This is a genomic window from Ruegeria sp. CDSB086 (assembly GCF_059611065.1).
In genome coordinates, this window is the sequence record NZ_JBXWOV010000005.1 from 115,115 (window position 1) to 230,457 (window position 115,343).

The 115,343-nt window shown below is 56.0% G+C and carries 97 protein-coding genes and 1 tRNA gene (1 of these 98 cut by a window edge); 46 read left to right on the forward strand and 52 right to left on the reverse strand.

What is annotated here, in order from left to right:
* Positions 1-82: 82 nt before the first annotated feature.
* Positions 83-763: a GntR family transcriptional regulator gene (locus AC2FIO_RS11735; protein ID WP_058274894.1), complete on the forward strand. Its 681-nt coding sequence runs from the start codon at positions 83-85 to the stop codon at positions 761-763.
* 12 nt (positions 764-775) lie between these two features.
* On the opposite strand, the gene AC2FIO_RS11740 is transcribed toward AC2FIO_RS11735, so the two are convergent.
* The 8 genes from AC2FIO_RS11740 to AC2FIO_RS11775 form a co-directional block, all read right to left on the reverse strand.
* Positions 776-1,732 carry an ABC transporter ATP-binding protein gene (locus tag AC2FIO_RS11740; RefSeq protein ID WP_496697778.1) on the reverse strand — a complete coding sequence of 319 codons (957 nt, stop codon included), beginning with the start codon at positions 1,730-1,732 and terminating at the stop codon, positions 776-778.
* Positions 1,729-2,706: an ABC transporter ATP-binding protein gene (locus AC2FIO_RS11745; protein ID WP_058277169.1), complete on the reverse strand. Its 978-nt coding sequence runs from the start codon at positions 2,704-2,706 to the stop codon at positions 1,729-1,731. Before AC2FIO_RS11745 ends, AC2FIO_RS11740 begins: the two co-directional genes overlap by 4 nt.
* A 4-nt stretch (positions 2,707-2,710) precedes the next feature.
* On the reverse strand, positions 2,711-3,613 hold the full coding sequence (locus AC2FIO_RS11750) for an ABC transporter permease subunit (RefSeq protein WP_058272293.1): 903 nt from the start codon (positions 3,611-3,613) through the stop codon (positions 2,711-2,713).
* Positions 3,613-4,620 (reverse strand): ABC transporter permease subunit, encoded by a 1,008-nt coding sequence (locus tag AC2FIO_RS11755; RefSeq protein WP_496697781.1) that lies wholly within the window; start codon positions 4,618-4,620, stop codon positions 3,613-3,615. Before AC2FIO_RS11755 ends, AC2FIO_RS11750 begins: the two co-directional genes overlap by 1 nt.
* Positions 4,620-5,714 carry a M24 family metallopeptidase gene (locus AC2FIO_RS11760; RefSeq protein ID WP_496697783.1) on the reverse strand — a complete coding sequence of 365 codons (1,095 nt, stop codon included), beginning with the start codon at positions 5,712-5,714 and terminating at the stop codon, positions 4,620-4,622. Before AC2FIO_RS11760 ends, AC2FIO_RS11755 begins: the two co-directional genes overlap by 1 nt.
* Before the next feature lie 68 nt (positions 5,715-5,782).
* The gene (locus tag AC2FIO_RS11765) at positions 5,783-7,366 is read right to left on the reverse strand and encodes an ABC transporter substrate-binding protein (RefSeq protein ID WP_282152074.1); all 1,584 of its coding nucleotides are present in this window, start codon (positions 7,364-7,366) and stop codon (positions 5,783-5,785) included.
* Between the two features lie 225 nt (positions 7,367-7,591).
* Positions 7,592-8,512, reverse strand: coding sequence for a LysR family transcriptional regulator (locus tag AC2FIO_RS11770; RefSeq protein WP_496697785.1), 921 nt, complete (start codon positions 8,510-8,512; stop codon positions 7,592-7,594).
* 57 nt (positions 8,513-8,569) lie between these two features.
* A complete protein-coding gene (locus AC2FIO_RS11775) occupies positions 8,570-8,812 on the reverse strand; it encodes a hypothetical protein (protein ID WP_496697787.1) in 243 nt (80 codons plus the stop codon).
* Between the two features lie 44 nt (positions 8,813-8,856).
* On the opposite strand from AC2FIO_RS11775, the gene AC2FIO_RS11780 reads away from it, so the two are divergent.
* Genes AC2FIO_RS11780 through AC2FIO_RS11790 form a run of 3 tightly spaced genes read left to right on the forward strand, consistent with a single transcriptional unit; the run spans position 8,857 to position 15,760 of the window.
* Positions 8,857-12,576, forward strand: a complete 3,720-nt coding sequence (locus tag AC2FIO_RS11780) for a beta strand repeat-containing protein (RefSeq protein WP_496697789.1) — start codon at positions 8,857-8,859, stop codon at positions 12,574-12,576.
* A 59-nt stretch (positions 12,577-12,635) separates the two neighbouring features.
* Positions 12,636-14,393 (forward strand): type I secretion system permease/ATPase, encoded by a 1,758-nt coding sequence (locus AC2FIO_RS11785; RefSeq protein WP_496697791.1) that lies wholly within the window; start codon positions 12,636-12,638, stop codon positions 14,391-14,393.
* Positions 14,390-15,760: an HlyD family type I secretion periplasmic adaptor subunit gene (locus AC2FIO_RS11790; protein WP_496697793.1), complete on the forward strand. Its 1,371-nt coding sequence runs from the start codon at positions 14,390-14,392 to the stop codon at positions 15,758-15,760. The genes AC2FIO_RS11785 and AC2FIO_RS11790 overlap by 4 nt, the downstream gene beginning before the upstream one ends.
* 70 nt (positions 15,761-15,830) lie before the next feature.
* Here AC2FIO_RS11790 and AC2FIO_RS11795 read toward each other — a convergent pair whose 3' ends face one another.
* A complete protein-coding gene (locus tag AC2FIO_RS11795) occupies positions 15,831-16,448 on the reverse strand; it encodes a TetR/AcrR family transcriptional regulator (RefSeq protein ID WP_496697795.1) in 618 nt (205 codons plus the stop codon).
* 206 nt (positions 16,449-16,654) lie between these two features.
* Between AC2FIO_RS11795 and AC2FIO_RS11800 the strand changes: the two genes are divergently transcribed.
* From AC2FIO_RS11800 to AC2FIO_RS11820, 5 genes are all read left to right on the forward strand, one after another.
* Entirely contained in the window at positions 16,655-17,584 is a 930-nt protein-coding gene (locus AC2FIO_RS11800) for an AEC family transporter (protein WP_496697797.1), read from the forward strand.
* Positions 17,585-17,685: 101 nt separating this feature from the next.
* A complete protein-coding gene (gene fghA, locus AC2FIO_RS11805) occupies positions 17,686-18,519 on the forward strand; it encodes an S-formylglutathione hydrolase (RefSeq protein WP_496697799.1) in 834 nt (277 codons plus the stop codon).
* Between the two features lie 3 nt (positions 18,520-18,522).
* Positions 18,523-19,980, forward strand: a complete 1,458-nt coding sequence (gene sthA, locus AC2FIO_RS11810) for a Si-specific NAD(P)(+) transhydrogenase (protein ID WP_496697801.1) — start codon at positions 18,523-18,525, stop codon at positions 19,978-19,980.
* The gene (locus AC2FIO_RS11815) at positions 19,977-20,432 is read left to right on the forward strand and encodes a YaiI/YqxD family protein (RefSeq protein WP_496697803.1); all 456 of its coding nucleotides are present in this window, start codon (positions 19,977-19,979) and stop codon (positions 20,430-20,432) included. The genes sthA and AC2FIO_RS11815 overlap by 4 nt, the downstream gene beginning before the upstream one ends.
* Positions 20,433-20,575: 143 nt before the next feature.
* Positions 20,576-21,196: an HAD family hydrolase gene (locus AC2FIO_RS11820; protein WP_108859718.1), complete on the forward strand. Its 621-nt coding sequence runs from the start codon at positions 20,576-20,578 to the stop codon at positions 21,194-21,196.
* A gap of 1 nt (position 21,197) precedes the next feature.
* Here the strand turns inward: AC2FIO_RS11820 and AC2FIO_RS11825 are convergent, their stop codons facing one another.
* Positions 21,198-22,436, reverse strand: coding sequence for an MFS transporter (locus tag AC2FIO_RS11825; protein WP_496697806.1), 1,239 nt, complete (start codon positions 22,434-22,436; stop codon positions 21,198-21,200).
* A gap of 146 nt (positions 22,437-22,582) precedes the next feature.
* On the opposite strand from AC2FIO_RS11825, the gene zapE reads away from it, so the two are divergent.
* Entirely contained in the window at positions 22,583-23,641 is a 1,059-nt protein-coding gene (zapE, locus tag AC2FIO_RS11830; protein WP_282169502.1) for a cell division protein ZapE, read from the forward strand.
* A gap of 77 nt (positions 23,642-23,718) precedes the next feature.
* Here zapE and AC2FIO_RS11835 read toward each other — a convergent pair whose 3' ends face one another.
* The 4 genes from AC2FIO_RS11835 to AC2FIO_RS11850 are packed head-to-tail and all read right to left on the reverse strand — an operon-like array spanning position 23,719 to position 29,970.
* A complete protein-coding gene (locus AC2FIO_RS11835; protein ID WP_496697808.1) occupies positions 23,719-24,993 on the reverse strand; it encodes a bifunctional folylpolyglutamate synthase/dihydrofolate synthase in 1,275 nt (424 codons plus the stop codon).
* The gene (gene accD / locus AC2FIO_RS11840; protein WP_058272084.1) at positions 24,990-25,922 is read right to left on the reverse strand and encodes an acetyl-CoA carboxylase, carboxyltransferase subunit beta; all 933 of its coding nucleotides are present in this window, start codon (positions 25,920-25,922) and stop codon (positions 24,990-24,992) included. Before accD ends, AC2FIO_RS11835 begins: the two co-directional genes overlap by 4 nt.
* 60 nt (positions 25,923-25,982) lie before the next feature.
* Positions 25,983-26,879 carry a CPBP family intramembrane glutamic endopeptidase gene (locus AC2FIO_RS11845; protein ID WP_496697810.1) on the reverse strand — a complete coding sequence of 299 codons (897 nt, stop codon included), beginning with the start codon at positions 26,877-26,879 and terminating at the stop codon, positions 25,983-25,985.
* Positions 26,872-29,970, reverse strand: a complete 3,099-nt coding sequence (locus AC2FIO_RS11850; RefSeq protein ID WP_496697812.1) for an ABC transporter transmembrane domain-containing protein — start codon at positions 29,968-29,970, stop codon at positions 26,872-26,874. Before AC2FIO_RS11850 ends, AC2FIO_RS11845 begins: the two co-directional genes overlap by 8 nt.
* A gap of 245 nt (positions 29,971-30,215) precedes the next feature.
* Between AC2FIO_RS11850 and AC2FIO_RS11855 the strand changes: the two genes are divergently transcribed.
* The 3 genes from AC2FIO_RS11855 to AC2FIO_RS11865 all read left to right on the forward strand — a co-directional run bounded on the left by AC2FIO_RS11855 (position 30,216) and on the right by AC2FIO_RS11865 (position 32,965).
* Positions 30,216-30,977, forward strand: coding sequence for a DUF6478 family protein (locus AC2FIO_RS11855; RefSeq protein WP_496697814.1), 762 nt, complete (start codon positions 30,216-30,218; stop codon positions 30,975-30,977).
* Between the two features lie 11 nt (positions 30,978-30,988).
* Entirely contained in the window at positions 30,989-31,348 is a 360-nt protein-coding gene (locus AC2FIO_RS11860; RefSeq protein ID WP_496697816.1) for a hypothetical protein, read from the forward strand.
* A 90-nt stretch (positions 31,349-31,438) separates the two neighbouring features.
* Positions 31,439-32,965: an MFS transporter gene (locus AC2FIO_RS11865; protein ID WP_496697818.1), complete on the forward strand. Its 1,527-nt coding sequence runs from the start codon at positions 31,439-31,441 to the stop codon at positions 32,963-32,965.
* Positions 32,966-33,013: 48 nt separating this feature from the next.
* On the opposite strand, the gene AC2FIO_RS11870 is transcribed toward AC2FIO_RS11865, so the two are convergent.
* From AC2FIO_RS11870 to AC2FIO_RS11895, 6 genes are all read right to left on the reverse strand, one after another.
* Entirely contained in the window at positions 33,014-34,354 is a 1,341-nt protein-coding gene (locus AC2FIO_RS11870; protein ID WP_058277149.1) for a S41 family peptidase, read from the reverse strand.
* A 6-nt stretch (positions 34,355-34,360) separates the two neighbouring features.
* A complete protein-coding gene (locus AC2FIO_RS11875; protein WP_282119417.1) occupies positions 34,361-35,491 on the reverse strand; it encodes a murein hydrolase activator EnvC family protein in 1,131 nt (376 codons plus the stop codon).
* Positions 35,488-37,005, reverse strand: coding sequence for a 2,3-bisphosphoglycerate-independent phosphoglycerate mutase (gene gpmI / locus AC2FIO_RS11880; protein WP_496697821.1), 1,518 nt, complete (start codon positions 37,003-37,005; stop codon positions 35,488-35,490). The genes AC2FIO_RS11875 and gpmI overlap by 4 nt, the downstream gene beginning before the upstream one ends.
* A 103-nt stretch (positions 37,006-37,108) precedes the next feature.
* Positions 37,109-38,752, reverse strand: a complete 1,644-nt coding sequence (locus tag AC2FIO_RS11885; protein WP_496697823.1) for a sulfatase-like hydrolase/transferase — start codon at positions 38,750-38,752, stop codon at positions 37,109-37,111.
* Between the two features lie 75 nt (positions 38,753-38,827).
* The gene (gene nqrM / locus AC2FIO_RS11890; RefSeq protein WP_496697825.1) at positions 38,828-39,064 is read right to left on the reverse strand and encodes a (Na+)-NQR maturation NqrM; all 237 of its coding nucleotides are present in this window, start codon (positions 39,062-39,064) and stop codon (positions 38,828-38,830) included.
* A gap of 15 nt (positions 39,065-39,079) precedes the next feature.
* Complete coding sequence (locus AC2FIO_RS11895) at positions 39,080-40,105, reverse strand: FAD:protein FMN transferase (RefSeq protein ID WP_496697827.1); 1,026 nt, start codon at positions 40,103-40,105, stop codon at positions 39,080-39,082.
* A 374-nt stretch (positions 40,106-40,479) separates the two neighbouring features.
* On the opposite strand from AC2FIO_RS11895, the gene AC2FIO_RS11900 reads away from it, so the two are divergent.
* The 3 genes from AC2FIO_RS11900 (at position 40,480) to tviB (ending at position 43,397) form a co-directional block, all read left to right on the forward strand.
* Positions 40,480-41,004: a CBS domain-containing protein gene (locus AC2FIO_RS11900; protein ID WP_058277144.1), complete on the forward strand. Its 525-nt coding sequence runs from the start codon at positions 40,480-40,482 to the stop codon at positions 41,002-41,004.
* A gap of 83 nt (positions 41,005-41,087) precedes the next feature.
* Positions 41,088-42,101 carry an NAD-dependent epimerase/dehydratase family protein gene (locus AC2FIO_RS11905; RefSeq protein ID WP_496697829.1) on the forward strand — a complete coding sequence of 338 codons (1,014 nt, stop codon included), beginning with the start codon at positions 41,088-41,090 and terminating at the stop codon, positions 42,099-42,101.
* A 12-nt stretch (positions 42,102-42,113) separates the two neighbouring features.
* A complete protein-coding gene (gene tviB / locus AC2FIO_RS11910; protein WP_496697831.1) occupies positions 42,114-43,397 on the forward strand; it encodes a Vi polysaccharide biosynthesis UDP-N-acetylglucosamine C-6 dehydrogenase TviB in 1,284 nt (427 codons plus the stop codon).
* 44 nt (positions 43,398-43,441) lie between these two features.
* Here the strand turns inward: tviB and nqrF are convergent, their stop codons facing one another.
* Genes nqrF through AC2FIO_RS11940 form a run of 6 tightly spaced genes read right to left on the reverse strand, consistent with a single transcriptional unit; the run spans position 43,442 to position 49,302 of the window.
* Positions 43,442-44,665, reverse strand: a complete 1,224-nt coding sequence (gene nqrF / locus AC2FIO_RS11915) for an NADH:ubiquinone reductase (Na(+)-transporting) subunit F (protein WP_058277141.1) — start codon at positions 44,663-44,665, stop codon at positions 43,442-43,444.
* A 10-nt stretch (positions 44,666-44,675) separates the two neighbouring features.
* The gene (gene nqrE, locus AC2FIO_RS11920) at positions 44,676-45,284 is read right to left on the reverse strand and encodes an NADH:ubiquinone reductase (Na(+)-transporting) subunit E (RefSeq protein ID WP_058272100.1); all 609 of its coding nucleotides are present in this window, start codon (positions 45,282-45,284) and stop codon (positions 44,676-44,678) included.
* Positions 45,284-45,937 carry an NADH:ubiquinone reductase (Na(+)-transporting) subunit D gene (locus AC2FIO_RS11925; protein WP_058272101.1) on the reverse strand — a complete coding sequence of 218 codons (654 nt, stop codon included), beginning with the start codon at positions 45,935-45,937 and terminating at the stop codon, positions 45,284-45,286. The genes nqrE and AC2FIO_RS11925 overlap by 1 nt, the downstream gene beginning before the upstream one ends.
* Complete coding sequence (locus AC2FIO_RS11930) at positions 45,937-46,752, reverse strand: Na(+)-translocating NADH-quinone reductase subunit C (protein ID WP_058272102.1); 816 nt, start codon at positions 46,750-46,752, stop codon at positions 45,937-45,939. Before AC2FIO_RS11930 ends, AC2FIO_RS11925 begins: the two co-directional genes overlap by 1 nt.
* Entirely contained in the window at positions 46,745-47,953 is a 1,209-nt protein-coding gene (locus AC2FIO_RS11935; RefSeq protein WP_058277138.1) for an NADH:ubiquinone reductase (Na(+)-transporting) subunit B, read from the reverse strand. The genes AC2FIO_RS11930 and AC2FIO_RS11935 overlap by 8 nt, the downstream gene beginning before the upstream one ends.
* A gap of 5 nt (positions 47,954-47,958) precedes the next feature.
* Entirely contained in the window at positions 47,959-49,302 is a 1,344-nt protein-coding gene (locus AC2FIO_RS11940) for a Na(+)-translocating NADH-quinone reductase subunit A (RefSeq protein WP_496697835.1), read from the reverse strand.
* 288 nt (positions 49,303-49,590) lie between these two features.
* Here AC2FIO_RS11940 and AC2FIO_RS11945 point away from each other — a divergent pair, with 288 nt between their 5' ends.
* The 5 genes from AC2FIO_RS11945 to AC2FIO_RS11965 all read left to right on the forward strand — a co-directional run bounded on the left by AC2FIO_RS11945 (position 49,591) and on the right by AC2FIO_RS11965 (position 53,838).
* Positions 49,591-50,706 (forward strand): THUMP domain-containing class I SAM-dependent RNA methyltransferase, encoded by a 1,116-nt coding sequence (locus AC2FIO_RS11945; protein ID WP_496697836.1) that lies wholly within the window; start codon positions 49,591-49,593, stop codon positions 50,704-50,706.
* Between the two features lie 94 nt (positions 50,707-50,800).
* Positions 50,801-50,877 (forward strand) — tRNA-Pro (locus tag AC2FIO_RS11950).
* A 24-nt stretch (positions 50,878-50,901) separates the two neighbouring features.
* Positions 50,902-51,822, forward strand: coding sequence for a hypothetical protein (locus AC2FIO_RS11955; RefSeq protein ID WP_496697837.1), 921 nt, complete (start codon positions 50,902-50,904; stop codon positions 51,820-51,822).
* A gap of 19 nt (positions 51,823-51,841) precedes the next feature.
* Positions 51,842-52,270 (forward strand): plasmid mobilization protein, encoded by a 429-nt coding sequence (locus tag AC2FIO_RS11960; RefSeq protein ID WP_496697839.1) that lies wholly within the window; start codon positions 51,842-51,844, stop codon positions 52,268-52,270.
* Complete coding sequence (locus AC2FIO_RS11965; protein ID WP_170367310.1) at positions 52,264-53,838, forward strand: relaxase family protein; 1,575 nt, start codon at positions 52,264-52,266, stop codon at positions 53,836-53,838. The genes AC2FIO_RS11960 and AC2FIO_RS11965 overlap by 7 nt, the downstream gene beginning before the upstream one ends.
* A gap of 556 nt (positions 53,839-54,394) precedes the next feature.
* Here AC2FIO_RS11965 and AC2FIO_RS11970 read toward each other — a convergent pair.
* On the reverse strand, positions 54,395-54,811 hold the full coding sequence (locus AC2FIO_RS11970; RefSeq protein WP_496697841.1) for a hypothetical protein: 417 nt from the start codon (positions 54,809-54,811) through the stop codon (positions 54,395-54,397).
* A gap of 321 nt (positions 54,812-55,132) precedes the next feature.
* Between AC2FIO_RS11970 and AC2FIO_RS11975 the strand changes: the two genes are divergently transcribed.
* From AC2FIO_RS11975 to AC2FIO_RS11990, 4 genes are all read left to right on the forward strand, one after another.
* Positions 55,133-55,546, forward strand: a complete 414-nt coding sequence (locus AC2FIO_RS11975) for a hypothetical protein (protein ID WP_170463066.1) — start codon at positions 55,133-55,135, stop codon at positions 55,544-55,546.
* Between the two features lie 540 nt (positions 55,547-56,086).
* Complete coding sequence (locus AC2FIO_RS11980) at positions 56,087-57,058, forward strand: ABC transporter substrate-binding protein (RefSeq protein ID WP_058274113.1); 972 nt, start codon at positions 56,087-56,089, stop codon at positions 57,056-57,058.
* A gap of 67 nt (positions 57,059-57,125) precedes the next feature.
* Entirely contained in the window at positions 57,126-58,154 is a 1,029-nt protein-coding gene (locus AC2FIO_RS11985; RefSeq protein ID WP_496697843.1) for an ABC transporter permease, read from the forward strand.
* Positions 58,155-58,166: 12 nt separating this feature from the next.
* The gene (locus AC2FIO_RS11990; protein ID WP_298856018.1) at positions 58,167-59,225 is read left to right on the forward strand and encodes a quaternary amine ABC transporter ATP-binding protein; all 1,059 of its coding nucleotides are present in this window, start codon (positions 58,167-58,169) and stop codon (positions 59,223-59,225) included.
* Positions 59,226-59,258: 33 nt separating this feature from the next.
* Here AC2FIO_RS11990 and AC2FIO_RS11995 read toward each other — a convergent pair whose 3' ends face one another.
* On the reverse strand, positions 59,259-60,182 hold the full coding sequence (locus AC2FIO_RS11995; protein ID WP_298856016.1) for a LysR substrate-binding domain-containing protein: 924 nt from the start codon (positions 60,180-60,182) through the stop codon (positions 59,259-59,261).
* 237 nt (positions 60,183-60,419) lie between these two features.
* On the opposite strand from AC2FIO_RS11995, the gene AC2FIO_RS12000 reads away from it, so the two are divergent.
* The 8 genes from AC2FIO_RS12000 to AC2FIO_RS12035 all read left to right on the forward strand — a co-directional run bounded on the left by AC2FIO_RS12000 (position 60,420) and on the right by AC2FIO_RS12035 (position 71,042).
* Positions 60,420-62,024, forward strand: coding sequence for a fatty acid--CoA ligase (locus AC2FIO_RS12000; RefSeq protein WP_298856014.1), 1,605 nt, complete (start codon positions 60,420-60,422; stop codon positions 62,022-62,024).
* Complete coding sequence (locus tag AC2FIO_RS12005) at positions 62,021-62,707, forward strand: dimethylsulfonioproprionate lyase family protein (protein WP_014880570.1); 687 nt, start codon at positions 62,021-62,023, stop codon at positions 62,705-62,707. The genes AC2FIO_RS12000 and AC2FIO_RS12005 overlap by 4 nt, the downstream gene beginning before the upstream one ends.
* Positions 62,708-62,718: 11 nt before the next feature.
* A complete protein-coding gene (locus AC2FIO_RS12010; protein ID WP_496697846.1) occupies positions 62,719-64,839 on the forward strand; it encodes a 3-hydroxyacyl-CoA dehydrogenase NAD-binding domain-containing protein in 2,121 nt (706 codons plus the stop codon).
* The gene (locus AC2FIO_RS12015) at positions 64,836-66,020 is read left to right on the forward strand and encodes an acetyl-CoA C-acyltransferase (protein ID WP_209509591.1); all 1,185 of its coding nucleotides are present in this window, start codon (positions 64,836-64,838) and stop codon (positions 66,018-66,020) included. The genes AC2FIO_RS12010 and AC2FIO_RS12015 overlap by 4 nt, the downstream gene beginning before the upstream one ends.
* Before the next feature lie 128 nt (positions 66,021-66,148).
* The gene (locus AC2FIO_RS12020; RefSeq protein WP_170520204.1) at positions 66,149-67,168 is read left to right on the forward strand and encodes an AraC family transcriptional regulator; all 1,020 of its coding nucleotides are present in this window, start codon (positions 66,149-66,151) and stop codon (positions 67,166-67,168) included.
* A gap of 192 nt (positions 67,169-67,360) precedes the next feature.
* Positions 67,361-68,539 (forward strand): acyl-CoA dehydrogenase family protein, encoded by a 1,179-nt coding sequence (locus AC2FIO_RS12025; RefSeq protein WP_299665341.1) that lies wholly within the window; start codon positions 67,361-67,363, stop codon positions 68,537-68,539.
* Positions 68,540-68,848: 309 nt separating this feature from the next.
* Complete coding sequence (locus AC2FIO_RS12030) at positions 68,849-70,150, forward strand: DUF3300 domain-containing protein (protein ID WP_299665344.1); 1,302 nt, start codon at positions 68,849-68,851, stop codon at positions 70,148-70,150.
* A 1-nt stretch (position 70,151) separates the two neighbouring features.
* Positions 70,152-71,042, forward strand: a complete 891-nt coding sequence (locus AC2FIO_RS12035) for a DUF2950 family protein (protein WP_496697849.1) — start codon at positions 70,152-70,154, stop codon at positions 71,040-71,042.
* A 159-nt stretch (positions 71,043-71,201) separates the two neighbouring features.
* On the opposite strand, the gene AC2FIO_RS12040 is transcribed toward AC2FIO_RS12035, so the two are convergent.
* Entirely contained in the window at positions 71,202-71,543 is a 342-nt protein-coding gene (locus tag AC2FIO_RS12040; RefSeq protein WP_496697852.1) for a hypothetical protein, read from the reverse strand.
* Between the two features lie 616 nt (positions 71,544-72,159).
* Complete coding sequence (locus AC2FIO_RS12045; RefSeq protein ID WP_496697854.1) at positions 72,160-72,594, reverse strand: helix-turn-helix domain-containing protein; 435 nt, start codon at positions 72,592-72,594, stop codon at positions 72,160-72,162.
* 353 nt (positions 72,595-72,947) lie between these two features.
* Between AC2FIO_RS12045 and AC2FIO_RS12050 the strand changes: the two genes are divergently transcribed.
* Positions 72,948-74,042, forward strand: coding sequence for a tyrosine-type recombinase/integrase (locus AC2FIO_RS12050; RefSeq protein WP_058281578.1), 1,095 nt, complete (start codon positions 72,948-72,950; stop codon positions 74,040-74,042).
* 376 nt (positions 74,043-74,418) lie between these two features.
* On the opposite strand, the gene AC2FIO_RS12055 is transcribed toward AC2FIO_RS12050, so the two are convergent.
* On the reverse strand, positions 74,419-75,303 hold the full coding sequence (locus AC2FIO_RS12055) for a LysR family transcriptional regulator (RefSeq protein WP_496697856.1): 885 nt from the start codon (positions 75,301-75,303) through the stop codon (positions 74,419-74,421).
* A gap of 87 nt (positions 75,304-75,390) precedes the next feature.
* Here AC2FIO_RS12055 and AC2FIO_RS12060 point away from each other — a divergent pair, with 87 nt between their 5' ends.
* Positions 75,391-75,687, forward strand: a complete 297-nt coding sequence (locus tag AC2FIO_RS12060) for a YciI family protein (RefSeq protein ID WP_496697858.1) — start codon at positions 75,391-75,393, stop codon at positions 75,685-75,687.
* Between the two features lie 116 nt (positions 75,688-75,803).
* Here AC2FIO_RS12060 and AC2FIO_RS12065 read toward each other — a convergent pair whose 3' ends face one another.
* Positions 75,804-76,106, reverse strand: a complete 303-nt coding sequence (locus AC2FIO_RS12065) for an SH3 domain-containing protein (RefSeq protein ID WP_282119409.1) — start codon at positions 76,104-76,106, stop codon at positions 75,804-75,806.
* 598 nt (positions 76,107-76,704) lie between these two features.
* Here AC2FIO_RS12065 and AC2FIO_RS12070 point away from each other — a divergent pair.
* Entirely contained in the window at positions 76,705-79,497 is a 2,793-nt protein-coding gene (locus AC2FIO_RS12070) for a bifunctional aconitate hydratase 2/2-methylisocitrate dehydratase (RefSeq protein ID WP_496697860.1), read from the forward strand.
* 37 nt (positions 79,498-79,534) lie between these two features.
* Here the strand turns inward: AC2FIO_RS12070 and AC2FIO_RS12075 are convergent, their stop codons facing one another.
* The 6 genes from AC2FIO_RS12075 to AC2FIO_RS12100 form a co-directional block, all read right to left on the reverse strand.
* Positions 79,535-80,467, reverse strand: a complete 933-nt coding sequence (locus AC2FIO_RS12075; protein ID WP_496697862.1) for a hypothetical protein — start codon at positions 80,465-80,467, stop codon at positions 79,535-79,537.
* Positions 80,468-80,473: 6 nt separating this feature from the next.
* Complete coding sequence (locus AC2FIO_RS12080) at positions 80,474-81,787, reverse strand: TRAP transporter large permease (RefSeq protein ID WP_496697864.1); 1,314 nt, start codon at positions 81,785-81,787, stop codon at positions 80,474-80,476.
* Between the two features lie 4 nt (positions 81,788-81,791).
* On the reverse strand, positions 81,792-82,325 hold the full coding sequence (locus AC2FIO_RS12085) for a TRAP transporter small permease (RefSeq protein WP_058272118.1): 534 nt from the start codon (positions 82,323-82,325) through the stop codon (positions 81,792-81,794).
* A 68-nt stretch (positions 82,326-82,393) separates the two neighbouring features.
* Positions 82,394-83,371 carry a TRAP transporter substrate-binding protein gene (locus AC2FIO_RS12090; protein WP_496697866.1) on the reverse strand — a complete coding sequence of 326 codons (978 nt, stop codon included), beginning with the start codon at positions 83,369-83,371 and terminating at the stop codon, positions 82,394-82,396.
* A gap of 51 nt (positions 83,372-83,422) precedes the next feature.
* Positions 83,423-84,673, reverse strand: coding sequence for an NAD(P)/FAD-dependent oxidoreductase (locus AC2FIO_RS12095; protein ID WP_496697868.1), 1,251 nt, complete (start codon positions 84,671-84,673; stop codon positions 83,423-83,425).
* Positions 84,670-85,803 carry an enolase C-terminal domain-like protein gene (locus tag AC2FIO_RS12100; protein WP_496697870.1) on the reverse strand — a complete coding sequence of 378 codons (1,134 nt, stop codon included), beginning with the start codon at positions 85,801-85,803 and terminating at the stop codon, positions 84,670-84,672. Before AC2FIO_RS12100 ends, AC2FIO_RS12095 begins: the two co-directional genes overlap by 4 nt.
* 99 nt (positions 85,804-85,902) lie before the next feature.
* Between AC2FIO_RS12100 and AC2FIO_RS12105 the strand changes: the two genes are divergently transcribed.
* Positions 85,903-86,823 carry a LysR family transcriptional regulator gene (locus tag AC2FIO_RS12105; protein WP_496697872.1) on the forward strand — a complete coding sequence of 307 codons (921 nt, stop codon included), beginning with the start codon at positions 85,903-85,905 and terminating at the stop codon, positions 86,821-86,823.
* On the opposite strand, the gene AC2FIO_RS12110 is transcribed toward AC2FIO_RS12105, so the two are convergent.
* The gene (locus AC2FIO_RS12110) at positions 86,784-88,478 is read right to left on the reverse strand and encodes a thiamine pyrophosphate-binding protein (protein ID WP_496697874.1); all 1,695 of its coding nucleotides are present in this window, start codon (positions 88,476-88,478) and stop codon (positions 86,784-86,786) included. The two genes, AC2FIO_RS12105 and AC2FIO_RS12110, sit on opposite strands and share 40 nt — an antisense overlap.
* Positions 88,479-88,588: 110 nt before the next feature.
* On the opposite strand from AC2FIO_RS12110, the gene AC2FIO_RS12115 reads away from it, so the two are divergent.
* From AC2FIO_RS12115 to AC2FIO_RS12145, 7 genes are all read left to right on the forward strand, one after another.
* The gene (locus AC2FIO_RS12115; RefSeq protein ID WP_496697876.1) at positions 88,589-89,293 is read left to right on the forward strand and encodes a GntR family transcriptional regulator; all 705 of its coding nucleotides are present in this window, start codon (positions 88,589-88,591) and stop codon (positions 89,291-89,293) included.
* Positions 89,290-90,009, forward strand: a complete 720-nt coding sequence (locus AC2FIO_RS12120) for an aspartate/glutamate racemase family protein (RefSeq protein ID WP_496697878.1) — start codon at positions 89,290-89,292, stop codon at positions 90,007-90,009. Before AC2FIO_RS12115 ends, AC2FIO_RS12120 begins: the two co-directional genes overlap by 4 nt.
* Positions 90,010-90,126: 117 nt before the next feature.
* Complete coding sequence (gene queC, locus AC2FIO_RS12125; RefSeq protein WP_496697880.1) at positions 90,127-90,825, forward strand: 7-cyano-7-deazaguanine synthase QueC; 699 nt, start codon at positions 90,127-90,129, stop codon at positions 90,823-90,825.
* Entirely contained in the window at positions 90,825-91,178 is a 354-nt protein-coding gene (gene queD, locus AC2FIO_RS12130) for a 6-carboxytetrahydropterin synthase QueD (RefSeq protein ID WP_108859686.1), read from the forward strand. The genes queC and queD overlap by 1 nt, the downstream gene beginning before the upstream one ends.
* Positions 91,175-91,876 carry a 7-carboxy-7-deazaguanine synthase QueE gene (queE, locus tag AC2FIO_RS12135; RefSeq protein WP_282152036.1) on the forward strand — a complete coding sequence of 234 codons (702 nt, stop codon included), beginning with the start codon at positions 91,175-91,177 and terminating at the stop codon, positions 91,874-91,876. Before queD ends, queE begins: the two co-directional genes overlap by 4 nt.
* 16 nt (positions 91,877-91,892) lie before the next feature.
* Complete coding sequence (gene queF / locus AC2FIO_RS12140) at positions 91,893-92,357, forward strand: preQ(1) synthase (protein WP_108859684.1); 465 nt, start codon at positions 91,893-91,895, stop codon at positions 92,355-92,357.
* 224 nt (positions 92,358-92,581) lie between these two features.
* Positions 92,582-94,438 (forward strand): SLC13 family permease, encoded by a 1,857-nt coding sequence (locus AC2FIO_RS12145; RefSeq protein ID WP_496698103.1) that lies wholly within the window; start codon positions 92,582-92,584, stop codon positions 94,436-94,438.
* 64 nt (positions 94,439-94,502) lie between these two features.
* On the opposite strand, the gene AC2FIO_RS12150 is transcribed toward AC2FIO_RS12145, so the two are convergent.
* The 3 genes from AC2FIO_RS12150 to AC2FIO_RS12160 all read right to left on the reverse strand — a co-directional run bounded on the left by AC2FIO_RS12150 (position 94,503) and on the right by AC2FIO_RS12160 (position 99,648).
* Positions 94,503-95,765 (reverse strand): HlyD family type I secretion periplasmic adaptor subunit, encoded by a 1,263-nt coding sequence (locus AC2FIO_RS12150; protein WP_496697883.1) that lies wholly within the window; start codon positions 95,763-95,765, stop codon positions 94,503-94,505.
* 65 nt (positions 95,766-95,830) lie between these two features.
* Positions 95,831-97,924 carry a peptidase domain-containing ABC transporter gene (locus AC2FIO_RS12155; protein ID WP_496697885.1) on the reverse strand — a complete coding sequence of 698 codons (2,094 nt, stop codon included), beginning with the start codon at positions 97,922-97,924 and terminating at the stop codon, positions 95,831-95,833.
* Positions 97,921-99,648, reverse strand: coding sequence for an ABC transporter transmembrane domain-containing protein (locus AC2FIO_RS12160; RefSeq protein ID WP_496697887.1), 1,728 nt, complete (start codon positions 99,646-99,648; stop codon positions 97,921-97,923). Before AC2FIO_RS12160 ends, AC2FIO_RS12155 begins: the two co-directional genes overlap by 4 nt.
* A 155-nt stretch (positions 99,649-99,803) precedes the next feature.
* Here AC2FIO_RS12160 and AC2FIO_RS12165 point away from each other — a divergent pair, with 155 nt between their 5' ends.
* Complete coding sequence (locus tag AC2FIO_RS12165) at positions 99,804-103,364, forward strand: PA14 domain-containing protein (protein WP_496697889.1); 3,561 nt, start codon at positions 99,804-99,806, stop codon at positions 103,362-103,364.
* A gap of 6 nt (positions 103,365-103,370) precedes the next feature.
* Here AC2FIO_RS12165 and AC2FIO_RS12170 read toward each other — a convergent pair whose 3' ends face one another.
* The 6 genes from AC2FIO_RS12170 to bioB are packed head-to-tail and all read right to left on the reverse strand — an operon-like array spanning position 103,371 to position 108,753.
* On the reverse strand, positions 103,371-104,129 hold the full coding sequence (locus tag AC2FIO_RS12170; RefSeq protein WP_496697891.1) for a methyltransferase: 759 nt from the start codon (positions 104,127-104,129) through the stop codon (positions 103,371-103,373).
* Positions 104,126-104,746, reverse strand: a complete 621-nt coding sequence (locus AC2FIO_RS12175; protein ID WP_496697893.1) for a pimeloyl-ACP methyl esterase BioG family protein — start codon at positions 104,744-104,746, stop codon at positions 104,126-104,128. Before AC2FIO_RS12175 ends, AC2FIO_RS12170 begins: the two co-directional genes overlap by 4 nt.
* Positions 104,743-106,029, reverse strand: coding sequence for an adenosylmethionine--8-amino-7-oxononanoate transaminase (gene bioA, locus AC2FIO_RS12180; protein ID WP_496697895.1), 1,287 nt, complete (start codon positions 106,027-106,029; stop codon positions 104,743-104,745). The genes AC2FIO_RS12175 and bioA overlap by 4 nt, the downstream gene beginning before the upstream one ends.
* Positions 106,026-106,646, reverse strand: coding sequence for a dethiobiotin synthase (gene bioD / locus AC2FIO_RS12185; protein ID WP_496697897.1), 621 nt, complete (start codon positions 106,644-106,646; stop codon positions 106,026-106,028). Before bioD ends, bioA begins: the two co-directional genes overlap by 4 nt.
* Positions 106,643-107,776, reverse strand: coding sequence for an 8-amino-7-oxononanoate synthase (locus tag AC2FIO_RS12190; RefSeq protein ID WP_496697899.1), 1,134 nt, complete (start codon positions 107,774-107,776; stop codon positions 106,643-106,645). Before AC2FIO_RS12190 ends, bioD begins: the two co-directional genes overlap by 4 nt.
* A complete protein-coding gene (gene bioB / locus AC2FIO_RS12195; RefSeq protein ID WP_496697901.1) occupies positions 107,773-108,753 on the reverse strand; it encodes a biotin synthase BioB in 981 nt (326 codons plus the stop codon). Before bioB ends, AC2FIO_RS12190 begins: the two co-directional genes overlap by 4 nt.
* A gap of 389 nt (positions 108,754-109,142) precedes the next feature.
* Between bioB and AC2FIO_RS12200 the strand changes: the two genes are divergently transcribed.
* Entirely contained in the window at positions 109,143-111,122 is a 1,980-nt protein-coding gene (locus AC2FIO_RS12200; protein ID WP_496697903.1) for a bifunctional 2',3'-cyclic-nucleotide 2'-phosphodiesterase/3'-nucleotidase, read from the forward strand.
* A 102-nt stretch (positions 111,123-111,224) separates the two neighbouring features.
* On the opposite strand, the gene AC2FIO_RS12205 is transcribed toward AC2FIO_RS12200, so the two are convergent.
* The 4 genes from AC2FIO_RS12205 to AC2FIO_RS12220 all read right to left on the reverse strand — a co-directional run.
* Positions 111,225-112,334, reverse strand: a complete 1,110-nt coding sequence (locus AC2FIO_RS12205; protein ID WP_058272136.1) for an AI-2E family transporter — start codon at positions 112,332-112,334, stop codon at positions 111,225-111,227.
* A gap of 6 nt (positions 112,335-112,340) precedes the next feature.
* The gene (locus tag AC2FIO_RS12210; protein WP_496697905.1) at positions 112,341-113,144 is read right to left on the reverse strand and encodes a TIGR03084 family metal-binding protein; all 804 of its coding nucleotides are present in this window, start codon (positions 113,142-113,144) and stop codon (positions 112,341-112,343) included.
* An 88-nt stretch (positions 113,145-113,232) separates the two neighbouring features.
* Entirely contained in the window at positions 113,233-115,206 is a 1,974-nt protein-coding gene (locus AC2FIO_RS12215; RefSeq protein ID WP_496697907.1) for an acetyl/propionyl/methylcrotonyl-CoA carboxylase subunit alpha, read from the reverse strand.
* Positions 115,207-115,261: 55 nt separating this feature from the next.
* Positions 115,262-115,343: the 3' end of an acyl-CoA carboxylase subunit beta gene (locus AC2FIO_RS12220; RefSeq protein WP_496697909.1), read on the reverse strand. Its footprint extends 1,538 nt past the window's final position; 82 of the gene's 1,620 nt are visible here — the last part of the coding sequence; the start codon falls outside the window, past its right edge; the stop codon is at positions 115,262-115,264.

Genomic DNA, 115,343 nt, shown 5'->3' on the forward strand with positions numbered 1-115,343 from the left:
TTATCAATAGATGTAAGACCCTTGGAAATCGAACGCTCATTTTGTATTTTGGATACAACTTACACCGACCGAGACCACTCTTATGCCCAGAACCCGCGCGATCGCACGTCAAAGTCTTCCAGAAGTCATCACAAATGATCTGCGGGAACGTATCCTAAGCGGAGAGATGGCCGAAGGTGAAACCATCCGTCAGGAGGCCCTTGCCGAGGACTACGATGTTTCGCGCATGCCGATCCGCGAAGCATTAAAACGGCTGGATGCCGAAGGCCTTGTGCAATTGACAAACAACCGTGGTGCATCGGTGACTTCGCATTCGCTTTCCGAAATTGGCGAGATTTTTGACCTTCGCGTTCTTTTGGAAGTTGACCTGTTTAGACGGGCCATTCCGCAGATGACGGAAGCTGATTTCGCCAGATGCGAGAAGCTGCTCGACGACATGGAAAGGTCTTACGAAGCTTACAATGTCGGGCGGTGGGGCAGCCTGAATTATGAATACCACAAAGCCCTATATGCGGCTGCTGATCGTGGGCTGACCAATGAGATTCTTCAACGGGTCAATCTGCAATCGGACCGCTATGTCCGTATGCATCTAAGCGTCATGGAACAACGCGAGCCCGCCAAGCAAGATCACCGACAGCTTTTGTCGCTGGCACGCAAACGTCAGGTTGATGCCGCAGGTGAACTGCTGACCAAGCATATTCAACGGACCAAGGATCAGTTGTTGGCGATGGTTATCAAGACACGGAAAGGTGACACCGGCTGAACGTCCGCATTCTTACCCCAGTGGATGCAGGCACGCGACTTTGTGGTCTGCCCCGCTCAGTTCTGGCGGCGCGGCGCGACATTCTTCGGTTGCAAGCCAGCACCTTTGTGCAAAGGCACAGCCTTTGGGGATGTTCATCGGGGACGGAAGCTCGCCTTCCAGTTTGATCCGATCCTTGCGCGCGTCGGGATCTGCGCGAGGTGTTGTCGACAAAAGAGCCTTGGAATAGGGATGCCTAGGGGCAGCAAACAGCTTTTCTTTCGGTGCCTTCTCAACCGCGCGGCCTAAATACATAACGATCACGTCGTCGGCAAAATGCTTCACCACCGACAAATCATGCGAAATGAACAGATAGGCAAGGTTCAGACGTTCCTGCAATTCGACCAGCAGGTTCAGAATTTGCGATTGGATCGAGACGTCCAGCGCTGAAACCGGCTCATCCAGCACCAGCACCTTGGGGTTCAGCATCAGGGCGCGGGCGATTGCTATCCGCTGCCGCTGCCCGCCCGAAAACATGTGTGGGTAGCGGTCGTAATGTTCGGGGCGCAAACCCACGAGGTCGATCATTTCACGCGCGCGCGCCTCGCGGTCGGTTGCGGACATCTCGCGGCGGTTAATTATCAATGGCTCTTGCAGGATTTGACCGATCCGTTGGCGTGGGTTGAGCGAGCCGTAAGGATCCTGAAACACAATCTGCACAGTTTCACGCATCTGGGCCCATTTCGATGGAGATATTTCAACGCCATCGATGGTCAGACTTCCCGAGGTCGGTTCTTCGATCATCGTCACCACCCTTGCGAGGGTGGACTTCCCACAACCGGACTCTCCTACGATCGCCAACGTTTTGCCCGGCCGCAGTTCGAAGTCCACTCCAGACAAGGCTTTTACCGTTGCGGCCTTCGACAATAACCCGCCTTTTACGGTGTAGAACCTGGCCAAATCACTGGCCTGAACGATGGGGGCGGTCATGCCAGCTCTCCGGTTGTTATCTTTTCAACGTAATGGCAACGCGCCTTGCCGAATTCCGCACTGTGCGGGGTTGGGGGCAACGATCGGCACAGATCATCTGCATATTGGCATCTGGGGCTGAACAGACATCCTTTTGGCCGGTCAAACTGCCCTGGAACGACGCCGGGAATAGTAGGTAGCATCTTCGACGTCGCCCGCTCCGGAAGCGCGTTAAGCAACGCAGTTGTGTAGGGGTGACGCGGGGTGCGGAACAGGTCTTTGACTGCCTGCTCCTCGACCTTTTGGCCAGCATATTGGACTTGAACCCGCTCGGCGGTCTCGGCGACAACACCCATATCATGAGTGATAAGGACCAAACCCATGCCCTGTTCGTCCCGAAGGCGAACCAACAGATCAAGGATTTGCGCCTGAATTGTCACGTCCAGCGCCGTCGTCGGCTCGTCCGCAATCAACAGCTTGGGTTTGCAGGCGATGGCCATCGCAATCATCACCCTCTGGTTCATGCCGCCGGACATCTGATGCGGAAACGTGTTCAGTCGGCTTTCGGGTGCGGGGATTCCGACCTGATCAAACAGTTCAATAGCGCGTTGGTGGCGGTCCTTTCGGTTCAGGCCCAGGTGGATGCGCAAGGCCTCCTTGATCTGGAAACCAACCGTAAAGCAAGGATTCAGCGATGACATCGGTTCCTGAAAAATCATGGCAATGTCTTTGCCGATGATCTTGCGACGGTCACGGGCCGAGATTTTGGTCAGATCAATGCCTTCAAAGCTTAGTTGGTCGGCCGTAATTGTGGCCGTCCAGGGTAGCAGACCCATCAATGCCAGCATCGACACCGATTTGCCCGAGCCACTTTCGCCGACGATGGCCATCAACTCGCCCTTGTCGACGGACAGATCAACGCCATCCACGGCGCGGAACTGACCCGAGGCGGTTGCGAATTCGACAGTGAGGTTTCGGATATCCAACAGGCTCATGTCGTCAGCTCCGCTTTAGCTTAGGGTCCAGCGCATCGCGCAGACCGTCGCCCATCAGGTTGATGGCCAGCACCGTGACCAGGATGGCCAGACCGGGGAACGTCACTACCCACCACGCGCGCAGAATAAACTCACGCGCTTCGGCCAGCATGGTGCCCCATTCTGGCGTGGGCGGCTGCGCTCCCATGCCCAGAAAGCCAAGGGCTGCGGCATCCAGAATGGCGGTCGAAAACGACAGCGCCGCCTGAACGATAATCGGAGCCAGACAATTCGGCAGCACAGTCTTGAACATCAGTCGGGCCTTGCTGGCACCGGCAACGCGAGCCGAGGTCACGTAATCCTTTTGCCGCTCTGCCAACACAGATGCCCGGGTCAAACGCACGTAATGCGGTTGAAACACAATGGCGATGGCGATCATCGCGTTGGTCAACGAGGGACCAAGGATGGCGACCAGAACCAGCGCAAGCAGTAGCGAGGGGAAGGACAGGATGATATCCATCACCCGCATGATCATCGTATCGACCCATTTGGGCGCGAAACCCGACAGCAGGCCGACAATCACTCCGCCCGTCACGGCCACACACACCACCACGATGCCGACAAAGAAGGAATAACGCGATCCCATGATCAGCCGCGAAAGCATATCCCGGCCCAGCGGATCGGTGCCCAATGGGAAGGCCCAACTGCCGCCCTCTTGCCACGCAGGAGGTTGCAGTATGTGATTGCGGAACTGTTCAGTCGGGTCGTAGGGGGCCAACAAAGGCGCAAAGGCCGCACAGAAAACAAAGGCGGCAAAGACCCAAAGGCCCATCACCGCACCGCGGTTTTCGCTGAAATAGAACCAGAACTCTCGCAGGGCGCTGGGGCGGTCTTCGGTTTTTGGTGGGGTCGCGGACAATTCAGCCATCACCGCCTCCGGATTTTTGGGTTGATGACGCCGTAAAGGACATCGACCAGCAGGTTCACCAGCATGACGATCACGGCGATCATCAGCAGGCCACCCTGCACAACCGGGTAGTCGCGGCGGAAGATGCTGTCGACCATCCACTTGCCGATACCGGGCCAGCTAAAGATTGTCTCGGTCAGGATCGCCCCGGCCAGCAATGTGCCGACTGACAGGCCGATCACTGTAATCACCGGGATCAGCGCATTGCGCAGCGCATGCAGCCCATTGATCCGTGCGGGGGTGAGCCCCTTTGCGCGGGCCGTGCGGATGTAATCCTCACCCAACACTTCCAACATGGCCGAACGGGTCTGGCGCGCAATTACGGCCAAAGGGATCGTGCCCAAAACGATGGTCGGCAGTATTAGATGGCGTACAGCCGATCCAAACGCCCCCTCCTGCCCGGACAGCAGGCTGTCGATCAACATGAAGCCTGTGACACTTGGAAAGTAGTATAGCAGGTCGATCCGGCCTGAGACAGGCGTCCAACCAAGGTTGCCGGAAAACACGATGATCAACAACAGCGCCCACCAGAAGATCGGCATGGAATACCCGATCAGCGCGGACGACATCAGCGCCCGGTCGAAGAATTTGCCCCGATTCACAGCAGCAATAACGCCCGCGGGAAGACCCAAAGCTACTGCAAAGATCATGGCGCAGATCGACAGTTCCAGCGTGGCCGGAAACAGGGCAAAGAATTCGTCCCAAACCGGCTTCTTGGTGACAAAGCTCTCGCCCAAATCACCATGCAACACGCCAACCAGATAGTCCCAGTATTGCTGCAGAACAGGTTTGTCGAAGCCCAGCTTCTCAACCATCTCCTGATAGCGTTCTTCGGACATTCCGCGTTCACCGGCCATGACGATGATCGGATCGCCTGGAAGCACCCGAATGAACATGAACGAGATCAGTGTTACGCCCAGAAATGTCGGAATGAACATGCCGAGGCGGGTAAGAAAATAGCCAAACATCAGCGGCCTATGATTGTTAGTTCTTTGGGAAAGCTGGTCAGCGACCGGCAACCGTCGTTGGTCACCAATACGTCATCTTCGATCCGAACGCCGAAATTGTCCAGATCATAGAGGCCCGGCTCGTTTGTCCAAACCATGCCCGCGCGCATGATCTGGCCGTTGCCACGCATGATGTAGGGCGCTTCGTGCACATCGCGGCCCAGCCCATGACCGGTCTTGGTGCGGATACGATCTGCATAGGGCGAGGCCTCGAGCACGCTGGACACCGCGTCGTCGATATCGTGGGCAGTGACGCCAGGCCGGCAAGCTTCGAACCCGACCAGGTTGGCCCGCAGAACGGTGTCGTAGACCGCCCTGCCCTCATCCGAGGCTTCGGCGACAAAAAAGGTGCGTGTGATGTCGGCGGCAAACCCATGTTTGCGTGCGCCGAAATCGAACAGCAGCGCGTCGCCTGCTTTGATCTGATAATCCGCGCGTGCTTTACCATGCGGTTGAGCCGAGTTTCCTCCGGCCGTCACGATGGGCGAAAATGCCAGCGACGCAGCCCCTTCTGCGAACAGCGCCTGGATCAATGCTTGTTCAACTTGTACTTCTGTTTGGCCAACGCGAACATCCGCAATGACCCGCTCCAGCGCTCGCTCCGAGATATCGATCGCCGCTTGCAGCGCTGCAATGTCATCGTCTGTCTTGATGATGCGCAGACCGGATATCTCTCGTTCCGCGTCCACGATTCGCAGCTCGGGCAATGCACGGGTAAAGGCCTTAGAGACAAAGACGCGCATCACCTGCCCCTCGACCGCGAGAGATCGCAGCGGCATATGTTTAGCCAGTGCCGCGAAGGCATCGTCATAGCCCGTCTGATCGCGCCAGTCGAAGACAGCGCCGTCAAACCCGACCAGCGCCCAAGAGCCCAGTTCTAGGTTCGGCACAATCGCTGCCGGTACGCCTTCGGCCGGGATCACGACCACAAAGGGTCGCTCGTTGCTCATGAAGGGTTTTACCAAAGCGCGGGTAAAATTCGGACCGGGCACCAGTGCCACGGCATCTACTGACATGTCCTTTGCCAGTTGTTGGTACTCGGACAAATCCGGCATTCGCGCCGACCTCCCAATAAAGAAAACCGGAGCCGCCAATTGGGCGGCTCCGGTCGTTGAGTGGTGGTTTATTCGACGCTCACACCGTAGAAGATGTGTCCGCCCAGCGGGTGCACTTTATAGCCCTGAACCTTATTGCTCATCGGCATGTAAACGACCGAGTGCGCAATGGTTGCCCACGGGGCCTGCTCTTTGAAGATGACCTGGGCATCTTCATACAGCTTGGTGCGTTCCGCCTGATCAGTAGACTGTTTGGCCTTCAGGATCAGATCTTCGAACGGCTCATGGCACCATTGTGCCCGGTTCGACGCTTCACGACCGTCACAGCCCAGCAGAACCGCCAGGAAGTTGTCTGGGTCGCCATTGTCACCGGTCCAACCCAGAAGAACGGCACCATCACGGTCCAGATCTTTCGAACGCGACAGGTACTCACCCCATTCGTAAGACACGATCTCGACGTCCACGCCAACCTTCGCGAAATCCGCCTGGATCAGTTCAGCCATACGGCGCGCATTCGGGTTGTACGGACGCTGTACCGGCATTGCCCATACCTTCATCGACAGGTCGGAAACACCTTCGGCTTCCAGCATTGCCTTGGCCGCTTCTGGATCATAGGCATCGTCGGTGATCGCGTCGTTATAGCCCCACATGGTCGGCGGGATCGGGTTCTTTGCAACCTGGCCCGAGCCCTGGAACACCACGTCGATGATCGCGTTCTTGTCGATTGCCATGTTCAACGCCTTGCGGACGTTCGGGTTGTCGAAGGGCGCCATTGTGGTGTTATAGGCCAGGTAGCCAACGTTGAGGCCTTCCTGCTCCAACATGTTGATGTCGGCATCATCCTGCATCGCCTGAATGTCCGCCGGGTTCGGATACGGCATGATGTGACATTCGCCCGCCTTCAGCTTCTGATAGCGCACGGATGCGTCCGGAGTGATCGCAAAGATCAGATTTTCAACATCCGCCGGATCCTTCCAGTAGTCGGCATTCTGGGCATAGCGGATCACGGCGTCTTTCTGATACGCCAAGAACGAGAACGGGCCGGTACCAATGGGTGCGGTGTTTAGCTTTTCAGGTGTTCCAGCTTCCATCATCGCATCTGCATATTCTGCAGACAGGATCGAAGCGAAATCCATCGCCATATTGGCAACAAACGGCGCCTCAGGCTTGGTCAGAGTAAATTTGACGGTGTAGTCGTCGACCTTTTCAATGGACTCGACCAGATCGGGCATACCCATACCCTTGAAGTATTCCCACGTACCGCCTGACACCTGATTATAGGGATGGCTGTCATCCTTTTGGCGCATGAACGAGAAGATCACGTCATCCGCGTTGAAATCGCGGGTCGGCGTGAACTCGTCATTCGAATGGAACTTCACACCCTGACGCAGCTTGAATGTGTACTCCAGGCCATCATCACTGGCTTCGACGCTTTCGGCCAGACCGGGGATAACGTTGGTTGTGCCGGTTTCGAATTCCAGCAGGCGGTTGTAGATCGGGTGCGATGAGGCATCAAATGTGGTTCCGGCTGTAAACAGTGCGGGATCGAACCCCTCGGGTGAGCCTTCTGAACAATAAACCAGCGTGTTGGCCTGCGCGGCTGCGCTGGACAGGGCAATAGCCGCTGTTGCAGCCAAAAATTTGAGTTTCATGATTGTCTCCCAGAAAATTTTCAATCGGCTTTCGCGTTGCTTTTGTTGACCAAGCAATTTCTGACGACTCTCATCGCCGCGAAATCTGTGCTCAATGTATCCAAAATACAAAATCCATTGTCAACTCACTTTGAGAGTTGAAGGAATGTGTGAACCAATGCACCTCGCAAAGCCGAGAGACTACACATCTCGGTTTCATTGATGATTGCAAAGATTGACGAGTGATTACGGCGTCAAGGTCGGCGCAACACCAACCGGGGGTTGATCTTGAATATATGCACCCACACGGTTCAAAACTTGAGTTCTAGGACATCCCGGGCGGGTCGCAGCACCAAGGTTACGCAGGTTGCCGGGCCCCTCAAAAGGAACAAAGCACAAGGGCCACTTGTCTCGCTTGAATTGCTCGGCAGCCAGGGCCGACACAATTGTACAATCATCAGAATGACAAATGTGTCGGCAGATCGTTTCAAACCTCAGCGCGCTCAGATCAAACCGCTTGGCGACTCGGATCGCAGGATCAGCTTTGGGCAAACGGTCCTCAAGTTCATAGCCAAAACTGTGAGGAAGCCGGATGAAGTCATGCGGAGGCACATCCTCTGGCGCAATAGAGGGAAGCATACAAAGTGGGTGCCCTTCACGCATGGCCAGAAACAACGGCTCGGCCCAAATTGACGTGAAAGCCAGAGCGTCGCTGTTGTTGACTTTGGCCACCAGCGCCATGTCCAATTGATGATCTTCCACCATCTGCAACATGTTTTGCGGAAGGTCCTCGATCATGGTCACACGCATCCGCGGGTACAGATCGCTGAACAACCCTGAGAAGTACTGCGTCAGGTAGGGTGCAAGCGTTGGCGTCATGCCAATCCGGTACGTGACGGCCTCGGGGTCGCGGTATTGGGTGGCAGTGTCGCGGATCTGTTGTGCATCAGACAGGATGGATTCAGCTATTTTGAGGATGCTTTGACCAAATGCCGTTGGGCGCACTTCGTTATTTAGTCGTAGAAACAGTTCAACACCCAGTTCGTGTTCCAGCTTCTTGATCTGGTTCGATAGTGCAGGTTGCGAAACGTTGCACGCAACCGCCGCCTGACTGAACTTGCCATGTTTTGCAATGGCGAGCACATATTCCAAATCTCTGAAATTCATCCGCTCAATCTCTCTGCGGTCATACTAAAGCGGCTCGAAACCACCCCTTTATGTACCTTAAAGCGGGTAAAACTGCATGAAATCCCGATCAACTCCGCTGACAAAACTGTTAACCGGCGCATTCGAATAGAACATCACGCGCGGCAGGAAAATTGTAACCTGTTGATTTATTTGATGTGGCATTTCCGGATTCTCACGGAAACCGTGACTATTTGCGTTGGTTATACGGCCGATTTGCAGGATGAATTTCAGATGACCCGGGGTGCCGTCTACCCCTTTGCTACGTGGAATGCCCGACACACAGGGCGGACTGCCAAACGTAACAATTTATGACGGAGTACCCCATGCTGTCCCAACTTCTGACAAGCCTGCGCGCTCGTCTCTTGACCACGTCTACAATAGCGCAAGAGACCACCCGCGACGGCCAAACCCTTTTCAACAACTTCTTTCAAAGCACCGTTGTAGATGACACCCCGGCTTTCGTGCTGGCAAATGACTTCTCGCGTCTGCTGAACTTTGGTGAAATCATCACCAACAACGCCGTTGCCGCCGTTCAAGCGCAGGGGCAGGATATTGATGTGTTCAACTTCCGCTCTGGGCGGATCGAGGCGAACAACGGCCCCGACGCATTGGCCACCGGCGTTCAGGTCACCGGCAGCGCACAGGTTCGCAACTTTGGTGAGATCGCGGGTGAATTTAACGGCGTTCAGTTTGCAGGTGCTCAAAGCTCGGGCGGCCTGGACAATTTCCACGGCGGCGTGATCAGCTCTGACAGCCGCGCAGTCGACATTCAGGGCCAAGGCATTGATGTGCGCAACTTTGGTGACATCATCGGCACCGGCGATCAGCGCAATGGCACGATTTACACCAACCGCACTGCCGAAGACATCTCGATCTCGAACTTTACGGGTGGCACGATTGACGCGGGCGAAGGCAACCAGGGCGCGGGCATCTCGTTGCAGACCGGCGATGAGGTTGGCGATCGCGTGGAAACCGACATCTTCAACGGTTTTGGCGCGACAATTCAAGGCCGTGGCCAAGGGGCCGCCAATACCGGGCTGGCCGGCGACGGCATTCGCATTGACGACGGTGTCGAAGGTGCCACGTTGGAAACCGAGATCGTCAACAGCGGCCTGATCTCGACCGAAAGCAACCAAGGCACGGCCGCCGGTATCCGCATCGCGGATGGCGTAAACGCCGAAGGTGAGATCCTGAACACGTCGACCGGCGTGATAGAAGGCCCGCGCAATGGCCTTTACATCGGCAATGGTGAACATGATCTGGACGTGCTGAACTTTGGCACCATCCAATCCGGAAGCCGCGCGGTGAACATCGACGGCTCAGGTGTCAACCTGATCAATGGCGGCGACATTCTGGGAAACGACGACCAGCGTAACGGCACCGTTTATGCCGATGGCACCGCAGATGACTTCTCGGTCCGCAATCTGGCCAATGGCACAATCGACGCGGGTGAGCACAACCAGGGCTCGGGTTTCGGAGCAGAAATCGGTGGAGCCGCAGACGGTGCCAACACGTTCTCGTTGGAAAACGATGGCCTGATCCAGGGTCGGGGCAACGGCGCAGCAGGCACTGGCCTGGCCGGAGATGGTATCCGCATTGGCAACCCGGGAAATCAGGGCATCGCCGAAGGGACCATTGTCAACCGTGGCGAGGTACGTTCGGAAGGTGCCAACGGCACTGTAGCCGGTGCGCGCGTTGTGGATGGCGTGAGCTTTCAGGGCGAATTTACCAACGCCGGCACAATCTCGGGTGTCCAAAACGGCGTCTACTTTGGCAACGCGGATCATACGGGTGGTCGTTTCGTCAACGAAGCAGGAGGCGTTGTGTCCTCGGACAGCCGGGCCTTCAACATTGATGGCACGGGGCTTGAGGTCGACAACCAAGGTAACATCCTTGGCACCGGAGATCAGCGCAACGGTACGGTTTACGCTGACGGAACCGCGGATGACTTCTCGGTACAGAACTCAGGTCTGATCGACGCTGGTGACGGCAATCAGGGTTCTGGCTTTGGTGTGGAAATCGGTGGTGCAGAAGATGGTGCCAACACATTTACACTGGAAAACACGGGCGTAATCAACGGGCGCGGAAACGCGGGTGCCGCCACGCCGCTTGCTGGTGATGGCATTCGCATCGGCAACGTTGGCAACACCGGCACTACCGATGCGACGATCTCCAACTTTGGCGGGATTTTCTCTGGAGGTGCCAACGGCACGGTCGCCGGCATCCGAGTTGTCAATGGCGTGAACTTCCAGGGCACATTGTTTAACGCGGGTGCCGTCGAAGGTGTGCAAAACGGTGTCTACTTTGGCACTGGTGACCACTCGGGCGGGTCGTTTGTCAATAGCGGCACCGTTTCCTCGGACAGCCGGGCACTGAACATCGATGGTAACGGGCTTTCCGTTCAGAACCTGGGTGCCATCTTAGGTACAGGCAATCAGCGCAACGGCACAGTCTACGCTGATAGCACGGCAGACAACTACACCTTCACCAACACTGGTCTGGTGGACGCAGGCGAGGGCAATAACGGCTCGGCTGTTTCGCTGCAAACAGGTGACATTTCAGGCGATGTCGTCTCGGCGGCGATTGTAAACGAAGGTGTGTTGCAGGGCCGCGGCGATGCAACCGAGGGCAATCAGGTTGGCGATGGTCTGCGCCTGTTCACGGGTCAGGAAGACGCGTCTTTTGCCGGAGTTGTCATCAACGAAGGTCTCATTGCCGGGTCCGAACAGTCGGACGCTGCAGCCGGTATTCGTATCGATGGCGGTTTGAACCTTCTGGGTGCGATCCTGAACGAAGGCGAAATTCGAGGCACGGTCAATGCGATTGATGCATCGGATGCTGGTGACGTTACCATCGTCAACGACGACGAAGGTGTGATAAACGGCAACGTCCTGCTGGGCAACGGCAATGACATTTTTGTCGATCTGGGCACTACTAACGGCGACATCAGCGGTGGCGAAGGTGATGACGTTCTGATCGCTGGCGATGCAGACAATGTGCTGACCAGTGGTCTGGGCAATGACTTCATCGACGGAGGCGGCGGCATCGACACAGCCGATTTCTCGGATCTGGATGTTGCGGTAGAGGCCCGTCTGGACGCCAATGGCAACGGCACCGCCACGCGCGATACCGGATTCAACGTCTCGATCGTGGATGCGGCTGTTGTGGCTCCGGACCAGTTTGGTGCGAATATCCCGGATGGAGGCTGGTTTGTAGAAGAGGCCGTTCTGGGCAATCTGTACTACAACATTCACACCTCCGACTTTCCTGCCGGGGAAATTCGCGGGCAATTGCTGGTCGACAGCGATGTAACCGAAAACGGCATCCGCACAGTTTCGCTGAGCGGCGGTCTGGACGCATCGCAAGAACCCGGGCCGACATCGGATAGCGAAGCCACCGGCAACGCGACTGTTGTCATCACTCAGAACCTGGCAACAGGCGAAGTCACCTACTCGAGCGAGTTGAGCGTTGTGGGCCTTAACGAGGCCGACCTGAACACGCCGATCCCCGGTGTCGTATCAGCCATCCATCTGCACAACGCACCAGCGGGCGCAAACGGCCCGGTCGTGCAGGACACGCTGGTGGACGCAGGCGCGACGCTTGATGTTGATGCAACAGGCGGCACCGGAGTTGTCGGTCTGGACGTGATCGACAATCAGATCGAAACCGACGTGCTGGTCTCGATCGAGAATGTCATCGGCTCTGACGATGGTGATGTGATTGTCGGCAGCGACCTGGAGAACGTTCTGAACGGCGCGGATGGCGATGACCTGCTGAACGGTGAGGGCGGCAATGACGTCCTGATCGGTGGCGAAGGCGCTGACACCTTCCTGTTCCAGGGCACCTTCGGTGACGACACAATCTCGGACTTTGAAACGGGCGTCGACAGAATTCAGATCGGAGATCTGGGCCCTGACTTCGACGGCGGTCCGAGTACCGTTCAGGATGGTGACGACGCCGTCATCAGCTTCGGCGACGCAGGCTCGATCCGTCTGGCCGGTGTCGACGCCGCGGACCTGACCGAGAACGACTTCATCGTTTAACCAATCAACAGCGGGGCGGCCTAGGTCGCCCCGTTTGCCAAACCGGAAAGGGTTCCCTGATGTCCCAGAAAACCAATCCCGTGAAAGCCGCCTGGGGGTCGCTGCGCAAGGGCTTTGTTGCAGTTGCCTTCTTCAGCTTGTTTCTGAACCTTCTTATGCTCGCCGGTCCGCTTTACATGTTGCAGGTCTACGACCGCGTCCTGACCAGTCAAAATGTCGACACCTTGATCGCGTTGTCAGCATTGTTGGCCGGTGTATTCGTCGTGGTCGCCTGCCTTGACCTGATGCGGATGCGCATTTTGGGACGTCTGGCCGCCCGCTTTGAGCTGAACGTTGCTGCCCCAGTTCTTGGCGCTGCGATGCGCCGCCGTGTCCATGGCGAAGCCGACGCTGGCGAAAACCTTGTCGAAGACGTGAACGGATTTCGCGAATTCATCTCGGGAACCACGCTGACCGCGTGTTTCGACGCGCCGTGGATCCCGCTCTATCTGTTGGTCCTTTATGCCCTACACCCGTATTTGGGTCTGCTTGGTTTGGCCGGGGCCGTCATGCTGACGATCATGGCTCTGATCAACAACTCGCGCGCCCGGGAACCGATGCGGTCGGCTTCGCAAGCGCGCGGTCGTTCAGATGCCTTGTTCAGCATCAGTGATAAAAACGCCGAGCTTGTTCAAGCGCTTGGCATGAAATCCGATTTGCTGCGACGCTGGACCTCGCTTCAGGCGGAAGCCCATCAGCACAAGACCCGCGCCGCTGACCGGGTTGCCAGCTTTTCTGTCGTGTCCAAGACCGTTCGGATGGGATTGCAATCGGCCATTCTGGGACTTGGTGCGGCACTGGCCATCACCGGAGAATCCACCGCTGGCGTCATGATCGCGGCAACCATCGTACTGGCCCGCGCACTGGCCCCAATTGACCAATTGATCGGTCAGTGGCGCAGCTTTCTGGCCGCGCGCGGATCTTACTCCAAGCTGACTAAACTGACCGAAGAGTTTGCCGAAGCCCCACCCAATCTGCACCTGCCGCGCGCGTTCAAATCTCTGGACGTCAAGATTGCGCAGGCAGGCCCCCCGCGCGCCGTCAACGCCTCGCTCCGCCAGATCGACTTTGGCCTTGTGCCCGGAGATGTGTTGGCAGTTATCGGGCATAGCGGTTCGGGCAAGACCACCTTGGGCAAGATGATTGCCGGTATCTGGCACCCCCAACGGGGCGAGGTTTTGCTGGATGGCAGCCCGATGTCCAAATGGAACCACGAGGATCTGGGCAAACAGATCGGTTATCTGCCACAGGATATCGAGCTGTTCGACGGCACGATCCGCGAAAACATCGGGCGCTTCTCTGTCGCCATAGACGATGCCGAAGTGCTGCGTGCCGCACGCGAAGCCGGTGTGCACGAAATGATCAGCGCCCTTCCCGATGGATATGAAACGCGCATCGGTCGGGGGTTCTTTTTGTCCGGTGGTCAACGTCAGCGGCTGGCACTAGCCCGGGCGCTTTATGGCGATCCGTTTGTGTTGATTTTGGACGAGCCGAATTCGGATCTTGATGCCGAAGGCGAACAGGCCCTGCGCGATGCGATCACGGCGGCGCAGTCCCGCGGCGCAATTGCCATCGTCATGACCCATCGTCCTGCAACGTTGCAGGCTGCCAACAAAGTAGTGGTCCTGCGAAACGGCGCCCAAACACAGTTCGGGGATAAAGAGGACGTCCTGAAGGTCAATCGCCGGAACGTTCTGGACAAACCGACCCAATCCGGGGCGCACGAACCCACTGTGCGCCCTGCCAATGCAACTCAGATCAGCGGAGCTGCCCAATGACCCAGTTGATGAAACGCCCACAATCCCCGAATGTGCTTACCGCCCACGATGTGCAAGTATTGGACATCACGACCGAAGCCTCTGGCATCAGACGCTATGTCCTGTTCGGGTTGTTTACCCTGATGGCTTTCGTCGGCGGCAGCATCTATTGGGCCTTCGCCTCGAAACTGGATGGGGCGGTGGTCGCGCCGGCCTCGTTTGTGGTGGAAGGTGACCGCAAGACGGTTGAACATCTGGATGGTGGCATCATTGACTCGATCTTGGTCACGGATGGTGAATTCGTTCAGGCAGGTCAGCCCCTCGTACGGCTTGACACCTCAGATTTCGACGTAGATCTGAGTGTTCTGGGCAGCCAATTGGGCGAGTTGTCGGTCCGGCGCGCCCGCTTGCTGGCGCAGATTAACGGCACGGACAGGTTTGACGAGCCAACCGCTTTGGCCGGGTTCAGCGATGGAATGCAGCGGCTGCATTGGTTGTCGCCTTACCTGACGCAGAAACAACTATTTGACGCCGAAGCCCGCGCCCGCCGGACCGAGGCTCAAATCAACGCGCAACGCATTCAGGGGCTGCGCAATCAGATCGCCGGCCTGAACGAACAACGCCTCTCGACCCAAAACCAAAAGGACATCACACAGGTTGAGCTGTCCAATCTGAAATCCTTGCTGGACAAAGGGCTTGTGGCCGTCACACGGGTCAGCGCGCGCCAGATCGAAATGGAACGTCTGGGCGGTGTCGATGCGTCGTTGCGCACCCAGATCGCGCAGGCCCAGGACCAGATGCAAGAGTTGCAACTGTCCCTGCTCAGCCAACAAAAGCTGCGCGACGAGGTGATCGCCGGAGAGCTTGCGGTTGTGGATGCCCAGCTTGATCTGATCCGGTCACAATATTCAGGGGCATCGGAACGGTTGAAACGAACACAGGTCCTGGCCCCTTCCAGCGGGCGGGTCGTTAATTTGGCAGTATCTACAACCGGCGGCGTCATTCGCCCCGGAGAGGCGATCATGGATATTGTTCCCGCCAATCAAGCCCTGATCGTCGAAGCACGTATCAAGACCGCCGACATCGACAAGTTGCAGATCGGTCAGGCAACGCGCATTCGCCTGTCAGCCTTTACGCAGACCGATGTGCCTGAAGCCAGCGGCCGGATTTTTGACATCTCAGCCGACGCGCTGGAGGACGATCGCACAGGCGAGCCTTATTACAAAGCCCGGGTGAAACTGGATGCCGATCAACCCACCGAAGTCGCCGCACTGGATCTGTTGCCAGGAATGCCCGCGGATCTGTTTGTGAAAACCGGCGAGCGCGCAGTAATCAGCTACCTGTCACAACCAATCAGTGACCGGCTCGCCAAGACTTTTATCGAGTAACTTATTTTGCCCGCATCCGGCTTGCCGGGTGCGGGTCGTTCACGTCTTTCTCGTGACTAAATGCTGCAGGTTAGACGCCGTATCGCGCCATGAACATATCAACGGCCTGCGTCGCAATTGCATCCAACTCTGCTTTGGAAAAGCTCTTTTGAACGCCAATGGCAGCGCGGGTCCAAATCCGAACCTTGCATAGTTCACTGAACTGTTCGGCTGCCAATTGCAGGTTGTCGATGGCCAACTCACCCTTGTTGACTGCCTTTTCCAGATACTCGACCATCTGGCGCTGACCGTTCTGCGGCCCGGCCTCATAAAATGTTTGGCCCAGCTCGGGGAACCGGTCACGCTCGGCGATGCAGATGCGGAACATCTGTTGCGAGAAGTCCGAGACTAAAAAAGTCGTCAGTTCCGTCGCCGCGATAGTCAGAACTTCGCGCGCTGGCTTGCAGTCGTCGACCATCGCCACGACGTTTTCGGCCATTCGCCTGCACTCGACCTGCGCCACTTCCATGAACAGCAGGCGTTTGTCCGGGAAATAACTGTAGAGCGTCGCCTTCGACACCCCGGCAGCGCGTGCGATGTCGTCGACGCTTGCACCTTCGAAACCATCCGCCATGAAAACCTCTCGGGCTCCGCGCAGGACCTGATCAAATTTTCGGCCTGTTCGCAGAATGACGGCTGCTTCGGTCATGTGCTCTCCTTCGGTCGTTTGGGTGACAAATGTATAAACCGTTCAGTTCAGATACAACAATTCGCACAATTAGCAGGCATCTGGCAACATGGGTGACGTCAGGTTTGCGATTGATCCTTTAAGTTTCTTGGCAACGTTGGGACTTGACGCCCACAAACGAACCGACATGGCTTGCGGCTTGCGTATTCCGTGCTACCAATTTGCGCATGGTTGATATCTTCCTGCGCACACTGCCTTTTTTCGCAATCATCGGCCTGGGATACTGGGCCGGGCGCAGCCGGTTTTTCTCGGAAGAAGCCACCGCCTACCTGACGAAATTCGTTTTCTATTTTGCGCTGTCGGCCATGCTATTCCGCTTTGCGGCCACTCTGCCTTTTGCTGAAATATTCAATGCCAGGTTGGTCCTTGGGTACTTGATGGGCACTGCCGCTGTGTACGCCCTGGCAACGGTTGTCGCATGGATACGTCGGCTTGATATCCCGACCGCAGCGGTAGAGGCGCAATGCGCGGCCATCGGCAATGTCGGTTTTCTGGGCCTGCCCATGCTGGCGCTGCTGTTTACCGAAGCCGCGATTGGCCCGGTTATGCTGGTTCTGACGGTTGATCTGGTGGTGTTTTCATCCCTGATCGTCATCCTGATAAATGGCGGGCGCGACGGGCGGTTGACGCCTGCAACCTTCCGACTGATCGGGATCGGTTTGATCAAGAATCCGATGATCGTTTCGATCTCGGCGGGAATGCTCTGGTCCGCGTTGCAGATTCCTGTTCCTGTCCCATTGAACGATTTCCTGACAATTCTGGGCGGGGCAGCCACACCGGGTGCCCTGTTCGCTATCGGAGCTTCTCTGGCCAGCAAATCCGCCGAACGCGTTCACATTGCAGGCTGGCTGAGCTTTTGCAAACTTGTCGTTCACCCTGTCTGCGTTGCCGTTGTGTTGATTTGGATTTTGCCCGTGGCAGCATTTCCTGCTTCTGTCGCAATCGCCGCCGCGGCACTGCCGGTGGCGGGTAACGTGTATATGCTGGCCGCCCATTACAGGGTGGCCCCGCACCGTGCATCAGCTGCGATACTACTGTCCACAGCGGCCAGCATTCTGACGGTGCCATTGGTCATCGCATGGGTCGGAACGCCCTGATCCAAGCCTTGTGAAAAATGGCACACCAAAGCCGCTCAGCCTTTACGTATCGAGCGTGTAAGGATAGCCATGTCGCAAACCCAACGTAAGGACGAAACCAAATGGAAACCCTTTCGGAAAATGCATGTTTCGGAGGCGTTCAGGGCGTCTACCGCCACGCCTCGACTGCCTGCCAATGCGACATGACCTTTGGCTTATTCCTGCCGGCCGAGGCCAAAGACGGCCCGGTTCCGGTTTTGTGGTATCTGTCAGGCCTGACCTGCACCCATGAAAACGCAATGACAAAAGCAGGCGCGCAGGCCTGGGCGGCTGAACAAGGCATCGCGGTGGTCTTCCCGGACACCTCGCCGCGTGGTGAGGGTGTTGCCGATCACGATGATTACGATCTGGGCCAGGGCGCCGGGTTCTATCTGAACGCCACGCAGCAGCCTTGGGCGCCGCATTTCAATATGTGGGATTACGTGGCCGAAGAATTGCCTGCTTTGCTGACCGAAAACTTCGCAATCGACGCGGAGCGTCAGGCCATAACCGGACATTCGATGGGAGGGCACGGAGCGTTGACACTGGCTATGAACCTGCCGGGGCGCTTCCGGTCTGTGTCCGCTTTCGCACCCATTTCAAACCCGACGGGTGCGGATTGGGGTCGCAAGCAACTCAGCGCCTACCTAGGCGATGATCAGACGGCATGGGCCAAACACGATGCCTCGGTCATGATGAAAGAAATCGGCTTTGACGGCCCTATTCTGATTGACACTGGTGCGAATGACCAATTCATCGACCTGTTGCGCCCCGAAACTTTGGCGCAGGCGATAGCGGAACGTCGTCAGCAGGCAATCTTCCGTCTTCAACCAGGCTATGACCACTCATACTTCTTCGTGTCGACCTTCATGGAAGACCACATCACCTTCCACGCCGAGGCGCTGTACGGAGACTGAGGCATGAGCAAATACGACTATGACCTGATTATCATTGGGTCCGGCCCTTCGGGTCGATCGGCCGCAATTCAAGCGGGCAAGTTGCAACGACGCGTATTGGTGATTGACCGCAAGGACCGGTTCGGCGGCGTATCCGTCCACACCGGCACGATCCCATCAAAGACCCTGCGTGAAACGGTACTAAACCTGTCCGGCTGGCGCGAGCGCAGCTTCTATGGCCGCTCGTACCGCGTCAAAGATCAGATCCGGGCCGAAGACCTGAAGGCACGTCTGCATATGACGCTGGATCATGAAGTTGACGTGCTGGAACACCAATTCAACCGCAACCATGTGGAGACCCTGAACGGGTTGGCTAAATTCGTTGGGCCTCACGAGATTGAGGTTGCCACTGATGCCGGTGAGACAACGAGACTTACGGCGGCCAAGTTCCTGATAGCAACCGGAACAAAAACCTATCGCCCGGATTATGTGCCATTCAACGGAAAGACCGTTGTGGACGGTGACGACTTTCTTGAGATGGCAGAGATCCCGCGCTCGCTGGTCGTGATAGGTGCCGGAGTGATTGGCGTGGAATACGCCACCATGTTCTCGGCATTGGACGTTCGGGTGACGTTAATCGAACCTCGTGAAACCTTCTTAGATTTCATCGACACCCGCCTAATCCATGATTTCACCCATCAGATCCGCGAAAACGGCGTGGACCTACGTCTGGGCTCAGCCGTTCAAAAGATAGAAGACGCTGGGGGCCATGTCGAAGTGACTCTCGAGAATGGCCGCCACGTGCGAGCTGAGATGCTACTGTTCGCCGCCGGGCGCATGGGGGCGACATCGGCATTGAACCTGCAGGCCGTTGGCTTGGAAACCGATCATCGCAATCGGATCGACGTGGATCGCAAGACGTATCAAACTGCAGTGCCGCATATCTACGCGACTGGCGATGTGATTGGGCACCCATCATTGGCCTCAACCTCGCTGCAACAGGGCCGTGTGGCTGCATGTCACGCGCTGGAAACCCCTACCCTGCCGGAAAGTCCCTGGTATCCTTACGGCATTTATTCGGTCCCCGAGATCTCAACTTGCGGCATGTCCGAAGAGGAACTGCAAGAACGCGGCATCCCATACGAAGTCGGCGTGGCGCGGTTCCGGGAGACTTCGCGTGGGCATATCATGGGGTTGGAGCACGGCATGCTGAAGATGCTGTTTTCACTGAAAACCCGCCGGGTGCTTGGCGTGCAGATCGTGGGCGAAGGTGCGACAGAGTTGATCCATATCGCGCAGGCAGTCCTGAATCTGAAGGGCACGGTGGATTACTTCGTGCAGAATACGTTCAACTATCCAACCCTTGCCGAGGCCTATAAGATCGCTGGTTTGGATGCATTCAATCGGATGCCAATCCCGGACGAGTTCAAAGTGCGCAAGAAATCCGCTGAAAAGACCGAGAAGAAGGCCGGGAAAGCGTGACGACGCTCTATATCGATGGCGATGCCTGCCCCGTGAAAGCCGAGGCTGAACGGGTTGCAACCCGGCACAAAGTTCCGATGGCACTGGTGTCAAACGGTGGCTTGCGGCCGTCTGCAAACCCATTGGTGCAGGTGGTCATCGTGTCTGAGGGTGCGGATGAGGCAGACAAATGGATCGCCGAACGATGCGGCGCAGGGGACGTAGTGGTAACCTCGGATATCCCGCTGGCCGCAAAATGTGTTGAGGCCGGCGCTCGGGTCCTCCGTCCAAACGGTGAAGCCTTTACCGCGGCCAATATCGGCCAGCAACTGGCCATGCGTGATTTGATGGCCGACTTGCGCGCATCCAACCCATTGAGCGCGGGTGGCGGCGGAAAACCCTTTGGCAAAGCTGACCGATCCCGGTTTTTGGACGCCCTGGAACGTGAGTTAAGGGCTGCGCAGCGGGGCTAATCCTCCCGCTTGCCAGCGACGCATCATAGATGCGTCTTTGACAATTGGGCCGGGCAGCGCTGCGCGCTGCGGTTGTGCCTTGAACAATCCCGTCGCGCTTGGTTCAGTGGCACCAACTAAGGAACAAGAAGACAGGTACGTACATGTCGGTGAAAGCTGTTGTTTTTGACATCGGGAATGTTCTGATCGAATGGCAACCCGAACGCTATTACGACCAGGTCATCGGGGAAGAGCGCCGTCGTGCCATGTTCTCGGAAGTTGACCTGCACGGGATGAACGACCTGGTTGACCAGGGTCATCACTTCACTGACACAATCTATGATTGGGCCGAGAAATACCCGGAATGGCGGGATGAAATCCGCATGTGGCACGACAAGTGGATCGAACTTGCCGCGCCCGAGATCCCCCACTCGATCCGTCTGCAACGGGCCTTGCGGGCCAAAGGCGTGCCGGTTTTTGCATTGACCAATTTCGGGGTGCAAAATTTCGACTATGCGACGACGGTTTACCCGTTCCTCAACGAGTTCGACAAACAATACGTGTCGGGACGGATGCAGACCGTCAAACCGCATGTTCCGATCTATGAAATGGTCGAAGCGGATTGTGGACTACCGCCCGAGGCGCTTTTGTTCACCGACGACCGACTCGAAAATATCGAAACGGCGCGCGCCCGTGGATGGCAGACGCACCACTTTACCGGCCCACAGGGTTGGGCGGACCGATTGCTGCAAGAAGGTCTACTGACGGTCGAAGAGGCGCTGTAGCTCAGGCGGTGACGGGCGTTGGGCGGTTTTCGCGAATGGGAAGGTGGACGATGGCACTGAAAGCCCCAATCGCGACTCCGATCCACCAGACCATAGTGTAGTCGCCGTACTGGTCATACATGCGCCCGCCCAACCAGACGCCCAAGAAACTGCCGACCTGGTGGCTGAAAAAGATGATCCCATACAGCGTTCCCATGTAGCGCAGTCCGTAGAGATGCGCGACCAGCCCCGAGGTCAGCGGTACCGTGGCAAGCCACAGCGACCCCATGACCAGTGAAAACACGATGACCGACAGCGGTGTGATCGGGAACACGATGAAGGCCGCCGCGGCGAGTGTTCGCGCGGTATAGACTCCGGCCAGCAGGTATTTTTTGGGGAAATGGTTCCCTGCCCAACCGGCCATCAGTGTACCCGCAATATTTGCCAGGCCAATCAATGAAATTGACACGGCCCCCAGTGCTGATGTGGTTGTGATGCCAATCGAATGCAGTACGCCACCGGGTTGTATGGGTCCGCACATCTCTGTCACGAAAGCGGGGAAATGTGCGGTGATGAAGCCAAGCTGATAACCGCAGCTGAAAAAGCCCAGAAAGATCAGCGTATAGGATGGATCGCGGAAAGCCCTGGTCAGGATCTGACTCATGCTTTCTTCGATCTCTGCTTTACTGGCAGCCTGAGGGGCGCGCATGAACGGCAGTGTCAGCACCAGTGCCAAGATCGCTGCAGCGAATACAATGAACACCTGCTGCCAAGGCATAAAGCTCAGCATCCATTCGGCTGTAGGCGCCCCCAGAACCTGACCGAAACTGCCCGCAGCTGTGATAATCGCAAGCGACATGGAGCGGTTTTCGTCCGACGATGCCCGCGCCACCACGGCAAGGACCACGCCAAATCCTGTTCCCGCGATACCGAACCCCACAAGCCATGCGTACATTTGGTGCTCGAACGGAGTGACGGACCAGGCCGACAGAACCATACCCGCCGCGTAGGTCAGAGCCCCTAGAATAATCGCGCGCCTGTCGCCGACCTTTTCGGCGATGGCCCCGAAAATCGGCTGCCCAATGCCCCAGGCCAAATTCTGAATTGCGATTGCCATCGAGAAGTCCGAGCGCAGCCAGCCGAATTCATCTGCGATGGGGATCTGAAACACGCCAAACGATGCGCGCACGGCAAAACTGACGGTGATGATGATACATCCGACGATCAGGATGGGGTTCAGCAAGCGCGTGTGTTGGGGCATTAGGTCCTCGGGCGTTCAAGAACCAGACGTTACCGCGTTTAGGTTGTGCGTCAATTCAGGAGTTTTGCGGTCACGGATCAGCAAAATTGATGCGCCCGAGAAATGGCTGCTTTTCAACGGGCAAACCGGGCGCTATGCCTCAAAACATGACGGGTTTGATATCGCTTTATGACACGCAGGTGGCCGACGGCACCCTGACCAGAGACGACGCGCAAGAGGCCGTTCTTCCTCATTTCGAACGTATCCGGGCGGCATTGGCCGAACCTGTGAAACGGGGGTTCTTTCGAAAAGCCCCGCCGCCGCCCAAAGGTTTATATCTGTGGGGCGGAGTCGGGCGCGGAAAATCCATGCTGATGGACATGTTCGTCGACTCTTTGGCAGACATCCCCGCCCGCCGAGTGCATTTTCACGCCTTTATGCAGGAAATCCACGCAGGCATGCACAAGGCCCGTAAGGATGGAGTTGAAGACGCGTTGGCTCCGGTGGCCGCCTCGGTGATCAAGTCCGCGCGCGTACTGGCATTTGACGAAATGCAAATCACCGATATCACGGACGCGATGATTGTTGGTCGTCTGTTCGATCTGCTGCATGAAGGTGGCACCGTGGTCGTGACGACATCGAACCGCCATCCGGATGACCTGTACAAGGACGGGCTAAACCGTCAGCTATTTTTGCCCTTCATTGCACATATCAAAGAACAGCTTGAGGTGTGGGAGCTGATCTCACCCACGGATTACCGCCAAAACCGGCTAGAAGGCGCACCTGTTTACTTTACACCCATAGGCCCCGAAGCACGCGCGAGCATTCGCAGCGTCTGGAATGACCTGGCCGGCGGGACGGCGGACCCGCTGATCCTGCAGGTCAACGGTCGTGCGGTAGAACTGCCCGCCTTTCGAAATGGCGTGGCGCGGGCCAGTTTTTACGACCTTTGTGGAAGGATGCTGGGCCCGGCAGATTATCTTGCTATCGCGGAAGAGGTCAAAGTTCTGGTCCTTGAGGACATCCCGCGCCTGTCGCGCAATAATTTTAACGAAGCCAAACGGTTCGTAACGTTGATCGATGCACTGTATGAGGGAAAAGTCCGCTTGATCTGTTCAGCTGCGGCAGAACCCGAGATGTTGTATGTCGAAGGTGAAGGCACATTTGAGTTTGAACGCACCGCGTCGCGCCTGCGCGAGATGCAGGATCAGGATTGGGGGCAATAGGAGCGCTGCCCCCGCCGCGCTTTGCGCGACTCCCCCGGGATATATTGGCCAGATGAAGCTGTGCGGATGCGCCTTTTTCAGCCGTTCTCGCGCAGAATATTACCGGCCAAGTATAGCGATCCACAGATCAGAACCCGCACCTGCGGGTCATCTTCAGTAATCTTTTTCAGGGCCTCGGCCACACTATTGGCAGTAGACGCTGCTAGCCCAACCCGAGCGGCAGATTTAGCAGTGTCTTCGGCGCTCAGTGTATTGACCTCACCCGGGATAGAAACTGCCGTCAGGCTTTGCGCCTGAGCGGCAAGCGGCGCCAGATACCCGGTGACGTCCTTTGTGTTCAACATCCCGCAGATCATGTGGGTTGGACGTGCAGGCAGCTTCGCCAGTAGATCGGCCAATGCCAAACCTGCGGCGGCGTTGTGACCGCCATCCAGCCAGAGTTCGGCCTCGGGGGCCTGTTCGACCAGCGGGCCGGTTTTCAATCGCTGCATGCGGGCTGGCCATTCAGCCTTGGTCACCGCAGCCTCATAGGCGTCTTCCCCAAGATCCAGATGACGCAATACCGCTAGCGCGGCGCCGGCGTTTTGATACTGATGTGCGCCCAACAGATTTGGCAGCGGTAGATCGCGCAGGCCAGTTTCGTCCTGATAGACGAGCCGCCCGTTTTCTTCGGTGACGTGCCAGTGTTGGCCATGCACCAACAAAGGTGCACCCAGACGCGCGGCAGTGTATTCAATGACCTCCAGCGCCTCATCCTGTTGCGGGCCAACGATGCAGGGAACACCGGGCTTGATGATGCCGGCCTTTTCCGCTGCGATCTTGCCCAAGGTATCGCCCAGATATTGTTCATGGTCGATTGAAACCGGCGTGATGACCGTCACCGCCGGGTCGTGAATGACATTGGTCGCATCCAACCGGCCACCCAACCCGACCTCAAGCAACGTGTAGTCCGCCTTGGACCGGGCAAAAGCCAGCAGGGCCGCGCAGGTCGTGATCTCAAAATACGTGATGTTCTCGCCACCATTGGCGGCATAACATTCGTCCAGAACCGCCGTCAGATCCGGTTCGGAAATCAGTTCACCCGCCAGACGAATACGCTCATGAAACCGGGCCAGGTGGGGTGAGGTGTAGGCATGGGCGGTCAGCCCTGCCCCTTCCAGCCCCGCTCGGATCATGGCCTGGGTCGAGCCCTTGCCGTTGGTTCCCGCGATGTGGATCACCGGCGGCAGTTTGTTTTGCGGATTGTCCAGCGCGGCCAGCAGACGCCAGACACGATCCAAGGTCAGGTCAATGATCTTGGGATGCAGCGCCATCATCCTTTCCAGGATGACGTCCGATGTCTGAGGGGTCATTTCTCTTCCGCGTCTTCAGCCGGGGCTTCTGCCACTGCATCTTCGGATTCGGGCGCTGGCAGATCACCTTTGACCGCCGGAGGCTGGTTCATCAACATCCGCGTGATGGTGATCAACTCATCGCGCATTTCGGTCCGCTTGGTCACACGGTCCAACATGCCGTGATCCAACAGGTATTCGGCACGCTGAAACCCTTCGGGCAGCTTTTCCCGGATCGTCTGTTCGATCACGCGTGGACCGGCAAAACAAATCAGCGCATTGGGCTCTGAGATATGGACATCACCCAGCATCGCGTACGAAGCCGTCACACCGCCCGTTGTTGGGTGAGTCAGCACTACGATGTAGGGCAGATTTGCCTCTTTCAGCATTTCTACTGCCACGGTTGTGCGGGGCATCTGCATCAGGCTCAGGATACCTTCCTGCATCCGTGCGCCGCCAGCGGCCGAAAACAGGATCAGCGGGCGCTTTAGCTTCACCGCCTCTTGCGCGGCCGCGATGATCGCGTTGCCGACATACATGCCCATGGATCCGCCCATGAACGAAAAGTCCTGCGCAGCTGCCACAATCGGGGTTCGGCCAATTTCACCAAGGGCGACCAGCATCGCTTCTTTCTCGCCCGTTTTCTTTTGGGCGGCTTTCATCCGGTCGGGGTACTTTTTCTGATCGCGGAATTGCAGCGGATCGTCTTTGGGCGCGGGAACCTCGACCTCGGTAAAGATCCCACCATCAAACAGATGATCGAACCGCTCGCGCGGAGTGATCGCCATGTGATGATCGCACTGGGTGCAGACATTCTGGTTTTCTGCCAACTCACGGTGAAACAGCATGGTTCCGCATTCATCGCATTTGTGCCAAAGATTCTCCGGCACTTCTCGGCGCGAGAAGATCGAGTTGATCCGTGGGCGGACGTAGTTTGTAATCCAGTTCATATCGGAACCTTGGCTTGTGCGGCTTTGACGTCAAATAAGACGCTACGGAAAGAAATGCAATCAACGCCTGAGCGCAACCCGCGCTGTTAGCCAACTGACGATCATCACAGCAAAATCCACATACAGCCATTGCCGCAGCGCCCCGGTATCCGACATGTCGTAAGGAAGCAGATACAATGCCAGACCACTTAAGCCATCGGGTAAGGAAACAAACAGCAGAGCGACCATATTGTTGAACAGGTGCAATGCGATAGCAGGCCCCAACGTCCCTGACCGTGCCGTCAGATCCGCCGCCATCAGGCCGAACATCCCGGACCACACAGCAACCAATAGCGCGTTGTCTCCGGCCGCGCCGGGGGCATAGTGACCTGCCGCGAACAAAATCGACGGTACGCCCAACCAAATAACCGGCGATCGGAATCGCGCTGCCAGACTTTGCTGAATGTATCCCCGAAAAAGCACCTCTTCAGCGCTTGTCTGAATCAGCACTGCAAAAAGCGAGAAAGGCAGAAGCAACAACCAGGTCGACAGTGCCAAATTCTGCGTCAGCGTTGCGCCCATGCCATATGGCGGCAAGATGGCCACGACGATCCCAACGACCAGCAATGCCTTAAAAACATTCCAAAATTGCCCAATGCCCGCGCGCCATGGACCACAGATTGAGCTCAGAGTTCGGTGTTGTAGGCGTTTTGCAGCGATGGACACGCCCAATGTGATGAAGCCAAAGCTTGCCAGTAGCACCAAAAGTGCAACCGGGGATGCGCCAGTCAGCAAGCCTTGAGCCCACTCCAAGGACCCAAGACCCGCAACCAATCCAAAAAGTAGAAAATTGAGCAGGACGCCAACTACGCCAACAATGGTCAGCCCGACCAGCAGGCGCCAAAGCTCTGGCCGTGCGCGCGAAGGTGCAACCAGTCGTTCATGCGCCATGTATCTGCCGGGGCGGGCGTCAGGCATTGTCGGCCGTGTCCCGGTTCGGCTCGTCATCATCGAAGATCAATGAGGTTGCATTGGCGGCGTTCAGCCTTTCGGAAATCGTAGTCAGATAGCCGGCAACCGTTTGCAGCAGCTGCATTGCAACACCTGCGTCACTTTCAATAACCGCGCGCAATTCCTCGGCCCCAATGCGCAGGAACGAACAATTCTTGACCGCAACCAAATCAAATTGCCGAATTTCGCCTGTGATAATCGACAAGTCTCCGATCAGACGCCCCGGCTCGATGACCGAGATCGTACGCGCGGTTCCGTTCCCTTCATTCCAGATCAGGTCGGCTTCGCCCGAAATACACAGATAAGCGGCATCTGGAGTTTGCCCTTCGGAGAAGATGATCTGCCCGGCTGCGGCATCGTACCATTGCGCCGAAAACGCCAGAAGGCGCTGGTTGCGACCGTCAATGCCGGAAAACAGCTCGGTCGACGAGATAATCTTGAGCTTACGGCTCAGGTCATCCGTTGAGCTGGCCTCTTCTTCTGGGCGGGTCCGCGAGACGCCGTCAATTCGACCATCCTTGATCTCGACGAACAGATCATAGGCTTCGGGATGGGCAAAGTAATCCTCCATGAAGACCATTATTGAATCCGGCAACAATTCCCGCAGTTTCAGCCGGGTTCTCAGCCTGCTCTCGGAATCATGGCTGGCCAGAGCTTTGTCCAGGATCAACACATCAGGACGCTTGATTCCAGCGCGCGAGAATGCGGCGCGTTCCTGAAATACCGTCGGCAGATTATTCCCACCCAGACCCGAGGGCAGGTCATAGATAATGGCTGCCGCCCGGCGGCGCAGGCCAGCTTCGTTCATGGCTTCGGCGACGACATCTTCGATTTCATCCGTGTGTGCCCCTGCCATCAAAGAAACCCGCCCGAACAGGGCATTTTCCATGACAGTCATGCGTTCAATATATGCATCCGGCGTGACCGGAACGAACATCCCATCCATCGAGGCACGAAGCTGTTCCGCTTGCCCCCTTCGGATGGCCAAGATCTTTTCTTTGTACTCGTCCGGAAAATCAGGCCCGATCTGTTCCGCGGTCAGCAGGAACGGAACGGTCAGCAACAAGGCACGCTCGCCCTCGCTGATTGCTTCATCCCCTTTGGCTTTGCGCCGATCCTCGATATCAAGCAAACGGTGGAACATATCCTTGGCCATACCCAGACGAAGGAACAGCGGGTGATCTGCCCCGTCCCGCCCAAACGTCTGGTGCAGTGTTTCCAGCACCGCGCTTGCAATGCTCATTGCGTCATCATCCAGATCGTTATGGCGCAGCATCCACATGAACCGATCATCGCCCGCCAGAATATCCGGTGAGATATCACGCGACGGAGCGGCAAACAGCAGGTTGCCCCCCAGCGGTACAGCCGGGTTGAAGCGGTCCGGTTCGAACCGATAGACATACCGCGCCAGGTCTTTTTCTTCCAACCTCTGCGCGACCGTGTCGCGCAGATTTACGATATCACGTGCAAGGGCAGAATGTTGCACTGGATCGAACTGGGTACGTAATGTCCGGCGGAACATGAATTCGTCGATGCCCATCGCCTCGACCAGCTGGAACCACCAGTTGCGGATATCCTCGATGTCTTCCAACCCTGCCAGGCCGGGATCGATCCACTCATCCGACAGGGAATCCGGAGGGTTCCCGGCCCGCACCGCTTCGATTTGCCACCGGCTTGGGGCCTTCTTCGCGTCGGTTTCGTGTTGTGGATGGGTTCGCAACGGCATCAAGAGGTTGTCACCCAAAGTCCCGTCAAACAGATAGGGCCGCGAATAGGCATAGCCGATCCGCGCCGCAATTACCGTCTGATGGAGTTTTAGCAGATCGTGACCCGCAATTGTGACGCTGCCTTGTATCGGCAAAAGCTCTCGTGTCAGTAGTTGCGCCAACGCGCCGCGCTCGGCGGCGCTTGACGACTGGATAGCAACGCGGGCACCCTTGGGGATGGTCAGGTCGATATCTTCAAGGATGGTTTTCCCGTCATCATCGCGCACTGTTACATTGCGCAGTTCGATATCGCCGCTGAGATGCGGAATGGACTCTGGCTCACCCACAAACAGCTCTTCAGGGATCATGTTGTCCGGGGCAAAACGTTCAATCACGATTTCCCAGCGCAAAGACATATCTTGAACCTGGTTGTAATAGGTCAGCAAGTCTTTCCATGGGCCACTAAGGTCCTTGTATGCCCCAAGCGCCGCGACCAACGCGCCCACTGTCACCTCACCCGTGATCGCCAGATAGCCACCGACCGAATAGAACAGGAACGGCGTCATCTGAGTAATCAGATTGTTGAGGAACTTCATAAAGAACTTCTTGTTGTAGATCTTGAACCGGATCTCGAACAAGGTTCCCAACCGATGGCTGAATTGTGCCAACCGATAGCGCCAGCCGCCATTGGCCCGCAAATCGCTGATGCCCGCTGCGCTTTCGCCAATTTCTGAGCTGAGGTGGCGGACCTGCTGAATACGTTCCTTGTTCAGCAGGTTGATCTGGCGCTGCAGTTTGGGGATCAGCCATGCCTGCAACGGAATCAACGCGATGCTGGCCAGACCGAACCAAACGCTTTGCATGAACAGAAAAGTGACAATGGTCATCATTTGACCAAACTGGAACACCGGCTGGGCAATCGCATCACCCATCAGGCCGCCCATCGGTTCGGCCTCAGAGGTGATCATTGAAACAAGTTCACCTTGGCTGGTGGTGGCAAAATACGATTTCGGGAATCGCATCGCGCGGTGAATCAGCGTGAACCGAAGCCGGCGCAGCATACGCTCGGCTAATATGCCCTTCATCGTGTTGATGCGCATCTTCATCAAGCCGCTGGCGATTACAGTGGCCAAAAATGCAAAACAGAGGATAAGCAGATATTGGACCTGCGTGAAGGTGAACCCAAAAAGTGTAACGCTATCGTTGGGCGCACCAATTGCGTCGTTGATGATCTGTTTTGGCAGCTCAAGCGAGGCGTAGAGAAACGGAAACGACAACACCGTCAGAAACAACAGCACAAGCTGCTGCTTTTTCGAGTGTTTCCAGATGAACGAAAATAGTGTGGGTTCCATGCCCCGGCCTTGCCTCAAAGAATTTAGTACGCGGTTTTTCGGATAATCCAAAGCAATCAGGTGCCGGACGGTACGCACAGTCCCAGATGATTGCAAGAACGGCGATCGGGGCCTTAGCAGACACAACCAAAACCGCCCAGTCACAACAACGTTAGTGTCGGATAGTTTTATGCGGATTTCACCAATTCGGCCTTATCCTCGCCGTTGTCTTTGACTAAAGAAGGTCAAGTTCAGACGATGGGATCATGGGCAAACTTCTCGATCGATATCTACACCGCAAAACTATTGCGCGTTGGCAACGGGCCGTTCAAGACGCGGCCGGGGCCACGAACCCCCAATTGCGTCAACAGCGCGACGAGGCGCGCAAACTGCGTGCGCAATTGGACCGTTTGCTACGGGAAGCAAACGAAAGACTAACGCTGCCCCTGATTGGATCAAAGCAATTCCCCAAGCCGCTGGGTACTGACTGGTGCTGGCGACCTGATTTGTGGCGGGGTCCCTTGCCCCGACCTGGTCTCGCCTCAATCCCGCGTAAGGTCGAGTTGGATCAACAGGTAAAGATATTCCATGACTGCGCTCTATCCGAGATCAGTGTGCGACAGGCACGAAACATGGACGAAAAGGACCTGGCCGCTTTTGGGCTTGGCGTCGAAGTGTTTGGCTTTGCGGGGTCATTCCTTTCTGTGTCGCTGGATTTGCCGCCTGAGGCAGTGCAAGGATTGACGCGGCAGCACCTGATGCGGGTCGATGCCCAGATTGAAACAGAACGTCCGCTGGACGTGACCGCGCGATTGAATATTCGGCACGGCCCAAACACTGATTCCGTTCCACGGTCTCTTGATTTGTCGACAAGTTCGAATGTTCTGGATTTCGATCTTGCCAATTTGCCGCTGAACGAACGGCGTATAGACAAGATCTGGCTGGATCTGGTTCTGACCAATCCGGCTATGAACCGCATAGTTCTGCGGGACCTGACCCTTTGTCGCCACCACCGCGCCGACATGTGAGAGCATTGGCAATGACACAACCAACCTTGACCCCAACCCTGTTCGAAAACGGCATCTGGCGCGGGTACCTACAGGCCGACACTGAACTGCATGTCGAAGTCCGTTACATGGGCCAGGCGCTGGAGGGTGTATTCATGACCGCCACCGATGGTGGTTGGGAGCTGAGTGTGCCAGTGCCATCAACCGCGATTGCCGACGGTGTTCATTGCTTTGTAATAGCCGATGCAAACACATCACAGAAGATCGGTGAATTCACAATCATTGCGGGTGCATCAGCCGCGGATGATTTGCGGACCGAAATCGCTTTGTTGCGGGCGGAGCTGGACTTGTTGAAACGGGCATTTAGACGGTCTCAGGCACCTTCGGACTGATCCGGGATTTCTTCGTTTCCAAGGCTTTGTCTATCTTTCAGGCGAAATCCGTGCATCATAAATGTCATCCGAAGCAACCCGGGTGCGAAAATGGACCGCAGCAGTATCGTCAAGGTCATCGCTCTGATGGTGACAGGGTTCGGGATCGGTATCGACTTTACCGGCGCTCTTATACTTGTCCCAGCCATCGAAAACAGCTTTGACGCTGATATTACCAGCACCCAGTGGGTTCTGAACATCTACGCCTTGTTTTTTGCCATGACCATGGTCGCCGGGGGGCGCATGGGGGACATGTTCGGGCATCGCAAGATGATGATCATCGGGCTGGCAATCTTTCTATTTGCGTCCGTCATGTGCTTTGTCTCTCCCAGTCTCGATTTCCTGATCGCCGCGCGTGCTTTGCAGGGGATTGGTTCGGGTTGCGTCTGGCCTTGCACGCTTGCTTTTGGCGCCACCAAAGTCTCGCGCCCCGAACACCGCGCCATGATCATGGGTATGATCCTCGCCGGTGTGACCAGCGGCAATGTCTTTGGTCCTCTCATAAGCGGCGCCGCAGTCAGCTTTGGCGACTGGCGCTTGTTCTTTCTTGCAAACGTGTTGTTTTCGACCATTTCGATGGTTACGGCCCTGATCCTTATGGAGCGTGAAACTCAACACAAACAGGGCGAACATATCGATTTCGCCGGAATAGGTATTCTTTCGTTTGCTGTTCTTTTGCTTCTTTACGGGCTGGACATCGGTGCGGACTGGGGCTGGACGTCTGTCCCGCTGCTGATGTTGTTTTTCGTCAGCGCCGCGTTGTTCTTCTTTTTCCCGCAGGTCGAGAAGCGCGTGAAAGAACCTCTTTTATTGCCTCAAATGATGCAAAACCGCGAGTTTCGGATCACGCTGGGACTGAACATGTTCAACGTGTCGGCGGCATTTGTAGGGCTGCTATACTTCCCTCAATACATGCAAAAGGTCCTTGGTTGGTCCGTGTTTGAATCCGCGATTGGGCTTGCCCCACTGACACTCCTGCTGGCCGTCGGCTCAATTGTTTCGGGCACGCTTTATAATGATTTCGGGCCAAAGCGCCTGCTGTTCTGGGGGTATTTGATCGCAACGACCGGCGCTCTCAGTATTATTATCTTGCCGGCGGGGCTGGGATATTTTCAGATTTTGCCCGGCATGGCGATGATCGGGCTGGGCGCAACGTTGACGGTTGGGCCATCAGGCACTGCAGCCGTTTGCGCCGTCAAACCTGAACGCGCCGGACTTGTTGGCGGGCTGAGCTTTATGACCCATCTGGTATACGGCGCTATATCCGTCGCCTTCGCGACCGCAATAATGTATGTCGTCAGCCTGTCCAGCCTCAGTAAACAGCTGGTTGCGGATGGGATCAACATGTCTGCAACCGATCAAAAGGCGATCAACGGTGGAACGCTTACGACCGGTACGGCCCGCGCTATCATGGAAAAGCTAAGCTCGGAAGAGGCCGATAAGGTCAAATCCGCCGTCGCTGCCGCATTCGATGCAGGTATGAACATGGCCTTTGTTTTTGCGGCCATCTCGGTCTCGATAGGCATTGTTCTGGCGATGATGCTTGACGAAGAAAAACTGCACAAGGTTGAGGGCTGATCCCGGCCTTTGCAGAAAGGGCCGCCTGTATCGGCGGCCCTGTTTGTCTTATTGAGACGGTCCGTTGGGATTGAACGCCGACAAACCTTTGAGGATGTCGATGGCGTAGGCCAGCTGATAATCCTCTTCCCGCAATTCAGCAGTGGCTTCGGCTTTGGCGCGGTCTTCTTCGATCTGACGAATTTCATCTTCGCTTAGGCTGTCATTGTTCAGGCTACCGCGTAGATCAGCTTCGGACCGTGTCCGTGCGTTGGCTTCCTCTTCCTCGGCATCCGGTGCCGGGCGCGGTTGTTCTACGATGATGTCGGGGCTAACGCCAAGTGCCTGAATTGACCGGCCCGAGGGAGTGTAATAGCGCGAGGTCGTCAGACGCATCGCACCATCGCCACGCAGCGGCATGACCGTTTGCACCGACCCTTTGCCAAAGCTCTTGGTGCCGACAACGATCGCGCGACGGTGGTCTTGCAGCGCGCCGGCCACGATTTCCGATGCAGAGGCGGACCCGCCATTAATCAGGACAACGATTGGTTTACCTTCGGCCAGATCACCCGCTGTTGCATTGAAACGCTCACCGTCGCTTGGGTCACGACCACGGGTGGACACGATCTCGCCTTCGTTCAGGAACGCGTCCGAAACTTTGATCGCCTGGGTCAGCAGCCCGCCAGGATTGTTCCGCAGGTCAAGGACAAAGCCATTGACCTTGTCCAGACCACCAGCTTCTTCGATCTGTTCATTGAGGCCTTCCTGCAGGTTCGGGAAAGTCTGGTCGTTGAATGTGGTGACACGCAGAACAACGCTGGTGCCTTCGGTTCGGGCACGCACGGCTGTTAGCTTGATGGTGTCCCGGATGATGGTGATATCAAACGGCTCTTGCTCGCCCTCACGGACGACCGTGATCACGATTTCCGACCCAACCGGGCCACGCATCAGATCCACGGCCTTGTCCAATGTCAGGCCAAGGATGCTTTCCCCATCGACATGAGTGATGAAATCACCCGCTTCGATCCCCGCCTCATCTGCCGGGGTATCGTCGATCGGCGAGACAACTTTGACATAGCCTTCTTCCTGCGTGACCTCGATGCCTAATCCTCCGAATTCGCCACGTGTCTGCACACGCATCTGCTCAGCATCATCTGGCGAAAGGTAGCTGGAATGCGGATCAAGCGACGTAAGCATACCGTCGATGGCCGCTTCGATCAGCTCTTCCGGCTCCACGTCTTCGACATACTGGGCGCGGATACGTTCAAAAATATCCCCGAACAGATCCAGTTGCTCGTACACGCTGGCCTTCCGGTCAGCCTCTTGCGCCAGCAAAGGACCAGCAATTTGTGTAGTTGCGATTACACCTGCCACGGTTCCGGCCAGACCGGCCATCAGAAATTTCTTCATACTCGTTTATCCATCCTTGTCGGTCCGAAACCATGATTCCGGGTCCACGGGGCTATTATTCTGTCTTACCTCTATATAGAGCGTTTCTGACCGGCCAGTTCCAGTGCCATCACTGCTTGTTGACAAAATTGCGCCGATTTCGGGCGATTCACCCGGCATTAAACCCACCGGAGTGCCTTCGGGGATCACCTCGCCCATGTCTCCGTAAACGTCTTGCAACCCGGCGAACACGAACAACAAGCCCGGTTGCGGCTCGAGGATCATGACGTTCCCGAGCTCCAGCAATGGTCCACGATACCGGATCGTTGCCGCAGTCGGCGCTGTAACAATTGCCCGAGGACGGGTGGCCAGAACCACACCGGGGCGCGTCACACCAGCCGCGTCAGTCTCATCCGCGCGGTGCAAAACTACGCCTTGGGTCGGCAATTCAATCCGCCCCTTGCGGTCAGAGACATCCGCATCTGTTTCGGCAATTTCGCCTTCCGAGATTTCGGACAATCCACTGGCAAAGCCGTCCAACGTCTCGGTTGATGAAATCAGGATGGCCGTGCGAACCGGATCTTCGACAAAGCGACGGGGCAAATCCGTGCGGTCAGCGATGGCTTCACTGAGGCTGGTGCGCGCGTTTTGCACACCGGTTAACCCTTCGACCAGAGTGTCTGCAGCACTTTGCTGAAGCTTCCGAAGGGTCTGGACCTCTTGCAGATCATGGGCCAGTGCCTGCGCGCGCGCGTTCAGTCCGGGAGTAACTTCGGACAGCATCATGCCTGCCCGTGCGGAACCTAGGGGCCCGGACGGGTGCAGCATCAGAACGGGTGGTGCCGTGGTCTCAATGGTCTGCAATACACCCAGAAGCTGCGCGACCTCCTGTTCCCGCGACCGCAATTCTGCTGTCAGCTGTGCCTCGCGGGTCGCTGCCATGCGCAACCCGTCCCGCATCGCTGAAAGCCCGGCCTCATAAGCCTGGATAGTTTCGGTCAGGGCACGCACGCGGTCGCGGGCACCGTCGGCTTCGGTCAAGTTGATCGAGGCCTGTTCTAGCATGCGCGCCGCATTCAAGGCCGCCGTGGACGGATCATTCTGCGCGCTGGCAGGCGACGCGAAACACATCGCAAAGATAAGCGCGCGCATCCTCATGACAGCAGGCTCTTCCCCGTCATCTCGGGTGGTTGCTCAAGACCCATCAGTTCTAGCAGCGTCGGGGCCAGATCGGAAAGGCGGCCGCTTCGCAGCGAGACACCTTTTGGCCCACCGACCAGCGCCACGGGAACCGGGTTCAGAGTATGCGCGGTGTGCGGCCCGCCGGTTTCGGGGTCAACCATGACCTCGCAATTGCCGTGATCCGCAGTGACGATCATCGCGCCACCGACCTTGTTCAGCGCCGCTACAACCTGCGACAAGCCCTGATCGACGGCCTCACATGCCTTGATTGCGGCTTGCAGATCGCCCGTGTGACCAACCATGTCGGGGTTGGCATAATTGGTGATGATCAGGTCATAGCCTGCCTCGATCGCCTCGACAAACTTCGCCGTCACTTCGGCCGAAGACATCTCGGGCTGCAGGTCGTAGGTGGCCACTTTGGGCGATTTCGGCATAAACCGGTCTTCGCCTTCCTCGGGCGTTTCCTTGCCGCCATTGAGGAAGAATGTGACATGGGGGTATTTTTCGGTCTCGGCCAGACGGAACTGGCGCAACCCCTTCTTGGCAACCCACTCACCCAGAGTGTTCACGATTTTCCGCTTGGGGAACACGGTTGTCATATAGGCATTGTGACCGTCGGAATATTCGACCATTCCCAACAGGGCGGAAAGCTGCGGGCGCGGGCCGGTATCGAAGTCCGAAAAGCCCGGTTCGCCAATCGCGCGCAAGATTTCACGGGCGCGGTCCGCTCGGAAATTCAGACAGAAAACCCCGTCACCATCCTGAATGCCGTCGTAACCTTCCAGAACAGTGGGAGCGATGAACTCATCGGTTTCAGACTGGTTATATGCGTGATCCACAGCGCCATGCGCGGTTGTGGCAGCCCGACCCTGGCCTTTGACCATCGCATCATAAGCCTCGCTGACGCGTTCCCAGCGATTGTCCCGATCCATTGCAAAATACCGACCACAGACCGTGACGATGCGCGCCCCGTCGGGCAAACGATCTTCAAGCTCAGACAGGTAAGTAAATGCCGATTTCGGAGCGACGTCGCGCCCGTCCGTCATGGCGTGCAGCGCCACCGGAACGCCTGCATCAGTAATAGCCTTGGCAGCAGCGACGATGTGATTCAAATGGCCATGGACGCCACCGTCCGAGACCAAACCCATCAGGTGCGCCGTTCCACCTGCTGCCTTCACCTTTGCTATGAAGGTCTGCAATGCGGCATTGTCGAAAAAGCTGCCATCTTCAATTGCCAGGTCGATCTGCCCCAGATCCATCGCAACAACGCGGCCCGCCCCGATATTGGTGTGACCCACCTCGGAATTGCCCATCTGGCCGCTGGGCAAGCCAGCATCCGGGCCATGTGTAATAATGGTCGCGTGCGGCCCATTGGTCATGATCGCATCAAAGGTCGGAGTATTTGCAAGGTACGGCGCGTTAGACCGTGTGTCTTCGGACAGGCCCCAACCATCAAGAATGCACAGGACGACGGGTTTGGGGGCGGTCATTGCGGCTCTCCGGATTTCTGCTCTGGTCGGTCTTGTATCGCCTGCCCTCGGGCAATTGAACCTTATTTTGTGCGCGGATGTGCAGATTTAATACTCAGTCCGCTCAATCCTTGTTTATCAAATCCGTATACGGACGCGTCGTGCGACCACGATACTTGACGGTCAGGTCCAGCGGCGCATCGTTTTCATCATAGACCCCGACCACGATCCCCCTGCCCCGGCTTTTGCTCCGCATCTCAATCAACTGCTGTTCCGACCGTGTCGTGCGCTGCGACTGGCGGCGTGTCCAAACGAACAGGTGGTCGTACATTGTGGCAACAATATCGGCGTGATCGGCACTGTTCCCCAGATCAAACAGGATAGACCGATGACCGCCTTCGCAGTGGATCAGCTTCCACTTTTTGTTGGCTGCCATGAACATGACTGCGTCCCGGACAGAGGCATTTAACATGTCTGCAATTGGTGATGCCGAGTAATCGTACTCACAAATCACCGCGTGGCGGGGTGTTTCGTTCAGCTGCCCATGCAGGATCGGAAGCAAGGAGTGTCCCTCAAGAATATGCCCTGCGATCTCACCGCCCGCCACATCCACAAATGTCGGAGCAAGGTCGATGGATTCAACCAGTGCATCGCTTACAGTGCCACGCGTTCCGTCTGCTTCGGGTGACGGGTCATAGATAATCAGTGGCACCTTGGTTGATGCGTCCTGAAAGAACGTTTTCTCGCCCATCCAGTGATCGCCCAGAAAATCGCCGTGATCGGAGGTCAGCACGATCATCGTGTCCTCCATCCGGCCAGTTTTCTCCATCCAGTCAAACAGTCGCCCCATCTGGTCATCGGCCTGTTTGATCAGCCCCATATAGGCCGGGATCACCGCATCACGTACATCCTGCCGCGAGAATGTCTGCCCGACTTTAGTATCCATGAATGCCTTGAGCACCGGATGCGCATTCTGACGTTCCGTGTCGGAGCGCACGACCGGCAGAACATGTTCCGGCCCGTATATCGAGGCATAAGGTTCCGGCACGATGTATGGCCAATGCGGCTTGATAAAGCTCAGATGACAGCACCACGGGCCATCATGGGTGTCCATGAATTCGATGCCACGTCCGGTCAGATAAGGGGTTTCGCTGTCCTTTTCCGCTATGTTGGCCGCCTCGGTTGAGTTCTTTAAAAACCAGCCGAACAGGACATTGCCGTCCTCATCCAGCCCCGAATTGGCAAAGTCGTGCCAGGGGTTGTCACTCTCATACCCTTTAGCAGCCAGATGCTTATTGTATTCCTGTGCGCCATCCGGATCATAAAATCCGTCGGGTCCTTCAGGCAGCATACCGTCATCGCGTTCATATACATCAAACCCGCATTCCGCGACACGCGCGCCGATCAGACTGTCAGGCTCCAACCCCAGCCGCTCCATTCCTTCCGCATCTGCGCGCATATGGGTCTTGCCGACCAACCAGCAGTCCATGCTTGCGTTGCGCAGGTGATCCCCCATCGTGATTTCACCAACTTTCAGCGGAATGCCATTCCATGAGGCGCCGTGTGAATGCACGTAGCGGCCGGTATAAGTCGACATGCGCGAACTGCCGCAAATCGGGGACTGGATGTAGGCCCGATCAAAGCGGACTCCGTCAGCAGCCAGTCGGTCAATGTTTGGGGCGTGCAAATGCGGATGCCCGTAACAGCTAAGATAATCCCAGCGCAGCTGATCGAACATGATAAACAGGATGTTTTTGCCTTTGGCCAAACCCGCGCTCTCCCGCAAGATGCCTCAGGGGTCTATTTAGCCATTACCATCACTATAGCGAAGCGCAATCTGCGTTCAGGCCTGACGCTCCATCTGCTCAAGCATCTTTTTGGCACGTTTGCATTGCAACTGATCACGCAAGGGCGAATTGGGATCGACATCCTTTTTGCAGACCACACATTTGTCCGCGCCCGAGATTGCGTTCAGACCACCACAGCTGCCTTTGATCGTCTTGCCCATCAGCATGACGCCCAGCGACATGCCAACCACGATGATCAAAAGCAGAAAAAACGCTATGAAAAAGGTGCTCATCCCGGTTCCTACCTGTCAGTTGGTGCCCAGTGCGTCTTTGAACGCAGTGCTGTGAACCGTAATATAGGCATCGTCGCCGCCTGTCACATCCCGCGAGATAAAATACACGGCAAGTTTATGTTCTTCTGCCAGCTCCAGGCCCTTATCCTGACCCAGCGCTAACATCGCTGTCGCCCAGGCATCAGCCATCATCGCATTTTCGGCCAGAACCGTGACCGAGGTCGTGCGATGCGTGATCGGACGACCTGTTGTTGGATCGATGATATGCGAATAACGCACGCCGTCCTGTTCAAAGAAATTCTTGTAGTCGCCAGAGGTCGCCATACCGAGGTTGTCCAGCTCAACTACCAACTGCAGGTTTTGGGCCCCTGCTTCGGGCTTTTCGATCCCGATCCGCCAAGCCTCACCCTTGTCGTTCTGGCCCATGGTGACCAAATCACCGCCGATCTCGACCATATAGTTTTCGATCCCAGCGTCGCGCAGAGTCGCAGCCACCGCGTCGATGCCATATCCTTTGGCGATTGCTGACAGGTTGATGCCCACACTAGCATCTGATTTGGCCAAAGTTCCGTTGTCGCTGTCCAACATCAGCAAGCGTTCCTGACCAACGCTTTCCAACGCCGCCTGTATCTCGGCATCTGATGGCACCGGATCTTCTGGCTTGCGCGGACCAAAGCCCCACAGTTCGATCAGCGGGCCAAGCGTTACGTCGAACGTGCCGCCCGATTTTTCGTGCACGTCATTTGCTGCACCTAAAACCAGCGCAAATTCTTCGGAAACCTCAGTGGGTTCAGTGCTGGGCGACGCCGAAAATGTCGAAACCTCTGAGTTGGGGTCCCAGTTGGACATCTTGGCGTTCACGTCTGCCAATGTCTCTTCCACGGCAGAGCCCAATGCAGTCTCATCCACATCCGTGCCGATAGCGGTGATGTTGAATGTGGTACCCATGGTCTCACCGGACAGGCGCACAACCTCGGGTTCTTTGTCAAAGAGACATCCGGAAACAAGTGTTGCAACAGCCAGAACAGGCAAAAGGCGCATCGAGAGACCTCCAGAGGAAAACCGTGCCCGGCATATGCCAGCGGCCCCATGCAGAGTCAAACCGACTTCACAGCTTTAGCGGCAGGAAGCCTAACATAAGTAGCCCAATGCCGGCCGGCACACCGAACAACCAGGCTTTTTTTTGCCAGCCAACCGGCTGCTGTTTCCAGGCCATTCTAAAGTTATGCCCGCATACGACCACGGCAAAGAAAATCAGCACTGCGACGGGCGGGGTAAGGTACAAGTCAGACAAAAGGCCGGATATCCTTGTTTAGCGGCAGTTTTCCCCGGTTTGGGCATTTGCACCCTATACAGATCGCATTGCTGCGGTAAGGTGTAAGGGAAGCCATCTCAAAAATAAGAGGAGATTGCCAATGGCCCCAACCTCATATCAGCCCCCAACCCGCGGCGACAAGACCGATACAAGCACGCATAGCCAATCGGTTGAATCCAATCTGTCGCATTCGCAGACGACGGTGGCAAAATTGCTTGCGGGTAAAGGGGATGCTGTATTTGCGGTGCGCCCAAACGACACAATCCATTCGGTCGTGAATACCCTCAGTGAAAAGCGGATTGGTGCCGTGGTCGTGACCGACCAGAACGGTACCCTTCAGGGTATTCTGTCCGAACGCGACATCGTCCGGCGCATGGCTGACACGCCCGGCCAGACCTTGCCACAATCAGTCGAGGATCTGATGACGCGCGAGGTCAAGACATGTTCACCAGACGATTTGTTGAATGATGTCCTGAAAACCATGACCGAAGGACGTTTTCGCCACATGCCCGTTGTTGGCGACGGCAAACTGCGCGGCGTCGTCACAATCGGTGACGTTGTTCATTTCCGGCTGAAAGAGCTCGAGTATGAAGCGTTACGCATGAAACAAATGATCGTAGGCTGATCCTTCCGGCAGAAATCCCTTGACCTTGGCTGACTGACAGTATCCTTGATGCCAAAATTTGTTCGGTTATAGGTCGAGGGTAAATGAAGCACGTTCTGGTAACGGGTACAGCGGGATTCATTGGGTTCCATCTTGCAAAACTGTTGCTTTCGGAAGGATTCCGGGTGCACGGCTATGACGGGATGACCGATTACTACGATGTCGCGTTGAAAAACCGCCGGCATCAGATGCTGTTGCAAAACCCTGGGTTTTCCGTCACCGAGGACTTGCTGGAAAATCACGAAAAACTCAAACAGGTTGGAGATGACTTTAAGCCTGACGTGATTGTGCACCTGGCTGGTCAGGCAGGCGTGCGTTACAGCCTGGAGGATCCGCGCAGCTATATCGACTCGAATATTGTGGGCACATTCAACGTGATGGAGGTTGCCCGCGAACATAAGGTTGAACACCTGTTGATGGCGTCCACCTCGTCGGTCTATGGCGCGAATGAGGTGATGCCCTTCACCGAGGTCGAAAAGGCCGACACGCCTCTGACCATCTATTCAGCTACCAAAAAGGCCAACGAGGCCATGGGCCATTCCTACGCGCATCTTTGGAACCTGCCCACAACTATGTTTCGGTTTTTTACCGTTTATGGCACTTGGGGGCGGCCGGACCTGGCGCTTTACAAGTTTGTGGATGCAATTCTGGATGACCGTCCGATCGATATCTACAATCATGGCGACATGTATCGCGATTTTACCAATGTGGATGATCTTGTCCGCGGAATCCGGCTGTTGATTGACAGCCCGCCCGTGCGCCCCGACAGCGCAGATGACATCGAAGAAGGCGACAGCCTTTCGCCCGTAGCGCCCTGGCGCGTGGTCAATATCGGAAATGGCGACAAAGTGCGCCTGTTGGATTTCGTCGAGGCGATCGAAGAAGCTGTCGGCAAGAAAGCAATCAGAAACTATATGCCCATACAGATGGGCGATGTCCCGGCCACTTGGGCCGATACCGATCTGTTGCAGCGATTAACCGGGTATCGCCCACAGACCGATTTCAAGGTCGGGATTGCCCAGTTCGTGGAATGGTTCCGCGAATATCACGAAAAATGAACTGAGTGCCGCATGCTCGAAACAGACCCCAATTCCCGCAAAATTGCCGTCATTGGCCTGGGTTATGTCGGCCTGCCACTGGCAGTGGCGTTTGCCGGGGTGGGCCCGGTCATTGGGTTTGATATCAATGCCAAACGCATTGACGCGTTGCGCGCGGGGCAGGATAGCACTCAGGAAGTTGCCCCCAATGATCTGGGCGCTGCGACAGGTTTGACCTTTACTTCGGGACCTTCCGATCTGGCGGGATGTGATACCTTTATCGTTACGGTTCCAACGCCAATCACGGCGGGCAAACAACCGGATTTGTCGCCCTTGCTGAGTGCGTCCGAGACGGTCGGGCACATTCTGGAAAAAGGTGACCTGGTGATCTACGAGTCCACGGTCTATCCCGGCGCGACCGAGGAAGACTGTGTGCCAGTGCTCGAACGGGTCTCCGGTCTTAAATTCAACAGGGATTTCTTTGTCGGATACAGCCCGGAACGGATCAATCCCGGTGATAAGGCCCATCGCATCTCGGACATTTGCAAGGTCACCTCGGGCTCGACACCCGAAGTTGCCGATTTGGTAGATGCGCTTTATGGCCGGATTATCGCGGCAGGTACACACAAAGCGGAAAGCATCCGCGTAGCCGAAGCCGCGAAAGTTATCGAAAATACTCAACGCGACCTGAACATCGCGCTGGTCAATGAATTGGCGATGATTTTTGGACGCCTGGGCATTGATACCGATGCCGTTTTGCGCGCAGCTGGAACCAAGTGGAATTTTTTGCCCTTCCGTCCTGGCCTGGTCGGCGGACACTGCATCGGCGTCGACCCTTATTACCTGACACATAAGGCAGAGGCGGTCGGCCATCATCCACAGATCATTCTGGCCGGGCGACGCCTGAACGACAGCATGGGCAGCTATGTGGTGTCGCAACTGGTGAAGCGGATGACTCGCGTCGGGATTGACGTCGGATCGGCGCGCGTGCTGGTAATGGGGCTGACATTCAAGGAAAACTGCCCGGATCTGCGCAACACCAAGGTCGTCGACATCATAGACGAACTGAAGGATTACGGTATTGAGGTAGATGTGCATGACCCGCACGCCGATGCCTCCGAAGCACAGGTCGAGTATGGCATTTCCCTGGTCGACACCCCTAAGGAACACGCCTATGACGGCGTCGTTTTGGCCGTCGCACATCGAGAGTTTTTGGATGTAGAGCCCGCGCAAATCAGAGCGTTCGGAAAAGACACAAGCGTGGTCTTCGACGTCAAGTCGGTCCTGCCGATAGAGGCCAGCGACCTTCGCCTTTGAGCACAAAAGAAAACCGGCGCGTATGAGCGCCGGTTCTTTATTTCTTACCCGCCGAAATCGTCAAGCATGATGTCTTCGCGGTCCACGCCCAAATCCAGCAGCATGTTGATGACCGACTGATTCATGATTGGTGGGCCACACATGTAGAACTCACAGTCCTCAGGTGCGGGGTGGTTCTTGAGATACTCTTCGAAAAGAACGTTGTGGATGAAGCCGGTGTAGCCTTTCCAATCGTCCTCTGGCTGCGCATCCGACAGGGCAACATGCCATTCGAAATTGTCGAATTCCTCGGCCAGAGTGTCGAAATCCTCGACAAAGAACATCTCTTTCTTAGACCGTGCGCCGTACCAGAAGCTGATTTTGCGGTCGCGATTTTCCAGACGCTTGAGCTGGTCGAAGATGTGGCTGCGCATGGGCGCCATACCGGCGCCACCGCCGATAAAGACCATCTCTTTCTGGGTGTCGCGGGCAAAGAATTCGCCAAACGGGCCCGAGATGGTGACCTTGTCACCCGGTTTCAGGTTGAAGATGTAAGACGACATCTGACCGGCTGGTATACCTTCGGAACCGGGAGGTGGCGAGGCAACGCGGACGTTCAGCATGATCATGCCTTTTTCGTCCGGGTAGTTGGCCATTGAATACGCGCGCTCGATCGGTTCGTTCACAACCGATTCATACTGCCACAGATTGAAGCGGTCCCAATCTTCGCGGTATTCCTCTTCCACGTCGAAATCAGTGTATTTCAACGCATGCGCAGGGGCTTCGATCTGGATGTATCCGCCAGCGCGGAAATTCACGTCCTCGCCCTCGGGCAAATCCAGGGTCAGCGCCTTGATGAAGGTCGCCACGTTTTCGTTCGAGCGAACCGTGCATTCCCATTTCTTAACGCCAAAGACCTCTTCGGGAACTTCGATGTTCATGTCCTGCTTGACCGCAACCTGACAGGACAGGCGGTCGCCGCAAGACGCTTCGCGCTTGGTGATATGGCTTTCTTCAGTCGGCAGGATCGAACCGCCACCTGAATGAACACGCACGCGGCACTGCGCACAGGTGCCACCACCGCCGCAGGCAGAAGGCACAAACAGCTTTTCGGCCGCCAGTGTCTGCAGCAATTTGCCACCTGCGGGAACGGAAATGGTTTTTTCGCCGTTGATTGTGATGTTCACATCGCCAGTCGATACCAGTTTCGAACGGGCGGCCATGATGAGGGCCACCAAAGCGACAACGATCAGGGTGAAAAGGACGACGCCTAGGCTAAAAGTTTCCATTCATCCCTCCTTACAGCTTCACGCCCGAGAAAGACATGAAGGCCATCGCCATCAGTCCCGCGGTGATGAAAGTGATGCCAAGGCCCTGCAAGCCATCCGGAATATCCGAGTACTTCAGCTTTTCACGAACGCCCGCCATAGCGGTGATCGCCAGTGCCCAGCCAAAGCCCGAAGACACACCATAAGTGGCTGCTTCGGCAAAGTTATAGTCACGCTCGACCATAAACAGCGATCCCCCCAGAATGGCGCAGTTCACTGTGATAAGCGGCAGGAAGATCCCCAGCGCGTTGTAGAGCGGCGGGAAGTACTTATCCAGAACCATCTCAAGGATCTGCACCATCGCCGCGATCACGCCAATGTAGGAGATCAGACCAAGGAAGGTCAGGTCCACATCAGGGAAACCCGCCCAAGCCAACGCACCGGGCTTCAGCAGATAACTGAGCAGCAGGTTGTTCGTGGGAACGGTGATCGCCTGAACGACCATGACCGAGATGCCCAGACCCAGCGCGGTCGAGATCTTCTTGGATACGGCGATGAATGTACACATCCCGAGGAAGAAGCTGAGCGCGAGGTTTTCAACAAAGATGGCCTTCACGGCCAGTGAAATCAGACCTTCCATCAGTGGGCCTCTACCTGCTGAATTTTGTATTCACGCTCTTCGACCTGGTTCGGCTTCCATGTGCGGAAGGCCCAGATGATCAAGCCGATGATAAAGAACGCGGACGGCGGCAGCAGCAGCATGCCGTTGGGCACGTACCAGCCACCATTGTTCACGGTTTCCAGAATGGTAACGCCAAACAGCGATCCGTTGCCGAACAGTTCGCGAATGAAGCCAACAAGCAGCAGGATCAGACCGTAGCCCATTCCGTTGCCCAAGCCGTCAATGAAGGACGCGACGGGCGGGTTCTTCATCGCAAATGCTTCGGCGCGGCCCATCACGATACAGTTGGTGATGATCAGGCCGACAAAAACCGACAAGGTTTTGGAAATCTCAAAGGCGTAAGCCTTGAGAACCTGATCCACCAGGATCACCAGCGAGGCGATGATCACCATCTGTACGATGATCCGGATCGAACCCGGGATCTGGTTGCGCAGGCATGAGATAAAGAAGGACGAGAACGAGGTCACGAAGGTAACCGCCAGCGCCATCACGAAGGACACCTGCAGCGAAGAGGTCACCGCCAGCGCCGAACAGATACCCAGCACCTGCAGTGTGATCGGGTTGTTGTCGACAAGCGGGTCGACCAGCATCTCTCTCTTGGTCTGGGACATCAGAACTCTCCTGCTTGCAGTTTGGCCAGGAACGGAGCGAAGCCCGCATCACCCATCCAGAATTTCACCAGGTTATCAACACCAACCGAGGTCAGCGTGGCACCGGCCAGCGCATCTACATAAAAGTCGGGGCCAGCGGCAGGTTGCGACTTGGATACTGTGATCTGCAGATCACCTGCATCGTCCCGCAGCTTCTTGCCGTTCCACAACGCTTTCCAACGCGGATTGTCCACCTCGGCGCCAAGACCGGGGGTTTCGCCGTGCTGATAGAATTGAAGGCCGTAGATATCGTTGCCGTTGTTTTCCAGCGCGATAAAGCCATAGAGCGTCGACCACAGACCATAGCCGTGCAGCGGCAGGATCACCTTGTCCAACTCGCCGGATTCGTCGCGCAGCAGGTAGACAACACGGTACAACGCCTTGCGACCAATACCAGCCGGGTCATCGTCCAGCGCGACGCTCAGCTCTGGATCGCTTGCGGCGGCCAGATCGTCGAATGTTGCGGGATCGAACTGGTCGTCGACGAACTCACCCGTCGAAAGCTCAACAACGTGCGGCTCGAATGCGGCGAATGCCTCGGACACATCGGTGCCGGGTTCGTAAACACCAGCTACCTGCAGAACGTTGATCTGCTTGTCCTTCAGCGCGTTGGCTTCCTGGACCGGGCGCAGGCTTACGGCTGCGGCTGACACAACCATCGAGGCCACCAGACAAACGGCGACGGCGATAAAGATCGTTTTACCGACCGAGTCCGGCGAGGCCGCCAGAAACTTGGCAATCGCGCCCTTGGGTTCTGGGGATTGCGTATCAGACATGGCGACGCGCCCTCCGTTTGATGTTTGCCTGAACGACGAAGTAGTCGATCAGCGGTGCAAAGACGTTACCGAACAGGATTGCCAGCATCATGCCTTCGGGGAAAGCGGGGTTCACCACACGGATCAACACAACCATGATACCGATCAGAGCACCGTAGATATACCGGCCCATGTTGGTATGGCTGGCTGAAACGGGCTCAGTCACCATGAAAGCCAGACCGAAAGCGTAACCGCCGACGACGACGTGCCAGTACCATGGCATCGCGAACATCGGGTTGGTATCCGACCCAATGAGGTTAAACAGCAGCGTCAGACCTATGGTCCCAGCCAGACAGCCGACAATCAGTCGGAAATTGGCGATGCGGGTCGTTAGCAGGAATGCCAGACCGATCATACAAGCCAGCGTTGATGTTTCACCAAAGCTGCCCTGCATCTGACCAAGAAACGCATTCCACCATGTCAGCCCCTCGGTGGCCAACGCCTGATATCCTTCTGAGGCGGATACCGACAGAGCTGTCGCACCTGAAAAGCCATCAACCGGGGTCCAAACCGTGTCACCTGACATGTTCGCCGGATAGGCAAAGTACAGGAACGCACGACCGACGAGTGCTGGGTTCAGGAAGTTCTTGCCAGTGCCACCAAAAACTTCTTTACCAATCACCACCCCGAAGATGATGCCCAACGCAACCTGCCAAAGTGGCGTAGATGCGGGCAAGATTAGCGTGTAAAGCATGGAAGTTACAAGGAAACCCTCGTTCACTTCATGGCCGCGAACAGTCGCAAAGATGACCTCGAAGATACCGCCTGCAACCAGAGTGACGATGTAAATCGGCAGGAAATACATCATCCCGTGCATCACATTGGCAAAGATGCTGGCGGGGTTCAGCGAGATACCGAACATCTGCAGGATGGCGATCCGCCAGCCAGTGGCTGAATCGGGTCCAAGCGCGGCAATGGCCGAGTTTGCCTGAAAGCCGGTATTGTACATTCCCCACAGGATACAGGGGATCGTGGCGATCACGACATATGTCATGATCCGCTTCATATCCACGTAGGACCGCGCATGGGGTGCAACGGAGGTTACGGTTTTCGGAGTGTAGACGAAGCTTTCGACCATCTCGTAGATGGGGAAATACTTCTCGTACTTGCCGCCCTTAGTAAAGTTCGGCTCGATCCGGTCAAAGAAGTTGCGCAAACCCATTCGGATCAGCCCTCCTTTTCAATCTTTGTCAGGCAGTCGCGCAGCGCCAGCCCATATTCATATTTCGCCGGACAGGCAAAGCCGATAAGGCCAAGGTCCTCTTCGTCCAGCTCCAGCGCACCTAGCGCCTGTGCAGTATCGGTATCCATTACCAGCAAAGCGCGTAGCAATTGCGTCGGCAAATAGTCCTGCGGCATCAACTGTTCGAATGTACCGGTCGGAACCATCGCACGGCGTCCACCATTCAGATTGGACGTGAATGCAAACAGCTTCTTGGCAAAGGCCGAGCCAAGAACCGGCTGAACCGCGTATTTCGACGGCATCGGAAGAATCCAGCCCAACGTATGCTGATCATGGTCTTCGCGGATGATGCTGATCTGACGCGCGAAACGGCCCAGGTAAGCTTGTGGCCCCTCTGCATGACGGCCCGACAGGATCGAGCCCGAGATTACACGGGCCGTGCCGTCCACATTGATTTCGTCACGGGTAAGATCATCGGTCGAGGCCCCCATGACGGTGCGGATCAGGCGGGGTTGACGCGCGCCGGGGCCTGAAAGGGCAACCACGATGTTCGGATCCAGATGGCCGGTTTGCATCAGACGGCCAATCGCGATGACATCCTGATAGCCGATTGTCCAAACCTGCTTTTCACCGGCCAGCGGCTCAAGGAAGTGGATGTGGGTTCCAGCCAGGCCTGCGGGGTGCGGCCCGGAAAATGCTGCGGTTTCAACACCCGGAACGTCGGCGCCCGGCAGGGCTGCGCCCTCATTTTGGCACAGATACGTCTTGCCCTCGGTCAGCTTGGCAACTGCGCTCAGGCCGACAGCAAAGGCGTCACCTGCATCCTGGATAATGATCTCGGCATCAGCGGCCAGAGGCTCACTATCCATCGCGGTCACAAAAATTGCTGTAGGCTTGGTACCCGGTGCGGGCATCTTGGAATAGGGCCGCGTGCGGAAAGCAGTCCACAGGCCAGCCGCACATAGACGTTCGGTCACGCCCTCGGCGGTATCGGTGTTGCCCACAGCCGAGAAATCCAGACCTGTGTCGTTGACGTCCGAGACTTCGATTACGACGCTCTGCAACACCCGACGCGCACCACGGTTGATGGCCACGATCTTGCCGCTGAGCGGAGCGACCATCATCGCCTCGGGCACGTCCTTGTGGCAAAACAACGGTGTGCCCCGCTGAACCTCTTCACCCTCTTGAACCAGCATGCGCGGTTTCAGGCCCAGATAATCAGCCCCCAAAACCCCGACAGACCTGAATTCAGGACCCGGTTGGATCGTCTGCTCTGGCGCGCCTTGCACCGGCAGCTCCAACCCTTTTTTCAGTTTGAAAGTTTGCATGTCGCTACTGTCTTCCAAGCCTCTTTCCTGCAACACATCGTTCCCACCACTGCATAGTGGCACAAAACGATCTGTATGTGGGAGCCTGAGAGCAAAAAAGGCGCATAGCACCTGTTTTCATTCCAAGCTTCGTTTTGATCACGGTCCCTTTACGCGGGGATGTTGCCAAACGCAAACCCGTTGCTGCCTAAATTGCCGATATTTTGTCAAATTAACTTGAAGGGCTGCCTTTTGAACCTGTTGAAATTGCATATCGCACCCGCAACACTTCCGGTGTAAGCACCCGGGATGGAACCAAACAACGATTTTGAGATTTTTCTGGTGGCAACGCCCGGCCTTGAAGCCCCGCTGCATGCCGAAGCGGTCGAGCAGGGATTCGCAGATACAAAGCCGGTACCCGGCGGCGTCACCTGTCGCGGAAGCTGGCCTGAGGTCTGGCGCGCGAACCTGTGTCTGCGCGGTGCGAACAAGGTTCTGGTGCGATTGGGCGGATTTCCCGCAGTTCATTTGGCACAACTGGATAAACGGGCCCGAAAATTTCCCTGGTCCGATTTTTTGCGCCCCGATGTGCCCGTCAAAGTCGAAGCGACAAGTCGAAAATCCCGAATCTACCATGCAGGGGCCGCCCGGCAACGTATCGAAGTGGCAATTACGGAAACTCTGGGCGCACCGGTTTCGCCCAATGCGGTCGTGCGCGTCCTGCTGCGCATCGAAAAGGACCTGTGCACATTTTCGATCGACAGTTCCGGCGAGCCTTTGCACAAACGCGGCCACAAACCGGCTGTCGCCAAAGCCCCGATGCGCGAAACGATGGCGGCAATGTTCCTCCGAGAGTGCGGATTTGATGGGTCCGAGCCAGTTTTGGATCCGATGTGCGGCTCTGGCACCTTTGTTATTGAAGCCGCCGAAATCGCGCTGGGGCTGCGCCCCGGCCGTTCTCGCAGCTTTGCCTTTGAAAATCTGCCAAGTTTTGACCCCAACGCCTGGTCCTCGATGCGCCAGCAACAACCTTTGGCCAAACCGGACGTCGTTTTTCATGGCTCAGACCGCAATAGCGGAGCGATTGAGGCCTCGACCAAAAACGCTGACCGGGCCGGGGTTGCCGATTTCACCATTTTTCAGGCGCGCTCGGTCAGCGACATAAAACCCCCGTCGGATGCCGCAGGTCTTGTTATTGTCAACCCACCCTATGGTGCCCGGATCGGGGATGAAAAACGCCTGCGATCCGTTTACGGCAGCTTGGGCAAGGTACTGCAAACCAAGTTCAAGGGCTGGCGTATCGGTATCGTGACCAGCAACGCAAGCCTGGCCCGATCCACCCGCCTGCCGCTGTTGCCCCCCGGGCCAATTGTGGACCACGGTGGCACCAAAATCCGACTGTATCAAACTGGTGTTTTAACCTGATCCGATGCCCGGGAACGACGAAGGCAATTCGCACAAACGACACGGAAACCCCCTTGCACATCCAAAAATGCAAGTATAGATCACGCGCCACGGTCGGAGTGTAGCTCAGCCTGGTAGAGCACTGTCTTCGGGAGGCAGGGGTCGGAGGTTCGAATCCTCTCACTCCGACCAATAAAATCAATCAGTTAAATACGAATGAACTGCGCCGCCGCCGCAGCATACCCGGATTTTGTCCGGATTATTCTGTTTTCAGGGTCTGGTTTCCGAAGAAAAGTGAAAGAAAAACCGCTGAGGGGGCGGCCACCCACCTCAACGGTAATGCAAATTTATCTGCACGAACAGAATACCAAATTCGCAGCCGGTCCGCAATCGCGGGAGGCGCATATGTCTAGGCTCGATCGCTTTGAATGGCTCAAGGCCGTTCTGCAATGCGCTGACCTCAACTCGTCAACTAAGGTAGTTGCCTCAGCGCTTTCGGTACAGTTCACCAACGACAGGACCGGCCAACTCAATCCCTCACTAAAAACGCTTGATGAGTTCCTGGTCGGAATGTCGCTAGCAACCATCAAACGCTGCCTCAAACAGCTTGTCGAGTTCGGTTGGCTGTTTCGAACTGAAGGGCGTGGCGCAGGCAATCACACAGAATACGACCTTCGCTCCCCAACAAAAATCATCCCGTTTCGCCGGAGGAAAAAGGATGCACCGATGAGCCTTTCAGAAGGGCGAAAGGGTTCGCCCGTGAGAGACAAAGGGCGCATGGGTGATCTTTCCTATATAAAGAAAGAACAATCCATAGAACAAAACCTCGCGCTTGAGCCGGATCTGCCGAATGGTGGGCCATCCGACTCGGCGCGCGTGGGCAGTGCGCAACCCGAATTCGTCTCGCGCCAATCTTTCGGCTGCCGCCAATGGGAGCAGTTCACCGAACGAATGCTTGGTGCTTGGATCGACCGGGTACTTCCTGAAGCCATCGAAAACAACGAGCGCGGCTACTGGCTCCCCGGCAGGTTCCCTCCAACGAACAAGAACGAGTGGCCCGTGTTGCGCAGCTGGCTCATCACCGAAGGCTGGACCCTGTTTGCACCATCGAAGCAGGAACTGTGCCATGCGGTCTGAGCAAAGAGCAAGGCGACCCATGTCATACGCTGGCGCTGCTGACACGGGACCTTGCGAGGGGTGGCAAGCCTCCCCTTCGAACCCCACCGGCGGAGGCACGCCGCCCGCCAAAGCGCCGCTCACCGAGACCTTCGTCTTTCGATGTAGCGTTGCTGAGAAGGCTGAGCTTCGCGCCAAAGCCGAAGCTGCCGGAGTGTCTGCCGCGACCCTCTTGCGCGAAGCCTTGGGTCTGACGGAAGCACGTCGTCACATGCCTGCGCCTCGCGTCGACCCCGCTCTGGTCCTGGCACTAGGGCGCATTGGCGGTAACCTCAACCAGGTTGCGCGGGTTGTGAATCGGGCGCTTCTGATTGGTCGGGTTGACATGGATACGCTGGCCGTCGCCCGACAACTGGTTGTGATTGAACGCCAGCTTACCAAGATCCTTGATGAGGCACGACAATGCTGATCAAGTTCTTTCCCAATGGCAAAGGCGCGGGTGCTGGTCCAGTTGGCTATCTCGTCACGCGTGAGGTCTTGGCCTATGACTCCAATCGCGATCTAATCCGCGATGCTGATGGCCAGCCCATGACGGTCATACGCGATCCTTTGCCTGAAGTGCTGCGCGGCGATTCCACCCGCACCGAGGCCCTGATCGACGCCAGTCGCAATCAGTGGACCTACCGCGCGGGCGTCATCAGCTTTGCCAGCGAGGACGCACCCACCGAAGCCCAGCAGGTCGAAGTCATGAACGCCTTCGAGGCACTGGCATTCGCTGGTATGGACAGTGAGCAATTCGACTTGCTCTGGGTCCGGCACAGCCACGAAGACCGAGTTGAGCTGCATTTCTGTACACCGCGTTTGGAGCTGACAACCGGTAAAAGCCTCAACATCGCGCCACCTGGCTATCGGACAGCCTATGACAGTCTGCGCGACTTAATGAACAAGACGCACGACTGGGCCGATCCGATGGATCTGGAACGCACACAGGAGGTTCAAGCCACCGTTGAGGCCCCAACTAGGGCACAGGGCCGCGAAGAACTCCACGAATGGATCTTAGACCAGATCAGCATCGGCACCATCACCGACCGCGCAAGCATGGTCGATGCTCTGACCGACGCAGGTTTCGATATCCCCCGCGTAAGCAAAAATTACATCACGGCCAAAGACCCCGACACAGGCGAACGCTGGCGATTGAAAGGAGAGATTTTCCATGACGACTGGCAAGCCGACCCGGCTGAGCGAGAAATTGAACGCGGACTTGGACAAGATCCGAAAAGAGCACGCCGCCTTGATGGATTCTCAATTGCAGAGCTTCAGGAGCGATATTCAAGCATGTGTAACACTCGCGCGGAATACAATCGAAGCCGATACCCGCACGTTTTTGGATTGGAGCGGGACGACCTGGCAGAGTCACATCGACAAGATCAAATTCCTGATTCAGATCTCACCTTGGGCGGTGATAACGGCCTGTATGGTGTTGATCGCAGCAACCTTAGGACTGACTTTTCTGTGGAGCTGGAAACTCTCAACGATAGCCGCCTCGACGCAGCTAGAGAGGTTGGGCATCCAGGCGGTACTTCACGAGGGAGCGACTTATTTGATCCTGCCGCCAGAAACATCAAGCATGCGCACCTGTTCGGTGGCGAGCCGATTGGTTTCTTGCATCAGAGTGGAGCCAAACTAGATGGACCAATCCCTGACAGCCTTGGAGCGAGATTTGCTCGCGTGCGTCGAGCAGTTGGTGACGGCTTGCGAGACCTCCGCCTCGGAATTGCGCAATTTGGAAGAACGCTCGACGACCGGGATCGAGGCCAGGCTAAATGGCTTAACGCAGTGCATCGAGCTGCTGATGAAATCACATCTCAAGTCCGAAGCTACATTGGCCGACTTGCTGACCGAAGAACAGAACTACACCACGCTGGAAGAGAACTTGCAGACGAGTTTGAAGCTAGCGAGAGCCGCCGAAACTCTGCTGCAAGAGAGCTGAATCATGGGCTGCTTGAACGAGACCAAGACTACGGCTTCCATCTTTGATCTGAAGGAATGACGATACCCACTCATCACGAACGCTTCACCATGAGCTTCCGCCAATCCTGCGCCTGCGGGATTGACTACAGAGAATTTGAAAGAGTCGACTCGCTACCGATAGGCATTCCACTAGTTGCAATTGCAGGGGTTTGGGGCGATTGCTACAACTTACGGTGTCTGTTTATGGACACTGACGGAAATCAGTATTTGCGGAATGTGTTCAGGACCAAAAACGGCTACTTGATACCAGAACTTGGGGTCGATGCGAAAATGATCAAAATAGGCCAAGTTGTTCTAGCCTAGCGCTCAACTGCGTATTCTCAGTGAATTCGTAGCGTGAGAACTTTTCGGTATTGCACTTCTTGCATTCGTCTAGAAAGTAGAGACTCCGGTTCCCCAAAGATCGTGGGAACGTATGAGCGTTAGTCCTTTTTCCAAATGCCTTTGACCCTGTGGCGTCGCAGAATCGACACCTCATGCGGTCACCAAGAAATCGAGGCTCGTCTTCCGGTCCCACTAGTTCCTGAACGATTTTATCATAGAGTTTCACTTGTAATCCTACTCAGGTGGGCCTGGGCTGTTTTTTGCGCGTTTCTGGCGATCTAGGGCGCAGTGAGCGCCCGCTCCAACAGTCGTCTCCTGCACCGATCTCGAAAGCATCAGAAATGGCGGCAACTGGAATATCGCCCAGGTGAGCACTTTCGATCTCTGCCATAAATCTTTTTGTCGATTCTTCTAACTTCCAAAGGGCTCTGATTTCCCTCCCGGATTTGATGTTCTCTGCCACTACATCGGTGTTTATTCGCAGCCAAACAGATCGCCCCCATTGTCTCTTGAAAGGGAGAAACTCACCAATAGAACTTGTGAAGAACTCAGCTTCGTATTCTTGCAAATCAAAGCCTTTAGGGAAATCAAAGAGGCTAACCCCTCCTTCAGCCCGCACAAAAGGCGTGCCTCCATAACGCTCACTATCTGGCAACGGGGGATCTACAAAATGAAACCTGTATCTAGAATTTTCTCAAACCGAAGTACGGACGTGGTGTGCCACATACTTCCCTCAAGGTACTTTGAAATAAAGTCTGGTATTGTTACCATATTCTTTGAGTCTCAGCTTTCATATCAACCATGGATTGCGACAAAACGGGCCTCATTCAAACGGTCTTTCGCCATCGCTTAGGGTTATTACTCGAAATGGTGAAGAGTATCGGTTCTGACGCTCCCTGCAAGGTCCGCATTGGGCTGCTAGCTACCGAATACGTCCGCTTTACCCAGTTGGCTCGGCAATGACGTCTATGTTCTCGTGGCTAACATCGATGGGTTTAACGTAAAGGAATATTTGATGGCAGAGAGGACCGAGTATCTGGTCATCCAGTGCGCAAGCGACGGCAGCATTTTGAAGCAACTGCGCGCTCCCAAAAGTGTGAATCCCCGCCTTTTGTTGGAGAGGCTTATTTGCCGAGATTTAGATGATGACTCTGTAATCGAATCTTGCCTACGATCAAACGCCAAGCATTTCTATGATCCCTTTCAGGTAATCGACATGCGGGAGGAGCATCGACGAGAGCAAGCGCGTGATGCGTTGAACGCTGACCCTGAAACTAATGACCCGATTGGAGTCTACAACCGAGCGAGAAACGCGCAAATCCCGCCCGGAAAGACACTACTGATGGCCGGGATAAATCATGAATATTTTGTCCAAGAAGTGGAGGTCTGACTCTGACAAAAGTGATTGTTGATACTACCGCAACGAACGCTAACTTCGTTCACGTCAATATCATCTGTGAATTGTTCAACGGTGTCCGCTTCCTGCAGTTTGCCGCCTGCTGTGCGAGCGATATTCACAACAACAGTGTAGGTCTGGTAAGGGCTCATTCGACCAATTCGGGCCCGTCGCAGAGAAAGTCCGGTGCGAGCCCAAATCTACCGATGCTGCAGCTAGTTCGAATGGGCGTGATGAGCACAGAACGGACGTCCCCGGGTTTGATCACTCCTCCTGCCGACTCTTGAGAAGAGGCAATTATACACACGCATAAGCCACCTATGGATTTACATCTAAGAAGCTTTCGTTGGAACGAAGGTCACTAAATTCGAGCCTGGCTTCAACTCTCCACCTGTAAACAATTGTACATGATATAAAATTCTTTTCAGTTTTTTGCTATTAGGCCTGTCTGTACAAATCATCGCTACAAACAAGGCGAATTTTGGCTTGGAGCGTTTCTCTGCCCCTGTTTCGCCGATGACAAGGAGGAAAGAAATGTTCAAGATTTCAGCGGGTCTCGGGTGCGTATTTGCTGCGGCAATCACCGCTTCGGCGGCCCAGGCAAACGAATGCGGTGAAGTATCACTGATGCAGGCCGATTGGGGGTCAGCGCAAATTGTGACCGCGGTCTCGAAGTTTCTGATGGAGCAAGGCTATGGTTGCGAAGTGACCACGGTTCCGCTCTCGAGCAACCCTGCGCTGGCATCCGTTTCCGAGACAGGAGAGCCCGATATTCTGACTGAAATCTGGACAAACGGCGCGCCGGCTTACCAAGGGCTGGTTGACTCAGGTGCAATCATTCCTGTGACCGAAGTTCTGTCAGATGGCGGTGTCGAAGGGTTCTTTGTTCCGAACTACCTTGTGGAGGAGCATCCGGAACTGGCAACAATTGAAGGCATCGCAGCCAACCCCGAACTCGTCGGAAATCGCTTTCACAATTGCCCCGAGGGATGGACCTGTCTGAATGTCAGCACCAACCTGATGAAGGCAGGCGGGCTGATTGATGCAGGCATTGAAAACTTCGTGCATGGATCAGGCGAAACCCTTGCGGCTTCGATCGCTGCCGCCTACGAAAACAAAGAGCCGTGGTTCGGCTTTTATTGGGCACCGACATCGGTACTGGGCAAATACCCGATGACCCTGGTCGATATGGGCCCCCATGACCCTGAAAAGCACGCCTGCAACATCACAGCGGAATGCGCGACGCCAGAAATGAGCGCCTTCCCCCGCAGTGAAGTCGTTACAGTTCTGTCGAAAGAATTCATGGCCGAAAACGCAGCAGTGTCTGACCTGATGACAAATCTGTCCTTCACCAACGCACAGATGGGCGAAACGCTGGCATGGGTCGAGGACAACAATGCCTCCTACGATGAAGGTGCGGTGCACTTTCTGACGACCTACAAGGATGTCTGGGGAGCGTGGCTTAACGATGCTGCGCGCGACAAACTTTCCGCATTGCTGCAGTAAACTGCATGGACAGGGGCATCCTCAGCGATGCCCCTAACGCACTGAAGTAGATCGGAAAGTGGGATAAATGGCCTTCTATGACAAGTTGTTCAGCGCATTGGGTTTGAGCGAATGGTGTGGCACGTCAGATGACAAAGCGCCTCTTTCGCTGGCGGACCTTGCGGCGCAAGCAGGAGGAGAAGAGGCCTCTGGGCCGCTCATTCCAATTCCCTCATTTGATAATCTGCACGAAAGCTGCAACCGCATATGGCAGTCGCGCGATGTAACCAACGGGATCGAAGAAGGGTTTCTGGCAGCCAAACCGGTCCTGAAAACCGTTCTGGACCCGATCACACAGCCATTGAGCTGGATATTGGATGGCGCACTTTGGCTGTTTGAAGCGACGCCATGGTTCATCATGGTCCCGCTTCTGGTGGCGATTTCCTGGTACGCGTCACGTTCGCGCCCTGTGACGATCTTCGTGGCCGCCTCGATTATGATGCTGGCCCTCGTAGACCACTACGATGTGGCGATGCAAACCCTGTCGATCGTCTTTGTGTGTACGACGATTTCGGTGCTGTTCGGTGTGCCCATTGGAATTGCCATGTCGAAATCCGACCGACTGCAAAAAGGCGTCGTTCCGTTGCTCGACCTGCTGCAGACCCTGCCGACATTCGTGTACCTGATCCCTCTGATTTTCTTGTTCTCGGTCACGGAATCCAAACTGTACGGGATTGCGATCATCCTTTACGCGATTGTCCCGGTGATCCGCCTGACCGATCTGGGCATCCGGCTTGTCGACAGGGATGTGATCGAAGCGGCCAATGCCTTTGGCATGAATGACCGCCAGAAACTGATGCGAGTACAATTGCCGCTGGCGTTGCCGAACATCATGGCCGGGATCAACCAGACCATCATGATGAGCCTTGCCATGGTCGTGATCGCCTCTCTTGTTTCGGCCCCTGGCCTTGGCGTGAACGTGTTGCGCGGTATCCGAAACCTTGAACTGGGTGTGGGCATCGTTGCGGGTATCGGCATTGTTCTGCTGGCCGTGATCCTTGACCGCGTGTCAAAGGCAGCTCTCACACGGGTCGATAAGACCCAAGTCAAACATTAAGGAGCCGGTTCAATGACACAGCCAATGGTCCGCCTGTCCGGGCTCTATAAAATCTTTGGCGCCCGCGACAAGGACGTGTTGCACCATGTCCAGGATGGCATGGGCAAGGAAGAATTGCTGGCGCAGCACGGGCACGTGTTGGGGCTCAACAACATCAACATCGATATGCAGGCGGGGGAAATCACAGTGGTCATGGGCCTGTCCGGCTCTGGGAAATCTACTCTGATCCGCCACTTGAACCGTTTGATCGAACCCACTGCGGGCGAGATCATCGTGCAGGGTGAGGACGTGATGCAACTGTCCGAGGACGGGTTGCGCCATGCTCGACAGGAAAAGATGTCGATGGTGTTCCAGAAGTTCGCGCTTTTGCCGCACAAAACCGTGCTGAAGAACGCAGGCATGCCGCTCTCGGTGCGCGGCGAGGACGAGACGACTTGCGACCGTGAAGCCGCAAAATGGCTGGAACGCGTGGGTCTTAGCGGGTTCGAGAACCATTATCCAGCGCAATTGTCCGGTGGGATGCAACAGCGTGTGGGCATTGCCCGGGCGCTGACCGCGAACACACCGATCATGCTGATGGACGAGGCTTTCTCGGCTCTTGACCCACTGATCCGAACCGACATGCAGGACCTGCTGCTCGAGCTGCAAAAAGAGCTGCACAAGACCATCATCTTCATCACTCACGATCTAGATGAGGCGTTGAAGCTGGCCGATCACCTTGTGATCCTAAAGGACGGCTTTGTCGTGCAGCAGGGTGAGCCGCAGCATATCCTGCTGAACCCCAACGATCCCTATATCGAAGATTTCGTGAGCGACATCAACCGCGCACGGGTTCTGCGGGTGCGCTCGATTATGACCCCGCTTGTCGGTGGCAAAGTGCCAAAAGATGCCCATGGCGAAGTGGACGTGAACGACACGCTCGAAAGCATGATCGCGCGGTCCGGCGGGGATACGTCACACGCCTATGTTGTCAAGGATGGGGAGAAGACAGTCGGCTCACTGGATATGACTGAACTGGTTCGCGCTCTTGTCCCTCGCGTCGCATCCGAGGCCGGTGCCCGTCAGTCCTGAAGCGCGCTGACGGCAGAGCTGGAATTCAACAGATCAGGCCCGAAATAGCCGCATGGTTGGGTCGGCCTCGATCTGTTCGAACAGCCAGTCGATAAATGTATCGAGCTTGGGGTTGGGTGCACGCTCTTTTTGCGTCGCCAGATACCAGCGGCCTGGCTCGGGTACTGAAATGTCGAAGGGTCTAACCAGACGCCCCCGCTCAAGATCACGCTCGCAAAACGGTGCCCTTGCGACGCTGATACCGTGATTATTTAGAACAGCCTCACGGACAAGCGGGTAATTGTCGAAAACAGAGCCAAATTTCATCGTTTCGCGATCTAAGCCCGCCGCATCCAACCAACAGTCCCAGTCATCCGGCTCATTCCATGTGCTTGGGACACTAAGCAGAAGGAAATTTCTGAGCTCTTCCAGCGGCATTCCACCGCTTGCGGTTTTCAAGGCCTCCGGAGCACATACCGGGTAGATATCGGTTTCGAACAAGGGGCTGTAGTCAAATCTCTTATCAAACGGTGGCGCGTTGAACACGCCCACATCGAACCGGTGCATATCATAATCACCGTCTTCAAAGGTCGAGACGATGCGCACGCGTGTGTCCGGATTATCCTGAAGAAATTCAGCCAATCTGGGCTGTAACCACATTGTATTGAAACTTGCGTAGGACTGAACGAGCAACACGTCCGGTTCCTCAGGTGTCTGGATGCGCCGAGTGGCTTTGATGATTCCCTGAATGTGTTCGCGTATTGGCGGGTAATATTGCTCGCCAGCCGGTGTTAGCTCGACCGAACGGCTTGTGCGTTCCAGTAGTTTAACACCGATTGTTGTTTCTAATGCTTTGACCTGGTGGCTGACTGCCGCATGCGTCACACAAATCTCGTCAGCGGCCTTTCGGAAACTCTTGTGACGCGCCACCGCCTCAAAAGCGCGCAGTGAAACCAGCGTGGGCATGTGAGTGGTCATTGCTGCATCTCCTCGATGAAATCAATTCTGCTTACCCTCAAGCAGAGTTATCCGACGACGGGCGCGAATATAGCAGGGTATTGATACTCTTTTTCATAACCTGTCAGGGGGTAGCACGCAATTCGCGGTGCGATGTGATCGGTTAGAATATCTTGATGAACGGAAATTTCTTTCAGTTCTTCAACTGGGGAAGAGATGCCAGATTAGGGGCTAAAGAAGCTCAAGGATTCCACCTTCATGCCGCCACTTTCACCTTCGCCAAATGCATATGGCTATCCGTTGCTGATTAAACACTTGCTGGCCGGATCCCAGCTTGCGTCAGCCAGCCAAGAGATCGTCAGCGGCACCGAAATGCGGTTGAGCTATGCGGACTTGGGCAAACGCGTGCGCCAACTTGCCAATTCTTTAAAGGCGAGCGGGATACATGAGGGTATGCGCGTCGGTGTCATGGATTGGGATACGCACCGTTATCTTGAGTGTTTTTTCGCGATCCCGATGATGGGCGCGTCCCTTTTCACGATCAACGTGCGTTTGTCTCCTGCTCAGGTTCTTTATACGATCAACCATGGGCAACCGGATCTGATCATCGTGCACCGCGATTTCATGCCGCTCATTGAGGGTATCAAATCGGGCTTTGATCGGGACATCACCATCGTGCCGATTGGAGACGGAGAAGGATATGAAGAGTGGATAGGCAAAGCCCCAGGCAGCTTTGACTTCCCGGACTTCGATGAAAACCAAACGGCAACCTTGTTTTATACAACCGGGACCACCGGCAATCCCAAAGGAGTGAGCTATTCACATCGGCAGTTGGTCCTTCACACCTTGGGTCTGATCGCTGGTTTCGGCGCGTGGCCCGGGAATGCCGGATTTCATCGCGGCGACGTTTACATGCCGCTTACACCATTGTTTCATGTCCACGGCTGGGGATTTCCATATGCCGCAACGATGCTGGGGCTGCGTCAGGTCTATCCCGGTCGATATGACCCTGACACTATCTTGCGATTGATTGCAGCCGAAGGCGTCACCTTTTCCCATTGCGTGCCAACGGTTCTGTCAATGGCGCTCGACCATCCCATCTGCCCGCAAACTGACCTGCACAGATGGAAAGTGATCATTGGCGGGGCCGCCTTGCCGCGAGGCCTGCAGGACCGCGCCGCGGCGGCAGGCATATCCTTGCATGCGGCCTATGGGATGTCCGAAACCTGTCCGTTTCTGACGGTGGCCGATTTGTCCAGCAATGACCCCGAGATGCAGGCGCAAACCGGCTTTCCCGGCCCTCTTGTCGACCTTCGTGTTGTAACACCGGATATGCAGGACGTCCCACATGACGGTGAAACAACCGGCGAAGTTGTTGCTCGGGCGCCCTGGTTGACACAAGGCTATCTGGATAATGCGCAAGCCTCGGATGAGCTTTGGGACGGTGGGTATCTGCATACCGGGGATGTTGGGTATATCCGCGAGAATGGATCGCTGCAGATTACTGACCGCCTCAAGGATGTGATCAAGACCGGCGGCGAATGGATATCCTCACTGGCACTGGAAAACATAGCATCGTCTTGCAGCGGCGTTGAGGACGTCGCGGCAATCGGGTTGCCGCACGCGAAATGGGGTGAAAGGCCGGTCTTGGTTGCTCAAGCCGCAAAAGATGCCGATCCGGATCTTGTGCGCTTGAGAGTCATTGAAGAAATCCAGTCGCGTGTCGGTGCAGGCGAGATCTCAAAATGGGCAGTTCCAGACGAGATAGTCTTTGTCGACCGCCTACCTAAAACCAGCGTCGGCAAGCTCGACAAGAAACTCGTGCGGAAAGATATTTCAACGCGCTCGGACTTTAAATCATGACAGACAAGCAACGCCGTATTCAGGCGCTTATCGGGTCCATTGTCACCTATCTGCAGGCTCACAGAGCTGCCACGCGCGGCGTTGACCTGACGTTGGACAAGCTGGCAGCCATGGACCTGAAGGGTGAGAGGCTCATTGATTTACCTCCCCAAGGAACCCGGCACGATGAGGTTCTGAAGAACGCCATCGCCGGGATTGTCGCCCCCGAATTGCAGGAAATCGCAGGTTGTCTGAAAGCGGCCAAGGATGATCTGATCTGGCGCGAAGACAACGCCCAATTCTATCCCCCTGGTGCCGAATTGGGCGAGGGATACACAAAGTGTAACCTACATACTCTGCTGATTGGGCCAGACGCATGTGGACATCACCATCCCGATTTCAACCTTGGCATTTTCATGCTGGGTCCAAGGACGCTGTATCGCGACCACAACCACGACGCGCCAGAGCTGTACCTGAACCTGTCCGAGAAATCTGGTTGGCGGTTTGGCACCCGTGACTGGCAGGATTATCCGGCTGGATCACTTATCTGGAACGCGGCGGGCGATCCCCACGCCACCCGGGTCTATGACCAGCCATTCATCTCCGTCTTTGTCTGGCTCGAGAACGTGAATTCACCCTGCAACGTAATCCACTTCGACGATTGGGCAGAGATCGAACAAGATCTTGCCAAACAGTCCAATTGAGGTTTCCAAACATGATTTCCACTAAACACACCGAGAGTGTCGCTTTCATTGAGCTGAATGCCCCGCCAGTGAACGCTCTTGGTCTCAAGATGCGACTGGCGCTTTCCTCGGCCATCCACGAGCTGGACGCCGATGAACAGGTCAAAGCTATCGTTCTATGCTCGGCTCTGCCGCTCTATTGCGGCGGCGCTGATATCGTTGAGTTCCGCACCGGGGCAGTTTGGGACAAGCCGGACCTGCCAGACCTGTGTGTAACGATTGAAACCAGCAAGAAACCCATTATCGCCGCGATAGCAGGTCCCGCTATGGGTGGTGCGCTGGAGATCGCGCTTGCCTGTGATTACCGTGTCGCCACGCCGGATGCCGTGATGGGCCTACCTGAGATCAAACTGGGGCTGCTGCCTGGTGCCGGAGGCACCCAACGACTACCCCGGATTGCCGGTCTGGAAGTGGCAACGCAAATGATCCTTTCCGGTGACCCCGTGAAAGGCGATTATGCCCTGTCTTGTGGGCTGGTCGACGCACTATTTGAGAACGACCAGGATTTTCGCGCGCATGTTTTGGGTTTCGCCACCCGTGTCAGCCATGAGGGCGATCCGAAACGCAGTTGCGCGGATATGACCGTCACACATCCTGATCCGAAGGGTTATCTCGCGGGTTTCCGAGACCAGATAGCGCACACGTCCAAAAACCTTGTCGCCCCTGAACGATGTTTGGTGTCCATCGAGGCCGCGTGCGAAATGCCGCTGGCCGAGGGGTTGGCACAAGAGAAGGCAGGTTTCGCTGAACTGCTCGACACACCTCAATCGCGGGCGGGGCGGCATCTGTTCTTTGCAGAGCGTGAATGCACCAAGGTTCCCGGCGTTACCCGTGCTGACCAACCACGTAGCATTTCATCGGTGGCTATGATCGGTGCCGGAACAATGGGGCGCGGCATTGCCATCGCCTTTCTGCAGGCGGGGTATCCGGTCACGTTTCTGGAAACCACGCAAGGTGCGCTCGAACAGGGGCTGGAAAAGGTCCGGGAGCATTTCCAGCGTGCGGCTCAAAAAGGGCGGCTCAGTGCGGATCGGGCAGAGGCAATCTCCGCCAACGCCACCGGGACACTCAGCTACGGCGACCTTGCAGAGGCCGACCTGATCATTGAAGCGGCGTTTGAAAGCATGGATGTCAAACGCCAGATTTTTGAAGCCCTGGACCGACACGCAAAACCTGGCGCGATACTGGCCTCAAACACATCGACATTGGATGTTGATGAAATCGCCGCAGTCACATCCCGCCCGGAGGATGTGATTGGTCTCCATTTCTTCAGCCCGGCCAATGTCATGCGCTTGCTGGAGGTGGGGCGCGGCGCCAAGACCGCTCCCGATGTCATTGCAACGGCAATCACGGTCGCAAAGAAGATCCGGAAGCTCCCTGTCACGGTTGGCGTGTGCTACGGCTTTGTTGGAAACCGGATGCTGGAGCCATACTTCCGCGAAGGATCCCGTCTGCTTCTAGAGGGGGCGACGCCGAAACAGGTGGATGACGTCCTTGAAGGCTTCGGCATGGCCATGGGCATTCATGCGATGGCAGATCTGGCGGGAGTCGATGTGGGCGCCCGCGTGCGTCAGGAGCGGCGTAGTGAAATCGCGCATGACCCGACATACCAGGCTGTGCAGGACAGGTTGTTTAAACTAGGCCGACTGGGTCAGAAAACCGGGCGAGGAAGCTATGTCTACGAGGGGCGGACGCGGGTCGAAGACCCTGAGATTGTTCAAATCAGTGCCCATTTGGCAGACTTGCATGGCGTGAAGCGCAGGGAAATCGACGATCAGGAAATCGTTGAGCGTTGTCTGTTCCCCCTGATCAACGAGGGCTTCTTGATCCTTGAAGAGGGCATTGCGACGCGCCCGGGTGATTGCGACCTGATCTGGACCAACGGCTATGGTTTTCCGAACTGGCGCGGCGGCCCAATGCACTATGCCGACGAGTTTGGATTAAGCCAGATTCTGGAACGCATGAACCACTATCGGCAGTCGCTTGGTGCCTATGGTGAGATGTGGTTCACGCCTGCGCCTTTGCTGGAAGAACTCGCAACCTCGGGCGTAACACTTGCCGCGCATTTTGATGCCAAAAAGGAAAAATCATGAGAGAAGCCGTTATCGTCTCAACCGCACGAACCCCTATTGGGGTTGCCTTCAAAGGTTCGCTGAACAACATCAAATCCCCTACCATGATGGGGCACGCCATTCAACACGCTGTTGAACGTGCAGGCGTGGACCCCGGTTCGATCGAAGATGTCGTCATCGGATCGGTCCTTACGGCGGGAACCGCAGGCATGAATGTCGCGCGTTTGTCGGCGCTGGCGGCGGGCCTTCCCAATACGGTGGCAGGACAGACGATCGACAGGCAATGTTCATCGGGATTGATGGCCATTGCGACGGCCGCAAAGCAGGTCATTGTGGATGGTCAGAATGTCTCCGTGGCAGGCGGGCAGGAAAATATTTCCATCCTGCAGAATGCCTATCTGAAATGGGCGGGCGATGAGAAAGATCCAAACGTTATCGCCCAATCTGAACATGCCTATATGCCGATGCTGATGACGGCGGAAAATGTGGCGCAGGTATATGGGATCAGTCGTGACGCCCAGGATGAATATGCTGCACTTTCCCAAGGTCGGACGGCCCGGGCTCAGGCTGCTGGCGCCTTTGATGACGAGATTGTCCCGATCACTGCGATAAAGCGGGGCAAGAATCGCGAAACCGGAGAGGAAACCCTGGAAGAAGTGACCTTGTCAAAAGACGAAGGCAACAGGCCGGGTACGACGGCCGAAACACTTGGCCAGCTGAACCCGGTTGTCGAAGGAGGACTGATCACTGCCGGAAACGCAAGCCAGCTTTCTGACGGGGCCTCGGCTTGTGTGCTCATGGAAGGCAAAATGGCTGAGCAACAGGGTCTCACACCGCTAGGTATCTATCGCGGCATGGCTGTTGCAGGAAACGCACCGGAAGAGATGGGGGTCGGCCCGATCTATGCCATTCCAAAGCTGCTTAAGAATGCAGGTCTTCGCATCGAAGACATCGGCCTTTGGGAGCTTAACGAAGCCTTTGCCTGCCAGGTTCTCTATTGCCGCGACCACCTTGGGATTGATCCCGAAATCTACAACGTGAACGGCGGTGCGATATCGATTGGCCACCCCTACGGCATGACAGGTGCGAGACAAGTCGGGCACGCTCTGCTTGAGGGGAGGCGTCGTGGCGTAAAATACGTGGTGACCTCCATGTGTGTTGGCGGAGGCATGGGGGCCGCAGCGTTGTTCGAAGTCGCCTGACCCCACTGAAATGAGTTCAAGCAGAGCGTTATCTGGTTGAGACATTGACATTCTGTCATCTGCGAAGGCCGCCATCTGCAAGCCTGCGTTTCATGTCGACCGGAATTGGTGATACCTCCTGAGGCGTTATGACCAATGTCACGCCAACGATCCTTTCCACGGTTTCCAGCCAGTTTGTCGATGACTGGCTGGCGGCGCTGCGTGCCCTGTGCCCAGAGGCGCAGATGGCGTCGCTGCTTAGCCGGTCCGGTCTGAACGCGGATACGCGCTCGCCGAATGGTCGCGTCACGCTGGATCAGATCGTTTGCCTCTATCAACTTGCCGCAGTTGAGACCGGTGATGAGATGATGGGGCTTTGGAGCAGACCCGTCCGGCCGAGGGCCCTACAACATCTTCTGACCACTGTCAGGGAAGCCACGTCTCTTGCATCGGCGCTCTACCGGTTTTCAACGTTCTGGAACTTGTTGCTGGATGATTATCAGTTTGATCTGGAGGACGCCGACAACGCGTTGGTGCTTACCCTGAAACCACAAGGCGAAGTGCCGCTTCAGCGGTTTGGACATATGCTGATCCTCAAACTTGCCCACGGGCTCATGTCTTGGCTGGCAGGGCACGAGGTTCCGGTCAGGGGCGTCGATTTCGCATTTGACCGCCCGGACTTTGATCAGGATTACGCGATCATCTTTCCCGCACCGCTACGGTTTGGCCAACCCGCCACCGCCATCGCGTTTGACCCGAATGCACTGGGTCCAGTGCAGACTCGAAGTACAGCTGATCTTGACCGGTTTTTGCAAAACGCGCCCCGGGACTGGATCTTCACCTCTTCGCGTGAACACACCCAATCGCTGCGGGTGCGCACTTATCTGGGCCAAACGGGATGGGACGCGGCGACCCTGACCCAGACAGCATCCGCAATGCACATGACCCCGCGCACCCTGATCCGCAGGTTGCAGTCGGATGGGACGTCGTTTCAGGCGATCAAGGATGCCCTGCGGCGCGACATCGCGATCCGCGATCTACAAGCGGGACGCAAAAGCGTTGAGGCCATCGCACATGATGTCGGCTTTTCCTCGGCTGCCAATTTCCACAGGGCCTTTCAACGCTGGACCGGCAGTACACCCAGCGCATATCGCAAATCACATACATAAGCGGCCATTTGTCACTTTTGGACAATTATCTGTCAGCACACGAGATAGAGCTTAACGGGCTGGCTCGCTAAGTCTTGCCGCAGAGAAGCATTTTCAGCTGAAGTTTCGCCTTCATAGCTCATCAGTCCGGCCATCCACGATTGCCGGGTTGTGGCGTCATCTGAGAACAATCGCCATTGAAAGGATCCATCAATGTCAGACAAACTCGCCACCATACTCCAGGCCGCACGCGACCACGCCGAGCAGGTCATCCTGCCCAATGTGGACGCCTGGAACGCCACGAAGACATGGCCCCGTGATGCGTCAGACAAGGCCGGGGCCGTTGGCCTGACGGGGCTCTACGCCCCCGAGGAGTTTGGCGGCCAGGGCTTGCCACTTTCAGAGGGCATTCAGGTCTACGAACAGCTGGGGCTCGGAGATGGCGCTTATGCCTTTGCCCTGTCGATGCATAACATCTGTACGTTCGCGGGCTGCGGCTATGGCACAGATGCCTTCAAGGAAAAATGGGCGCGAGACCTGACCTCTGGCCGCAAACTGGCGAACTTTGCACTGACCGAACCGCAATCCGGATCGGATGCCACAAACATGTATTCGCGGGCCGTGATCAATGACGACGGCACATGGACGATCAGCGGTGCGAAGGCATGGGTCAGCCTGGCGACCGAGGCTGATATCTATTTCACCGTGGTCAAGACCAGCAATGAGCCCGGCCACCAGGATATGGCGATGATCGCCATTCCAGCCGATGCGCCGGGCCTCAGCTTTGGTCCGCTCTACGACACCCCGTCCTATAACTTCCTGCCGCTGGCCGAGATGTACATGGACACAGTCGTGGTGAGTGACGACAACATCATCTTGCCGATCGGTCAGGGCTTGCAAGGCTCGCTCATGGCGATCGATATCGCCCGCGTTTCGATTGCGTCAGGATGCTGTGGATTGATGCAAGCCGCATTGGACACGGCGCTGTCCTATTCCAAGAACCGCAAGATGTTCGGTGGCAAGAACCTCGATCTGGACGGGATCCAGTGGATGCTCGGCGAGGTTGCAACCGATCTTGAAGCCTCCAAGCTGCTCTATCGAAGGGCGGCAGAATCCCTTGGCACGTCTGAGGGCCCACTGATGGCCGCTCATGCCAAACGGTTTGTGCCAGATGCCGCAGTGAAGGCTGCGAACACCTGCACGCAAGTGTTGGGCGGTATGGGGCTGTTGCAGCCCTATGGTCTGGATCGTTTGTCCCGCCTCGCACAAATGCTGCGGATCGTGGACGGGACGACCGAAATCAGCCGGGTGGTCATTGGGCGGGCCCTGCAAAGACGAGCGTCGACCTTGCCTGACCTGCCAGTACCGAAAGGATTTGGTGAAACCGGCTGAACGTCCCACCCCCGGTGAAGCGGAACCAACCTGAAAATCTCCTCTGAGATCGGTAAAGTCGAAAGACCAGCCGCACATGTGCGGCCGGTTACTCGAGATTGCAGACCTTGGTGCAAACGCAGCGGATTCACCCTTTGTCCGCACAGCAGACGCTCACGAGTAATTTGCAAATGACCGCATCGAGCCCAAAGCGAACGCTCGCTCAAACTTGGTTTGGGGGACATTATTATCCCAAAACCGTCTATTTGACTGACCGGTTGCCAGAATCGCAGTCTTAGGTGATCCTTCAAGAAATCGAAGGATCGCAATATGTTTAGGTTTCTATTAATTGCATTCGGTATTTGCGTATCTACTTTCGCGTTAGCGCAAGAGTCGTCCGAAGATGTGGCGGGAAAAGATGATACCTCGGCAACCTCGTCCAGCCTGCTAACTGATGCTGAGTTGCAGACATTGGTCGCCCCGGTTGCTCTTTATCCCGACACGTTACTCATACAGATATTTGTCGCGGCCACCCAGCCATTGGAAATTGTTAAGGCTGAGCGGTATTTGCTGGATAACGCCGACCGCGACCCCGTTGAACTTGAGCCGGAAATCGAAGCAATGGGATGGGATCCTTCTGTCAGCGTATTGGCGACGGCGTTTCCCGAAGTTGTTGGTCAGATGGCCACCCATATCGACTGGACCGAGACAGTCGGCACAGCCATGTTGGCCCAGTCCGATGATGTGATGGATGCGGTGCAGGTCATGCGGGATCAGGCAATTGACAGCGGCGCTCTTGTTTCAGGTCCCGAGCAAACTGTCGAAGTGTCTGACGACGACACAGTAGTAATTACACCGACAGAACCCGAAACGGTATACGTCCCACAATACAATCCCGAGACGGTTTATACTGGCCCGTCAACCGGGGATGTTGTGGGCGCAGCACTACTAACGTTTGGCGCCGTTGCCCTGATCGACGAAATTTTTGACGACGACGATGATTGGTATGACTATTGGGGGTGCCGAAATTGCGGTGGCTGGGGCGGTGGTCCGATTTACAGAAATCCAAACATCGACATAGACGTCGATGGCAACGTCAATATCGGCAATGATATAGATTTAGGTGACCGAACGGATATCGGATGGAACCCCGATCCTGACCGGCAACAGGAGGCCCGGAACAAAATAGCGGACCATAAAAGACCTGAAGGTGGCCGCGGCGACTTGCCGGTTAGCCGTCCTGACGGTCGCACGGATGAGCTGCGTGCAAAGTTGAGCCGAGAATCTGGTGCTACAGATATTAGCCGGGACCGCGGGGCGGCAGCAGCTGCGGTCGGTGCCGGTGCGGGGGCTGTAGCAGGCGGGGCATTAGCGAACCGGAGCAACGCAAATCGGGATAAGGCCGCTGCAAAGCAACAGGCCATTGATCGTACCAAACGTCCAGATGCGGCGAAAAAGCCAGTCGCACAAAGACCGCAGACCGCCAAAAAGCCGCAGGCGAAGAAAGCCGCATCGACGCAGCGCAAGCCCGCGGCATCCAAAGGGCAAGCGATGAAGAAAAAGGCGTCCGGCAGCAGAACTCAAAGCGCGTCCAATCGTGGACACGCCGCTAAAGGCAAGCGGAGACGGTAAGATGCGTAGATCAGTATTTTCAATTTTGTTGCTTGCCGCGACCACAAGCCCGGCTCTCTCTGAAGGAGCCAGATTTGATACGCCGCAAACCGCACTGGATGCTTTTGTTGATGCGTTGAAGGCTAATGATCAGAGCAAGCTGATCGAAATTTTCGGGCCTGAAGCCGAGGATCTGGTTGGAACGGGTGATCCGGCGGAAGATCAAGAAAGAAGGCAGGAAATGCTTGGCAGGTATGCCGAGGGGTATCGTTTCCGGCCTGAGGACGATGGCGTTGTACTTCTTCTGGGTGAAGACGGTTGGCCTTTTCCTATCCCAATTTTGCGAAAAGATGATGGTTGGCGCTTTGACCTGGAAGCTGGGATCGAGGAACTTTCAGCTCGTGAAATAGGCTTGAATGAGTTGGAAGTGATCGAATTGCTTGAGGCCTATGTTGATCTGCAGGCAGCTTTCCGGCTTGTGGACCATAATGGGAATGGCGTTATGGAATTCGCTCAGACGATCATTTCTGATCCCGAAGAGCAAAACGGTCTCTTCTGGCCTGGAAAAGACAGCTTTGTCGGTGCGGCGCTTGCCCGCGCCGCAGCTTCGGGGTGGAGTGACGGTCAGGCTGACTATGAAGCCGAGCCGTTTCTTGGCTATTATTACACAATCCTGCAAGAGCAGGGCCCTAACGCTCCCGGGGGTGCCTACCCTTATTTCGCCGGGGATCACTTCGTTGCAGGACATGCCTTGCTGGCAATACCGGCAGACTACGGAGAAACTGGTGTCCATTCCTTTCTGGTTGGCGAAAACGGCATAGTCTACGAGGCAGATTTTGGCCCGGAAACACTCAGTATTGCTGCTGAAATTACTGCCTATGATCCAGACACTAATTGGTCACCGGTCGAGTAATGTTTGGATTGATAGTGGCGATTAAGCTCTGATGCTTTGCTGAGGCCACTATTTGCGGATCGTGTAACAAGCTTCAGTTCGATGGTTACGTGTACCCGAACAGGTTCAGCCTGGATCGCTCTTGCAACACACATTGTAACGGCTTGCAAATTGTCCATCTTACGGTTTGATCCATTCTTCTGCCTTAACACGTTTCGAGTCAATGACTGAAAAGTCCGCAGCCTTGCCATCCGACACTGGAATTTGAACGTCCGGAATGTGCGGTTTTTGACCTACCGCATATGCGAAAGACCGACTCTCGCTAAACGGCAGCAACGGGCTCAACGAGCCTGTCGAGGCGCTGAATATTAGCCTGAAAAAATCTCTTATTTTCAATGATCCTATCAGGGCAAACACGCGCTGCAACCAAATGTTGAAGTACAAGTTCCAGGGAATGCAAATCCTAAGCCCGAGCGAAAGGCCGCAGCAGTCTGCAAATAAATCGATAGAACTAAAACTCATGCTTCCATCATACTTTTGAGGGAACCAGTCTATCCAGAAGCATCCGGACTTGAGTTCAAGATTAGATTTCTGTGTTCCAGATAGACTTGGAGAGAGGAGTTTTGCAGAAATTCAGAAGCATCATTGGTTGGGCGCGCAAGTCTTGCTTCTATAAACGCAAGAATACACACAACAACAAGCCCGGCTAGTATCCAAAGGTACGCGAAAAGCCCTAGTAGATCTGGGCTGGTAACTTGAACGGCTATCGGAGGGGTGAGAAGAAGAATTGTAAGCATCAAACCTTTTTTCAACTTCTTCTGCTTCTGCAAATAATCCGTAGATATTTCCTCAACCTCATGCTCCAGCCTACGCACCCATGACAAGTACTCGTCTTCTAGTTGGCCACGTAAATAATGGCCGCAACGACAAAACTCTCTAGAAAGATACTCAATCCCTCCGCAGGCCTCACATTCCGTGGCATTCGGGCAACCTCTAGTCGGCCTAACTCCGTTGGAGCTTCCAGGTTGGTACGGTGCATCAAGTTGGGTCTCTTCTAGGATGCTATCTACCTTGCCCAACACGCCCACTTTGCGCGGCCTCAATTGCTCGGCTTTTCGCAAAACTTCGTTCTCTAACATCAAGCGACTAACCTTAAGATGGTGTCAATTCTGGCTATATCGGGCACTTGGTTAAGGCCCTCAATCGTTTCGGGGCTCAGAGCTTCTTTGAAAAGAAAATCTATAGCGTCCCATTTCTTTTCGGGTGCTACAACAAGGCCGCGACTAATTATTCTGTGCTCAACTGCGATTCCAAGTTTACGATAGGCATGCGCCATTTCCGAATGTCGGCGGCTTTTGCCTTCAGCAGTGTCCCCTTCGAGCATCCAGAGCGGATCGACATCGAATTCTTCATAAACCTTCAGAAGTAGGGTGGCGGTTAGGTCGCGTTGGCCACGTTCATAGTACTGATATGCACTTCGACTGATGCTAAGTCGTTGCGCCATTTCTTCTTGTGACAGACGCGCCTCGGTTCGGACAGCCGCAAGGCGCACCCCTAGGTCAGGAACAGTCATGATGTACCTTTTTGTGGTTGCATTGACCACGATTATGGTTATCTCTATTCAATGTAACCGCTCATAGAGGCATTTGGTTCGTTTTAGGTAGCATTATCGTAGTTTTGTTTCGATCTGAACGCAAAACGAAAATTTTGCCTCGATATGTGTGCAGTCATTGAGGAGTTGAAATTGCAAAAAATTCTCGAGACACCAAGGGAATTAGCTGAACGAGTGGGCATCCCCGTTTCCAACGTTCGCTATCTAATCCGCGAAGACATGCTGGATCATATTTATACAGCCCCAGGCCGACGAAACCCCAAGATTCCCAATGGTGCGTGGGAACGATACCTCGATCAATTTACGGTGAAAGCATGCCCCGCAAACCGACCCCGCCCCGCCTTGCACGCGACCGAAAACGCCTCGCCGATGGCAATTGGTACATCTACTGGACCGAAGGGGGACGCAGCCGTGAGCACTCGACTGGCACTGGGGATCGCGACCAGGCTGAACTCTACTTCGCAGAATGGAAGCTAAGGCGCTTCAGGCCGGATCGCGCGGTCGAGCCACACGAATTCTATGTGACTGACGCAGTTTCGCACTATCTGGCGAAGCGATTTGACGACGTTACTGACCCGGAGCGTTTGGCCAATGCAGCAAAGCCAATCATCAGGTTTTTTGATGGCTATGCCGTGGGCGATATCAACGATGTGCTCATTAAAGAATACTGCCAGAAACGCCGGAAGAGCCGTCGAGACAAGGGGCTGAAGGACGGCACCTTGCGAAGGGAGCTCAGTTTGCTCTCCACTGCTATCCGGCGTGCCGAGGAAGATCAGCTAATCACGCGCAAAATAACGGTCCGACTACCTCCGAAACCCGAGGGTCGTATCCGATTCCTGACATGTGATGAAGCGCTAAGGCTAATCCGGGTATCGCGGAGCTTCGATACGCCTCTGGAGGATGGCGTGCCGACCGAGTCAAAGACTGAGCACCTGACTCTGTTTCTTAGGATCGGATTGCTGACCGGCCAGCGAAAGGAGGCGATCCTATCCTTGCGCTGGTCTGATATCGATTTTCATAGCAACATCATCTACTGGAACCCCGTTGGACGGCGCCGCACGAAAAAGGAACGCCCGAGTTCTAGGCTGCCTGCGCGTCTGAAGAAGCACCTGCTATGCCGACGAAGGCGGTTTCCGGTAGACGAATTCGTAGTCACCCATCGCGGCAAGTCACTGCAGAACGTCAAACGCGCATTTAGGACTGCCGTTGTGGCGGCAGGCTTGGAGACCGAGGGGGACCGAAAAGTCGTTCCACACACTCTGCGGCACACCTGTGCGACCTGGCTAATGCAAAAGGGGGCGCCCAAGTGGGACGCCTGCGGCTTCCTGGGTATGACCCACGAAACGCTTGAGAAGAACTATGGGCATCATCACCCTGATCACCAGAGAGGAGCGGCGGATGCAATCTGATATCCAGATCATTTCCGGATATAGATCGGTACAAACGTGAACAAAGGAACAGTGAAATGATAGTACATTACAATAATTACAATGGGTTAAAGTCAGGCCCGTTCCTTCGGGAGGCAGGGGTCGGAGGTTCGAATCCTCTCACTCCGACCAATAAAACAAGGCGCCCAAGGGCGCCTTTGTTGTTTTCAGGACAGTGATCCAAATTTCGCTGAACCCGAGCATTGGCCGAACTCTATCGCATTGGCAGCTTTACGCAGGTGCTCGGGGCTATTAGGTACGCGGCGTCGCATTCCGAAGCTTTCGCCAAAGCCGAGACGCGATCCAATGCCACCTTGGAACTGGCCGCAAGGCGGTTCGTAGAAACGTTCCGGGGCTTTCAATCCAGACCGGACCATTTGATGTCTACCAACCACTTTTTTGCGGCCAAAATCGACGCTCGCCCAGTTTGGTCGACATGTGACAACAGCCATACATCGCGGGCGACCGGATTTGTCTGATCATCAAGTAAGAGGGCGCGGAGCCTTTTGTCGCCATCCGCGATTAACGATGGCAGCAGTGTTTTCCCTAGACCATTTGCCGTCGCTTCCAGTGCGGTTTCGACGTCCGCCACCCGGATATTGGCACGCCGCGTGCTTGAAGCATAGATCGTTTTCTCAAGCCATTTGGCCTGCGGCAGGCTGGCGTTGGCATCATCATAGGTGATCCAGCCGAGATTTTCCGCGTCATCTGCTGAGATCTTTCGATCTACATATACGCCAAATTGCAGCTCACCCAGTTTCTGGGCCTTAATGCGAAAGCCACCCTCGTATGGGCGGGCAAACCGCAGGGCCAGATCCGCCTCACGCCTGGAAAGGTCTAGATTGTCCGAGCTTGGAAACAGCTCGATCGTCAATTGAGGGTGCAACTGGCCAATCACGTCAATTTGGGGCACGAGAACGCGATTGATGATGACCGGTACAGAGGTGATCCGAACGACTCCTGACACGTGATCTGCCGTCCTGTCTGCACGTAATTGCAGCGCCCGGTTCGCGGACTCCATGGTTTCAGCGTAGCTGAGAATGTCCAAGGCAGCATCGGTGGGTTCATATCGTCCCGCAGCGCTACTTAGAAACAGGGATAGGCCAAGATCAGATTCAAGCGCCTTGACCCTGCGTGCCACTGTTGTTTCGTTCACCCCTGTCGCCTGTGCGGCGGCTTTCAGCTTGCCGCCGCGAAAAAGGGCTAGGAAATATCTGAGATCATCCCAGTTTGTGCTCTGCATTTCTGCAGACTAGACTGGCAAAATATCCAATTCAATCGGCGAAACTGCTGTGCATTAATGATGGTGTTCCAAATAGGAGAACAGCTTATGAATTTCATCATTCTCTTCGAAGATGCACCGCAAGCCGACCCTAGCATCCGTAAAAATCATATGGCGCAGCATCTAAGTTTCCTTGAACGTCACGCAAGTAAGATTGAAGCGGCCGGTCCGTTGTCAGATCCCGAAAAACAAGGGCGCGATGGGCTTTGGCTGGTCGATGTGGACTCAATAGAAGACGCAGAAAGTCTAATCAAAGAAGATCCTTTCTGGGAGACAGGTTTACGTGCGTCCTACTCAATAATCCCCTGGAGGCTGGTTTTTTCGGCAGGGTCGCGACTGATCTAGAAACTGTATTGCTTTCGGCGGCCAAGAAGAACAGTCGCCGGATAGCCCAACAGCAAAGATGGATTTTATCGACCTTTCTCGGCGCTGCACGAACGGTGGCCCCCGGAATTGTCACATCATAATTTTCGCAAATAGGCCCAGGACACATATCCCTTGAGCTGACGCGCGCGATCAAGCGACACACGGCACCAACGGGTGCCACCAGTTTGTTCGCAACTGTGAACCCGCAGGGCGGTTCCATTTGGAAGCCCAACGATAACGATATACCCCGTTCCCGGCCCAGCACGCATTTTCAGCATGTCACCCTCTTCGACACCAAAAACCTCGTATCGTCCAAGTGAGGCCGCTTTTGCAGCCTCAGTGGTTATAAAGATCCCTAGAACAAATACCGCCAGGTGAAAGAAAATTGCGTTGCGCATCGGTTTTTCCTGCTTGTTGCCTCGGACATCATCTTAACGAACCGGATCGACAAGCGGAACGATTCCAAGCAATAACTTTAGGACGCCGACCGGTGTCCAAAGTGTGCTTAGCCTGAAATAGCGCGTCGTAAGGGCAAAACGGATGTTTAGTTTACGGATGTTCTCCCGGCACTTGGCCTTCGGCTGCGTTGGTTTAAAACCTGTATTGGTTGTCCTCATCCGCTCCCCGGACGTGCAGCGTCCGAATGCATGGCTGACGCAGGTCCTCACCTACGTTGGGGGCATCGGTCGGACTTCATCGCCTAGCTTCAGGAATTTCCGCGCCCGGTAGCCTTGATCCGCAGGCCTCCATGCCGTTGAGACTGGGTTCGAGGTTTTCAAGAATTCTACTGCCGGATCTCGGTATAATCGTATTGAAGAAGGTTTCGCCCGGCATTCAGAAATTGAACTGGGTACAGTGATGAAACAAAACCGGTAAATTTCCAAAGCGGTACCTTGAAACCTGGGCGGCAATTGTATACCGGTGCATACAAATATGATCGAGCGGGTTGCCCCACGCCTCTCAACAGCAGCAGATTCACACAAAGCGGAAACAGCCATGAGCCAGTATTCAGACTACTTGGATGAAATTGAAACGCGCAAAGAACAAGGGCTTAGCCCGAAACCCATCGACGATGGTGCGCTGGTCGAGGAAATCATCGAACAAATCAAGGATACTGGTCATCCGCATCGCGCAGATTCGCTGCACCACCTGATTTACAACACGTTGCCCGGCACAACCAGTGCTGCGGGTGCGAAGGCAACGTTCCTGAAGTCCATCATCGTCGGCGAGGTAACTGTTGAGGAAATCTCGCCAGAATTCGCGTTCGAACTTCTGTCCCACATGAAGGGCGGACCGTCGGTTGACGTGCTTTTGGATGTTGCATTGGGCGACAAGCAGGACGCAGCGGTTCAGGCGGGTGAGGTTCTGAAAACTCAGGTATTCCTGTACGAGGCTGACACAGACCGCCTGAAAGCCGCTTATGAGGCGGGCAACAAGATCGCTGCGGATCTCCTTGAGAGCTACTCCAAAGCCGAATTTTTCACCAAGCTGCCCGACGTGGACGAAGAAATCCAAGTTGTCACATATATTGCAGCCGAGGGTGACATCTCCACTGACCTTCTGTCGCCAGGCAATCAGGCGCATTCGCGTTCCGACCGCGAGCTGCATGGCAAATGCCTGATTTCCGAGGCCGCACAAAAAGAGATTGAAGCGTTGAAGTTGCAGCACCCCGACAAGCGCGTGATGCTGGTTGCGGAAAAAGGCACTATGGGCGTTGGTTCGTCGCGGATGTCGGGGGTCAACAACGTGGCGCTTTGGACCGGCAAGCAAGCCAGCCCGTACGTACCTTTCGTCAATTTTGCACCTGTCGTGGCCGGCACAAACGGCATTTCGCCCATCTTTTTGACAACCGTGGGCGTTACCGGTGGTATCGGTGTCGACCTGAAGAACTGGGTCAAGAAAGTGGACGAGGATGGCCAGTCGATCCTCAACAACGACGGCAACCCAATCCTTGAACAGCGCTATTCGGTTGAGACCGGCACCGTGCTGACCATCAACACGAAAGAGAAAAAGCTCTATAGCGCGGATGGCAGTAAAGAACTGGTCGACATGGCCGGCTCATTCACCCCGCAAAAGATGGAGTTCATGAAAGCCGGCGGCTCTTATGCCATCGTCTTTGGCAAGAAACTGCAGACATTTGCGTGTGAGACGCTGGGCATCGAACTGAAGTCGGCCTTCGCCCCTGCGAAGGAAGTCAGCCATGAAGGTCAGGGGCTAACGGCTGTCGAAAAGATCTTTAATGCAAATGCGCGCGGAGCGACCCCGGGCAAAGTGTTACATGCCGGCTCTGACGTGCGCGCCAAAGTCAATATCGTGGGCTCTCAGGACACCACCGGTCTGATGACCAGCCAGGAGCTTGAGGCTATGGCTGCCACCGTCCTGTCACCCAGTGTCGATGGTGCCTATCAGTCCGGCTGTCACACAGCTTCGGTCTGGGACCTCAAGGCGCAAGCCAACACGCCGCGCCTGATGGCGTTCATGCACAAATTCGGCCTGATTACTGCGCGTGATCCCAAGGACGTGTACCACGCGATGACGGACGTCATTCACAAGGTGCTCAACGACATCACCGTGGATGACTGGGCCATCATCATCGGCGGCGACAGCCATACGCGGATGTCCAAAGGCGTGGCCTTTGGTGCGGACTCGGGCACGGTTGCGCTAGCGCTGGCCACGGGTGAGGCGACAATGCCTATCCCGGAATCCGTCAAGGTGACGTTCAAGGGCGAAATGGCACCGCACATGGATTTCCGCGACGTGGTGCACGCGACGCAGGCGCAGATGCTGGCGCAACACGGCGACAACGTATTCCAGGGTCGCATCATCGAAGTGCATATCGGTACGCTGCTGGCGGATCAGGCCTTTACCTTCACCGACTGGACGGCCGAGATGAAGGCCAAGGCGTCGATCTGTATCTCGAACGACGATACGCTGATTGAATCGCTGGAAATCGCCAAGTCGCGGATCAAGATCATGATCGAGAAGGGCATGGACAACGATGTTCAAATGCTGCAGGGCCTGATCGACATCGCCGACAAACGTATCGCCGAAATTCGCTCGGGTGAAAAACCGGCCCTGCGCCCTGATGACAACGCCAAGTACTTTGCCGAAGTCGTTGTGGATCTGGATCAGATCGTCGAACCGATGATCGCCGACCCCGATGTGAACAATGCCGACGTGTCTAAGCGCTATACTCACGACACGATCCGCCCGATCTCATATTATGCGGCCGAAAAGAAGGTTGATCTGGGCTTTGTGGGCTCCTGCATGGTGCACAAGGGTGACATCAAGATCGTGGCCCAGATGTTGCGCAATCTCGAAGACGAGTATGGCAAAGTCGAGTTTAAGGCCCCGCTTGTTGTTGCTGCACCGACGTACAACATCGTTGATGAGCTGAAAGAAGAAGGTGATTGGGCAATTCTGCAGAAGTATTCAGGCTTTGAATTCGATGACCTGTTCCCCAAGCAAACCGCTCGGACCGAGTACGAGAATATCCTCTATCTTGAACGCCCGGGCTGTAACCTTTGCATGGGCAACCAGGAAAAAGCTGCCAAAGGCGACACTGTTCTGGCCACGTCCACCCGTCTGTTCCAAGGCCGTGTTGTAGCGGACAGTGAGACAAAGAAGGGTGAATCCCTTCTGGGTTCAACTCCGGTTGTTGTTCTGTCAGCCATTCTGGGTCGTACGCCGACGCTGGAGGAATATAAGGTTGCGGTCGAAGGCATCGACCTGACCAAATTTGCGCCACCGATGGAAGTTCCCGGTACTGCCCGTTCTGTGCATTTCTAGTACAATAGGGGGCGCGGCGAATGTTGCCGCACCCGTTTTACCCCAACTTGGCCGAAGCTTGGTAAAAACGGCGCATTACAATGGGGGTCAGGTACATCGGGATCTGATAGGCCCCGATGAACACCAAAAGTGGCGATGTCACCTCGGGTGGTAACGCAATCAGGAAAATCGCGACATTCCGGTTTCCGGCGACAATGGACAATGCGGTGGCTTTTTCGGCAGCCACTCGGTTGCGTGTCAGAAAATACATCACCAGTTGCGCGCCGAAATTGGCCAGGCATGCGAACCCCACCCAAAAGGCCGCAAGCCCGGGATCAACAAGCGCAGTCGCGGTCACGGACGGCATCAAGCCGATCACAAAGACAGCGAGGGTGATCGTTGCCAACCCTTCAAGATTTTTGAGGGTAGTTTGTGACGGGTTTCTCAGAAACGCGAGGCGCAACAACACGGCGGCAACAGTCGCCCCCGCAATTGTCAAAAACAGGCGCAAGACGGCGATCAGAACGGATTGAAAGTCTCCCAACTCGGGTATCAGAACGAAGATGGGAAACACGGTCAACGGCAATACGGCGGTCCCGATCACCATCAGGCGCATGGCGTGTTCTGCCGGATGTCCCATCATCAGGCACATATTGGCACTTCCCGAGATGGACGGAGCCGCGGCCATGACCAGCAGCGACAGAAAGACCGGCGTGCCGGTCCACCCACCGATTATGCCAATAGTCACAACTAGTAGCGGCAAAACCAGCTGGAACGCGATCACTGTACTTGCCACCTGGCGCAAATCGACCAATGACCCCAACAACAAAGAAGGCTCAATTCTAAGGACCGTCAGAAACAGCAGCAGTGCGACAAGCGGCGGCAAGACCGCCTGCATCGGCTCGGCCAGCGCGGGCAGCAGCAATCCGGCGGCCAGCCCTGCGACAAGAACATAAGGACCGTTACGCGCCGCCAGATGAAGTGGGTTCAATGCCCCCTACCCGCCCGGGCTTTGCCTAAGGTTTTCCGGCAGCCATGTGGCCAGTTCCGGGAACCAGATCAGGACGAAGACCATCACCACCATGATCAGGAACATCGGAATTGCCGCGCGGGCGATATAGCTCATCTCATGGTTCGTCATGCCTTGCATCACGAACAGGTTGAAGCCAATCGGCGGCGTGATCTGCGCCATTTCAACGACAACCACGATAAAGATACCGAACCAGATCAAATCGATACCCGCGTCCCGGATCATCGGTTCCACCACGGCCATGGTCAGAACGACTGATGAGATACCGTCAAGGAAACACCCCAGAATGATGTAGAAGACCAGCAGGACCATCAAAAGCTCAAACCGCGTCAGCTCCCACCCGGCGATCAGGTCAGCCAGACCGCGCGGCAGGCCCGTAAATCCCATGGACAAAGACAGGAACGCGGCCCCTGCCAGGATCAGAGCGATCATCGCACTGGTCCGGGTGGCGCCCATCAGGCTTTCGGTAAACGTCTTCCAGTTCAGCGACCCCTGCCCTGCGGCCAGCAACAGACCACCGATCACGCCAAAGGCGGCGGCTTCGGTCGCGGTGGCATAGCCCAGATACATCGACCCGATCACCACCATGATCAGAAGGATTACCGGCAACAAGAAGCGTGAGTTCTTGAGCTTCTCAGAAAAGCTCAGTTTGCTCTCACTGTTTGGGTTCCAGTCTTTCCCGAATTTCGAATAAATTGCGACGTATCCCATGAACATCGTCGCCAGCACCAATCCAGGCAAGATGCCCGCAAAGAACAGTTTGGTGATCGATTCATTGATCGTCACGCCATACACGATCAGCGTCAGCGATGGTGGGATCATCAGACCCAGTGTCGCCGCGCCGGTCAATGTGCCGATGATCATTCGCTCGGGGTAGTTGCGTTTTCTCAGTTCAGGGATCGACATCTTGCCCACGGTCGTCAGTGTCGCCGCCGACGATCCGGATACTGCGGCAAAGACTGTGCATCCCACGATATTAGTGTGCACCAATCCACCGGGCAAAGGTGCCATCCACGGCGACAGACCTTTGAACATGTCCTCGGATAATCGCGTTCGATACAGGATTTCGCCCATCCAGATGAACATCGGCAGAGCTGTCAGGGTCCAGGACGAGGACGCCGACCAGATGGTTGTGATCATCACGTCGCCTACGGGACGTGTCGTGAACAGTTCCATCCCGACCCAGGCAACGCCCATAAGCGCCAGACCGACCCAGACACCGGTGCCCAACAGGGTGAAGAGAACAAAGAGGAAGAGGATGATGACAGACAGGTTTTCCATGCGCTTATTCCCCGTGGCTCTGATCGGCTAGATCGCGGACGATACGGTGATTGCCACGGAAGAGGACGTGGACCAGATGATCGGTCAGGGCGATTGCAAGAATGACCCCGCCGATCAGCATCGCAGACTGCGGAATCCACAGCGCAGTCTTGTCCTGACCCTGGCTGATATCGTTGAACTTCCAGCTCCAATAGACAAAACGATAGGCATACCAGCAAAAGTACCACATCACCGCGGCACCCACGGAAAAACACCATATTTCAAGGATGCGGCGAACCCGATCGGGAACCGCATTGAGCAGGATCGACACACGAATGTGGCTGCCTCGGTTCAGCGCATTGGCAAATGCCAGAAAGGACGCGGCGGCCATGGCATAGCCGGCGTAATCAGGGGCGCCGGGAAAAACCTCACCGGTCCAGCGGGCCAGCATTTGCACAACGATCAGCAGCAAAATGGCGATCAGGCTAAGCGCTGCCAGAACCCCCGCCGCCTGATAAATGAAATCCAATACGGACCTTAGCCCTCGTAGTGCCGCCATGCTGTCCCCACTATTAGTTATTCTACGGAAACGGGCGGCAGGTTGATCCGCCGCCCATCTCTGGCCAATTACTGAGACGAATTGAACGCATCGACGATGGCCTTGCCCTCGTCACCTGCGGCCTCAAGCCACTCATTGGTCATAGTGACACCGATCTCTTTCAACTCGTTGGTCATCTGCTCGGACGCCGGACCGACTGTCATGCCTCCATCACGCAGACCTTGCAGGGTAAAGCCGGTGTATTCCTTGGCGCGCCAATTGCCGGCATATTCGGCAAGCTCTGCACAGCCCTTGATGACGTTCTTGTTGGCATCAGAAACGCCAGCCCAGATGTCTGAGTTGACCATGACGTAGTTGCGCGGCAGCCACGCGTCCACTTCGTAGAAATAATTTAGACTTTCCCAGACTTTGCGGTCATATCCGGTCGACCCCGACGACACCATCGAGTCCGCGACACCAGTGGCAAAAGCCTGGCTGATTTCTGCAGCCTCGATTGTCACAGGCAACATGCCGGTCAGTTCCGCCAAACGCGACGTGGCATTGTTATAGGACCGGAATTTGATGCCTTCCATGTCGGCGACAGAGTTCACCTCGTCTTTAAAGTACAGCCCTTGCGGCGGCCACGGCACGGCATAAAGCAACGTCAAATTCTGTTCAGCCAGCAGATTTTCAATCGAGGGTCTTGCAGCCTCCCATAGCTTGGCGCTGTCATCGAACGACGTTGCCAGAAACGGGATCGAGTCGAACCCGAAAAGTGCGTTTTCGTTTTGGTGACCGGACAGCAGGCGCTCACCAATTGGGGCTTGCCCGGTTTGAATGGCACGTTTGATGTCGGCGCCTTTGAACAGCGACCCGGACGGATGAGTAACGATTTCAATCTCGCCCCCAGTGCCTGTGGTCACGCATTTGGCAAATTCCGCACCCGTGGCCGAGTGGAAGTTCGACGCCGAATACGCCATGGGCATATCCCATTTCTCGGCCATCGCCGGTGCGGTTGCTGCGGCTGTCAAAGCGGTTGCCGCCAGAAGGCTTGTCAATTTCTTCATCTTTTTCTCCCTGTTTAATTTTGTTTGCCGGCTTGTGTTACCGGACATTTCTTAAGTCGCGTAGCGAGACGGCGCATAGACGCTCATGTCTGCGTTTGGGGTCCTGCCCGCGATCATCTGCGCGAGCAGACGTCCTGTTTTTGGCCCGCCTGTCAGACCGATATGATGGTGGCCAAACCCCATAAATGCTCCGTCAATTCCCGGCACTTCGCCGATGATCGGGATCGAGTCCGCCGGTGCGGGCCGGTGCCCCATCCATTCTACTTCGTCCTTCCATGTCACGCCCGGAAAGGCCGCCCGGGCATTCTTGCGCATCAGTTCGAACGGCGCCCTTGAAGGCGGCGCGTCCAGCCCGCCGAATTCGACAATCCCGGCCAGCCGAATGCGGCCATCCATCGGCGTGGCGACGAACTTGCCCGAAGCAACCATAACCGGACTTTTTGGCATCGCGGAAGGTTCCACCAATTCAAGATGATAACCACGTTCTGTCTCCAGAGGAACAGAAACGCCCAATTTGCTGGCCAGAGGCCTGGACCAGACGCCCGCAGTGACAATGGCAGTGTCACAAGCAATTGTCTCACCAGCGGTCCGCACGCCGGTGACCTTGCCGTTATCGTGTACGACATCTTCAACAGCAGCACGGATGACCCTGCCGCCGTTGGCCTCGACATGTGCGGCGAGGTCTTTCACGTACCGCCCAGGATCGGTGATGTGTCCGTGATCAGAAAGCTTGGCAGCAAACCCGATATCTTTGCTGTAGATCGGGTCGTAGGCGTGGAACGCGGCACCCTCTAGTTCTTCCCACTTGAACCCGTGCTTGCGCCGAACACCCCAACCAAAGGCATCGCCTTCGAAATGCTGGCGGTTTTCGTACAGGAACAGGTAGTCGGATGGCATAATCCATTTCTCGGCCGCCGTACCCTGAGCCAGCGCCTGATGATCGTTTAGGCTGTCTCCGACAATGGGGGTTAGCGCGGCCGCGATACGTTCGACGTCACCTGCGTTTGCGTGTTTCAGATAGCGCGTCAACCACGGCAAGAGCTTGGGTACATAGCCCCATTTCATGAACAGAGGTTGCGACGGGTCAAACAGCATCCTTGGCGCTTTCTTAAGCAGCCCCGGCACTGTGACCGGAATGATCGAGCAAGAAGCCAGCACACCGCCATTGCCATGCGAGGTGCCCTCTCCGGGGCCGGCCTTGTCGATCAAGATAACATCATGTCCGTCACGTTGCAGCCAGACGGCGGTTGAGACACCAACTATACCGGCACCGATGATGGCAATTGTCTTTTTTTCGCTCATGCCGCCACCGCTTTAGAAACAGCATAGTGGTTCAGCTTTGCCTCGTCTGGCTTCCCTCCAAGACCCGGTGTGTCAGGGACTATGACCTGGCCCCTTTTCACCTCGAAAGGCTCCTCAAGAATGTCTTCTGCCAAGAAATAAGAGGCCTGATAAAACTCGCAGCCCAGCGTGACTTCCGGTGTGGCGGCGATCATGTGAGTGCCTGCCATATGTGCCAGACCTGCCTCGAACATATCTCCGCCATAAGCACTCAGGCCGTGTGCGGCGGCCATGCGAGCGACCGTTTGCCCGCGCGTCAATCCTCCGGATTTCATGATTTTGACCGAGACACCGTCGCAGATCCCTTCGCTTGCAGCCCGTTCCATGTCCTCGGGGCCAAAGACGCTTTCATCAGCGAGTAGCGGCACATCCGTCATATGCCGCAGCTTCGCCATCATGCCGTAGTGATGTGCGCGTACCGGTTGTTCGATGAAATCGGGATTGAACGATGCCACGTCCCGCACCTGCGCCGGAGCGTCCTCGATTGACAGGCCTTGATTGTAATCCACCCGCACGGAGAACTGTGGAAAATGTTGCGCCAGATGCTCGAGCCTCATGATATCAAAGGCATGGTCCTTGAACCCTGTCTTCAACTTGACGATCCGCACGCCGTCGTCCTCCAATCGGGCCACAAGATCTATATCCTGCGCAAAATCGGGGTTGGCGATAGAGCAGCTTAGCGGGATCGCGTCGCGGCATTTCCCTCCCAACAAGGCCCAGACCGGAACGGCGCTGATCCTACCCGTCAAGTCAAGCAATGCTGCTTCCAACGCCGCCTTGGCCTCGGTGCAATGCGCCACCGCATATGCAGCCTGCGCCATGATCGCAGCCCTGTCGGCAACCTTGGCCCCCACCACCAACGGACGGAGGTAGCGATTCAGGGCGGCGTATGTCGCCTCTGGCGTTCCGGTGAATACGGACCAGGGCGAGGCTTCGCCATATCCGTGGCTACCATCCTCGGACGTCAGGCGAAGGACAACGACCTCGCACACGCCTTCGACAGATCCAATGCCGTGGTCCCGGCGGGATGTGACGGGCAGTTCAAGGTGCCACAGGTCGTAGCCGATGATTTTTTGTGATAGATCGACCATTCGTCCTCCCCAGCGGTAGGTGGAAGCCTGCCTTGACCTACATATCATTTCAAATACTATGTTTTCATAAGTCCATCATAAGAAATGATAGGTTAAGCTATGTCTCTGCGCTTTCGTCAGTTGCAGGCGTTTCACGCCATCATGGAAACGGGTACCGTAACCGGGGCCGCGTCGGTTCTGGGAATCTCGCAACCGGGCATCAGCAATCTGTTGGCCCAGCTGGAACGCGAGGCCCGGTTGCCCTTGTTCGAACGCAACAAAGGACGTCTTTTGCCGACGCCAGAGGCCGAGCTTTTGTTTCGAGAGGTCGATACGGTGGTCCGCGGGCTGGATCACGTCGCGCAGGCCGTGTCGGATCTTCAGAACAAGCATCCCGGGCAATTGCAGGTCGCGGCACCCCATTTGTTGTCGTTCGGCTTCATGCCGCGGGAGATTGCACGCTTTGCCAAGTCACGCCCCAATCTATCCGTCAGCTTCCAGTCGCAGTATTCTTCGAAAATACAGGAGTGGGTAACTTCGGGCTTGTTCGAAATCGGCATCGTCGAGATGCCAATACTCCACGATACGCTGAACTATCAGGTCTTCCATTTTGAAACTATGGCCACGTTCCCCGAGGGTAGCCATTTGGCTACCCATGACGTTCTGACACCTGAGCTGTTGGAGAATGAGCCGTTCATCGTCATGGGCCCCGAGCACCAAACCCATCGCAGGACCCGCGACATTTTTCAGACTGCAGAGCGTACTTGGCAGACGCGAATACACACGCACTTGTCGGAAAACCTGCTGAGCTTTGTCAAACAGGGCATGGGCGTCGCGATGATTGATCCGTTCACAGTGACCTTCGATGAAGAGGGCGGATATCAAACCCGCCCCTTCACACCAGCCGTCACGCTGGATCTTGCAATAATCACCGCCAAAGGCCGTCCTTTATCGATGATTGCGCAGGAGTTTCTGGCCCAACTGACCCCGTCCATCGCGTCTTACGCCACCCATTCCGACACCGGTGCTGCAGCTTCGTGAAGCTGTTGTGAGTGGATGTCGACCAGCGTCGGGCCATCATGCTCAACGGCCTGCTTCAAAACTCTGCGCAGATCATCCGGGTCCTTCACTGTCCAGGATTTGACCCCAAATGCCGCCGCAACAGCGGCGTGATCGGTCCGATTGAAATCGACGTTGTAGTAACGCTGCCCAAAGCCTGCATCCTGCCCCGCTTTGATCCAACCAAAGACTGAGTTCGAGAATACGATCGAGGTAATCGGCATTTTGTGCCGCACCATCGTTTCAAACTCACCGCAAGTGAAGCCAAACGATCCATCCCCCATAACGGACAATGTCTTGACCGATGGCCGACCTACATGGGCGCCCATCGCCGCACCAAGCGAATACCCCAACGCGCCATGTGCCCGATTGGTGATAAAATGCCGCCCCGGTTTGCGCCAGCGGTAATGGGCGCTGAAGTAAGGGCACGGAGTGCCCGGATCAGCGACGACAATCGCATCATCGTCCAGGATGTCTGCAAGAGCCGCCATTACGGCTTCGGGCCGGATCGGGGTGTCGCGACTGGCCGCAAGCGGAGCGAACGCCGCCAGCTTGGCTTCCCAAGCGGCACGGGCTTGGGCCGCTCCACCAAAACCTGGCAGATCGTGCCGCGTCTCAAGCGACCGCGCCAAAGCCTCAAGCGCCAACCGGGCATCGGCACAAATGGCGACTTCGGTCTGATAATTTGCGCCGATCACCATCGGGTCGCTGTCTATATGGATGATAGTGGCATCTCGCCCGGGGCTGCGCCAGCGTTCGGTCGTGACCGACCCCGCGCGGCATCCGACAAATATGACCACATCGGCCTGATCCACAATGGCGCGCGTGGCCGGAACACCACCGTTCGAGCCAACGACGCCCAAGGCCAGCGGATCCGTTTCGGCAATGGAACCCTGACCGGAAACTGTTGTGGCAACTGGGATATCCAACAGGGTGGCAACACGGTGCAATGCCTCTTCGGCCCCGGACAGAACCGGCCCGCCGCCGCAAACGATGACTGCTGATTTGGCTTTGGCCAGGATATCCGCAGCCGCTTCAATGGCATCCAGATCCGGTCCAGCCCGTTCAGCGGGATAGCTGCGGTGGCGTGCATCTGCCCAAACCTCAGCTTCGTCCACCGGACCTTTCTGCGTATCAAAGGGCAGCGCCAGATGTGTGGCTCCTGGCGTTCCGGTCGTCATTGCACGAAACGCAGCCCGCACCATCGCAGGCAAACGCGAGGCGTCGTCCAGAGACGCATTCCACTTTGCCAACGGCTTGAACAGCGCAGCCTGATCCAACTCAGTCAACGGGTATTTTCCGCGGCTGGTCGTCGCCACGTCAGAGGTGATCGCCAGAATGGGAACCGAGCTTTCGCTGGCCTCGATCACCCCCGGCAGTATGTAGGTTGCCCCGCCTCCGGACGGGCCTTCGCAGACGCCCGGCTTGCCAGTGACGCGTGCGTATCCATCCGCCATATAGGCCGCGTGACGTTCATCCCGGGTCAGTATGTGCTGAATACCATGATCCATCCGCGCTAACGCGTCATAGAAGGGCAGCGTTGTATCACCGCACAGGCCGAACATGTGTTTCACGCCGTGTGCTTCCAACATGCGCACCATTGCTTCGGCTCCTGTCAGATAATTCGTCCCGGTCATGGCTGGGTTTCCTTTGATTTCATTCTGCACACAGAGCTGTATACAGTTTTGTATATTGATTTCAAGAGCAACCTGTGGCACGCCTTAGCAAACGGAAAAAGGCGGCACTTATGGCAGGTCCACGCGTTGATGACATCTATGATCAGGTAAAGGCGATGGCCGTCTCGTTTCACCTTCGACCTGGTGATCGGTTAAACGAAGTGGCTTTGTCGAAGGAATTGGGCGTCAGCCGAACCCCCCTGCGCGAGGCCTTGAACCGGTTGGTGGCCGAACACCTGTTCGACTTTCGCCCTGGCCTGGGCTTTTTCTGCCGCCCGCTGGACCCGCAGAGCGTGTTTGATCTGTTCGAGTTGCGCCAGATCATCGAATCCGCCGCCGCGCGCATTGCTTGCGCGAAGGCGTCTGACAAAGATCTACAAACACTTCGGGATGAGCTTTACGCGACCGGCATCGACATCACCGGCCTGACCGTCGAAGAAGCGGTTAGCAGAGACGAAGATTTTCATCTGGGCATTGCCAGGCTATCGGGCAACAACGAACTGGTGCAAACCCTGACCCGGATCAACGAACGCATCCGATATATCCGCTGGGTTTCCATGAGCTTGGATCGGGTTCAACGCTCGAAAGACGAACATAAACGGGTCATGCAGGCCCTGCTGGATCGCGACGCGGATGAGGCCGCGCGCGTACTGGGTGCCCATATTTCCAAGCGAATGGATCAGGTGCAGGACGCCGTGCGCCACGGGATATCCAGCATCTACATGGAAGGGTCCGAAGACATCTCGGCCCGCATTATCGAGGAGGCGCACGGATGATCGCCCAAGGTGGCAAATCCATTTACGGAGCGTCGGTGGGTATTCTTATGCTAGACGCCCAATTCCCACGCATCCCCGGTGATATGGGAAATGCGCTGACATGGCCTTTTCCGGTGCTCTATCGCATTGTGCGGGATGCCTCGCCGGAACTGGTCGTTCGGCACCGGGCCGAGGGCATGTTGGACGCATTCATCGATGCCGCGCGTGAACTGGTCAAGGACGGCGCGGACGGCATTACCACCAATTGCGGGTTTCTGTCCCTGTTTCAGAAAGAGCTGTCCGAGGCTGTGCCGGTTCCGGTCGTGACTTCATCTTTGATGCAGGTGCAGATGGTGAACGGTATCCTTCCGGCCGGAAAACGCACGGGGATCCTGACCATTTCTGCCTCCACTTTGACCAGTGATCATCTGCGCTCTGCTCAGGTTCCCGACGATACACCCATTGGTTCCACCGAAGGCGGGCACGAATTCACACGCGCGATACTTGGGAACGAACTTGCCCTGGATGTTGATAAGGCCCGTGCCGATAACGTTGATGCCGCGCTTGCGTTGCAGTCTCAAAACCCTGAACTCGGTGCAATTGTTCTGGAATGCACGAATATGTGCCCTTACGCGGCAGATATTCAGCGCGCCACAGGATTGCCCGTCTTTTCCATCGTGACATTGGTCAGTTGGTTTCAGGCCGGGCTTTTGCCGCCGCGCTTCCCCGGTCCTTAGGAGGCACAACGGCCGTTCGATTCCACCAATTCGTGCATTGCGCTTACCGGAAAAAGACCGTAAGCGTCCCGCCCGCCGGTCGCAGCCTACCCGGTTATCAAAACAAGGACTGAAAACATGAAAACTACATTGGTCTGCTCCGGCGGGCTGGATTCCGTGTCGCTGGCGCATGTGCTGGCCGCGGAAGGAAACCTGTCACGGCTTGTGTCTTTCGACTATGGCCAGCGCCACACCAAGGAGCTGACCTTCGCGGCCCTCTGTGCAAAGCGGCTAGGCGTGCCTCATCACGTGATCGACCTGCGTTCTGTCGGAGCGTCGCTGAAAGGCTCGGCCTTAACCGACGACGTGGACGTGCCTGACGGGCATTACGCGGAAGAGACGATGAAGGTCACGGTTGTCCCCAACCGCAATGCGATCATGCTGACCATCGCTTATGGTGTGGCAGCAGCGCAGGGGGATGATGCGGTGGCTGCTGCTGTGCATGGCGGCGACCATTTCATCTATCCCGATTGCCGCCCGGCATTCACCGATGCGTTTGACACTATGCAGCGCGCCGCGTTGAACGGCTACGCGGATGTGGCGCTGCATGTGCCATTCGTGCACCGCAGCAAAGCCGATATTGTCCGCGAAGGCGCGCGCGTGGACACCCCGTTCGATCAGACGTGGTCCTGTTACAAGGGCGGCGACGTGCATTGTGGCCGTTGCGGAACATGCGTTGAACGGCGCGAGGCGTTTGATCTGGCCGATGTGCCGGACCCAACGCAATACGAAAACGCCGAATTCTGGAAGTCGGCCATCGCGGGGGCACAGGTCTGATGTACCGGATCACCAAGGAATTCCACTTTTCCGCCTCGCACCAGCTGACCCACCTGCCCGAAGATCATCAGTGTGCCCGGATGCATGGACACAACTATGTCGTCGTGGTCGAATTGGCCCGGCGCGAGTTGAACGCGGATGGGTTCGTGCGGGATTACCACGAGCTGAAATCGCTCAAGACCTATATCGACGACGAATTTGACCACCGGCATCTGAACAATGTGCTGAACGTCGTGTCGACTGCCGAAAACCTCGCGCGGCACTTCTTTGACTGGTGCGCGGCCCGCTGGCCCGAAACCGCTGCGGTGAAAGTGTCCGAGACGCCCAAGACATGGGCCGAGTATCGCCCATGACCCTACGAATATCCGAAATATTTGGCCCCACGGTACAGGGCGAAGGCGCGCTGATCGGTCAGCCGACAGTATTTGTTCGCTCGGGCGGATGCGATTTCCGGTGCAGCTGGTGCGACAGCCTCCATGCTGTCGACAGCACCTATCGCCACGATTGGGCAGCAATGGAAACGCAGGCCGTCTGGTCTGAGGTTCAGCGTTTGTCAGGCGGGCGGCCACTGACCGTGTCTCTGTCTGGCGGAAATCCCGCCATTCAGGATTTTGGTCCGCTGATCCGGCAGGGCAAAGCGGAAGGCTATGCCTTTTTATGCGAAACCCAAGGGTCAATCGCAAAGCCGTGGTTTTCCGACCTTGCTATGCTTGTTCTCAGCCCGAAACCCCCCAGCAGTGGCGAGGATATGGATTGGACGGCGTTTGACGCCTGCCTCAACGTGCGCCCTGCGCAAACTGTCCTCAAGATCGTGATCTTTGACGACACTGATTTTGACTGGGCACGCAGCGTAGCCGACCGGTATCCGGACCTTCCGCTTTACCTTCAACCCGGTAACCCGGAAACCGATCCGGCCAGCCCGGTTGATTTAACCAATGCCACCAGCCGTGTGGAATGGCTGATAGATAAGACTTTGAATGCCGGTTGGTTCGCGCCTCGCATTCTGCCCCAGCTACATGTGCTGATCTGGGGCAACAAACGCGGCGTCTGACTGCAGGAGAGATAACATGACCGATAGTATCTACAGTAACCTCACCCAGTTGGGCGGAGACACCAAAATGCCAGCCAGCCCGGAAGAGGCGGTTCTGGAACGCGTGCAGAATCCGCAGGCTGATGTGGATTACAACGTGCGCTTTACCGCGCCCGAATTCACCTCGCTTTGTCCGATGACGGGCCAGCCGGATTTTGCCCACCTGGTGATAGATTACGTGCCCGATCAGTGGTTGGTGGAAAGCAAGGCGCTCAAGTTGTTTCTGGGCTCATTTCGCAATCATGGCGCCTTTCACGAAGATTGCACCATCTCGATTGCCCGCCGGCTGCAGGAGTTTCTGGAGCCAAGGTGGCTGCGTATCGGAGGGTACTGGTATCCGCGCGGGGGCATTCCGATCGACGTGTTCTGGCAAACTGGCCCAACGCCCGAAGGCGTCTGGATCCCGGATCAGGGTGTGCCGCCTTACCGTGGGCGTGGTTGACCACGATGATTTGAGAGGCGTGTAGGCCCCAGCCTGACAAGCAATCAAAGGGGCCCCTACACCGGTTCGAAACGTGGCGCTTTGGCGCTGGTGGTAATTTTGTTTCGTCCAAGCTTGTGGTTTTGAAACATCATGACAATTCAGCGTTGATGGGTTAGATGTTCTTTTAATGTAAGAACGAATTCCTGGTGACGTTTGTGGAACAGGTGGCTTTTAACTTTGAGATGGGTGTTGTTTGCGCCCTTCTTGCCTTCACCGTATTTCTCTTTGTATCCGAAATCGTCAGAATTGACCTTTCTGCCATACTTGTTCTGGTCCTTATCGGCCTTCTCAGTTACGCGCCCGGGCTCGAAAAGCTCGCTGACGTGCCGCACCTGTTTGATGGATTTGCATCCAATGCGGTGATTTCCATTATCGCGGTCATGATCGTCGGCGCGGGCCTCGACAAGACCGGCATAATGAACAAAGTCGCCGCTGTTATTCTGAAATATGGCGGTACGTCCGAGAAACGCGTGCTACCTATTATTTCGGGCACTGTTGGGGTCATTTCCTCGTTCATGCAGAACGTTGGGGCCGCTGCGCTGTTTCTTCCGGTCGTCAGCCGAATATCTTCCCGATCGGGCATCCCGTTGTCGCGCTTGCTGATGCCCATGGGATTCTGCGCCATCCTTGGCGGAACAATGACGATGGTCGGATCTTCGCCTCTTATATTGCTGAACGATCTGATCCAGTCAGCCAACAATAGCCTGCCCGACGGTCAGAAAATGGAACAGTTCGGCCTGTTTTCTGTGACGCCGATCGGGATTGTTCTGATCCTGACTGGCATTGCCTACTTTCTGCTGCTGGGTCGGTGGGTTTTACCGGGTGATGAGGGATCGGAAAACACCGGAACCGGACAGGGAACGCAGGAGTATCTGCAACGTGTCTACGGCCTGAAAGCCGATGTTTTTGAAGTAATCGTTCCAGCCGAAAGCCCTTTGGTCGGGCAGATTTTGGCCGACATAAACCACGAAAACCACCTGTACATCATTTCGACATTCTATCGCGGCAAAACCTCGATGGTTCAGGTCCTGACGGCCGAAATTGCTGCACCTTGCCGGTTGGCGATCATTGGTCGACGCTGGGTCGTAGAGGAGTTTGCGCAGAAATACGGGCTGACCGTGCTGCCGGCGTTGGACATCTTTGTCGAAGAATTCGCACCAACCAATGCAGGCATCGCCGAAGTTGTCATAACACCCGACAGCAAAATGATTGGGAAATGCCCACGCGAGCTATTGTTCCGCAAAACATATGGCATGTCGTTGCTTGCCATTCATCGCGGCGAGGAAACGCTCAGCCATGTTGAATCCGAAACGCACGAGTCCACTCAAATCGGGCTTGAGGAGTTTCACGCAGGCGACATGCTAGTGGCCCATACACGGTGGGACAACTTGATGCGGATCAAGCGCGATCCCGATTTTGTGGTCGTCACCACCGACTTCCCGCAAGACGAACTGCGCCCGCAAAAGGTCGGTTGGGCGCTGGCGTTTTTCGCCGTTTCCTTGTCGATGATCCTGTTCACCGACATTCGGCTCTCGCTCTGTCTATTAACCGGAGCCGCGGGAATGATGCTGACACGTGTGTTGAGTGTCGATGAAGCCTACCGTGCGGTCGGATGGAATACTGTTTTTCTGCTCGCATGCCTTATTCCATTGGGTCAGGCGGTACAGAATACCGGCACGGCTGCGTGGATTGCACAACAGATCATGATCATTCTGGACGGCTGGCCGATCTGGTCCCTTCAGGCAGGCGTTGCGGTTCTGGCTACGGCGTTTTCGTTGGTGATGTCCAATGTCGGCGCCACTGTTCTGCTTGTGCCATTGGCCGTTTCCATTGCGGTGGCAGCTGGCGGAAATCCGGCCGTGTTTGCCCTGACGGTTGCCATATCAACATCGAACAGCTTCATAATCCCGACCCATCAGGTAAACGCCCTGATCATGGGTCCTGCAGGGTATAAAGTCATGGACTTTGTGCGCTCAGGGGGGGTCATGACGATCCTGTTTCTTGTTGTTTCACTCCTGATGCTCAATTTGCTGTACTGACCGCTTAGGCAAGCAGGAATGGGTCCATGGTGCTGACAATGCGCTGACGCTCTGCAGCTGCAAACTACCGCTCACTGAATGCACGTTCCATTGTCATCTGCACCGGCTTCAACAGGTAGGAAAGCAGCGTCTGTTCGCCCGTCGTCATTTCCGCAACAACAGTCATCCCAGCTTGAAGTGGACGTTCCCACGGGCCCGTACCAACCTTGGTTTCGGCCAATTGAAACAAGGCCCTGAAATAGGTTTCACCGGTTTGTTCATCGGTCAGAGGCACAGGATAGATGGATTGCAGGCGTCCTTCAACCTTACCGAAACGCCTGGCATCAAACGTGTCTACGCTTACTGAAACCGGCTGATCCACCGCAACATGGCCGACCTCGGAATTGGCGATACGTGCTTCTACGACCAAGGCGCGACGGGTTGGCAAAATCTCAAAAATCACTTCGCCCGGCGCGATGACTTCCCCTGGGTTAGGAAATGTTACCGCCTGAATAGTTCCACGTGCTGGGGCAGAAATACGCAGTGCAGACAATTTGGAATTTACGACGTCTAGCGATATCTCCAACTCCACGCGCTTTTGCTCAAGTTCGGCCCATCGGGTCAGCACCTCATCTCGCAAAGCCAGGGTTTCTTCTGCTTTGGCTGCGCGGGCCAGCATCAATGCGCTCTGGGCTTCGGCAAGGCGCACCCGGGCGTCCGATGCAGCCGCGCGAACCGCGTCCACTTCATCCTCTTCCTCAAGGAAATCGCTCAGGGATTTTAGACCCTGCGTCCGCAACTGTGCGTATCTCTCAAGAATCTCCTCTTTCTTTCGAACGCGGTCCTGCGCGAATTGCGTGGCCCGTATCAGAATATCCAACGTCCCTTCTTGCTGTTTGATCGAGGCCAGCTGAATGCGTTGGCTTTCAGCATAAAGGTCCAGCCTTGCGGCCGCAGAAGTCAGGCCCTTGCCCTTGAGCGCATCAATTTCCGCCTTGTCAGGCACAGCTTCGCGATCCAATACCGCCAGTACAGCGGACGCTGTGGCCAAGTCTCGCTGAACCGCAGCAAGCTGCCCGGACGTAACATCTCTTTCCCGCGTCAGATCCGGGTGATGCAGTTCAACCAGCAAATCCCCCGCTTCAACCAACTGACCATCGCGGACGTGAACAGTCCGGACAATGCCGCCGGGCATAGTTTCGATTTGTGGATACGCGCCAACTGGCAGGATCGTCCCTGTGGCGCGGGTGACCTGGGGAACAGCAGTTTGCCCTGCCAGAACCACCAGGCATCCAACCATGGCGGAAAGCGCAAGCGACAGGAAAGCCGCAAATCGTGGCCGCCGCATTCGACGCCTCCAATTTGCGCGTTCCATTGGACCGGACGTGTCACTTTTCTTTGAACCTGATTTCACTATTCCCTCCCAAGCGTTTTCAATACGGCCTGAAGTTTCTTGCGCCCCGCATCACCAGTGCTGTTCACGACAACCTTGTCCCCGTTCAGAAAGATGAAGCGGTCTGCAATCTGCATGAATGAGCGATCCGCAGTTGCTATGACCACTGTCTTGCGCCCTTGCTGCCCGCGGATCCAGTTTCTGAAACACGCCCGTCGATGGTCGGAAAGGCCGTTGGTTGGCTCCGAAAACAGATAGACCGAAGAAAGTCGCGCCATGCTGCGTGCAAGGACCAGCGACTTTAAGGTTGCCGATGGCATCTGCGCCAGGTCACCGTCGGTCAAACGAGTGTCGATGCCGTTTGGCAGAAGCCCTTGGTCATCCAGCAAATCCATGTCGGTCAAAGCAGACATTATGTTGTCATCAGTAAGAGACGGCGAAGCCAATCGAAAGTTCTGGGCAACAGTGCCGTAGAACATCGACATGTTATAGGTGGCGTAGGTTATGGATTTACGCAATTCGTCCCTGGCAATCTGACGAATGTCGATGCCGTCATGTTCAATCGTACCAGCCAAAGGCGTATTGAGGCCGTCGATCAGATCAAGCACCGCTGTGCGACCTGCCGCATCGCTGCCCATGACCAGTACCACTTCGCCCGGATCACAGTTGAAACTGGCTTGCGAAAGGACAGGCGCGTTCAAAGGGTCCGGCCGGTACGTGACAGAGGAAAATGCAATCGCGCCGCTTAAAGATTTTTGGTGCGTTTGTTCCAGCCCCACTTCGATCTCCTCGCCAAGATCAAGGACGCGATCCGCCTGATTTCGACTGCTTCGGAAGGAAAGGATCTGGGGGAAGCTGGAATATAGAGACTGAATCGGCGCCAGAATTTTGGACACCAACGCAATCGTGGCGATCAACGCACCAAAGCTGATATCACCGCGCAACGCGCCATGCGCGCACAAGATGATTGCCCCCATCGTCGCAAGTGCCGTGACGGATTGAGCCAATGATTGCGCGAGCGCCTGAAACTGACGGCTGCGGCGCGCGGCCGTTTCTGCGCGCTGTGCAAGAGGCATGCAGCGGTCCAACCATTGGTTTTGCATCCCCAGATTTGCAATGGCCTGCTGGTTAAGAATAGCGTCCTGAACGCCCGACTGGCTAGCGGCGGCGGCCTCTGTCGTTTTTTGATCCAACCGTTTTTGATGTGGGATGATGATTGCGCCAAGCAAGACAAGAAAGACCGCCAAGCCGAGCGTCAGCAGCCCGACCTGCGGTGCGAGATATGCAAGGACCGCAAAGAAAATCACCACGAATGGCAGATCCAGAAGGGTCGTCATGACCTGCCCGGTAAATGCATCGCGCAAGGATTCGAATTGGCGAAAACGCGATAGCTGTTGGTTTACATCCGTTTTCCCGAGCTGGCTCAGCGGCAGGGACATCAGTTTGCGAAACAGCGCAATCATCAACTGACGCTCTCCACGCCAGCCAACATATGCCAGCGCCCGCGTGCGCGCATGGCGGAAGCACAGATCTGACGCCCCCACAATCACCACACCGATCATCAGCGAAACCAGCAAACTAACAGAACCCGACGGGATGACTCGTTCGTAGATGCCCATGATCAGCAATGGAGCCATAAGCCCCAGAACGTTGGACAACAACGAGGCGATCAGCAGCCAGGGCAACATCGGGCCTAATTCTGCGAATGCCGAGCGGACAGATGTGAACCGCCTGTCTGTCTGGTGATGCGTGAAGCGGTCGATCCGGATGACGGTGCACCATCGGCGGCCGGGCTTAAGGTGGTTCAGATCTGGGTTCAGATCGTCGCTGATTTGCAGCGTGCCACCTATCCGATCCAACGCAAGGTAGCAGGCACCATTGCTCGGTATGATCAATGCCGGGCATTCGTGATCCGTGATCTCGCGTTCACGACATCTGATCTGCGTGTAGGGGATATTGAGGTTTTCCAACGTCTCGAAAATGTCATCCGGGCGGAGCCGATCCAGCACGTGCGGAAACGCCTCAAGCAGCCGGTCTTCATTATTGCGCCAACCGCCCGCCAATAGCAGTCTAAATAGCAACCCGCTTGCAATCTGAGTATTCATTACGGTCATGCGGCACCCTTTTTCCAGGCTTCCGCGGCAGTCCGTTCAAGATCTGCGTCTACCGCCCATGCCGCCAGATCCAGGGCGTTTGACAAACTTAAGCGAACGCACTTGTGCGTTATCTGCCTCATCCGAGGGTCCGGGCTTGCCACAAACATCGTAGGCCGCGGAGAAACGGATTGGAGGTAATCCGCCAGAGCTTGGCGTTCCATTGTATCTAAAACCGCTGTTGGTTCATTCATCAAAAGCACCCGCGGCCGCAGCGCCAAGGCCCGTGTCAATGCAATGAGATGACGGTTCACCGGGTCGGCCTCAAACCCGGTTCCGGTGTTAAGCAGGGTTGCATAACCCATGGGCAAACGGTGAATGCGTTTCTCTAGCCCAAGTGCGACGGCAATCTGCTTGGCGCGATCAACGGTCTCTGCGTCACCAAAAGCGCTGATGTTTTCAAGCAGTGTTCCCGACAGGATCGCGGGCTCGGCTTCGAGCGCAACCAGCGCATCGTGCCCGCGCCACCCGATCAGCTGTGAGGCCGGTATGCCACCAATGGACAAGCTGCCCTCATCTGGTTTTCGCTGCCCCGTCGTTGCGTCAAACAACGCTTCGACCATCCAGCTTTCTTCGGGCTCAATCAAAACGCCCTGCCCTTGCTCCACCTGAATGTTGAGGGGCGAGAAAGCTCCCCCCTCTCCTTTCAAACGGCGCATGGACAAACCGGAAACCATGATCTGACCCAAGTGATCGTAGGAAAGCCCTACACTTTGCCCGATTTCAAGCTGTTCCATTTCGTGCAATCGTGCTTGTGAAATGGCAGAGTTTTCCGACTGAACCCACATCGCCATTAGTTTGGTCAAAGGCTGGATAATTCGACCATTCAACAGCATGCAGGCGGCCAATTCGGCGATGCCAATCAGGTTGATGATCACCAGGTAGGCCCCCAGCAGCCCCATCGCAGCAACAGTCATCTGCGAAAAGATGGCTCCAAAGCTTTGTGCAAAGCCCGAGAAATGGATCAGCTTTTTGCTGTTATCGACGGTCTGATCTTCAAGCAATTCAAAGCGGCGGGCCATTTGTGGCTCCATCCGGTTTGCCTTGACCGTGGGCATGTTCGACAAAATCTCGGTCAAGAACGCGTATCGGCGTGTGTCCAGGGACTTGCGGTGCTTGAACAAAGCCCACTGCCCCCGCTTCATGACCGCTGCGAAGATGATCACAACGCAAAACGCGCCCAATGGCACCAAAATCAGCCACCCCCCGATCAATCCGATCAAAATCGCAAACAAGACCGTAAAGGGCAGATCAATCGAGAGTGTTTGCCCTTGCCCCGAATGGTAGTCCCGCAACTGGCCGATAGCTGCGTAGCGTTCCGCATAATTGCTGGCGGGTTCGCGTGAGAAGGCCAGAGAATTCGCGTTCAGGACTTTGGTCATAAAGCGGTGGTAATTCCAGACCGCTGCCCCCTCAGCCGAGGTTGTCAAAAGGACGGCACGGCACTGTCTAAGCAACAGCTCCATAAAGGCTCCGATCACCAGTGCCACCGTCAATACGCGCAGCGTGTCTGTAGACTGAAATGGGATAACCCGATCGAATATCAGCAAGATGGAAATCGGCATCAAAAGCGACAGAACATTCATAGTCAGAGAGGCAACCCAAAGCGGGATATCAAAGTGAGGAGCCGAAATACGACCAACAAATCCACGCGGTTCCATGATGCTTTTCACCCCCTTGGTCATTTCAGCAGGAGTGGTCGGCTTCCGTTTAAGACCCGTAAATTCTCCGGCACATCTTGCCTAAGATTTGCCTTTAAATTTAATCGCTTAGTTGCCCGTTATGGGCGGAGGCGTGTTACCTAAAACGGTGAATCAGCTGTTGTTTGGGGAATTGTGCGATGGGTAAACTAGAGAACGACCTGAATTTTAACACAAGGTCCGCACAGGCCGATATGGACGAACAACACGAGATCGCCTCTCATCTTTCCCGCAGTGTTGTCGAGCCAAGCGAAGATCCGACGCGCAGTTCGTTACACACAGGCCAACAGTTCTCTGGGACATTGGAACGCAACACTCGGAACGAGGGTTCCCCGGAAGAGTTGAACCCTCGCACCGTGCATGCACAACAATCCGGCAACGTCACAAACACTGATCCTGTCGCCCACACTTTTCATTCAACGAGCTCGTCGGCTGGGTCAATTGCACAAAACCCCAAGGCAGAGGCGACGGAAATTGACGAAAGCGCGGCCGGAATGGAAACAATCAGTGCTGCAATTTCAACGCCCCAAACAACCAAAGGTGTGGGGAAAACCCATGTAAGCGGTCCGGCCTCTCGTCCAGAGCCGCCAAGCGTACCCAATCTGGATGCAGCGCCGGCAGTTTCAACCGACACACAGACCGAAAACAACGCGCCGCAAGAGGTCACTCTGGACAACACAACTGTTGCAGAGAACGCCAATGGCGCGGTGATCGGAAACATTTCCATCGTGGACCCGGATGCGTCGGACACGCACAGCTTTGACATCTCAGACGACCGTTTTGACATCGTTGACGGCAAGTTGCAGCTAAAGCCTGGCATTGCTCTGGATCATGAGGAAGCGGCACGGATAGAAGTCGACGTCACGGTCACGGACTCTCGCGGGGCCACCCTGACCGAGAGTTTCATCGTGGAGGTTCAGGATGTGAACGAGGGTCCGACAGGCCGTGTGCTGGACAACACTTCAGTCGCCGAGAACGCCAACGGCGCGGTGATCGGAAACATCTCGATCGTCGACCCGGATGCGTCGGACATGCACAGCTTTGACATCTCGGACGACCGCTTTGACATCGTTGACGGCAAGTTACAACTAAAGCCCGGGATTGCACTGGATCATGAGGAAACGGCACAGATAGAAGTCGACGTCACGGTCAAGGACTCTCGTGGGGCCACCCTGGCCGAGAGTTTCATCGTGGAGGTTCAGAATTTGAACGAGAATCCGATAGGTCTTGTGCTGGATAACACCTCTGAAAACCTCATTCAGAATGGCAGTTTCGAAGAATTTGACTTGGATAAAGGCAGGTGGAAAGGCTTTGGCTCGGATGAAAGCGGATCCTGGCAAGACGCACATGGAATGGAAATCTGGGATCATTTAGGCGGTACGAAAGCGTCCGATGGCGATCAGCTGCTCGAGATGGATCATGGTCGGGGCATCGACAGTATTTCCCAGGTCGTCCAGACAGAGGATGGTCAGCTCTATGATCTGGGCATTGACCTGCGTGAGCGCCTCGCAGGTGGAACCGATACAGTCGAGGTCTATTGGAACGGCAATCTGGTGGCGGAGCTGGACCCGCAATCCGCTGATTGGGAGACGTTCCAGATGCAGGTTGTTGGAACCGGGCAAGACACGCTGGAACTGCGCGAACCTGAGGGCCAGAATGATACCTACGGCGCACTGGTTGATAACATCACACTGACCGCCGCGCAGCAGACAGTGGCCGAAAACGTCGATGGGGCCGTTGTGGGGCAACTCAGTTTCGTGGATGCGGATTTGCACGATACCCATGAGTTCGAAATCTCGGATGACCGGTTCGAAGTTATTGACAATCAACTGCGTCTGAAGCCCGGCGTGGCACTGGACTATGAAGAGGCATCCTCGGTCACTATTGATGTCACGGTGATTGACGAAGGCGGGTTACGTCAGACCGAAAGCTTTACGGTCAATGTGGCAGATACGGAGGAGATGACGTTTTCGTCAGGGTTTCACGCCAAATACTTCGACGTTGATCATCGTCTTTCCAAACTGGAAGACATCAACTGGACCGCAGAGCCGACCCATGAAGAAATTAAGCCCGAAATCAACTACGCTAACGGTCACGACACATTCTGGGATGGAGGCGCAAAAGACACGTTTGGCGTCCAGATCAATGGCAGTATCGAGGTTGAGCAAGGCGGAACATTCACTTTCTTTCTGGGCGCCGATGATGGCGCGATGTTGGTAGTCAACGGCCAACCGGTCGTTGAAAATGACGGGCTGCACGGGTTTCGAACTCGAACTGGTGAAGTTGAGCTTGAACCGGGAACACATTCGATCGAAATCCGATACTTCGAAAATTACGGCCGGGCTGAACTGAAGCTTGAATGGGAGGGCCCAGGTCTTGACGGACGTGAGGTGGTTACAGCCCCGGACATGTCCGAGGCCCAAACCGTTTCGGGCATGCCGCTGGCCATTGATGTGGATATGGGAACGCTCAGCGTGACCGATGAAACCTCATTCGAACTGACAGGTCTGCCCACCGGAACAATTGTCGAGATTGGCGGAACCGAATTTGCGGCAAACGCGGACGGGATTGCAGAGATGGAAGGCTGGCAAGGTGGGGTGATCACCGTAACACCGCCGCCAGAATTTGAGGGAACGGTCGAAGCGGCTCTGCTTCATTCTACGCCAACCGGTGAAAACAGCAGTCACGACGGCGTACAATACCTGACTTTCGAAGTAACTCAGGCTGACTTGCCCTCACCAGATGCCAAAATGGTGAGCGGATTCCGTGCCAGTTTTTTTGACATGGACAACAGGTTGTCAAAGCTGGACGACATCGACTGGTCCGCTGACCCGACGCATCAAGAATTTGTGCCTGAAATCAATTTTGCAAACAGTCGCAACTCATTCTGGGAAGGCGGTTCAAGGGATACGTTTGGAGCAAAACTCGAAGGTAAAATAACAATCGAAGAAGGCGGTTCCTACACTTTTTTTGCCGGTGCGGATGATGGCGTAGCGGTCTTCGTCAACGGGGTTAGGATTGTGGACAATGATGGTCTGCATGGGTTCCGGACGCGGTCCGGAGAAATCGACCTGGAACCCGGCACTTATGATATCGAAGTTCGGTATTTTGAGAACTACGGCCGTGCGGGATTGAAATTGGAATGGGACGGGCCAGACACAACGGGGCGTGAGCTTTTGCAGGCAGACCCAGCCCCGAATTTTGGCGAAACCGGAGCTTTTGAAGTCGCAATCGAGTTGGACCAAGCAAGTGATCAGGCTGCTGTATCATTGGAAGGGCTGCCACCAAATACGCTACTGATCAGCGGTGAGGATTCACTGATGACTGATGGCGGTTCGGCGGATCTGTCCGGCTGGGATCTCGACTTTCTTGAGATTTCCCCGCCCCCAGGATTCGACGGCGCAATCGACGGGGAAATCTTGGTGACGGACACCGGATTTAATGGTGCGCAATTGACCTCGGAGATTCCCTTTGCACTGGACGTCGGGCAGACAGATGAAGATGCAAAAGAATTTGCCCCTGATCTGTCCGAAACGCTTGCTGCGACAATGCAGGTTGAACCGCCGGCGCCGTGGCACATGGATCAGTCGCAAAGCCACGGGGAAAACGACGGCGATGTCATGGCCCAAGCGGTACTAACCAACCCGGGCTCTGAGATCTCGTGTATTGAGACCGAAGTCTATGAACGCATTGATTGGTAGCGGCACTCAGCCATGTTTGCGGGCCACGATCCACGTCGGGTTATATGTCAGGGACACGCCATCATCGTCGCCAAAGTGCCGGACATAGTGTTCCGTGAATTGGGCAAGACTGGTTTTGGTCCAGACCTTCTGCGCGCGCCCGTTGACCCCAGTTCTTCGAAGGTGATTGAGAACGCCTCGGGGCGTATCAAAGTGCAGTGCAGAAAGGTTTTCGCCGCAACTGATAATCTCTAATTGGCCTTCGACTGCCGCGGCCAAATCTTCAGATCGGCACAAGCCCGGCGCTTTGGCAGTGGAACCGACTTTCACCAGTTCCCGGTACTGTTCCGGTCCAAAACCTGAAACCGCCAACCACCCACCAGGAGCCAATGCTTTGGCTGCGCGCTGCAGAAAGGTTGCAGGGTCATGCAACCATTGGACCATAGACGCTGACGTGATTAGCTTTGGCTGAAACGGCCATTCGACGATTTTGGCGTCGCCGCACAAAAAATCCGCACCGACGGCCGTTGCGGTCTCAGCTGCTTCGGGCGACAGGTCATTGACCGTCAACTGACCAATATCGAATGCGCTACACACCCGATGCGTGAGGTGGCCGGTACCACAGCCAAATTCCAATCCGGTCGCGAAACGATGCGGCGCGCCGCCGACCCGCATCTCTTGGACCAGCCGATCCGCGATTTTGGCTTGCTGGCTGGCCGAGCCGTGATAGCTGCGGAAACTGCGGCTGAAACTGCGCTGAACGCGGTCTGCGATCTGTACGTTCATGCGACCCACTCCTGCCAGTTCTGACCGTCGCGAAACGGGACATGCGGGGTGGCAATACCACGCACGGCAGCTTGTTGGTGCGCCCATGCCACCTCTTGCGCGGGGGTCGGGATAATACGGTCCCGCTGGGGGATCCAAATCCGGTCAAACGCCACCTCAGGTGCGCCACCACGGTCGATCACGGCGTGAAGCTCTGCCTGCGCAGCCTCCAGATCAATTTCAGGAACCGGCCCGTTCAATCCGGCACGGCGACAGAACTTTGAGAAACTGGCTGCGGTCAGGTTTTCCGCCGTGGCGCGGATCATATCCGGTACGATTCCACGCTCGGGGTCAGCCGGACATAGCGTGCCACTGACAGCAATCAGCCGATCGGGGCAATACCCGGTTTGCGCCAGCCAATGGCCCAAAGATGCAACACCAAAAGAAAAGGCAATCAGATTGACGCGGTCATATTGCGCAATATCAGGCAGAGGATCGTCAAGGTGGCGGAAGTCGTCGACGAATAGCACATCGCCGCGCCCTGTAAGTCCAGTAAAAGGCACAGCCCCCAGCGCCCAACCGCCAAAAACCAGAATCAACTCGTCCGTTCCCGAACGCGATAACCACCGCTGTTTCATGACATGCCTTTGACGAGCGAGATCATGGCCGATGCTACACGGCTCAATTCATTCGCAGAGATGATGTAAGGCGGCATGCAATAGATGTTGCGGGCAAACGGGCGCAACCAAACGCCGGTATCGGGTGCCAGCGCATGCGCAACCGCAGGATCAACCCATTGCTCCATTTCGATGACCCCGATCGCGCCAAGCACGCGCACATCGGCAACGCCTGGCAATTCACGTGCGGGGGCAAGCTCTTGCTTCATCTGGTCGGCGATCGCGTGCACTTCGAGGCGCCAATCTCTGACCGATAGTTGGTCCAGACTGGCCACCGCGGCAGAACAGGCCAGCGGGTTGGCCATATAGGTCGGGCCGTGCATCAAAACGCTGGCTTCGCTTTCCCCAATTCGGCGCGCGACATCTTCAGTCGTGGCGGTCGCGGCCAGAGTAATATGGCCGCCAGTCAAAGCTTTGCCCAAACAGATGATGTCCGGAACCACTTCGGCGTGGTTCATCGCGAACAGTTCGCCCGTGCGACCAAACCCGGTCGCGATTTCGTCAAAAATCACAAGAATTCCGTGTGCTTTACACAGGTCTTGCGCGCCTTTTAGCCACTTGGGGTGATAGAAGTACATACCACCCGCGCCCTGCACCACAGGCTCAAGGATCAGGGCCGCGATCTGATCGGCTTTGGTTTCCAGCAGCTCTTCCAAAGCATCCAGCCCATTCAGGGTTGGATCATCCGTCCATTCCTGGTCAAATGATATCGGCGGGCGTGGCAGGAAATGTTGGATCGACAGCGCGCCACTGAACAGCCCGTGCATCCCATTCTCGGGGTCGCAGACGCTCATCGCTTTCCATGTGTCCCCGTGATACCCGCCGCGAATGGTCGCAAACTGCGTGCGCCCCGTGTGACCCAGCGCCATCTGAAACTGCACGGCCATTTTCAAAGCGATTTCAATCGCGACCGATCCGCTGTCGCTGTAGAAAATGCGATCCAGCCCGTCAGGCAACTGCTCGACCAGCTTGCGTCCCAGGTCAATTGCGGGTCGATGCGTCAGGCCACCGAACATGACATGGGGCATTTGCCGCAGCTGTTCCTGCATCGCAGCAGTAATGGCCGGATGACGATGCCCGTGCACCGCACACCACCACGACGACATTGCGTCGATCATCCGAGTGCCGTTTTCCCGGGTCAGCCATACCCCTTCGGCCTCTGTGATCAGATGCATCGGACCGGGGTTCAGAACATTCGTATAGGGATGCCACAGGTGGCGGGCATCAAACTCCAGAGCGGTCACAGAGCTCTCCGAATTGTTGCTGTGTCAATCGCATCGAAAGCATCCGACAGCGTTTCTCGCGACAGGGTTTCAAGATACGGCAAGAGTCCCAAATGGGTAACCTGACACATCTCGGCGATGGTCTGTTCAACCTCTGGCTCAGCGTCGCCTACGAACGCTACGCCCAAAACGTTGCAACCTGCACCCCGCAAGGCCATCAGGGACAGGCTTGTGTGATTGATCGTCCCCAACGCGGTCCGGGCCACAAGAACCACGGGTGCCTGCCACCCCGAGATGACATCAAGGAAAAAGGTCTTGCGGTTCAGCGGCACCATGATCCCGCCTGCCCCCTCGACGACCAAGGGGCCGTTGACCTGCGGCAGCGCAAGTCGATCCGGCGAAATCTCGACGCCCATGTCTTCGGCTGACAAATGGGGTGAGGCTGGCATGTTCAGGCGATAGGCTTCCGGCAAAATTTCGGCACGGGAAAGCGCCGCGACGGTTTCTGTGTCCGTTGCATCCTCAAGCCCGGATTGCACTGGCTTCCAATAGGTTGCGCCAAGCGTGGCCGTCAGTCCCGCAGCAAAAACCGTTTTTCCGACGCCGGTGTCGGTGCCCGTGACGATAACAGCGCTCATGCCGCCTCCGTCTGTTGATGCGCCAGTGTTTCGAACAGAGCGCTTATGTCATCCTTGTCCACGTTGCCGGTGATCGACACGCGCAGACGCGACGTGCCCCGTGGCACGGTCGGCGGCCGGATACCACGGACATCAAAACCTTTGGCCTGTAACGTTGCGGCCATTTCCATGGTTTTGGCGTCATCGCCCAGAATAATGGGGATAATCTGGCTGTTCAGCGCCTCTTGGGGTGTTCCGATCTGACGTGCGACGGCATGCGCGTGGCGAATGCGGGACAGGGCATTCTGGCCCATAAAACTATCTGTTTGAAGATGCTGCAGAACCGCGCGAACAAGGGCCGCGTTGAACGGCGATGGGGCTGTGGCAAAGATAAACGGACGCGCGCGGTTGATCAGTGTTTCGATCAACACCCGAGGGCCGCAAATCAATCCGCCCGAAACCCCCAACCCTTTGCCGCATGTGTGCAAAGTTAGCAACTCAGCCTTTAGGCCATGCGCCAGGCCCTTACCGTTCGGGCCAAATACTCCGGTCGCATGAGCCTCATCCACGACCAATATGGCACCGTGTTCGCAGGCCAGATCAGACAGCGCGGCCAAGGGCGCAATGTTGCCCTCCATGGAATAGATGCTTTCTACTGCGATCCAGATTTGACCAGACCCGCCTTCTGCCAACCACGCCTCAATGGTCAGACGCGCTGCGGCAACATCATTATGAGAAAAAGCACATGTTTGGGCGCGTCCCATCCGCATGCCTTCATGCGCGCTTGCGTGAACCAAAGCATCGTAAAGGATCAGATCATCGGCGGCAGGAAGGGTCGAGAAAATCGCCTGATTGGCCTGAAATCCTCCGCCCATGAACAAAGCAGCCTCAGCATCAAAAAAGGCGGCGGCCTCGTGTTCAAGCGCCTCATGTTCGGGATGATTGCCCCGCAACAGACGGGAACCACCAGATCCCAGCGGCACGCCCTGCGCCAATGCCGTTTGCGCGGCATTGCGCAGGAATGGCGATTGCGCCAATCCAAGGTAATCATTGGACGCAAAGTCCAGACCGCGCGGCTGCGCCAACACCCGGCGACGGTGCCGGGTGTCCAACAGTTCAAGCATCGAGTTCAACCGACTCAGTGCTTTCATTCAGCAGCATCCAAACAGGATTTTTCCGCAGATGTTTCCACCTGCAGCCCAAGCTTGGCAAACAATATGGCATCAGTGTCTTCTTCGGGGTTTTCTGCCGTCAAAAGCGTTTCGCCAACAAAGATCGAGTTCGCACCGGCGAAGAAGCACATGGCTTGCAATTCCTCACTCATATCGCTGCGCCCGGCGGAAAGCCGTACATAAGATTGTGGCATCATGATCCGCGCAACGGCTATGACCCTTACAAAATCGATCGGATCGATCGGTTTAGCGTCTGCCAGAGGCGTGTCTTCTTGCGGCATCAACATGTTGATCGGCACCGAATCTGGTGCCGGGTTCATATTGGCCAGTGTGACCAGCATATCGACACGGTCTTGAACCTCTTCCCCCATCCCGAGGATGCCGCCGGAACAGACCTTGATGCCCGCATCCTGCACGCGGTTCATCGTGTCAATGCGGTCCGCAAAGGTGCGTGTTGTGATGACTTCGGGATAGTACCGCTCGGACGTGTCGATGTTGTGGTTGTAGTAGTCCAGCCCCGCATCGCGCAGACGAACCACCTGATTATCGTCCAACATGCCAAGGGTCATGCAGGTTTCCATCCCCATCTCGCGCACACCTTCGACCATTGCGACAAGCGCATCCATGTCGCGGTCCTTGGGTTCGCGCCATGCGGCACCCATGCAGAAACGGGTTGCCCCGCCGTCGCGGGCCTTGCGGGCTTCGGTCAGAACGCGCTGAACCTCAATCAGTTTCGAGGCCGACAGTTTGGATCCGTTCCGTGCTGATTGCGAGCAATAGGCGCAATCTTCGGCACAGCCACCTGTTTTGATCGACAGCAGTTTCGATGTCTGGACCTTGTTGGGATCAAAGTTCTCCCGGTGCACTGTCTGCGCGCGAAACAGCAAATCCATCAGCGGAAGGTCATACAGAGCTTGAGCAGCGTCGCGGGACCATATCGGGGAGGTATTTTTCATTTTATAGATACTTTTCGAGAACTCTCATGGCTACACATTCTTTTATAGATAAAGATCGTTATCACAACCAAATTTTACCATCTGCGTCACTCAGGCGGAAAAACGCGGATGCTTGCAATGGTCCGCTGTGCCAACGCCGCATTAGCAAACGATGCGGAACATTCTATCCCAATGCCGCTGTCGCTATTTCCGCAATATGCACCGCGCGATAATCAACCGTCTCAAATCGACACATGTTGCCATGATTGGGTAAGCAGATCACAATGGGCATCAGTACCAAACATTCCCGCATGCGCCGCGCCGCTGCAAACGCTTTGGATACCAGTGTCACACGGTTGTTTTGTAAGTCATGCAGAAGGCGCGTTAGCCAACATATTGAAAGGTTCCGAATGACCTCCTCCAGCCATTTTTCGATGTCTCGCCGCCAGTTCCTTGCCACAACTACGGCCAGCGCCGCCGCAATCACCCTACACCCGTTTTCGGCCGCTGCTGCCGACAATCAGGCGCATCTTCGGATCATGGAAACCACCGATATCCATGTGCATGTCTTCCCTTATGATTACTACGCAGACAAGCCGCGCGATACGGTAGGCCTGTCGCGCACCGCATCGATCATCAATGACATTCGGTCAGAGGCAACCAACTCGTTGCTGGTGGACAATGGCGACTTTTTGCAGGGCAACCCGATGGGCGATTACATCGCCTATGAGCGTGGTATGAAAGAAGGCGACAGCCATCCGATCATCGCCGCATTCAACACCGTGGGCTATGACGCCGCTACTTTGGGCAACCACGAGTTCAATTACGGTTTGGATTTTCTGGAAAAGTCACTCGCCGGGGCGGATTTCCCGGTCGTTTTGGCCAATATTGCCAAGGAACAAGGCGCGGGGCCACGCGACGATAAGACCTTGGTCAAGCCTTACGCCATTCTCGACCGCGAGATTGAAATGGGCGACGGCAGCAAGCATCCAATCAAGGTCGGCGTCATTGGCTTTACCCCACCTCAAATCATGAATTGGGACCGCAAGCACCTGGAAGGCAACGTTCAGGCCCGCGACATTGTTGAAACGGCGCAAGCCTATGTGCCAGAAATGCAAGAGCAAGGCTGCGACCTGATCATCGCCCTTTCTCATTCGGGCATCGGTGAGGCAGATCACGCCGACGGCATGGAGAACGCCTCGGTCGTGCTGGCCGGCGTCGATGGCATCGACGCGCTGGTCACGGGCCACAATCATCTGGTCTTCCCCTCGCCTACTTTCGCGGATCGCCCGGGTATCGACGTCGAAAAAGGCACGCTTATGGGTAAACCAGCGGTCATGGGCGGTTTCTGGGGTTCGCATCTGGGTCTGCTGGACCTGCTGCTGGAACGCGACGGGAATGAATGGCGCGTTGTAACAACGACGTCCGAGGCGCGCCCGATCTCAAAGCGCAACGAAGATCGCTCAATCACCGCGCTGGTTGGCGACGACCAGACCGTGCTGGATTCGGTCGCCAAAGATCACGACGAAACACTGGCTTATGTGCGCCGCGCCGTTGGGAAGACGTCCGCGCCTTTGCACAGCTACTTCGCACTCGTCGCGGATGATCCGTCGGTGCAAATCGTGTCGATCGCACAAAAATGGTATGTCGAAGAGATGATGAAGGGCACCGAGCACGAAGGGCTGCCCATCCTATCAGCCGCCGCTCCGTTCAAGGCCGGTGGCCGTGGTGGGCCAGAGTATTATACCGACGTTCCAGTGGGCGATGTGGCTATCAAAAACGTGGCTGACCTGTATCTCTATCCGAACACCGTGCGGGCGGTCCGCGTGAACGGGGCACAGGTTCGAGGCTGGCTGGAGCGTTCGGCAGGCATGTTCAATCAGGTTGAGCCGGGCTCGGCCGACGCAATCCTGCTGAATCCAGAGTTCCCATCCTATAATTTTGATGTAATGGACGGCGTGACCTATGAGATCGACCTGTCCCAGCCCTCGCGATTTGGACCAAAAGGCGAAGAAGTGAACCCAGACGCGGCGCGGATTGTGAACCTGTCCTTCAACGGCACGCCGGTTACGGATGACATGGAATTCATCATCGCCACTAACAATTACCGCGCGTCTGGCGGCGGGTCTTTCCCGGGCGCATTGGGCGACACGGTTGTCTTCGAGGCCCCCGATACCAACCGCGACGTCATCGTTCGCTACATTGTCGAGCAGGGCACAATTGATCCAAAAGCGGACGCCAACTGGTCCTTCGCCCCGCTCGCAGATACCACGGTGCTTTTCGAAACCGGCCCCAAAGCGCGCGACTATATGAGCGATGTCAAAGGAGTGGTGATCGAAGACGCAGGCGAAGGCGCCGATGGTTTTGCCGCGTTCCGCATTAAACTTTAAACGTCAAAGATTTTAAGCCGGCTGCCACCCCGACTAATGGGTGGCGGTCGCGCACCGAAGATGGCGAATTTTTTAAACACTTAAAACCGGGCTTTGGAGCAATCAGTCAAGTTCGCCGCTTTCTGACATCAAAATCGCCAGCGGTCGCGTGGAATGGATTTGCGACAAGATAATCATCACCACGGCGGTCAACGGTATCGCCAATATGGTGCCTGCCAGACCCCACATCGCGGTCCAGATCGTCAGTGAAAACAGCACCATAAATCCACTCAGGTTCACCGAGTTTCCAACAAGTCGTGGTTCAAGGAAATTTCCTACAAACAGCTGAGCGGCCATAAGCGCGATCAGTGCGACCCCGGCATGCCAGATGCCGCCGAATTGCACAAGGCTCAGCATGACGGGAAACAGAACACCCACGATTGAACCCAGATATGGGATATAGTTCAAAAGTCCGATCAATATAGCCCAGAACATTGCGAACTCGATCCCAAGCAACAACATGATCACATAGGAGATCACAGCCAGAATGACGTTGATCAGGGTCTTTGCACTTAGGTAGCTGCCAATCTTCTGGTTGATCTGGGCGACGATTTGCAGCGACCGGTCAGCTGTTTCGGCATCACCCAACGCCTTTCTAACTTTTTCCGGCATGTCATCCAGATCGGACAGGATGAACACAATATAAAGGATTGTCATCAACATGACCGTCCCGAAACCCTGCACTGTGGAAAGCGTCCCCTGCACAAACCCCAAAATATCGAACTTGCCAGCAATCGTCTGCTCGATCGTGGACCAATCTGGCAGTTTTTTGACGCCCAACATCGCCATTGCCGAGTCAATCAGCGCTTTTAAGTTGGTTTGGTAACGCGGGATATTCTGGGCGACCGCTTGCGCGTTTGCCTCAAGAAAGACCCCTATCAGAACCAACGTTAGAAATATGGCAAGCAGCGCAAGTAAACGGCGCCCGCGGCGTGGAATGTGGCGCAACCCCGGAACACGGCCGATTGTCGAGGCGGTCGAGTCCAGAATGTATATACCGATTATGCCCAAAAGCACCGGAAGAAGGATACTTTTGCCCAGCACCAGCAGCCAGCCGATGACAACAGCGACGATCAGGCCAGATGCAAGTTTTGTCACATTAAACAGCAGCATATCTTCGCTTTCGGTCGGACGGGTGGTTCCTTTTGTGCCGGGTTCAAGGCTTACATTCAACTTCTTTCACGCGATCTGCGCGCCCCGAGCGCGGTGACGGCTGCCCGGTGCAGGGGGCGTTTCGCGACCACCGGCAAAACACTGCGCGATTGACATCCATTCGGCAGCAACCGGCCCCTCCACCTTCAGCGATGTATCCGCGATGTTGCGGGTTTGGGCTGAGACCTGTGCAAACTCTACCGCAGGGCCTGTTATCCGATTGTCCCCCCGTTCACCGAACTCCCACAAGGCTCCAGATGGCGCGGTCAGTTCAAGCCGCGGCATCGCCTCGGGCACAGGTTTGCCGTTGACCTGATAGGCCCAGCCAAACGTGTTCACACCCAGAATGACGATGTTCTTGACCCGGTCATGTTCGACGCGCTCGACACCAAGAACGTCAAAAACCTCTTGCCCATGTGCCCAAGTCTCCATCTGACGGGCCGTAATTGATGAGCGTACAGACATATCCGGACCGGCCCATTTCACCCGGCGCTTGGGATCGAGATCGGCCCAACGTGTACCAATATCTGTATAAAGTGTCCGCCAGGAATCGCGCAGCTCGTTCCCACGCAGCAGGATCGCTTCGTTCTCGGCTGCGCGCAGCCCTTCGGCCTTGGCTTTGACAAGCAATGCCCCAATGCGCGCAGTGAACGCGTCGGGGTCCTGAAGCGACAGATCTGCCATCTGGTTCCAATAGTGCAGATGCACCAGAACATCGTTCAGCGTCCACCCCTTGAACTGAGTTGGAATTTCCCATTGATCGCCCGAAATACCGTCCAGAATGGCAAACAATGCCTCGCTTTCTTGCAGAAAATCCGTTGCCTGTTGCACTGCTTGTTCCCTCGATTTTGTGTTTGCCTATTCGATGTCCCCGGATGAAGTGTCTGAGCGGCGGCGGTCGACACACACCCAAATCCGTCTATGTTTCGTCAATCTCGATCATCACATCCCCCGCGCTCAGCTGTTGCCCGACCTCAACGTGGACAGAGGTGATGACGCCTGCGACGGCAGCGGTGATCTGGTGTTGCATCTTCATGGCTTCGAGAACGGCCAGACAGTCCCCTTTGGAAACGCTTTGACCGGGTCTTGCCGCCACCTCGACCAGGGCACCCGGCATGGGGGCGGTGACGCGACCGCTAGCGATCGTTCCCGCATCCAATGCACCGGGACGCAGGCGTCGAAACGTCAGGCGCTCGGGGCCGATGGCGATCTGGGCTGTGTCCCGGGTTATGTGTGCGGTGGCGTCGACGGTGTTGTCATTTATGCGTGCCCGGACCTTCCCGCTGCTGCGCTTGATAAACGAGACATCATACGCGTTGCCCTCAACCCATACCGTCAATCCATCGGGGCAGACGCGTGCGCGCGTTTGTATCTCTTTGTCACTATAGGCAAGCGTCACGGCGAACGGCGGTAACGCCGCGCTGGACCAACCCAACTGTTCGGCGGATACATAGCCCGCCGCCGCCCTTGCGCGGGCCTGATCCGCATCCAACAACAGCGCAACCGCCAAGGCGACGTCCTGCGCAGTTACCCGGTAAGCAGGAAAGCCCCGGGGGTAGGTCCGATCCAGAAATGTTGTAGTTGCATCGCCGGCAATGAAATCTCTATGCTGCAGCACATCTGCAAGAAACCGCGAATTTGTTACCGGTCCCAGCAAAATAGTTTCATGAACAGCCTTGATCAGCCGCGCACGTGCCGTTTCGCGGGTTGGACCGTGCGCGATGATCTTTGCAAGCATGGCGTCATAGAAAGGCGATACCTCTTGTCCCTGCTGAATGCCGAAATCCACACGCATTCCGGGACCGGACGCAGCCTGCCACAAATCAATTGGACCGGTCGCCGGCAGATATCCGTTAGCAGGGTCTTCGGCATAAAGCCGCGCCTCGATGGCGTGACCGTTCATGGTGACGTCTTCCTGAGAGATTGGAAGGGCGTCACCCTGCGCGACAGCGATCTGTAGCGCCACTAGGTCGATGCCAGTGACCATTTCGGTCACAGGATGCTCAACCTGCAGTCGGGTGTTCATTTCAAGGAAATAGAACACGCCGGACGGTTCCAAAAGAAACTCCACGGTTCCGGCGCCGCGATAGCTCACCGCACGGGCCGCCTCAGTCGCCACAGCCCCCATTTTTGCGCGCAACCCTGTCGTCATGACCGGGCTTGGGGCTTCTTCGATGACTTTTTGGTGGCGACGCTGAACCGAGCATTCCCTTTCGCCCAGATGAATTACGTTCCCGCACCCATCGGCAAAAACCTGAAATTCGATGTGGCGCGCATCACCCATCGCTTTCTCAAGGATCAGTTCGCCGGATCCAAAAGCGCTCTCGGCCTCGGATCTTGCGATTGAAATCGCGTCAGAAAGAGCGTCGGCGGATTGGACCACGCGCATTCCGCGTCCACCGCCACCAGCTGCGGCTTTGACCATGATGGGAAAACCGATTTTGCTCGCTTCAGCGACCAGTGCGGCACCCGATTGATCATCGCCTTCATACCCTGGAACGCAGGGAACGCCCGCGCCAATCATAAGGCGTTTGGCGACGGCCTTGTCGCCCATCAGCCGGATCGCTTCGGGATCGGGTCCGACAAAAGTCAGACCCGCGGCCTCGACTGCCGCTGCAAAACCCGCATTTTCGGACAAAAACCCATAGCCCGGGTGGATCGCCCCTGCCCCAGTTTCCTGAGCCGCAGCAATGATCTTTTTTGCGTTCAGATAGCTGGCACCAATCGGCCCTTCACCGATCCAAACTGCCTCATCAGCAAGTTCGACATGGGGTGCCCGAGCGTCAGCGCTTGTATAAACGGCCACTGTACGCAGGCCAAGCGACCGGGCGGTTCGCATGATACGCGCGGCAATTTCCCCACGATTGGCAACGAGAAGCGTGTCGAATGTCATGCCTCAGCCTCTGCTATCTATCTTGGATGTGGATTTGGTGAGTAATGCAGCATGGTCAGAACCTGTGCACCCCGTACGAACTGGGTTTGACCGTTCGCGCGCGACCCTCAAGGCAGGTTTCAAGGCAAAAACCCAGC

Bases quoted from the DNA above. Each gene is read 5' to 3' on its own strand.
- AC2FIO_RS11735 (WP_058274894.1), top strand. From the start codon at position 83: ATGCCCAGAACCCGCGCGATCGCACGTCAAAGTCTTCCAGAAGTCATC.
- AC2FIO_RS11740 (WP_496697778.1), bottom strand. From the start codon at position 1,732: ATGACCGCCCCCATCGTTCAGGCCAGTGATTTGGCCAGGTTCTACACC.
- AC2FIO_RS11745 (WP_058277169.1), bottom strand. From the start codon at position 2,706: ATGAGCCTGTTGGATATCCGAAACCTCACTGTCGAATTCGCAACCGCC.
- AC2FIO_RS11750 (WP_058272293.1), bottom strand. From the start codon at position 3,613: ATGGCTGAATTGTCCGCGACCCCACCAAAAACCGAAGACCGCCCCAGC.
- AC2FIO_RS11755 (WP_496697781.1), bottom strand. From the start codon at position 4,620: ATGTTTGGCTATTTTCTTACCCGCCTCGGCATGTTCATTCCGACATTT.
- AC2FIO_RS11760 (WP_496697783.1), bottom strand. From the start codon at position 5,714: ATGCCGGATTTGTCCGAGTACCAACAACTGGCAAAGGACATGTCAGTA.
- AC2FIO_RS11765 (WP_282152074.1), bottom strand. From the start codon at position 7,366: ATGAAACTCAAATTTTTGGCTGCAACAGCGGCTATTGCCCTGTCCAGC.
- AC2FIO_RS11770 (WP_496697785.1), bottom strand. From the start codon at position 8,512: ATGAATTTCAGAGATTTGGAATATGTGCTCGCCATTGCAAAACATGGC.
- AC2FIO_RS11780 (WP_496697789.1), top strand. From the start codon at position 8,857: ATGCTGTCCCAACTTCTGACAAGCCTGCGCGCTCGTCTCTTGACCACG.
- AC2FIO_RS11785 (WP_496697791.1), top strand. From the start codon at position 12,636: ATGTCCCAGAAAACCAATCCCGTGAAAGCCGCCTGGGGGTCGCTGCGC.
- AC2FIO_RS11790 (WP_496697793.1), top strand. From the start codon at position 14,390: ATGACCCAGTTGATGAAACGCCCACAATCCCCGAATGTGCTTACCGCC.
- AC2FIO_RS11795 (WP_496697795.1), bottom strand. From the start codon at position 16,448: ATGACCGAAGCAGCCGTCATTCTGCGAACAGGCCGAAAATTTGATCAG.
- AC2FIO_RS11800 (WP_496697797.1), top strand. From the start codon at position 16,655: ATGGTTGATATCTTCCTGCGCACACTGCCTTTTTTCGCAATCATCGGC.
- fghA (WP_496697799.1), top strand. From the start codon at position 17,686: ATGGAAACCCTTTCGGAAAATGCATGTTTCGGAGGCGTTCAGGGCGTC.
- sthA (WP_496697801.1), top strand. From the start codon at position 18,523: ATGAGCAAATACGACTATGACCTGATTATCATTGGGTCCGGCCCTTCG.
- AC2FIO_RS11820 (WP_108859718.1), top strand. From the start codon at position 20,576: ATGTCGGTGAAAGCTGTTGTTTTTGACATCGGGAATGTTCTGATCGAA.
- AC2FIO_RS11825 (WP_496697806.1), bottom strand. From the start codon at position 22,436: ATGCCCCAACACACGCGCTTGCTGAACCCCATCCTGATCGTCGGATGT.
- zapE (WP_282169502.1), top strand. From the start codon at position 22,583: ATGACGGGTTTGATATCGCTTTATGACACGCAGGTGGCCGACGGCACC.
- AC2FIO_RS11835 (WP_496697808.1), bottom strand. From the start codon at position 24,993: ATGACCCCTCAGACATCGGACGTCATCCTGGAAAGGATGATGGCGCTG.
- accD (WP_058272084.1), bottom strand. From the start codon at position 25,922: ATGAACTGGATTACAAACTACGTCCGCCCACGGATCAACTCGATCTTC.
- AC2FIO_RS11845 (WP_496697810.1), bottom strand. From the start codon at position 26,879: ATGCCTGACGCCCGCCCCGGCAGATACATGGCGCATGAACGACTGGTT.
- AC2FIO_RS11850 (WP_496697812.1), bottom strand. From the start codon at position 29,970: ATGGAACCCACACTATTTTCGTTCATCTGGAAACACTCGAAAAAGCAG.
- AC2FIO_RS11855 (WP_496697814.1), top strand. From the start codon at position 30,216: ATGGGCAAACTTCTCGATCGATATCTACACCGCAAAACTATTGCGCGT.
- AC2FIO_RS11860 (WP_496697816.1), top strand. From the start codon at position 30,989: ATGACACAACCAACCTTGACCCCAACCCTGTTCGAAAACGGCATCTGG.
- AC2FIO_RS11865 (WP_496697818.1), top strand. From the start codon at position 31,439: ATGGACCGCAGCAGTATCGTCAAGGTCATCGCTCTGATGGTGACAGGG.
- AC2FIO_RS11870 (WP_058277149.1), bottom strand. From the start codon at position 34,354: ATGAAGAAATTTCTGATGGCCGGTCTGGCCGGAACCGTGGCAGGTGTA.
- AC2FIO_RS11875 (WP_282119417.1), bottom strand. From the start codon at position 35,491: ATGAGGATGCGCGCGCTTATCTTTGCGATGTGTTTCGCGTCGCCTGCC.
- gpmI (WP_496697821.1), bottom strand. From the start codon at position 37,005: ATGACCGCCCCCAAACCCGTCGTCCTGTGCATTCTTGATGGTTGGGGC.
- nqrM (WP_496697825.1), bottom strand. From the start codon at position 39,064: ATGAGCACCTTTTTCATAGCGTTTTTTCTGCTTTTGATCATCGTGGTT.
- AC2FIO_RS11895 (WP_496697827.1), bottom strand. From the start codon at position 40,105: ATGCGCCTTTTGCCTGTTCTGGCTGTTGCAACACTTGTTTCCGGATGT.
- AC2FIO_RS11900 (WP_058277144.1), top strand. From the start codon at position 40,480: ATGGCCCCAACCTCATATCAGCCCCCAACCCGCGGCGACAAGACCGAT.
- AC2FIO_RS11905 (WP_496697829.1), top strand. From the start codon at position 41,088: ATGAAGCACGTTCTGGTAACGGGTACAGCGGGATTCATTGGGTTCCAT.
- tviB (WP_496697831.1), top strand. From the start codon at position 42,114: ATGCTCGAAACAGACCCCAATTCCCGCAAAATTGCCGTCATTGGCCTG.
- nqrF (WP_058277141.1), bottom strand. From the start codon at position 44,665: ATGGAAACTTTTAGCCTAGGCGTCGTCCTTTTCACCCTGATCGTTGTC.
- nqrE (WP_058272100.1), bottom strand. From the start codon at position 45,284: ATGGAAGGTCTGATTTCACTGGCCGTGAAGGCCATCTTTGTTGAAAAC.
- AC2FIO_RS11925 (WP_058272101.1), bottom strand. From the start codon at position 45,937: ATGTCCCAGACCAAGAGAGAGATGCTGGTCGACCCGCTTGTCGACAAC.
- AC2FIO_RS11930 (WP_058272102.1), bottom strand. From the start codon at position 46,752: ATGTCTGATACGCAATCCCCAGAACCCAAGGGCGCGATTGCCAAGTTT.
- AC2FIO_RS11935 (WP_058277138.1), bottom strand. From the start codon at position 47,953: ATGGGTTTGCGCAACTTCTTTGACCGGATCGAGCCGAACTTTACTAAG.
- AC2FIO_RS11940 (WP_496697835.1), bottom strand. From the start codon at position 49,302: ATGCAAACTTTCAAACTGAAAAAAGGGTTGGAGCTGCCGGTGCAAGGC.
- AC2FIO_RS11945 (WP_496697836.1), top strand. From the start codon at position 49,591: ATGGAACCAAACAACGATTTTGAGATTTTTCTGGTGGCAACGCCCGGC.
- AC2FIO_RS11955 (WP_496697837.1), top strand. From the start codon at position 50,902: ATGAACTGCGCCGCCGCCGCAGCATACCCGGATTTTGTCCGGATTATT.
- AC2FIO_RS11960 (WP_496697839.1), top strand. From the start codon at position 51,842: ATGTCATACGCTGGCGCTGCTGACACGGGACCTTGCGAGGGGTGGCAA.
- AC2FIO_RS11965 (WP_170367310.1), top strand. From the start codon at position 52,264: ATGCTGATCAAGTTCTTTCCCAATGGCAAAGGCGCGGGTGCTGGTCCA.
- AC2FIO_RS11980 (WP_058274113.1), top strand. From the start codon at position 56,087: ATGTTCAAGATTTCAGCGGGTCTCGGGTGCGTATTTGCTGCGGCAATC.
- AC2FIO_RS11985 (WP_496697843.1), top strand. From the start codon at position 57,126: ATGGCCTTCTATGACAAGTTGTTCAGCGCATTGGGTTTGAGCGAATGG.
- AC2FIO_RS11990 (WP_298856018.1), top strand. From the start codon at position 58,167: ATGACACAGCCAATGGTCCGCCTGTCCGGGCTCTATAAAATCTTTGGC.
- AC2FIO_RS11995 (WP_298856016.1), bottom strand. From the start codon at position 60,182: ATGACCACTCACATGCCCACGCTGGTTTCACTGCGCGCTTTTGAGGCG.
- AC2FIO_RS12000 (WP_298856014.1), top strand. From the start codon at position 60,420: ATGCCGCCACTTTCACCTTCGCCAAATGCATATGGCTATCCGTTGCTG.
- AC2FIO_RS12005 (WP_014880570.1), top strand. From the start codon at position 62,021: ATGACAGACAAGCAACGCCGTATTCAGGCGCTTATCGGGTCCATTGTC.
- AC2FIO_RS12010 (WP_496697846.1), top strand. From the start codon at position 62,719: ATGATTTCCACTAAACACACCGAGAGTGTCGCTTTCATTGAGCTGAAT.
- AC2FIO_RS12015 (WP_209509591.1), top strand. From the start codon at position 64,836: ATGAGAGAAGCCGTTATCGTCTCAACCGCACGAACCCCTATTGGGGTT.
- AC2FIO_RS12020 (WP_170520204.1), top strand. From the start codon at position 66,149: ATGACCAATGTCACGCCAACGATCCTTTCCACGGTTTCCAGCCAGTTT.
- AC2FIO_RS12025 (WP_299665341.1), top strand. From the start codon at position 67,361: ATGTCAGACAAACTCGCCACCATACTCCAGGCCGCACGCGACCACGCC.
- AC2FIO_RS12030 (WP_299665344.1), top strand. From the start codon at position 68,849: ATGTTTAGGTTTCTATTAATTGCATTCGGTATTTGCGTATCTACTTTC.
- AC2FIO_RS12035 (WP_496697849.1), top strand. From the start codon at position 70,152: ATGCGTAGATCAGTATTTTCAATTTTGTTGCTTGCCGCGACCACAAGC.
- AC2FIO_RS12040 (WP_496697852.1), bottom strand. From the start codon at position 71,543: ATGAGTTTTAGTTCTATCGATTTATTTGCAGACTGCTGCGGCCTTTCG.
- AC2FIO_RS12045 (WP_496697854.1), bottom strand. From the start codon at position 72,594: ATGACTGTTCCTGACCTAGGGGTGCGCCTTGCGGCTGTCCGAACCGAG.
- AC2FIO_RS12050 (WP_058281578.1), top strand. From the start codon at position 72,948: ATGCCCCGCAAACCGACCCCGCCCCGCCTTGCACGCGACCGAAAACGC.
- AC2FIO_RS12055 (WP_496697856.1), bottom strand. From the start codon at position 75,303: ATGCAGAGCACAAACTGGGATGATCTCAGATATTTCCTAGCCCTTTTT.
- AC2FIO_RS12060 (WP_496697858.1), top strand. From the start codon at position 75,391: ATGAATTTCATCATTCTCTTCGAAGATGCACCGCAAGCCGACCCTAGC.
- AC2FIO_RS12065 (WP_282119409.1), bottom strand. From the start codon at position 76,106: ATGCGCAACGCAATTTTCTTTCACCTGGCGGTATTTGTTCTAGGGATC.
- AC2FIO_RS12070 (WP_496697860.1), top strand. From the start codon at position 76,705: ATGAGCCAGTATTCAGACTACTTGGATGAAATTGAAACGCGCAAAGAA.
- AC2FIO_RS12080 (WP_496697864.1), bottom strand. From the start codon at position 81,787: ATGGAAAACCTGTCTGTCATCATCCTCTTCCTCTTTGTTCTCTTCACC.
- AC2FIO_RS12085 (WP_058272118.1), bottom strand. From the start codon at position 82,325: ATGGCGGCACTACGAGGGCTAAGGTCCGTATTGGATTTCATTTATCAG.
- AC2FIO_RS12090 (WP_496697866.1), bottom strand. From the start codon at position 83,371: ATGAAGAAATTGACAAGCCTTCTGGCGGCAACCGCTTTGACAGCCGCA.
- AC2FIO_RS12095 (WP_496697868.1), bottom strand. From the start codon at position 84,673: ATGAGCGAAAAAAAGACAATTGCCATCATCGGTGCCGGTATAGTTGGT.
- AC2FIO_RS12100 (WP_496697870.1), bottom strand. From the start codon at position 85,803: ATGGTCGATCTATCACAAAAAATCATCGGCTACGACCTGTGGCACCTT.
- AC2FIO_RS12105 (WP_496697872.1), top strand. From the start codon at position 85,903: ATGTCTCTGCGCTTTCGTCAGTTGCAGGCGTTTCACGCCATCATGGAA.
- AC2FIO_RS12110 (WP_496697874.1), bottom strand. From the start codon at position 88,478: ATGACCGGGACGAATTATCTGACAGGAGCCGAAGCAATGGTGCGCATG.
- AC2FIO_RS12115 (WP_496697876.1), top strand. From the start codon at position 88,589: ATGGCAGGTCCACGCGTTGATGACATCTATGATCAGGTAAAGGCGATG.
- AC2FIO_RS12120 (WP_496697878.1), top strand. From the start codon at position 89,290: ATGATCGCCCAAGGTGGCAAATCCATTTACGGAGCGTCGGTGGGTATT.
- queC (WP_496697880.1), top strand. From the start codon at position 90,127: ATGAAAACTACATTGGTCTGCTCCGGCGGGCTGGATTCCGTGTCGCTG.
- queD (WP_108859686.1), top strand. From the start codon at position 90,825: ATGTACCGGATCACCAAGGAATTCCACTTTTCCGCCTCGCACCAGCTG.
- queE (WP_282152036.1), top strand. From the start codon at position 91,175: ATGACCCTACGAATATCCGAAATATTTGGCCCCACGGTACAGGGCGAA.
- queF (WP_108859684.1), top strand. From the start codon at position 91,893: ATGACCGATAGTATCTACAGTAACCTCACCCAGTTGGGCGGAGACACC.
- AC2FIO_RS12145 (WP_496698103.1), top strand. From the start codon at position 92,582: ATGGGTGTTGTTTGCGCCCTTCTTGCCTTCACCGTATTTCTCTTTGTA.
- AC2FIO_RS12150 (WP_496697883.1), bottom strand. From the start codon at position 95,765: ATGCGGCGGCCACGATTTGCGGCTTTCCTGTCGCTTGCGCTTTCCGCC.
- AC2FIO_RS12155 (WP_496697885.1), bottom strand. From the start codon at position 97,924: ATGACCGTAATGAATACTCAGATTGCAAGCGGGTTGCTATTTAGACTG.
- AC2FIO_RS12160 (WP_496697887.1), bottom strand. From the start codon at position 99,648: ATGACCAAGGGGGTGAAAAGCATCATGGAACCGCGTGGATTTGTTGGT.
- AC2FIO_RS12165 (WP_496697889.1), top strand. From the start codon at position 99,804: ATGGGTAAACTAGAGAACGACCTGAATTTTAACACAAGGTCCGCACAG.
- AC2FIO_RS12170 (WP_496697891.1), bottom strand. From the start codon at position 104,129: ATGAACGTACAGATCGCAGACCGCGTTCAGCGCAGTTTCAGCCGCAGT.
- AC2FIO_RS12175 (WP_496697893.1), bottom strand. From the start codon at position 104,746: ATGAAACAGCGGTGGTTATCGCGTTCGGGAACGGACGAGTTGATTCTG.
- bioD (WP_496697897.1), bottom strand. From the start codon at position 106,646: ATGAGCGCTGTTATCGTCACGGGCACCGACACCGGCGTCGGAAAAACG.
- AC2FIO_RS12190 (WP_496697899.1), bottom strand. From the start codon at position 107,776: ATGAAAGCACTGAGTCGGTTGAACTCGATGCTTGAACTGTTGGACACC.
- bioB (WP_496697901.1), bottom strand. From the start codon at position 108,753: ATGAAAAATACCTCCCCGATATGGTCCCGCGACGCTGCTCAAGCTCTG.
- AC2FIO_RS12200 (WP_496697903.1), top strand. From the start codon at position 109,143: ATGACCTCCTCCAGCCATTTTTCGATGTCTCGCCGCCAGTTCCTTGCC.
- AC2FIO_RS12215 (WP_496697907.1), bottom strand. From the start codon at position 115,206: ATGACATTCGACACGCTTCTCGTTGCCAATCGTGGGGAAATTGCCGCG.